Here is a 115,343-nt window from a genome sequence, read left to right as displayed (position 1 = left end):
TTCGGCTCATGCGGTCGAGGATGATGGCAAGCACGACGATGGCAAGCCCGGATTCAAGCCCGAGATCGATCCGGCGCGAACCCAGCGCACGATTGATTTCGGTGCCGAGGCCGCCTGCGCCGATCAGGGCCGCAAACACCACCATCGACAGCGACAGCATGATCGCCTGAGTGAGGCCGGCCATGATGGTGGGCAATGCCGCCGGCAATTCCACCTTCCACAAGAGCTGGCGCTTGGTGGCGCCAAAGGCTTCGCCCGCCTCCACGATCGATGTCGGCACGGAAGTCATGCCCAGATAGGTAAGCCGCACGGGCGTGGGAATGACAAAGATGATGGTAACGACGAGACCCGGCGCGTTGCCAAGGCCGAACAGTGTCAGGACCGGGATCAGATAAACGAAGGTAGGCAGCGTCTGCATCATATCGAGCACCGGCAGCATGATGCGATAGACCTTCGGCTTGTGCGCCGCCCAGATGCCGAGCGGCACGCCGATGGCCATCGAGGCGGCAGCGGCCGCTACCACCAGCACCATGGTTTCCACCGTCTGCTTCCACAGGTTCTGGTTGATGATGAAGACGAGCCCGACGAACACCCAGAACGCCAGCGGCTTCGAACGCTGCAACAGCCAGGCGATACCGGCGATCACCAGCGCCAGAAAAACCGGCGGCACGGCCAGAAGAAGATCGACGAAATTGTCGAGCAGAAGGTTGAGCCCGCTGGAAAAGGCTCTGAAGATGGTATCGAAATTGTCGGTAAGGAACGTGAAGAAATCCTTGCCCCAGGCGCCTATGGGTATCTTGTAACTGGCCAGAAATTTCGAAACCGGATCCATCTCGCTCCCCTCGTCTCGCTTATTCCCCAAACCGGATGCGGATTCGGAAATGAGCGTTTCCGTCGAATAAAATACTTGCGCCTTCCGTCATGCCGACGGGTCGGCAACGCACCTTCGATCTACGCCAGATCTTCTGTCTGGCGTCGATCGCCTCCTGATTGGCTCACCGCGTCGCTTGTTGGCGGGGAGACAAAAAGGGCAGCCTCGCAGAAAGCCGCCCTTTTAGGCATCAAGATCGGCGCGACCGGCTCAGTTGCCGAGCGCGGTCTTGACGGCTGCGGCAGCGTCGCCGCCGTCGATGGTCGTCACGCCGGCAAGCCATGGCGTAGCCGCGTCCGGGTTCTTCTTCAGCCAGGCGGTCGCCACCGTGTCGGCATCGCTCCCCTTGAGGATCGCGTCCATCATCTCGCCTTCCATGTCGAGATTGAACTTGAGGTTCTTGATGAACGTGCCGGCGTTCGGGCACTCCGTCGTGTAGCCCTTGCGCACATTGGTGCTGACCGTCGCGGCGCCAAAGCCCGAATCGCCCATGCCGTCGAGATAGGTGATCTTCATCGCGCCCATCACCGGATGCGGCGTCCAGCCGAGGAACGCGATCCACTCGTTGTTCTTCATCGCCTGCTCGGCCTGCGTCAGCATGCCCGCTTCCGAAGACTCGACCAGTTCGAAGCCTTCAAGATTGTCGGCCGGGTTCTTGATCATGTCGAGGATGATGCGGTTGCCGTCATTGCCGGCCTCGATGCCGTAGATCTTGCCGTTGAACTTGTCCTTGAACTTGCCAAGGTCGGTCAATGTCTTGACCCCCGCCTCGGCCACATAGGTCGGCACGACCAGGCCGTAGCCGGCGCCGGTGAGGTTGACACCGATCGTCTCGACGGACCCGTCGGCGGTGTAGTCCTTGATGTCATTGGTCATCGACGGCATCCAGTTGCCGAGGAAGACGTCGAGATCGTTGTTCTTCAGCGACGCATAGGTCACCGGCACGGACAGCTGGATCACCTTCGGCTCATAGCCGAGCGCGGTGAGCAAGACCGAAGCGACGCCCGTCGTCGCCTGGATGTCGGTCCAGCCGACATCCGAAAGGCGCACCGTCTTGCAGCTTTCCGGATCGGCGGCGAAAACAACGCTCGTGGAAAGAAACGCCGCCAGGCCAAGCCCGGCAACAAAGGAATTCATACGCGACATGATGACTTCTCCCATTTGCAATTTTTGGCGAAGCGGATTTCCCTATCCGCCTTGTTTTTACAGCCAAACACCATTTTGGTGCGGTTTCAAGCGCCAACGCAATCGCGAGTGACGGCGCGCGCTGGCCGATGAACGACATGGTAGCCATTTTTTCCGGGGAAAGCCGGTGGGCGCCCTCTCGGCAAACCGGTCTTCGGAGTAGAACGGGCCATGGCCAAGCTCTATTTCCACTATGCGACGATGAACGCAGGCAAGACAACGATGCTGCTTCAGGCTTCGTACAATTATCGCGAACGCGGCATGACGCCGATGCACTTCGTCGCGGGGCACTACAACAGAGGCGACAGCGGCTACATTTCCTCCCGGATAGGGCTTGAGGCAGAGGCCGGCCTGTTCCGGTCCGGCGACGACCTGTTTGCCCGCGTCGCCGACCACCATGAGCATGCGAGCGTGCATTGCGTATTCGTTGACGAGGCCCAGTTTCTCGACGAGGAACAGGCGTGGCAACTCGCCCGCGTGGCGGACCGGCTGAACATCCCGGTGATGTGCTATGGCCTGCGCACCGACTTCCAGGGCAATCTGTTTTCCGGTTCGCGCGCTTTGCTTGCCATTGCCGACGAATTGCGGGAAGTACGCACCATCTGCCGCTGCGGTCGCAAGGCGACGATGGTGGTACGGCTTGGCGCTGACGGAAAGGTCGCGAAACAGGGCGAACAGGTGGCGATCGGCAAGGACATCTATGTTTCCCTGTGCCGCCGCCATTGGGAAGAGGAAATGGGCCGCGCCGTGCCGGAGGATTTCATCGGCTTCACCAGGCGTTGAATTTGTTCGGTCAATCGGTACGTGCAATTCGTTCAAAACCTGTTAGAGTGCGCTTCGTCCACCTATATATTCGGTGAATGCCACGGTGCCGGCGCAAATTCCGGTGCCGCTTCATCGTTTCCGATCACTATCAACCAGAAGAAGGAAAGCCATTGCAGGTTCTTGTACGCGACAACAACATCGACCAGGCTCTGCGGGTCCTGAAAAAGAAATTGCAGCGCGAAGGCGTCTTCCGCGAAATGAAGGCCCGTCGTTCCTATGAGAAGCCGTCGGAAAAGCGCTGCCGCGAAAAGGCAGAAGCCATTCGCCGCACCCGCAAGGCTGCGCGCAAGCTCGCTATCCGTGAAGGCCTGATTGCCGCCCCGGTAAAGAAGTTGCCCTTGCGCCCCGATCCACGGGCTCCGCGTCCCGCAGCAGCGTAACTGCCAAACACCCGGCGCTTGCCAGCCCGCCATCCGGAGCGATCCGATGGCGCACGGCTGCTTGCGGGCATTTTTTGTCCAGCGCCCTGCCGCCTGGATTTCTCGCTTTCCCGATTTCGTGCTGCCTCGCCTTCCCATACCGGTATGCCGCACATATATTCGCGGTCGCTCGCAGCACCGGCGTGATGCCGAACAGGGAGGCCTCTATGGCGACATTGCAGAATTTCGATGCCGAAATAGCCAAGACCCAGCAGGTCGTGCAGGACATGCGCGCCAGGATCGAACAGTCGGGCACCGTGCTCGACACGCTCGCGCAGGCCGACAAGAAGATCGGCGATGCCGATTTCGATATCCAGAACGCCCGCATCCAGGATGTGCTGAAGCAGCAGAAGGTGATGGAAGGCAACATCGCCGACCTCATCATCGGCCTCGAGGACGCCACCAACGTCTTCGGCTCCGAATTCGAGAGCATGAAGAACTACACCGGCTGGGAAAGCTTCGTCGGCATCTTTTCCGCGCAATCGAAGCAGCGCATGCGCACCGAGCGCGTCCGCAATATGTCGCTGGCCGGCAATCTGCAGGAACTTCTGACCAAATCCGACACCATCGTCGGCATCCTGAAAGCGCAAAAGGGCGTTCTCGACCAGCGCTACAAGACCTCGGAAACAAGTCTCGGCCAGGTGATCGAGCGCCGCAAGGCGACCATCGCCAATCTGACCGCTGTCCAGAAGCGCATCGAGGAACTGAACCCGGCGCTGCTCGATATAGAAAACCGGATCGCTTCCTCGACCAGCCAGACCGACCGGACACAGCTTGAGGGCGAGCGTTCGAAGATGGCCACCGAATACAACGAAAAGCAGGCCAAGGAGCAGGAGCTGCTGGCCGAAAGCCAGACGCTGGAGCGCTATACGTCGATGTTCCAGACCTTTGTCGACTCGCTCAACAACCAGATCGCCGCGCAGTCGACGCTGATCAACAAGCTGACCATCGATACCGAACAGCGCATCGTGCTCTACAAGGCGCTGGAAGATTCGCTGAAGACGGCCGCCCAGCAGGACGTGGCCCACAAGATCAACACGCTGGGCAGCCAGGTCGACAACACGGCGGAAGAAACCATGGCCGGCATCGGCGCCGCCTCGCAAAAGCACATTGGCGACCTGCTCGAACTGCACGAGAAGAACATGGTGACGACCGCCGACATCCAGCGCCGCAAGAAGCTGGCCGACGACGCCTTCGCCCGCCGCTTCGACGATGTGCTGAAGAAGCACAACGCCGCCGACTACGTGCAGACATCATAAGCCGGGCAAGTGCGGGGCAAGCACCCATCCATGACCCCTACCGACGATCCCGCCGAACGCTACTTCGCGGCCATCAACGCAGCCCTCAGCGGCCTTGAAGTGTTCATGCGCGACGACCGCTCGCCGCTCTATCGGCACGGCATCGTGGCGAAGATCGTTGCCGAACATATCGCGCGGCTCGACAAATCATTCTCCTGCTGGCGCAACCGGCTGGGTTTCATGGACAGCTTCCGCATTTCGCGCGCCGACAGCGGCTTTCCGGTGTTCCAGAACCTGCTCGAACTGGAAAACGACCGCCGCCAGGCCGACCAGCGCCTCGCCAACATTCCGCTGCCCGACGAATTGCGCGAGGAGATGGCCGACTTCATCCTGCGCCACAAGGCTTTTCCCGACGCGCTGCAAAAGTCGATGGCCGAGCGGCTTTACCTCGAGGATGTGAAAAGCGAGGACACCTTCAGCCCGTTCACATTGGCCCAGACCGCAAACGTCTCGGTCAACCCCAAGACGGGGCGGCCCTATTATCTGGTCCATTGGGCGACCTTCGACGGCACCGCCAATTTGCCGCTGGTCTATATGGTGACGGTCGAGGATTCTTCCCAAGCCATGGTCCGTCAACTGGTCGGGGCCAATGGCCGGCTGAACGACAAGGTCGACATTCCGCTGCCCGTGGACGGGTTGCTCAATCCCGAGCTTGCCCGAAGCTTCGACGACTTCACCGAAAAGAACTCTGCCTATTCCCTGTCGCCGATGACGATCGCGGTCAATCTCGACAAGGATTTTCAGGAACTGCATCCTAAGCAGTTGCGCCGGGTCGTGCTCGGGCCGTTCTATTCGGCGGGCATCACCGAAAACAATTCCACCGTGGCCGATGTGCTGTCGAAGGTGCGCAAGCCGGAAAACGCATGGCTTCTGACCTGGACCATCCAGGAGGTTTATTCCAAGGGTGAAAAGCCCGGCCGCAAGGGCCTGTTTTCAAGCGAGAAAACCACGCAGGAATTCTTCATCGACACCGACGATCTAGAAGCGACGCGGCAAGGCGTCTCCGCCTACGAGAACCACGCGCTGATCCCGCATGAAGCCTATCAGGCGCTCTACGCCGCCGGCGAGGCCGACAAGATTTTCGGCGGCTACAAGGTGCATATCCTGTCGAACGGACAGGTGATCAGCGATGTGTGAGTTTTTTCATCGCCAGATGCGACAGATCAGGAGGGACAAGCGATGGACACCGGCCTGACCACCATCCCGGAAGCGGCGATCGAAAAACACCGGGCCACGGCGCAGAGTTTCGTCACGCGCATCGTGGTGCTGGAGGATTCGTCGCGAGAATCCGGCACCGCGCTTGCCGGCACCAACCGCCGTTTCGTTTCCACCGTTTCGGTCGGCTCTGTGCGCCACACCCGCGAGGTGGAACTGCAAAAGACCGTGCAAGCGGTCCACCCCGAAGACCCGTTGCTCTCCATCCCGCAGCACACGCTGCTTTTCCGCGCCCGCCGTGGCGTGGCAGTAGCACTGGCTGTCGCCGGCATTTTCGCCGAAGGAACCGACCTCGAAGGCCTGCAGGCGAAAAACGCGAGAACACCGCTGGAAGGCGACGAGGCCGCGCATTTCAAGAAGCTGCTGTCGGCCTCCGCCTATGTCGCCGCCTTCTCCTTCGCGTCCTATCTGTTCCAGTTGATCGACACGGACGGCGAAGCGCCCAACGATACGCCGGAGCCCGACTTCCTGTTCGACACACCGCAGGATGCGGTCAAGTCGCTGGTTGCCGGGCTCGACCGCACCATCACCGGCGCGAAAGACGACGCCGATCTGATGGTCCGCGCCCGCGCCGTCGCCCGCATCGCCATCGACGGCCTGCTCCAGCGCAAGAGCCGCTTCGACGGTCTCGGACCGTTCGAGAACGCGCATATCCGCATCGACGCCGACGATTTCACCCTCGACGGTTTCGACGTCGCGCCGGGCAAGAAATCCAAGCCGTTGGCGATGAGCTTCAAGAAGCCGGAAGAGGTCGTCGGCAACCACATCGCCAAATACCAGTCGGTCAAGCTGGCCAAGATGCTGATGGCCTACGATTTCGACAGGCAGATGAACCCGTTCGTCGAACTGGGCGGCTTCCTGTTCACCTTCATCGGCGATGGCGCGCCCGGCACCGGCAAGACGACGCTGATCCAGATGATCGCCGGCCTCGTCAACGACTACTGCCAGATCGCCGCTTATCCTTTCGTCTACGAGAATTTCGGCGTCGACCAGATTTCGTCCTACCAGGGCAAGTCGGGCCAGAACTGCCGCCAATTCATCAACAATGTGCTGAACCCGCGTGCCATCGGCTTCGGCACCATCGACGATATCGACCAGGTGGCGGCCAAGCGTTCCGACGACCGCGCCTCCGCCGGCCAGCAGGAAATCACCGGCGTGTTGATGGACGCCTTTGGGGGTGCTGCAACCGTCGTGCGCGGCAATTCCAGCTTCGGCATGTTCTCCAACTACCCCGAAAATGTCGACGATGCGCTGCGCCAGCGCGCCGGCGCCCGCTGGCTGGTCGACGGCCCGCAAACGCGCGACGACTACATTGACATCTTCGTGCTTCTTGCTGGAAAGAATCACGAAATCCCGCTGGGCGAGCACAAGCTTTACGCCGCGCAGGAAATCCAGCGCGCCGTCAGCGAAGCCTATCGGGACTTTGAAAAGCCGCAGGAAGACGGGCTCGAAAAAGTCTATGAGCGGTTCATGAAGGACAATGGCGCGCCTAAGACGCTGGCCGATATCGGCACCTACCTTCATTTGATCAAGCAGGCAGAGCCGCGCTTTACGGGGCGCGCGATCAAGAACGTCACCGACGCCATAAAAATGCGCGCCATGGACATCGAACTGCCGGACGGGTGGTTCGAAAAGCCGGAAGCCTTCATGCACAAGCCCTACGACGCCAAGAAGGCCATGATCGAGGAACTGCGCGGGCCGTTCTCGATGGACATGGTCATGCAGGAGATCAACCGCTACGCGGATTCGGAATTCCGCTACTCCGACAAATCCGACGACGCGGCGGTCGAAAAACTGCTGCGCGATGCCCGCCTGCGCGAACGCGCGGCCCGCGAAATGGCGGAATTGCAGAAGAAGGGGCTGTGGAATGCGTGAGTATCCGGCGCCTTGCCTTCTCCCCTTGTGGGAGAAGGTGGATCGGCGCACGGCGTCGAGACGGATGAGGGGTGTTGGAAGGAATGAGGCGCTGGCGCTCCGGCCAACACCCCTCATCCGACCTCGCTTCGCTCGGCCACCTTTTCCCACATGGGGAGAAGGAAAGGCGCAGGCGGCACCTTCTCCCCATAAACAGGGAGAAGGAACCAATTGACCTCCAAATTCCCGCTGCTCCGCGAAAACGCGCTGATCTACGGCAGGCTGCTCACCATCGAGGAGCCGCATCTGATCCAGCGCTACAACAAGGCGCTTGGCGCGTTCGGGCTGAAGCCGACGAAGCTAAAATCCTTCGAGATCGACCGCACCGGTTTTTCGCCACAGGTGGCCGAGGAATGCGGCGATTACAGCTATCTCGACCCCTACGAGGTCAATCGCCGCTTCATCATCCTGACGCCGTCGCAAGTGACATTGCCGGTGGTCCACACCGCCTTTTCAAATACATCGCAATTGATGTTCGAGTTCATGTCGAAGAACAGCCGCGCAATCGACGCGCTGACGATCAAGGACGTGATCTACGGCGAGATCGAGGATTCGGTATCCAGGGTCGAAGACATCGAAGACCTGCTGTCGATCAGCCAGGTCGAGTTCAAGGTGCTGTCGGGCGAGGACGTGCTGGGCAAGGCGGCCGAACTCGGCACACTGGTCGACCGGCTACGCCAGGAGCCGGACGCCTGGCGTAACGACGCCATGCTCAACCGCATGGTCGACCTCGCCAAAATATGCGGCGACATTCGTGAAAACGCGCTCGTCCCCGACCAGGTTATCTTCCGGCACAACGCCTACTGGACCAGCCATTTCGGCGGGCTCTACGTGTTTGTCGATCCCGACGTAACCACCGTCATCAGCGATCCCGCCGCACCCGGCTTCCGCCGCTCCCGGCCATGGCAGGTCAGCTATCTGTCGATCAACGACGCCGACGCCGTGATGAAGTTCCTGGCAAGTTCCGGCCGCATCGAGCTTCCCCGCGCTTCGTGGATAGAGACCTCCGGTTATCTGGAGCATCGGGCCGAAATGGTGGTGCGCGCGCTGATCCGCGAAGCCGAACCAGACCGCAACCCTTCCGACGCCGACAAGGTGTGGCTGCAGGCATGGATTCACGGCCATGCCGATTTGATCGCCAAGGACGGGAACTTTCCCTTTCTCAACGCCGCCAAGCGACAGATCGCGCAGTCGGGCCGCCTCAAGCTCGAGGATGTCTCCCCCCACCAGCGCTTTCTGGTGGTCCGCGCTAGGCCCGACCATCCCGACGCATGGCTTACCAGCCAGTTGATCTCGGATTTCGTCCCGCAGGATTTCGTGTCGCGCTACATCTTCAACAAGCCGGCATTCTACAAGGACTATGAGGGCTTTGGCCCGACGTGGCGATCGCATGTTGTCGATGTGCTCAAAAGCACATATCTGAAAGACAAGGCAGCGTTTCGCGCGCGCCTCTACGGCCTGACAGACTGACGGAGGTGACGCCATGCTTGACCCGATCGTGAACTTCGTCACCCGCATCTTCCAGTGGATAGGCCGCGGCATCGGCTTCGCCATCGGGGTGATCCTGTGGCCATTTCTGTGGGTTGGCCGTTGGTACACGCAACGCGGCTGGATCCTGAAAGCCGTGCTGGGCGCGGCCCTTCTGGTGCTGATCGGCCTCTACGCCAATTTCTTCTACGCAACCCAGTGGTGGAACAATTTCAACCCCGACTATCCTGCAGCACTTTCGCAGCAGAAAAGCGCTTCCCTTGCCGGCAGCCCCGTCGCGGGAAATGCTGCCACGACAACGACAACGCCACAAAGCTGCCAGCCTTCGGCCATAGTGGGCGTCTCGGCGGAATTGATCGACTTCAACGTCAATCAGAACTCCTGGATATCTTCCATGGTCGTGTCGAAGATGGGCTTCTTCGGCATCGATTGGCGCAAAACGCCGTTCTTCGACAACAAGGCGGCGTTCCAGCTGGGCATCAACCAGGTCTTGCGGCGTACCACCACCGAACTGGTCGATACGCTCGGACGCGTGCGCGGCACTTCGCAAATCGACCAGAACTTGCAGGACGCACGAACCGCGCTCGCCTGGAACGAGGACGCCTGGTACATCGGCTGGCGCGGCCCGACCCGTCCGACGCCCAGCGTCTACCGCGAGGCCATCACCAAGCTGCGCGCCTACAACACCAGCCTCGAGAAGTGCCAGGTGACTTTCGACGCGCGCGCCGACAACCTCATGCAGTTCCTGGACCGCATCGCGGGCGACATCGGCTCGACCTCCGACATCCTGCGCGCGCGCATCGAGGCCTCGGACGCGGGCTGGTTCGACCTGCGCGCCGATGACCGCTTCTGGTTCGCCTATGGCCAGCTCTACGCCTATTACGGCATACTGATCGGCGCACGGTCCGATTTTGCCGCCGTCATTGCCGAGCGCAACGTTACGACACTTTGGGCGCGCATGGAGGAGCAGTCGCGCGCCTCGCTCAACGTGCAGCCGTGGATCATTTCGAACGGCAGTGAATCCAGTGCGTTCTTCCCCTCGCATCTCGCGACAATGGGCTTCAGCCTGTTGCAGGTACGATCCAACATCGTCGAGATAAGATCGGTGCTCGACCGGTAAGCTACTCCAAGCACACGCAGCGCTTTCTGGACCAATGGTCCTCCATCGACAGTTCTGCACTAAATTGGCATGTCGTCAGCATCTTTGCGGAGGCCAAGCGCATGCAGAAATCGATTGAACGGCTGGCGGGCGACAGCGAAGGCGTCGCCTACGAGTTTCCTGTCTTCCACTTCTCAGGCTCCGACAAGAGCGCGCCCACAGCCTATCTCCAGGCCGCCCTCCATGCCGGCGAACTGCCCGGCACGGTCGCCATCGATGCGCTGATGCCGAAGCTGGCCAAGGCGGAAGCGGAAGGGCGCATCCGCGGCGCGATCACGCTGGTGCCGTGGGCCAACCCGATCGGCCGCGCCCAATACCATTTCGGCGACCATCAGGGCCGCTTCCATCTCGGCACACGCACCAATTTCAACCGCGACTTTCCGCTGATCGATAGCCCCGACACCTCCCTACTGCCTGCCGAAAGCGCGCCGACAACCATCGACGAGCGGCTGAAACGCCGCTTGCTGAAGCTGTCCATCGGCCAAGACATCGTGCTCGACCTGCATTGTGACGACGAGGGTGTCGCCTATCTCTACGTGCCCGCCCAGCTATGGCCGGCGATGCAGGACTGCGCCGCCGCCATGGGCGTCGATGCGGTACTTTTGTGGGAAGGCGCCAGCGGCGCGGCCTTCGAGGAGGCCTCTTTCAACCCCTATATCAAGGCGGATAAGGCGCGTTATGAGACGCTTGCCGTCACCACCGTGGAATATCGCGGCATCAATGACGTCGATGGCGCGTCCGCGGAAGCCGACGCGCAGGGCCTGTACCGGCTGCTCGTCGCACGCGGCGTTATCACCGACGCCGCCCTGCCCGCGCCCGGCCCGTTCCAGGGCGTCGTCGCCCCGCTCGAAAACATCGACATGATGCCCTCGCCCGCCGCCGGCGCGATCCTCTACGACGTCAAGCCCGGCGACCGCGTCGAAAAGGGCGCGCGCCTCGCCACCATCGTCCATAAACCGGGTGAGGTCGGCGGCAGGACCGAGGTTTTCGCACCGCAGGCCGGCTATATCCTGACCCGGCGCTCGCGGCGCATCATCCGCACCGGTGAGGATCTGCTAAAACTAGTGGGGGCTGGAAAGAGCAGCGACGCGCGCGCCGGCACGCTGGAAGATTGAAGCGGCCCACTCGAATCCGCTTGCCCAACTTTTCATTCGCCGCTATGGGAATCCCATGAACGCGCATTCGACCAAGAACATCTGGTGGTGGGCCTGCTGACAGCGGCCTCTTGAAGCGCGTGCGCGCGAAAAAAGTGGATGGTGGCCGCAACGGAATATCCGGGCGGCCATTTTATTTTTTGCGCTCCGGGTCCGCTGCCAACGATCGGATGGAGACGGTGATGACGGTACAGATTCTGGAAAACGGAGCCGAGCGCTTCGTTACCGCAGGCGGTGTCGCCGTGACACGCCAGCGCCATGACCGGCCCTATGAGGGCGCGATCGACCCCTATATCGACGGGTTGAATTCGCGGCGTGGCGCGGTGTTTTCCTCGAACTACGAATATCCCGGCCGCTACACCCGCTGGGATACGGCGATCATCGACCCGCCGCTGGTGATTTCGGCCAAAGGTCGGGCCATGCGCATCGAGGCACTGAACACGCGCGGCGAAGAATTGCTGCCAGTGATCGGCAAGGCGCTGGAACCGCTCGCTGAAATTACGATCACGGAGAATTCGAAGAAGCTGATCCGGCTCGACATCGAGAAGCCGGGCCGCGTCTTCACAGAAGAAGAGCGTAGCCGCGCTCCCTCGGTGTTCACCGTGCTGCGCGCAATCACCGGCCTGTTCAAGAGCGACGACGATGCCAGCCTCGGCCTCTACGGCGCCTTCGGCTACGACCTCGCCTTCCAGTTCGATCCGGTCGAGCACACGCTGGAGCGCGCGCAAAGCCAGCGCGACCTGGTGCTGTTCCTGCCCGACGAAATCCTCGTCGTCGACCACTATTCGGCCAAGGCCTGGACCAACCGCTACGATTATTCGGGCGATGGATTTTCCACCGAAGGCCTGGCCCGCGACCAGACTTCGGAACCGTTCAAGCCATCCGACCGCATCCCGCCGCGCGGCGACCATGAACCGGGCGAATACGCCAACATCGTGCGCAAGGCGATGGCAAGCTTCAAGCGCGGCGACCTGTTCGAGGTCGTCCCGGGCCAGATGTTTTACGAGCGTTGCGAAAGCGCCCCCTCCGACATTGCGCGCAAGCTGAAGTCGATCAACCCCTCGCCCTATTCCTTCTTCATCAATCTGGGCGAAGGCGAGTATCTGGTCGGCGCGTCGCCCGAAATGTTCGTGCGCGTCAACGGCCGCCGCGTCGAAACATGCCCGATTTCGGGCACCATCAAGCGCGGCGACGACGCCATCTCCGACCATGAGCAGATCCTCAAGCTGCTCAACTCGAAGAAGGACGAGAGCGAACTGACCATGTGTTCCGACGTCGACCGCAACGACAAGAGCCGCGTCTGCGAACCCGGCTCCGTGCGCGTCATCGGCCGCCGGCAGATCGAAATGTATTCGCGCCTGATCCACACCGTAGATCACATCGAGGGGCGACTGCGCGAAGGCATGGACGCTTTCGATGCGTTCCTGTCCCACGCCTGGGCGGTGACGGTGACCGGCGCGCCAAAACTGTGGGCCATGCGCTTCATCGAGCAGAACGAGAAGAGCCCGCGCGCCTGGTATGGCGGCGCGGTCGGCATGGTGCATTTCAACGGCGACCTCAACACCGGCTTGACGCTGCGCACCATCCGCATCAAGGACGGGATTGCAGAAGTGCGCGCCGGCGCTACCTTGCTGTTTGATTCCGTGCCGGAAGAAGAAGAAGCTGAAACCGAGTTGAAGGCATCCGCCATGCTTACCGCTATCCGCGACGCAAAGGCTGCCAATTCCGCAGCGACCGAGCGCACCGCAGCCCGCGTCGGCGAAGGCGTCAACATCCTGCTGGTCGATCACGAGGACAGTTTCGTCCACACGCTGGCCAATTATTTCCGCCAGACCGGCGCCAATGTCTCGACCATTCGCAGCCCGGTTCCAGACGAGGCCTTCGACCGGCTGAAGCCCGATCTCGTCGTGCTTTCGCCCGGCCCCGGCACGCCGAAGGATTTCGATTGCGCCGCAACCATCAAGAAAGCGCGTCAGCGCAACCTGCCGATCTTCGGCGTGTGCCTCGGCCTGCAGGCATTGGCGGAAGCCTATGGCGGCGAGTTGCGCCAACTTGCCGTGCCCATGCACGGCAAGCCGTCGCGCATTCACGTATCGAAGCCGGGCATCATCTTTTCAGGCTTGTCGAACGACATCACCGTGGGACGCTACCATTCGATCTTTGCCGATCCGGCACGGCTTCCGGCTGCGTTCGAGGTCACCGCGACCAGCGAAGACGGCACCATCATGGCCTTCGAGCATGAAAGCGAACCGGTTGCCGCGGTACAGTTCCACCCGGAATCGATCATGACGCTGGGCGGCGACGCCGGCATGCGCATGATCGAGAACGTCGTCGTGCACCTGCCGCGCAAGGCCCGGGAAAAGGCAGCGTAGAGATCACGATGAGCGACGCAATCGCAACCAGGGACGCCGCTAAGCGGCGCGTCGCGACCCTCGCCTTCTGGTCGATTATCGTCGCGCTGGCGGTGATGGGGCTGAAATTCGTCGCCTGGCGCATGACGGGCTCGATCGCCCTTTACTCGGACGCGCTGGAATCGATCGTCAACGTCATCACCGCCACCGCGGCCGTGTGGGCGATCCGCGTCAGCTACAAGCCCGCCGACCAGGACCACCCCTTCGGTCACCACAAGGCGGAATATTTTTCTGCCGTGCTTGAAGGCGTCCTGATCGTGGTCGCTGCCCTGCTGATTATCGCACAGGTGTGGCAGTCGATCCGCAACCCGCTACCGATGGAACAGCCATGGGAAGGCCTTGCCATCAACGGCGGTGCGGCTGTCGTCAACGCGGTCTGGGCCACGATCCTGATCCGCTTCGGCCGCCGCGCCAAGTCTCCCGCCTTGGAGGCGGACGGCCGCCATATCATGACCGATGTGGTGACTTCCGTTGGCGTCATCGTCGGCCTCGTCGCGGCGGTCTTCACCGGGTGGCATATACTGGATCCGCTGCTCGCGCTCATCGTCGCGCTGAACATTCTGTACCAGGGTTTTCATGTCACCGGGCAATCGCTGAACGGGCTGATGGACCGGGGCGTCGACACCGAAGAGCATATGCACATCCGCGATATCATCTCGGCCAACTCCAAGGGCGCGCTGGAAGTCCACGACCTCAAGACACGCATAGCCGGGCGCGCCATCTTCATCGAGTTTCATATGGTGGTCGATGCCGAGATGACGGTCGGCGAAAGCCATGTCATCTGCGACCGTATCGAGGACGCGCTCAAGGCCGATATTCCATCGGTCCGGGTCATCATCCATGTCGAACCGGAAGACGAAGCCAAGCTGCCGAAGGGAACGGTCGCCGTCCCCTTCGCCTGAAACCCTAGAGCCCGCACGCCGATTGCGGCATCGGATCGAGCCGGAACAATCTGTCGTCCGACGCAGTTTTTTCGTCGCTCGTCGAGCAGAGATCGACAAGCGCAAGGCCGCTGTTCGGATTGGCCAGCATCATCGTGCCGTTGACGCCGCGCCGCAGGTAGATTTCCTTTTGGCCGACATCGCAGGCCGCGGTCGCGTTCTTGTCGCTCGCCGCGCAGCGCCACTGATCGCCCTCGGCCTCGCACGAATAGGTCTGGCTCACAGCGCCCGTTCCTTGGCGTGCGGCTATCGAAACGGTGATGTCCGCGCCGTTTGGCCAACGATCCTTCTTGCCGCTCGCGGCAAAGCCGGCGAGTTCCGCCTTGCCGCGATAGACGCGGATCGCCTGGGTCATCTGGTCGGCGTGCGAGCCCAGATGCGCGGCGGAATAGTCGCGCCCGAAGCAGAAAGGCTGGTCGGGTTTCAGGCGCACACGCAGCGGATCGCCCAAGGCGGCATCGACCGGATCGATCTTGGCGAATTCGGCGGCACACGCGGCTACCGGCATCGAATCGAGCCTGAAACCGTTGTCGTCGCTCCCCAGCCTCTGCTTTTCATAACCTGCCTTGCCAAGCATCTCTTCCGAGTCGGGGTCGAGATAGATATCCCGATCTAGGCTGCTGACGATCAGGCTTCCTTTCGCATCAAGCTTCAGCTGCGCCATGGTGCGGTCGCACTCCATGCCGCAATGAATGGCCCCTGCCTCCTCGTCGCTGCCGGACATGCCGCACCAGCCGCCTACCCATTCGGGCCTGTCGGCTCCTCGCGCCGTCGTCGTCATGTAGGAGGTGTAGCCGCTCCCCATGACAAAGTCCGCTTCCTCCATTGGGCGGTTGACCGGGTTGTTGCCCTGCAGAAAGAAGATGCGGGCAATTTTCTGGTTGGGATGGGTTTTCAGGTGTGCCGCGTCATAGACACGCCCGAAACAGGCGTCCTTGCCGTCGGGGCTGAGCGCGGAACTCGTCGCCTGCGCAAACGCGGGGCTTGCGAGCATGACAGCAATTCCGATGCCTGCGATTCGTCCAAGCGACATCATTTGATCCCCTCCCGAAACACGACAGCCGAGGATTTTATGCTAAGAACGCGGTCAAGGCCATAAGCGGGAGGATGCCATGCTTCGCCGAGACATGTTTCACGGGTTTGCAGCCGCCGCAGCAACGCTGGTCCGCGTCGGCCAGGCCAAGGCCTCGCCCGGCCCCGAACGGCAGAAGGTGGTCTATCATCTCGCCGATGCTGACAGGGTCGGCTTTGTCCTCGGCAATATCAAGAACCATTACGAGGGCACCGGCGGCAACGTAGAAATCGCGCTTGTCGTCCACGGCCCGGCGCTCGCGGCGTTCAAAAGCCGTAGCGCGTCATCCACCATTTCCGGCCGCTTCTCGAGCCTCGTTCGCGACGGCTTGACGCCGCACGCCTGCGCCAACACCATGCACGGCATGGATATGACGCTTGGCGATCTTCTTGCGGGCTTCGTCAGCGCCGAGACGGGCGGCGTCGTCAAGCTCGCGCAACTGCAGGGCCAGGGCTATGCGTATCTGAGGCCTTGACGTGGACCGCTTTTCGCTCAATCTCGCGAAAGCCGTGCTGGATTATTTCGACGCTGCGATGGGAGTTGATGGATGTATGGCCTGATCGGAAAGATGCGTTCGGCGCCGGGAAAGCGCGAAGAGCTGCTGGAAATCCTGCTGGCGGTCACGAGCGCGCTGCCGGGCTGCCTGAACTACATCATCGCGCGCGATCCGGCCGACACGACCGCGATCTGGATAACCGAGGTGTGGACCGATGCGGCCAGCCACAAGGCATCGCTCGCTCTGCCGGAAGTACAAGCCGCGATCGCCAAGGCAAAACCATCTGTCGCCGGCTTCGAATTCCAGATCGAGACGCAGCCGGTCGGCGGCTTCGGACTGGCTACCCCCTGAAACTGGGCCGCAGGCGCTCCGCAGTGCAAGGCCGGTCCAGAATCGGCTTCAAGTCTCCACACCCGGCTTCGCATTCCCGCCAATCCTGTCTATGACGGCGCATGGACCCATCGCAGGCTGAACGTTTCGGGCGCATTGCATCGCCATGGCAATGGCTGCTCATCCTTGCCGTATCGCTCCTGTTCACCGGCGCTCTGGAGGCGGCGGCCCTTCCCGCCGCCCTGCTGATCGGCCCCATGCTGGCGGCAATCACCGCGGGCACCAACGGCGCTACCGTGCGCGTGCCCCGCCTGGCCTTCAACGCCGGCCAGGCAATCGTCGGGTGCCTGATCGCGAATTCGATCGCACCCGACATTTTCGTCAGCTTCTATGCCGACTGGCCGCTGTTTCTCGGCACCGTCCTGGCAACGATAGCGGCATCGAGTCTGCTGGGCTGGCTGATCAGCCGCTGGCGCATCCTGCCCGGCACGACCGCGGTATGGGGTTCATCGCCGGGAGCCGCCACAGCCATGGTGCTGATGGCTGGCGCGTTCGGCGCCGACCAGCGCCTCGTGGCGTTCATGCAGTATATGCGCGTCATCTTCGTTTCGGTGGCCGCCGCCCTCGTCGCCCGGCTGTGGGTCGATACGTCCGGTGTCGAACTACCGGCCATCGTCTGGTTTCCGCCGCTCGAGCCCCTCCCTTTCGGGGCGACCGTCGCGGTTGCGCTGGCGGGCAGCCTTGGCGGCCGGGTGCTTCGCCTGCCTTCACCCCATTTTCTCGGCACCATGATCCTCGGCACGGCGTTGCACCTGCTTGCCGGCGTCGATTTCCAGTTGCCGCCATGGCTGCTGGCGCTGAGTTATGCTTCCATCGGCTGGTCGATCGGCCTCAATTTCACCAAGGCCATCCTGCGCCACGCAGCACGCGCGCTTCCCCAGATCATCGGCTCCATCCTCATCCTGATCGCCTTTTGCGGCGGTCTTGCCTGGCTCCTCAGCCATCTGCTCGGCATTGATCCGCTGACCGCCTATCTGGCGACCAGCCCCGGCGGCATGGATTCCATCGCCATCATCGCCGCCGCCACGCAAAACGTCGATATTTCCTTCGTCATGGCGTTACAGACGATGCGTTTCCTGATCGTGCTGCTGCTTGGCCCCAGCCTGGCAAGGCTGATCGCGCGGGCCGTGAAGGAGTAACCCCCTTGCCTCGCTTCGAGCCCTCCTGTATGGAAATGCCCATGAATACGCGCCCTGCATCGATTGCTTCCCGTCCGACCGGCTTTGCTGGCGAGACGCTGCGCGCGCTTTCCTCCACGCTCCGTCTTCTCGGCCTTATCGGCGATCGCCGGGTTCGCTGAAGGAGCGCCCGGCGGTCGGGAACCGCCGTCAGGCATTCATGCTCCTTGGCAAAGTCATAATCCGCGAATGAAATCTGAATAAAGGCGCAGCTTGGCACCGAAAACCGCGTGAAGCGCTTTCGCCGGGCCGCTTGGAGACGAAGACGATGAACGTACAGGAACCAGCCCGCCCCGCTCGCGCAATGGAGCGCGGCATGGCCAATGCGGCCCGCAAATACGCCCCCTACCCGACCGTTGGCCTCGCCGACCGGACATGGCCGTCCAAGACCATCGACAAGGCGCCGATCTGGTGTTCGGTCGACCTGCGCGACGGCAATCAGGCGCTGATCGACCCGATGGGGCACGAGCGCAAGGTCCGCATGTTCAAGTTGCTGCTCGACATGGGTTTCAGGGAAATCGAGATCGGCTTTCCCTCGGCCTCGCAGACCGATTTCGATTTCGCCCGCTGGTGCATCGAACAAGGCGGCGTGCCGGCCGATGTGTCCCTGCAGGTGCTGGTCCAGTGCCGCCCTGAACTCATCACACGCACCTTCGAGGCGCTGGAAGGCGCGACCAACCCGATCGTCCATTTCTACAATTCCACCAGCGAATTGCAGCGCCGCGTGGTGTTCGAGAAGGACGTGCGCGGCATCAAGCGCATCGCCACCGACGCCGCCAAGATGATCACCGACATGGCGGCGAAGGCAGGCGGCGGATACCGCTTCCAGTATTCGCCGGAAAGTTTTACCGGCACCGAATTGGAAGTGGCGCTGGAGATTTGCAACGCCGTCACCGAGATCATCCGGCCGACGCCCGAAAACAAGCTCATCGTCAACCTGCCTTCCACCGTGGAAATGTCGACGCCCAACGTCTACGCCGACCGCATCGAGTGGATGTGCCGCCAGTTGGACAACCGCGAAAACCTCATCATCTCGCTGCATCCGCATAACGACCGCGGCACCGGCATCGCCACGACCGAACTTGGCCTGATGGCCGGCGCCGACCGCGTCGAAGGCACGTTGTTCGGCAATGGCGAGCGCACCGGCAATGTCGATATCGTCACGCTGGCGCTCAACATGTACACGCAGGGCGTGGATCCGAAACTGGACTGTTCCGACATCAACCGCATGAAGGCGGTCTACGAATATTCCAACCAGTTGAAGATTCCCGAACGCCACCCCTATGTCGGCGAACTGGTCTACACCGCCTTTTCCGGCTCGCATCAGGACGCCATCAACAAGGGCATCAAGGCGCTGAGAAAGGCCAACACCCCGCTGTGGGAAGTGCCCTATCTGCCCATTGATCCGGCCGATGTCGGGCGCTCGTACGAAGCGATCATCCGCATCAACTCGCAGTCCGGCAAGGGCGGCATCGCCTATGTGCTTCAGGCGGACTACGGCCTCAACCTGCCGCGCAATCTGCAGATTGAGTTCAGCCACGACATTCAGGCGATCACCGACACCGAGGGCAAGGAAGTCTCCGTGAAACGCATCCATGAACAATTCATGGAAACCTATGTAGACCAGCCCGGCGCGCGGCTGAAATATGTCGAACACCGAACCTATCCGGATACGGCCGTGAAGGGCCGCCGCCTGATCGAGGCGACGATCCTCGACAATGGCCGCGAAGTGACCATTACCGGCACAGGCACCGGGCCGATCGACAGTTTCGTCGAGGCGCTGTCGCGTCATATCGGCGTCGAAATGTCGGTTCTCGACTATTCCGAGCATTCCCTGCAGCGCGGTTCCAACGCCTCGGCGATCTCCTATGTCGAGGTCGAGCATCCGGGTGGAAAGCTGTTCGGCGCCGGGATCAATACCAACATCTCGTCGGCTTCGCTGGAAGCGGTCGTGTCCGCCGCCAACCGGATCATCGCAATAAGCGCCGGTTAACCAATCGGGGCCGGCCCTCTGGATAACTGTCCGGCGGGCCGGCACCCTCGAAAGCAAACGCTTGTGCGCGAGGTCAAGCGCTATAGTATCGATCCTAGATTCTGCCGCCCGTCGAAAGGGATGAGACTTGCAGCATTCCACGCCTGCCGCCCCCGCAGTGCGCGAGACGCTAGAGCGGGTTCTCGCCAGCGAGACGTTCGCACGTTCCGAACGCGCAAGGGAATTGCTGCGCTATCTGGTCGACCGCCAGCAGGCGGGCGGCTCCGCGAGATTGAAGGGGTTTGCGATTGCCGTCGACGTCTTCGGCAAGGACAATGATTTCGATTCCTCGACCGATGCCGTCGTGCGGGTCCAGGCGGGCCGGCTTCGCGAGCTTCTGACCCAGTATTTCGCGACCGAAGGCGTGTCGGAAACCCTGCGCATCACCATTCCGCGCGGCAGCTACGTTCCCGCCTATGAAGCCAATGCGGTGCCTGTGCCGGCCTCCCTGGCCCTCGACGAAAATCTTGCGGGAGCCGTGATCGAAGAAACTACGGCGGTTGCGGCGTCGAAGCGTCGCCGGGGCCTGATCGGCATGCCGTCCATGGCGCGCCAGCTTCCCTTCTTCTGGGCCGCGATCACGCTCGTCATCGTCATGCTCGGCGTGCTGATCGTTCGCCAGGGCGGTTCTTTATCGCCGGACGGCGTCGAAATGGCGAGAGCCGACATCGCCGCAACGAGCAGTATCGCTGCGCCTCAATCGTCCACAGTGCTGCCCGTGGTTTATCTCAGCGTCAAGGCCAAGGGGGAAGCAGCGGACCGGATCGCATCGTCGCTACGTGCGGGGCTTTCGGGCTTCGACACGATCGATTTCATCGGGCGCAACATCTCCGGATCGCCTGACCCGGTCGCCGATGCGTCGAGCTTCGTTGTCCAAATCCTGCCCGGGCAGAGCGCGGACAGCGTCACTGTCGAACTTGAGAACGTGGCGACCGGCCGGGTCCTGCTGTCGCAAAGCCTTGATGCTGCGAACGCGCTGCCGCAGAAGATCGATGACGGCATCGCAAGCATCCTGACGGCCACGGTTCCAGCTTCCGGCACGATCTACAATTACATCGAGCAGAACGGCCTGCAGAAAGGCCTGACCCGGTGCCTGCTGTTGGACGAAAAATATTATCTCGACCAGAACGCCGCGACCCATGAGCCGGCCTACCGCTGCCTTGAAAACCTGGTCGCAAAGAGCGTGAAGTCGCCGCTCGTCTATTCCGAAATCGCGTCGTTGCACCTAGAGGCGGTTACCAAGCACTACGCCTATCCAGCGGGCGCAACCGCCGATCAGGCATTCGAGTTTGCCCGCCGCGCCATCCATATGGGTTCAACCAGCGCCGCCGTGCATCGTTCCTTCGGCTATCTCAAATCCCGACAGGGCGAGTCGGAATCGGCCATCCACTGGATGCACAAGGCCTACCAGCTCAACCCCTACGATCTCGGCATGGCCGCCGGCTATGGCTACAGCCTCATCTTCGCCGGCAAGTATGGCGAGGGAACGCCTATCCTCGCGCGCGCGGTCGAGGCGACGAGCGCCCATCCGACATGGTGGAATTTCGGCTTGTTCGTCGGAAAGTTCATGCAAGGCGACATGGCCGGCGCCAGGAAGGCCAGCGACGCGCTGATGACGACGGCACCCAAATCGCACTATCTCGCCGCGCGCATCATCAGCGCCAAGGCGTTTGGCGACGACGCAGAGCTAAGAGAACTCAAGGATACGCTGACCCAGCAATTTCCGCGTTTCGTCGCAAATCCGCGCAAGGTTTTCGCTGAAAGGAATTACCCTGCGGATCTGACCGACCGCCTGATCGACGCGTTGCATGAAGCCGGCATTTTCAATGCAAGCTGACACCGGCGATCCGACCACGGCGATCCATGCCGTCGAAGCAGGAAGCGGGTCCGAGGCAATCGTATTCATCCACGGGTTCGGCGCGGCTCATGGCGTTTGGGATACGATCCTGCCCTCGCTTGTGCGGCATGCACGCACCATCGCCTATGACCTGCCCGGCCATGGCCTTTCGCTGAAAACACCGGGTGCCGGCTCGGCCAAATTTGCCGCGCGCGCTATTTTGGCCGACCTTTCCGAGCGTGGGGCAGAAAAAATCCATGTCGTCGGCCATTCCATGGGCGGGGCTGTGGCGACGTTGATGGCGTTGGCCGAGCCGCAGCGCATCGCCTCGCTGACACTGCTTGCGCCGGGCGGCTTCGGACCGGAAATCAACGGTCCCCTGCTGCGCCGCTATGCCAAGGCCGTCGATGCACTTGAACTGCGCGCCTGCCTGGCGGCCATGTCGGGCGAGAACGCAACCGTAACCGATGATGCACTCAGCTCCTATCTCGCCATGCGCGGACGGCCCGGCCAGACGGAAAAGCTGGTCGAAATCGCCGCCGCCATCACCAGGGACGACCGCCAAGGCATGATCCCGCGCGAAATGCTGGCGACGCTGACGATGCCTGTCACGCTGCTGTGGGGCACGGATGACCCCGTCGTGCCGTTCACACAGTCCGCCGACCTGCCTGCCAATTTTACCGTCCGCGTCGCGCCGGGAGCCGGCCACATGCTGATTGGAGAGACACCAGAACTAGTGCGCGACGCAATCCTCGCCAATCTTGCTCTCCCCGGTTGATCTGGCGGCTGTATTTCACCATCTTCTGTGGTAACTCCTCGTTAACCAAACCCGAGGCTGAAGCTGATGAGTGATGCAAGCGATAGCCCCCTGAACCAGGCGCGAACGCTTTCCGTCGTGGTGCGGGACGTCAAGAACGCGCTCGCCGATCGCGACGACGTCGTCGTGGACATGCGCGATGCGCACCGCATGCGGCTGGAACTGCTGGCCGCCGAACTCGCGCCCGTTTTCGCGGACGTTCCCGCCGATATGGATAGTTTCGATTTCACCGTATCCTCGGGGCTTCAGCCGCGCCTGTGGATCGATGCGGTGAGCCATGTCGCGATGGGACGCGACCGTCGCACCTTTCGCTTTCTCAGGGATACGCGCGTCGGCCGCGTGGTGCTGGCCGAGTCGACCGATATGAGACCTGTCGCCGACCAGGTCACGCGCTATGTCGCCGAACGCATCGTCGAGCGGCAGCGGCTGATGGAAGGCGGTGCCGAGCCGGTCGCCGGGGTTTCCCGGAACGCCGTGGCGGAAGCCGAGCCGCCCTTGAACGGGCGCTCGCGCATGCGCGGCAAGGTGTGGTCCGCACTTGCCGCCGGGCTGGCATTGATACTTGCCGGGGCGCTGTTCGGGCTCGGAATATCGGCCGTGCTGTTCTGGGACCGCATCAGCGCGGCCCTGTTCAGTTCCTGATCGACGCAGCGGCGTTGCCGCTGAGTTCCACGGTTTCCAGATCGCTTGGCGGCAGGGCGATACCGGTCAACCCGCGCCGCGTCAGGCGCACGTGCCAGTCGCCGTTTTCGCCGTCTATATCGATAAGATTGTATTGCGCCGCCGGATGCGAACCGCCCGGCGCCTGGCCCGCGGGAGCGACACCGATGACCGGGATTCTAGCTCCCTTGCCGTCGATCATGTTGAGCGATGGCAGGTGCGAATGGCCGTGCAGGACAAGTTCCGCCCCCTGTCGGCGCATCGCCTTTTGAAAGCGACCGATGCCGAACAGGCGCTTGTGCTGAGAAACAGCGTCGCGCACTGGTGGATGATGGATCATGATGACCCGGAAAAGCCCGCGCCGGCCGGTCTCTTCCAGGATTTTCTCCAGCCGCGCCGCCTGCCTCTCCCCGAAAAACCCGTTGGCCATGAAGGGGGCGGTGGCGCGCGCCGTCGAGACGCCGATCAGCGCTATGTTCTGACGCACGCGCAGATAGGGAAACGCATCTCGGTTGACCGGGGAACTGGCCCCGTCGCCGCTCATCCATGCGCCCCACGAGCGGCACGCCTTGTCGAAAGCGCCCGGCACATAGGCATCGTGGTTGCCGGGCACCACCGACACGTCCTGCGGCGAGCCCAGCGTTTCCAGCCATAGCCGCGCCATCTCGATCTCGCCGTCCAGCGCCAGATTGACCAGGTCGCCGGTAACGGCAAGATGGGCGGGTTCGCTTGCCTTGAGATCGGCGACGATGGTGTCGAGCACCGCATCGCGCATATGGCGGCGGCGGTTGCGCTGCCAGTTGACATAGCCCACCACCCGCTTGGAGGCGAGGTCGCGATAGGTTACAGCGGGCAGCGGCCCCAGATGGACATCGGAAATATGCGCAAGCCTGAACATTTTCTCTTCATAGGCGACGAAGGCCAGGCTTTCCACCGAAGGTTTTACCGCGGATGACCGAGGACAACGAAGAAGCGTTCCGCCAGACCGGCTGGCCGGGCTTTCGGGCCAAGCTGTTCCATCTCTATTTCCTGCTCAGGCGACCAATGACCTTGGGCGTGCGCGGCCTCGTCTACGACCGCGCGACGAACTCGGTCTTCCTTATCCGCCACACTTACGTGCCTGGCTGGCAGTTGCCGGGCGGCGGCGTCGAGGTCGACGAGACGCTGGAAAAAGCGCTGGAGCGCGAGCTTTCCGAGGAAGGCAACATCGCCTTCACCGCGCCGCCTCGGCTCAAATCCCTGCACTTCAACCGACGGTCAAGCCGGCGCGACCATGTCGGCTTCTACCTGATCGAGGATTTCGTCCAATCCAGGCCAAAGACGCCGGACCGCGAGATTGCCGAATCCGGCTTCTTCCCGCTCGACAAATTGCCGGAGGGCGTCACCCCAGCGACCCTGCGGCGCATCGCCGAAGTGTTCAGCCGCGCAACGCCCTCGCTCTACTGGTAACTCACGCCGCTTCCCGGAACCGGGCACGATCATGCGGCGCATCGAAATCGAGCGCCGGGCCGACCGGCACGATGCGCGTCGGGTTGATGGTGTCGTGGCTGCCGTAATAATGCGCCTTGATGTGCTGGATATTGACCGTGCCGGCCACCCCCGGTACCTGGTAAAGCTCGCGAACATAGTTCGACAGGTTCGGATAGTCGGCAATCCTACGCAGATTGCATTTGAAGTGGCCGACATAGACCGGATCGAAGCGCACCAGCGTCGTGAACAGCCGCCAATCGGCTTCGGTGATCTGCCCGCCGACCAGATAGCGCTGCTTCGACAGGCGCTCCTCGAGCTGGTCCAGCGTGGCGAAAAGCTCGTGAAACGCCTCTTCATAGGCCTGTTGCGTGGTGGCGAAGCCGGCGCGATAGACACCGTTGTTGATCGCCGGATAGACCAGCGCGTTGATCGTGTCGATCTCGCCGCGCAGCGCCTTGGGATAGAAATCGAGCCTCGCGTCGCCAAACTCGTCGAAGGCGGAATTGAGCATGCGGATGATTTCGGACGACTCGTTGCTGACGATCGTTTTTTCGCGCTTGTCCCACAGCACGGGCACCGTCACCCGGCCTGAATAGGCAGGGTCGGCCTTGGTGTAGAGCTGATGCAGGAAGTCGAGCCCATAGAGCGTATCGCCCGTAGCGCCGTCCTCGGCCAGGAACGTCCAGCCGTCCGCGCCCATGAACGGATGCACCACCGAAACGGAAATGACTTCTTCCAGTCCTTTCAGCGCCCGGAAAATCAGGGTGCGGTGCGCCCACGGACAGGCCAGCGAGACATAGAGGTGGTAGCGGCCGGACTCGGCCTTGAAACCGCGCTTGCGCCCTGGTGCCGGGGCGCCGTCAGCCGTGATCCAATCGCGCCATTGCGACTGCGACCGCTCGAACTTGCCGCCCGTCGATTTGGTGTCGTACCAGCGATCCTGCCACTTGCCTTCAACCAGCAATCCCATAATCTTGTCCTTCCGTGCTTTCACCACATGTAAGGCACCCGACGACGATCCGAAAAGCATTTGCCTTGAACAGAGTGTCAATCGGCCCCCCTTCCGGGGCTAAAGGCCGATTGCAGCGGCCGACATTTGATGCTAGCGGACAACCACCATGGTCCACGTCTTTGCATCCATCCGGTTCGACCGACGACGAAAGAACGCCCGCGCCTGAACAGGCGCTGACTGGCGAACGCTGCGCCTTGCAGCATCTTTCCTCGCATACCGGAACGCGACGACCATGAACTCTGCCGACGTGACCTACCTGCCGGAAACCCCGGCGCATGACCACCAGATCGACGTCATCAACGAAGAAGCTTTCGGGCCGGGCCGCTTTGCGCGCGCCGCTTACAAGATACGCGAAGGCGGCCCGCACGACCGGGCCTTGTCCTTTGTCGCCATGCAAGGCGAAACCGTCATCGCTTCGGTGCGGATGACGCCGATAGCAGCGGGCGAAGGCCGTTCCGTCATGCTGGGGCCGCTGGCGGTGCGCCCGGCCTTCAAGAACCTCGGCATCGGCCGGCGGCTGGTGGCCATGGCGCTGGAAGCGGCGACAACGGCGGGCGTGCCTTCTGTCCTGCTGGTCGGCGACGAACCCTATTACGGGCCGCTCGGCTTCACCAAAGTACCGCACGGCCAGATCTTGATGCCCCGCCCCGTCGACCTCAACCGGGTGCTGGCCCACGAAATCATGCCCGGAACCGTGCGCAAGCTTTCCGGCGAAGTCTGCCACGCCGACCAGGCTCAACGCCGATAGGTACGTTGCGCCGCCTGCACCGTCTCCGTACTGTGCGGAAAACCAGGAGAGAAAAATGAACCCGAACGGACAGGTCGCAATCGTAACTGGCGCAGGCTCCGGCCTTGGCGAGGCGACGGCGCGGGCGCTTGCCGCCAAGGGCGCCAAGGTCGCCATTCTCGATGTCGGCATGGAACGCGCCGCCAAGGTCGCTGCGGACATCGGCGGCATCGCGGTCCAATGTGACGTCAGCAGCGCCGACAGCGGTGTTGCCGCGATTGCAGAAGTGGGCCAGAAACTCGGAACCGCCCGCATCCTCGTCAACTGCGCCGGCATCGCCATCGGCGTGAAGACGGTCGGCAAGGACGGGCCGCATCCGCTCGACCAGTACCGCAAGGTCATCGAGGTCAATCTTATCGGCACCTTCAACATGATCCGTCTCTTCGCCGACGCCGCTGGAAAACTCGATGCTCTCGAGGGGGCCGAACGCGGCGTCATCGTCAATACCGCCTCGGTCGCCGCCTATGACGGCCAGATCGGCCAGGCCGCCTATTCCTCGTCCAAGGGCGGCATCGTCGGCATGACGCTGCCGGTGGCGCGCGACCTCGCCCGCTCCGGCATCCGTGTCTGCACCATCGCGCCCGGCATCTTCAAGACGCCGATGATGGCCGGCATGCCGCAGGACGTGCAGGATTCGCTGGGGGCCGCCGTGCCGTTCCCCTCGCGGCTTGGCGAGCCATCGGAATACGCCGCGCTTGCCCTGCATATCGTGGAAAACCAGATGCTCAACGGCGAAACTATTCGTTTAGACGGGGCGATCCGCATGGCCCCGAAATAACTGGTATTCGGTGGCCACCGCCACCAAGCCTGCGTCCAGTCAAGAGGTCTGCGATTGGGTGGTTAGGCGACATTCTGCTTTGTACGCGATGGGCCGGAAAGAGGACTTCTGCTAATGGGTCATGGCGGCAAGTGGGTCGCTCGATTGTAGCCCGCTTCACTTTTGCGTACCCTCGGCAGCCTGCGAGAAGATGGCGAGGAGAAGATCCCTTATGGCGAAGCTTGTTTTTGGATTGAACCAGTCGCTGGACGGCTATGTCGACCACGACCACACGGCATTTGTACCCGATCCCGTGCTTTTTCGTCATTTCATCGACGACGTGCGCGGCCTCGCCGGCAGTGTGTACGGTCGCCGTATGTATGAGGTGATGCGGTATTGGGACGAGGATCATTCTGAGTGGGGTGAGGCAGAATGTGACTATGCGGCGGCGTGGCGGAGCCAACCGAAGTGGGTCGTGTCACGCTCGTTGAAGTCCGTTGGCCCGAACGCCACCCTTGTCGATGATGAGGTCGAGGCGGCGATACGCGGTTTGAAAGCTCAACTCGATGGGGTGATTGAAGTTTCCGGACCAGAGTTGGCGGGAAGTCTGACCGACATGGGCCTTGTCGATGAGTATCGGTTGTACCTCCATCCCGTTGTCCTCGGCGGCGGCAAGCCGTTCTTCGCCGGCCCGCGGCCCCCGCTGCGCCTCGTGGCGAGCGATCGTATCGGCGAGGACGTGATCAGGTTGACATACGTTCCAGCATAGTCACGGCGATTAGCCTGACGGACCGCTGAAGAGGCGGCTTTTGGGATCGGCGACGGCAGCCATGAGTGTCCGCCGTGCGGTCGAATGCAGCCTTCGTGGCTGTTGGCGCCGAATGGCGGAAATAACCTTGTCAAACGCCGCCTGACCCGCAATAAGTGGAGAAAGAATATCAACTTATTGCGGTGAGCAAATTGGAAGACAAAAAGAAGGACGTGCTGCGCCAGACTAATGCCGAGGCGATCCGGCTGGCCAGGACGCTGGTGCGCGGCGCGCGCTATGGCTCGCTTGCCTTCATCGACCCCAAGACCGGCGCGCCGAACGTCAACCGCGTCGGCGTCGCGACAGACATCGACGGTGCGCCGCTGATCCTCGTCTCGATGCTCTCGGCCCACACACCCGCCATTCTGGCCGACCCGCGCTGCTCGCTGCTGGTCGGCGTGACCGGCAAAGGCGATCCCCTGGCGCATCCGCGCATCACGCTGGCCTGCCGCGCCACGCGGCTGGAACGGGGCGGGCCGGATCACATCCGCGCCGAGCGGCGCTACCTGAACCGCAATCCGAAGGCGAAGCTCTATGTCGGGCTTGGCGATTTTTCGATCTTCCGCCTCGAGCCGGAAAGCGCCAGCCTGAATGCCGGGTTCGGCAAGGCCTACCGGCTCGAACGCGCCGACCTTCTCGTCTCGGGCCCCATCAACGACGAGCTGGCGGCCAGCGAACAAGGCGCGCTCGACCACATGAACGCCGACCATCTTGATGCGATCGCCGTCTATGCGCGCCATTTCGCCAAGGCTTCCGGTAATGGCTGGAAGGTTACCGGATTCGATGCCGATGGTATCGACATCGCTTCGGGAGACGATGTCCACAGGGTATTTTTTCCCCAGCCTCTCAAGGTCGCAACCGAGCTGCGCCCCAGCCTGGTGGAGATGGCGCGGGCCGGGCGTGCGGCAGAACCGCCACAGTCCTGATGGCAATGGCCGCTGCAACCGGCCGGTTGCGGTTGTGGTTTGGATGAAATGTTTCTACCTTCCATTTGCGCCGTCGGGCTTGCGGCGCAAATGATTTGCCGCATCTCGATGCGGCTGCGCCGAGGTATTCTCGCGGCCATATGCAGGCATCTTTTCGGTGTCGGTCTTGTGCCGCGAACGATTGATTGATGGAGTTCCCGCGCTATCTGCCCCCATAGCGCTGGAAAGCAGGGAAAGTGTGGGGTTAATGATGGTTTCGTCCAAGCTGATCGACAATGCCGAGGCAGCGGCTTCCTTCCTGATGCTGATGGGCAACGAAAAACGGCTGATCATCGTCAACCATTTGCTGGACAGCGAAATGTCGGTCGGCGCGATTGCCGAAAAAGTATCGCTCAGCCAGTCGGCGCTTTCGCAACACCTGGCGAAACTCCGCGCCTTCGGCCTGGTTCAGACCCGTCGAGACCGGCAGATGATCTACTATTCCTGCCAATCCGAGATGGTGCGAGCGCTTTTGCAGATGCTAAGCGCCGTTTTCGATGACGAGGAGCAGGCAGCCCCAGCCCTACGCCGCACGGGGACTTGACCACAAGCGACCACGCAGCTTTATCCCGGCGACACTTTTGGTGAGCATCGGAGTATTCCGAAAACCGGATTCCACTTTTCGGTCCGATGCTCCAGACCACCGGGAAAGCCATGAACCTCACCCGCATCGACGATCCGCACGACCCCAGGATCGCGGCCTATCTGGATATTCGCGAGCGCGACCTGGCCGGCAGGCAGGGCCGCTTCATCGCCGAAGGCAAGGTGGTTCTCGACGTGCTGCTATCGGCGCGGCGCTTCACTGCCGAATCGATCCTCGTGCTGGAAAACAGGCTGGCCGGCCTGTCCGACATTCTGGCGAAAGCCCCCGAAACCCTGCCCATCCACGTCGTGTCCGGAGAGGTCATGGACAAGATAGCCGGCTTTCACATGCATCGCGGCATATTGGCCATCGGCATCAAGCGCGCGCGCCAGGACGCGGAAGCCCTGCTGGCGGATCTTCCACCGCTGGTCGTCGCACTGGTCGGCATTTCCAACCACGACAATATGGGCTCGATCTTTCGCAATGCCGCGGCTTTTGGCGCTCATTCGGTGTTTCTGGACACGTCGTGCTGCGACCCGCTCTACCGCAAGGCAATCCGCGTTTCGGTGGGCGCGGCGCTGAAAGTGCCCTTCGCCACCTTCGACGATACGAGCAGCTTTATCGGGACGCTCGACCGGCTCGGCTATGACCAGTTTGCCCTGTCGCCTCGCGGCGCTATCGACATTCGCGACGCGCGGCCGGGAAAACGGCTGGCGCTGTTTCTGGGAACGGAAGGGGAAGGCCTGCCCGGCCCCCTGCTGGAGCGGCTGGAGACGGTACGTATTGCGATGGCGAAAGACTTCGACAGCCTGAACGTCGCCGCCGCCTCCGCCATTGCGCTGCATCATTTCTCCCGCATCAAGAACTGATACTGGAACGATCCCGCCTGGCTTTCAGCCTTCAGCCGCCGCTTTCTGCAAGGCCCGGACCCGGTCGGCAAGGCTCATCATGCGCTCGCCCTGTTGCCCGGAGGCCTGATCGACCTGAGGGGCCGCAAGCGCCTTGGAAATCGGCGAATCCGGGCCGTCGAGCAGCGCCGTCAGTTGGACCACTTCCGCCGCGAGATCATGCATCTGCTCGCGCAGCATCGAAGCGTCGCCCGCCTCGTCTCCCGGCGAATGCGCTTGCTGCGCCGCCGCAACATCGGTCCTCAGTTGCTTGTTCTCGCGGGCAAGCGCCACCAGCCGCGCTTCCAGCCGCTCGCGAGCAACGTCCAGCTTGCCGATGGCTTTTTCGATGTCGGCCTCCCGACGGGGGTTCGCGGCAGCGGGAGCCACGCCCTTCGACTGCTCCCGCAGCCGTTCGATTTCCTTTTCGCGGCGGTCGAGCTTTTCGTCCCGGTCCGCCAAAGTCGCCATCAGGCGCGCGACTTTCTTGTCGAGGTCGCTCGCCTTTTTCCGCTCGGCGTCTATGGCTTCACGGGACAACCGGTGTTCCACTTCGATCTCCTTTTGACGCCGCAGCGCGTCCTTGTGCTGGGTGCGCAGCGAAGACATTTCGTCGGTCAGCCCCTGGAGCCTGGATTCCCTGGCCACCAGTTCGATCTGCCGGTTGCTGGCGGCAAAGCTCGCCTCGTCATACATCTGGCCCAGCCGTTCCAGTTCCTGCGCCGCCTCCTCGGCAAGCCGTTCGCTGTCCGCCAGCCTGGCGGACAGGGTGCCGACCTGCTCTTCGCTTTTGCGCGCCATGACCGTAAGCGCCTCGTTGGCCTGTTCCTGTGCCGCGATCTTCAGTTCATGCGCGGCGCGTTCGGTTTCGAGCGCCGCCAGTTGCTCGCGGCTACGGCCGATTTCCACCATTTGCCCGGCCGCCTTCTCGCGCAACGTCCCGACGGTCATTTCCAGCTTGCGCGTCGCCATGGCGAACTCCGCGCGCATGCTGTCCTTGTCCGCCTGGATTTCGGAAAGGGTCAGCGGCATTGATCCCTGAATGCGGGCGCGCGTCAGCGAGACGGCCCGGCGCCAGATGGCCGGAGCGACCAGCAGCGCAAGAAATCCGGCACCGAGGAAGCCGAGCGCGAAGAAAAGGATAGGCTGGACCAAGACGCTCTACTCGCTATGGATCGCGGAAGCCTTCGCAGGCACGCTATTGTGCCACGTTGCGCCGAGGCAAATCCAGTGCTCCCCGCAGGGAGCCCGTTAAAATCCAAGCCTTAAAATGGATTCCACGTCGGCCGGTCGGTCAGCTTCAGATAACCGAGATTGACGCCGAGCCGTGCCCCGACGCCGGTACGGATCGGCACCAGCAGCATGTTGTTGTTCTTGAGCACGTTGAAGCCGACGCCGGCGATCACATAGGCCGAGCCGGCAACGCCGCCGAAGCGGTTGTAGATGGCGCTCACGTCGTCCAGATTATAGACGAGCATCATCACGCGCGACCCTTCACCGCCGAAATCCCAGCCCAGCGAAGGACCTTGCCAGAATGTTTTGTGGTCGCCGGCGTTCTTGGTGTAGAGCGTTCCCTCGCCATAGGTGAGCCCGCCGATAAAGGCGCCGGACCCTTCCTCGCCGAGCAGATAGCCGTTCGGCAGGCCGTAAGACGCAAAAATCTTCTCGACCACGCTGGCAAGGCCGCCGGACGTCGCGCCAAAGAATTTATGGCCGGAATCGACGATTTCCTGTGCGGTATATTCCTGCGCCTGCGAGGCGGAGACCGACAGGCCGTAAAAACCCGCAAGGGCAATCATCATCGCAAGGACACGGAAAACATTCCGGTCGTAAAGTCGGGAAAACATTGCTTCCAATCTCCGTCAGGGAGCGCTTTCGCCGACGCCTCACCCGTGCAGGCTCCTTGCTGGCCGCTTCGGGTATGTCAGGATAAACTGTTATGGTGCCAATCTAGGCCGTAATCGTTTTTCAACCATTAAAGTCTCACATGAAGATGGCGGCACAAAGGCCGTCGGGCGACCTATTGCGGGCGTATTGCCGAAAGATCGATTTATGATTTGTTGATGCTCCGATGCTGGCTGTATACCCGCCCAAGTCGGAGTTGGGGCGATTCGTCGATGTAGCGTTTCGTGAATTTCATTTTGCTGTTTTTGCCTTTACCGGGGATTCTCCATGGCTGAGCTTTTCACCCTGTCCGCACCCGATCTCGCAGCGCTGCTGTGTAGCCGGGTCTGCCACGACATCATCTCGCCGGTAGGCGCGATCAATAATGGACTGGAACTGCTGGACGAGGGCGGCGCCGACGAAGACGCCATGAACCTCATCCGCCAGAGCGCCCGCAACGCGTCTGCCCGCTTGCAGTTTGCGCGCATCGCGTTCGGAGCCGCCGGTTCGGCAGGCATGCTGATCGACACCGGCGACGCCGAAAACGTCGCCCATGCGTTCCTCAAGAACGAAAAGCCCGAACTGACCTGGACCGGAACGCGCGCCTTGCTGCCCAAGAACAAGGTCAAGCTGCTGCTCAACCTCCTTCTGGTGGCCAATGCAGCCATTCCGCGCGGCGGCAAGATTTCAGTGACGCTGGAAGACGTCGAGACGCAGCCGCGCTTCACGCTTACTTCCGCCGGCCCGATGCTGCGCGTCCCGCCGAAATTCCTGGAACTTCATTCCGGCAACCAGCCGGACGAGCCGATCGACGCCCATTCGGTGCAGCCTTACTATACGCTGCTTCTGGCGCGCGAGGCCGCAATGACCATCTCGATCCACGCCACGATGGACGAAATCGTCCTAACGGCAAGCTGAACGGTGCCCAAAGCCCCGGAAATAAAGCCTTCCTGAGCACGAAACAGGCATAGTCGAGACAAATTTATCCATCGGCTTTTCCGCTTCTTTACCAGCCTGCCCTACACTCGCTTGTCAGGGGACCGGCCACGCCGGGCAGATAAGGCAATAAGGGGATGGCAATGAAGCGATGCATGTTCGTCGACGATTCGAGCGTTGTCAGGAAAGTCGCCAAGCGTATCCTTGGCGGACCGGATATGCTGGTGATCGAAGCCTCCAGCGGTCCCGAGGCACTGGAAATGTGCGCCACCGACATGCCCGACATACTCGTCGTGGACGGCGCGATGGAGGGCATGCCGACGACCGATTTCATTCGCAAGGTTCGAACCCTGAACACGCCGGTCGTGCCGACAATCCTGGTTTCCCTGGTCGAAGTCGACATCGGGGCGATCATGCGCGCCAAGCGCGCCGGCGCCCAAGGTTATTTGTTGAAACCCTTCAACCGTCACCAGTTGACCGAACGTTTCCGCACGCTGGTCAGCGCCGCCTGATCGGCGCGCATGATGCCCCATGCAACGGATCGCCTTCGGGCGATTCTCCGCGTGGATTGATGACGCTCAGGCCTTTTTGGCTTCCACAATGCAAAAAGCCCGGCAGAAGCCGGGCTTTTATTGCGTCGTAGCCTGCCGTCAGGCGATTTCGCGAACCTCTTCCGGCTCGCGCAGCACATAGCCGCGCCCCCAGACGGTTTCGATATAATTCTGGCCGCCGGATGCCGCATCGAGCTTCTTGCGCAGTTTGCAGATGAAGACGTCGATGATCTTCAATTCCGGCTCGTCCATGCCGCCATAAAGGTGATTGAGGAACATTTCCTTGGTCAGCGTGGTGCCCTTTCGCAGCGAAAGCAGCTCCAGCATCTGGTATTCCTTGCCGGTCAGGTGCACGCGCTGGGTGCTGACTTCGACCGTCTTGGCATCCAGGTTGACCACCAGTTCGCCGGTCGTGATGACCGACTGGGCATGGCCCTTCGAGCGGCGCACGATAGCGTGGATGCGGGCGACCAGTTCGTCCTTATGGAAAGGCTTGGTCATGTAGTCATCGGCGCCGAAGCCCAGGCCGCGGACCTTGTCCTCGATGCCGGCCATGCCGGAAAGGATGAGGATCGGCGTCTTGACCTTGGAGAGGCGAAGCGTCCTCAGCACCTCGTAACCCGACATATCGGGGAGGTTCAGATCGAGAAGGATAATGTCGTAGTCGTAAAGCTTTCCGAGATCGACGCCTTCTTCGCCCAAATCGGTCGTATAGACGTTGAAGCTTTCCGACTTCAGCATCAATTCGATGCTTTGTGCGGTTGCACTGTCGTCTTCAATCAGCAGAACGCGCATCTCATTCCCCTTTTCCGCTACCGATCCGTTTCCGAGCCGTCCTGAATCGGAGCAGCAATTTCCTAAGTCGAAGCTGCCACCTAATGGTTAACAAATCCTAATTACGTACCCGTTACGATACCAGATTTTTTAACCAATTTCTACACTCACTTGAATCGGCTACGGAATCCCGATGCCGATTCGTTAATCCGAAACATTAGAAGTCCGGACTAAGCGATTCTTCTGACTCATAAGGTGGCATCGTTTTCCGTGTCGAAATTTTTACCTGCCCTTAAGTCCTGGGTCCTATGATTAACAATGCCCGTAAACGAATGGTTACCGGCATGAAAAAATTTTAGGATTTTGTTTCCTATAGCGAGGGGAAAGCTAGGGGAAACAGGCGGGACAGGCCCTGCCGGGGTCGTTTGAACGCTATGTGCAAGTGTGCGTATGCTGGAGTTTCGAATCATGAAATCACGTGAGAACCTGGTTCGACTGAAGCAATTTCAAGTCACCGAGAAGCGGCGACAACTGCTGCAGCTCGATATGATGATCGCCGAATTCGAGCGAATGGCCGGCGAACTGGAATTGCAGATCGCCGCAGAAGAGAAAAAGGCCGGCATTACCGATACATCTCATTTTGCCTATCCGACCTTCGCAACGGCGGCGCGCCTGCGGCGCGACAATCTCAGGAATTCCCAGTCCGACCTCGCCCAACAGCGAAGCGCTGCCGAATCATTACTCGCCGAAGCTGAAGCGGAGCTTTCCAAGGCGGAATTGCTCGAATCGCGCGATACAAGGCTTCGGGACGTCGAGATCGACAATCGCAGCGCGATGATCGGCTAAACGCCGAAGCCTGCCCCTGACCTGACGGCCCCATTAACGCGGGCAAAGCGCGCCCGCGCAACCATGACGCATCGCCGCCGATGAAATCCGCGCCGTATGGCAGGCGGTGCTATCGCTTGGTTGTTTGTTCCAGGATGCAACGGAAGCGGCGTTCTTCGCCCGCGAAACGCGCCTGTGCGGCACCGGGCAGCCGGTGTCGGACCGAAAAATGGAAGCCGGTTTTCGGAAAATTCGACGCTCAAACAAAGAGATAGAGCGACACCCGGACTTATCCGGGCGTCAGCCTCTCTAACCACAACTTCGAGTTGCCTTCGCACGCCGAGCGGACCGCAAGGCGTCGCCGAACTCAACCGTCTTTCAGAACAGCAAAAAACCGTCGGCCAACGCCGAACGGGCTTTCACCCCCGAAAGGGAGCCACGTTCCGATTGTTCCGGAGAACGATCAATACCGCAGTGTGCCGTTTGTGCGTCCGAAGGAACGCCGACACTCAGTGACGGTATTGCTGGATGCGGGTCGTGCGCAATCCCGCTAGGCCGTACTCGTCGATCGATGCCTGCCAGGAGAGGAATTCTTCCGTGGTCAGCTTATAGCGCTGACACGCCTCTTCAAGGCTCAGAAGCCCGCCCCTCACGGCAGCAACAACTTCCGCCTTGCGCCGGATAACCCAGCGCCTTGTATTGGTCGGCGGCAGATCGGCAATGGTAAGAGGGCTGCCGTCAGGCCCGATAACATATTTGACTCGCGGTCTAATTAGATCGGTCATCGTACTCTCTACTAAAAACTCAAAGACCCAATCCCCACCACATTACCGTCACAGCTTTAAAAATTGCCTAAGCCCGCCCTAATGGATAGGTAAGGATCATGAATGCCGCGTTAGGGATTTCAGCGGCATTTGAAACAACGCGCACAAAACCGTAGGTGCGACCCCTGCCCCGGCACCCCGGCGCTGGCGAAGTCGCCAAGCTTGCCCTATATTCGGCGCATCGTTCGGGCCTTGAACCCGAACCGTTGAGAATACGGACTTGACCATGAACAGCCTCGACCTTCCCGCACGCCCTGAAGAAACGCGAATCGTGGTGGCGATGTCGGGTGGCGTCGATTCCTCCGTCGTTGCCGGCCTGCTCAAACGGGAAGGCTACGATGTCATCGGGGTCACGCTTCAGCTTTACGACCATGGCGCGGCGACCCATCGTGCCGGCTCCTGCTGTGCCGGCCAGGATATCGACGACGCCCGCCGCGTTGCCGAGACGCTCGGCATTCCGCATTATGTGCTGAATTACGAGGAACGCTTCCGCAAGGCCGTGATCGATCCTTTCGCCGCCAGCTATATGGCCGGCGAAACGCCGATCCCCTGCGTAGCCTGCAACCAGACCGTAAAGTTCGCCGACCTTCTGGCAACCGCGCAGGAGCTTGAGGCCGACGCCCTGGCGACCGGCCACTATATCCGCTCGCGCGCCAATGGCGCACATCGGGCACTGTACCGCCCTGTCGATCTGGATCGCGACCAGAGCTATTTCCTCTTTGCCACGACGCAGGCGCAGCTCGACTATTTGCGCTTTCCGCTTGGCCACCTGCCGAAGCCGCAGGTGCGCGCCATCGCCGAGGAGATGGGCCTGTCCGTCGCCGCCAAGCATGACAGCCAGGACATCTGCTTCGTACCGCAGGGAAAATATTCCGACGTCATCGCCAAGCTCAGGCCAAATGCCGCCAATCCCGGCGACATCGTCCATATCGACGGGCGCGTGCTCGGGCGTCATGATGGCATATTGCGGTATACGATCGGCCAGCGGCGCGGCATCGGCGTCGCTTCCGGCGAGCCGCTTTATGTCGTGCATCTGGATGCCGAGAATGCGCGCGTCGTCGTTGGCCCGCGCGAAGCACTGGAAACGCACAAGATCTACCTGCGCGACATGAACTGGCTGGGCGACGGCGCATTGACCGATATTCCCGCCGACGGCGCCGAGGTTTTCGCCAAGGTGCGCTCCACCCGCCCGCCGCGGCCCGCCACGCTGCATCGCGGCGACGGCGCCGTCTGGGTCGAGCTTGCCGATGGAGAGTCCGGCATCGCGCCGGGCCAGGCATGCGTTCTCTATTCCGACGACGGCAACGACGCCCGCGTCCTCGGCGGCGGCTTTATCGGCCGCTCGCAGCGCAGCGCCGATGCCGAAGCGATGTTGAAGAAACTGGCGGCAAACCCCGCCCATATCGCCGCCGGGTAGCGCCGGCCTTCCGGCCGGGCATCAGGGCCCTTAACGGCGGCGCTTGTCGTGCTTTACGGTCCCGGCCGTCAATATTTTCAGCACCGTGATGGCCTCGGCTCCATCCGTGCGCGGCTCGGCCCGCGTCTCGATGCACTGGATGAAATGTTCCAGCTCGCGCGTCAGCGGCATGCCCTGCTCGACCGCCACATAAGACGGCTCGTTGGCCGTGAACGCCCACTGGCCGCTGTCTTGCCAGACGGCGTGGCGGTAGACGGCAAGCTTGCGCTCCCACGGCTCGACGTCGTCGAACACCGCCATGGCCTTGGTGCCGACCACCGTCAGCCGCCGCTCCCGGTAAGGGTTCAGGCGGGATGCGAAAAGATGTCCGCTGACCCCATTCGGGAAATGCATGTCGAGGTGAGCGAAGTCGCTGAGATTGTCGAGGATCGCCGCGCCCTCGCCATGGACTTCCAGCGGTTCGGTGCCGGTGATCGCCAGGATCATCGACAGATCGTGCGGCGCCAGATCCCACAGCGCGTCATTTTCGGTATGGAACTTGCCCAGACCCAGCCGGTGCGAGTGGATGTAGCGCACCTCGCCCAGTTCGCCCTTGTCGATCAGCGCCTTCAGCGTTTCGAAAGCCGGATGAAAACGCAGGACGTGGCCGACCATATAGACGCGGCCATTATCGCGGGCTGCCTTCACCGCCCGCTCGGCGTCGGGCACCGTCAGCGCAACAGGCTTTTCCACCAGCACGTCCTTGCCGCCCTCGACGGCCCGAATGGCCATGTCCGCATGAAATTGCGGTGGCAGCGCCAGGACGATGGCGTCGATGTTCTTGTCTATAAACAGGGCGTCCGGCGCAATCGCCAGACAGTCCTGCTCGCTGGCAAAGCCCTCGGCGCGGGCCGGATTGACATCCGAAACCGCGTAGAGCGCACCAAGGGCCTTGAGGGTGCGGATATGGTTGCTGCCCCAGTATCCGCATCCAAGGACTGCAATGCGCGGTTTCATCAAATGTAAGCTCGAGAATTTCGTAGCAGACACATAGCGGTGCGGGAACCGTAACTCAACCCCGGCGACGGTGTTGAAATGCCCGAAATTCGGGTTTTGCCGGGACACGAATATCGCCCCGGCCATCGCCCATGGAAGCTTGACAGGGCAACCCCGGCGACATTATATCCGCCCGACCTTGGCGAACCCCTCGAACTGCGATTGCTTTTCGGGATATTCGCCGCCCTGGCGGGATAGCTCAGTTGGTTAGAGCACGGGAATCATAATCCTGGGGTCGGTGGTTCGAGTCCACTTCCCGCTACCATTTTTTTCTCAGTAAAATCAGCAACTTGGAAATCTTCCCGCCTGGAAATTCTCACATGGTGTAACCGCTCGCCGTGTCAGGATCCGCGCACATGCCAGGCAAATCGATATTGAGAAGAAACCCGGTTCAGCATATTGAGGCGCGGCCCGGCATGCCAGCCGCACCGTTTCAGCGAGGATCATAACGGCAATGGCCGTCTCTATCGAGGCATCATCCCCCGCGAGCCGGGCCTTCTGGCCGGGCTTCATCGCGCTTCTCGGCGGCGCGATTGCCATGGGCATTTCGCCGATTTTCGTTAGGCTGTCAGACGTCGGGCCGTTTGCCAGCGCGTTTTTTCGCGTATTCCTCGCGCTGCCGGTCCTCTATGCCTGGATGCGGCTCGAACAGAGGAATGGAAAACCCGGCGCGCCGGTCCGGCGCTTCTCGCCGGCAGTCGTTGCAACCGGCTTTGCCTTCACGGGAGACCTGTTCTTCTGGCACCTGGCCATTCTCAACACCAGCATCGCCAATTCTACCTTCTTCGCGACGACCGCCCCTGTCTGGGTCGGGCTGATCGGCTGGTTTGCGCTCGGTCGTAGTGTGGCGCCGATGACGATTATCGGTCTGTTCTTCTGTCTTCTCGGTGGAGGGGCTCTGATCGGGCAATCGCTCGCGCTTTCACCTAGCCATCTGATCGGCGACTTCTATGCCGGGCTCACTGCCGTGTTCTTCGGCATCTATTTTCTGACCGTCGAGTGGGCGCGCCGGACCGAAGGTGCCGCAACGATCACGTTTCACATGAGCCTGATCACGGCGGCCCTGCTCGCCATCGTTGCCGTCGGCGCCAATCTGCTTTACGGCCAGCCTCTGTTTCCATCTAGCGCCAATGGTTGGCTGGTATTGATATGCCTCGCGACGATCAGCCATGCCGGTGGCCAGGGGCTGCTCTCCTACGCGCTCGGCACATTGCCATCCATGTTTTCCTCGCTGGTGATCTTTCTTGAAGCGCTCGCGGCAGCCGCACTCGCCTGGGCGATTCTCGGCGAGGCCGTCACGCCTTTGCAGGGACGTGGGGGCCTTGCGATCTTGTTCGGCATCTGGCTGGCCCGCCCACGAGCAAAACAATCGACACCGGCGAATACCGCATCGACTGTCGACCTATGATCCCCGCCATCATCGCATAGCCCGCCCCCACTTGCCGGGCTGCTCGCATGTCCGGCAACATCCCACCTCATACCAAACATCCCAAGCTGATCGTCGTCATGGCACAGCCGGCTGGTCGTTAATCCGGACGGCACATCCAACTACGACGCGGTCGCCAACAGTTCGCTGGCCGGCAACCTGAAAGGGAAGCTTTTTCTCGGTCACGGCGATTTCGACGAGAACGTGCATCCAGCGGCTACCCAGCAACTCGCCGCAGCGCTTGTCGGGGCCGGGAAGACGTTCAACATGCTGATTACGCCAAATGACGACCATTCGACCTTTTCTCGCAGTCCCTATGTTATACGGCAAAAGATGCAATTCCTCCTGCGGCATCTGTTTCCAGAGTAAAACCAGAATACCTTGCCGTTTACCGGAACGCGCCGGCGCTGCCTGCTTGGCTCACCATGGCAAAAATCAGCGTAGTCTTGTGTTTAAGTGTCAAGCGACACGTGATCTCGACATCACGTTGATGACGGCCCCAAACGCATACTGTCCGAAAGTTGGTTGATCCGCGCATTAACGCCGTTTGCGACGGAACTCGGTGGCGTGCTATTGTGTTTAGCTGCACAATTTAGGGGAACCGAATTCCTAGTCATCTGTATCACATAGTGATTGTGGACGACGATGCCGCAATCAGGGAAGTTATTCGATCCTGCCTCGAGCCGGAAGGATTTCTGGTAAGTGAGGCAGGGAACGAAGACGAACTCATTGCGATCCTGGACAAACAGCCTGCCGATCTGATTACCCTGGACCTGAAACTGGGGAACGAGGACGGCCTGGCGATTGCCCGCTCCGTGAGAAAGCGGGCCGACGTGCCGATCATCATGGTCACAGGCAAGGCCGAGGCCGTGGACCGGGTTGTCGGCCTCGAATTGGGCGCCGACGACTACATCACGAAGCCGTTCCACGTCCGTGAACTTCTGGCCCGTGTACGCAGCGTCCTGCGCCGCAACAATCGACCGCCGCGCGAGGACGATGAGCCTGCTGCCGAGAAGTATATGTTCGGCGGGTGGATTCTCGACTGCGGTCGGCGTGAACTGGTGTCGCCGGCCGCAAAAACCACGCGCCTCACCAGCACGGAATTCAAACTTCTCGAAACCTTCGCGCTTCGGCCCAACCGTGTGCTTTCACGCAACCAGATAATGGACCTCGTCAAAGGGCCTGCATGGGCCGCAAATGATCGGGCGGTCGACAACCAGATCGGCCGCCTGCGTCGCAAGATGACCGAAATGGACGATAACGAGGAAATGATCCAGAGCGTGCGCGGTGCCGGCTACATGCTCGCGGCAAATGTTACCAAGGTATCTGCCTCCGATTTGGAATGAAGCTCAGCTTGACGGAGCCGGGGTTTACGTATGGTGGGGACCAGACAATTCGAACGCGCCATTCTGGAAATGGGCCTTTTCGCTGCCCATCGACGGAAGCTGGAAGCGAACATACTCGGCATGCTGGTTGCAGCCGGGACGGTCGGGGCCGCCTTTCTCGTCCGTTGGATGGTGATCGGCGAAGCAAGCGCGTTGTTCCCGCTGGTTATGCTGTATCCGGCCGTGGTGATCTCCGCCGTAGTCGGCGGCTACCGTGCCGGTATTTTCGCGACCGCCCTGTCGCTCGTGTACGTGTTGGTGTCCATCGCTCCAATCACCGGTCGAATGGATGTCATTCGCATCGTCTCTTTTCTTGTGAACAGTTTTCTCATCATTGCGATCTGCGAGGTGATGCATCGGGCACAGGCTCGCGTCGGCGAAGCGCGGGCGAATAGCGCCCACGCGCATACGGCTCTCGAAAACGAGCAACGATTGCAGTGGGCCTTGCAAGCAAGTGGCGGCAGCACCTGGGATTGGGACCCCCAAAGCGACGAAATGTGGTGGTCGCCGGAAATGTACGCATTGTGGGGCGCCGAGCCAGGTTCGATATTGCGCGCAGAACAGATGTTCGCGCTCGTCAACGAAAAGGATCGCCAAGCCTTCAAGGATGCGGTCCATGCCTCGATCGCCCAGCAAAGCAGCTTCCGGTGCGAATTTCGTATCCTGCATGGCGAGCGCGGCGAACGCTGGATGCTTTCGACAGGCCGCCGGACCTTCGATGAAGGAGGCAAGTCGGGGCGAATGGTGGGGCTGACTTTCGACATCACCGAGCGCAAGCAGGTTTATCTGGCGCTTGCCGAAAGCGAGCACCGCTTCCGTGCAACTTTCGACAACGTGGCCGTTGGCATTGCGCACCTTGCGCCGGATGGATCGTGGATCAGCGTAAACGATCGGTTTTGCCAGATAATGGGCTATCCGGCGGAAGAACTCCTGAAGAGCAAATTCCAGCAACTTACACATCCCGACGATCTTGGAGCGCAACAGGTCCTGAGCAACCACATCCTGACCGGGGTTATCGACCGCTACAGCATCGAGAAGCGCTATGTCCGAAAGGGCGGATCCACCGTCTGGGTCAACCTCACCGTAAGCTGTGTCCGGCGCGAATCCGGCGAGGTCGAATATTTCATTTCGGTGATCGAAGACATATCCGAGCGCAGGGCGGCTGAGGGCGCACTTCGCGAAAGCGAGGCCAGGCTCAGGGCCATTGTCGACACGGCCGTGGATGCGATCGTGGTGATTCACGACGATGGCCGCATACAGTCGGTCAATCCCGCCACGGACAGGATCTTTGGCTACGCGGAAAATGAATTGGTCGGCCAGAAGATCACGACGCTCGTTCCGGAGCGCGAGGCGACCGGATCCCTGACCGAGAGCCTGTTCACGCAAGCCGAGGCGGTCGGGAACAGAGGGTTCGGGCGAGACGGAAGACGCAAGGACGGCCGGGCATTTCCCATCGACCTGACCGTTGCGGCGTGGCGGGACGCCAGGGGGCGGCCGTCGTTCACCTGCGTCATGCGAGACGCGACCGAACGCAAGCAGGGGGAAGAGGAACTTGCGCGCAAGCGGCGCATGGAAGTCATCGGCCAACTCGCCGGCGGCGTCGCCCACGATTTCAACAATCTGCTGGCCATCATCATCGGCAACCTGGAATTGGCCGAACCGCGCATCGATCAGGCGGACGCTCGAAAAATGATCCGCAAGGCGCTTGAGGCCGCCGAAACCGGGGCCAGTTTCAACCAGCGGCTTCTCTCTCTCGCGCGCAAACGCCGGCTGGAACCGGAGAGGATCGATCTCAACCGCTGGGTATCGGGCACCATCATGCTGCTGGAGCGTACGCTCGATGCGAACATTACGTTGACAGCGGAACTGGCTGACGATTTGTGGCCGACCCGAGCCGATGCCGGAGAGGTTGAAAGCGCCGTCCTCAATCTCGCGCTCAACGCGCGCGATGCCATGCCGCAAGGCGGCGAACTCGTGATAAGGACCCGCAACATTACGCTCGACGAGACCAACCGGAAACTGGACAGCGAAGCCCGCCCGGGCGATTTCGTCCTGCTTTGCGTCATGGACACAGGGCATGGAATGGCGCCGGAAATTCTGGCGCGCGCATTCGAACCGTTCTTTACGGCCAAGGAGTCGGGTAAAGGCACAGGCCTTGGTCTCGTCAGCGTCTCGAATTTTGCGCGCCAATCCGAGGGCTTTATCGAACTCGAAAGCGAGGTCGACAAAGGCACGACATTCAGCATCTACCTGCCGCGGGCCCCCGAACAGGAACCGTCCAGCAATCCAGCTCCGCCCGACAATGGCGTCGAAATGACAGCCAAGGGAGAGCTTATCCTTGTCGTCGAAGACGACGACCGCGTTCGTGACGTTACGTCGAAGCGGCTCGAAAATCTGGGCTACATCGTTCGCGAGGCGAGGTCGGCTGTGGAAGCGATCGAATGGCTGGAATCGAAAGCACCAATCAAGCTCGTTTTCAGCGACATTCTCATGCCGGGCAGCATGACGGGCCGCGATCTGGCACAGTGGATGGGTGCAAACCGTCCCGCCGTCAAGATGCTGCTGACCTCGGGCTACGACGACGGCGACAAGCGCCGATCAAATTCCCGGCTGAAAGTGCTGCCCAAACCTTATTCAACAGCCGAACTCGCAAAACATATCCGCAAGCTGCTGGACAGTTGACCATCGCGGTGCTGCAAGCCGGTGGTCGCCCGAAAGGCGTAACCTCATCCCCTGACCCATCGGATGCCCAATGGGCGAACGGCGTAAGCTTCATGGCAGGGCGCGCGCCATCCGCCTTAGGCCCCTCACCTAGCGCAGATCAGCCATTGTGCGCTCGTTTCAGCATCGACCAAACCGACTACTGAATCGGGAAACGCGGCTTCGTTAAGCAGCGATGCAACCGATCTGGGGGAATGGGATGCCGATCAACGATTGCGAAATGGGGGCGGGTGTCTCCGTCCTGTATCCCGACCTCGTCAATCTCTATGGCTGCCGTATCGGTTCGCGAACCCGGATCGGGCCTTTCGTGGAGATCCAGAAGGGCAGCGTGATCGGCGAACGCTGCAAGATTTCGTCCCATTCCTTCATTTGCGAAGGCGTGACGATCGAGGATGCGGTGATGGTCGCGCATGGCGTCATGTTCACCAACGGCCTGTTTCCGCGCGCCACCAACGATGACGGCACCCTGCAGGCCGACGGCGACTGGGAATGCACGCCGACGCTGGTTCGGCGCGGCGCAGCCCTCGGCTCCAATTCAACCATCGTCTGTGGCGTCACCATCGGCGAGGAAGCGCTGGTCGGCGCTGGCGCGGTGGTGACGAAGGACGTGCCGGACTTTGCCATCGTGGCGGGCGTTCCGGCGCGCGTCATCGGCGATGTCCGCCGGCCTGGCTCTACGCGAGCCCATGCAAACCGGCTGCGTCAGACCGGTCAGGTTCTGGTTCTCGGAGAGGTTGGCCACAAATGATACGCGTCGGCATCATCGGATACGGCTACTGGGGACCGAACCTTGCCCGCGCGGTCGCGGAAATCGATGCGTCCGCGCTGGCCATGATCGCGGATCAATCGCCCGCTGCGCTGGAACGCGCCGGCAAGCGCCATCCCTCGGCGCTGCTGGTGACCGATTGGCGCGACCTGATCGACAACTCCTCGATAGACGCGGTGATCGTGGCGACCCCCGTCAGCACCCATTTCGACATTGCGCTCGCCGCCTTGCGGGCAGGCAAGCACGTACTGGTGGAAAAGCCGATGGCCGATTCGGTGCGCAAGGCCGAGATACTGGTCGAGCAGGCGGCGAAACGCTCGCTTGTGCTGATGGTCGATCACACCTTCATTTATACCGGTGCGATCCAGACCATTCGCGGTCTGATCGATGCCGACAGGATCGGCGACATCTACTATTATGACTCCATCCGCGTGAATCTCGGGCTGTTCCAGCGCGACGTGAACGTGATCTGGGACCTCGCGGCGCACGACTTCGCCATCATAGACTACCTGTTCGACGCCGCTCCCGTCGCGATTTCGGCGAGCGCCGCCCGCTGCGTTCCCGACAGCCAGGAAAACATGGCGCATCTCTCGGTCTATTTCGACGACGGCGCCATGGCCCACCTCAACGTCAACTGGCTGGCGCCGGTCAAGGTACGCCAGACGCTGATCGGCGGCAGCCGCCGGATGGTCATCTATGACGACATGCAGACCAGCGAGAAGGTCAAGATTTACGACAGGGGCGTGGACATCGCCGAAGAGCCCGGATCGGCCCATGAACGGCGCGTCTCCTATCGCAGCGGTGAAATGTGGGCGCCTGCGATTGCGCCGAAGGAAGCGCTGCTGACGGAAATCGAGCAGTTCTTCCACTGCATCGAAAACAATGACCGGCCGACTTCCGACGGCCAGTGCGGCCTGCGCGTGGTCGAGATGCTGGCGGCTGCGACGAATTCGACGCTGACGCGCGGCCGGCCGATCGAGCTTGGCGCCTTGAGGAAAGCCTCATGATCCCGTTCCTCGATCTGCGCGCCCAATATCGCTCGATTGCCCCAGAACTGGAAAGCGCGGTGCTGGAGGCCCTGCGAAGCTGCAATTTCGTGATGGGCGATGCCGTTTCCCGTTTCGAGGCCGATTTCGCGGCCTATTGCGGGACCGAGCATGCTGTCGCCGTCAACACCGGAACGTCCGCCCTTCACCTTGCGCTGCTTGCGGCCGGCGTGGGTCCCGGCGACGAAGTGATAACCGTGCCGATGACTTTCGTGGCCACGGTCGCAGCCATCGTTTACGCCGGCGCAAAACCGGTGTTCGTGGATATCGATCCGGACACATGGACCATGGATCCCGCGCAAATCGCCGCCAGGATCACATCGCGAACCAAGGCCATCATACCGGTTCACCTGCATGGCCGGCTGGCCGACATGGCCGCGATCAACGCCATCGCCAGAAGACATGGACTGCTGGTCATCGAGGATGCGGCGCAGGCGCATGGTGCGCAACGCGACGGTGTCCGTGCCGGCGCATTCGGCGAACTCGGCTGCTTCAGCTTCTACCCCGGCAAGAACCTCGGCGCTTGCGGCGAAGGCGGCGCCGTCACCACGAACTGCACCGAATTCGCCCAGAAAATCCGTTGCCTGCGCGATTGGGGCCAGGAGGGAAAATACAACCACGTCCAGCATGGCTTCAATTTCCGGCTGGACACGCTGCAATGCGCAGCTCTCGAGGTGAAATTGCCGAGGCTGGACGGCTGGAACGCTGAGCGCCGCCGCATCGCCAATGCCTATAACGACCGCCTCGACGGCGACATCGGGCTCCCTGCGGGCCCCTTCGGCATGGACCATGCCTGCCATGTCTATGCGTTCCGGCATCCCGACCGCGATACCCTTCGGGCCGACCTTCAACGCGCCGGCGTTTCGACAAATGTCCACTACCCCCGGCCCGTTCACCTCCAGCCGGCCTATAGCGGGCTTGGCTATCGGCAAGGAGACTTCCCGGTTTCCGAAGCGCTTGCGGCGGAAACGCTTTCCCTGCCGCTCTATCCCGAAATGCCGGCCAGCGACGTCTCGCGCGTCATCCATGCACTCAACGCCATGACCGCCGGCGGTCTGGCCAGATCCGCCTGAAAGGACCCTCCCTTGCCCAACCAAATCGGACCGAGGCAAATCGAGACATTGCGCGGACGGCGGGTTCTGGTGACAGGCGGCGCTGGCTTCGTCGGTTCGCACATCGTCGACCTGCTGGTGGACGAAGGGTGCGGGCAGGTTGCCGTGATCGACAATATGGTGCGCGGCAATATCGGAAACCTGTCCAGGGCGTTGAAAAGCGGCGTCGTCGAACTGGTCAAGGGCGATATTCGCGACAAGGCGCTGATGCGAAAGCTGGTCTCCGGCACGGACACCGTGTTCCACCAGGCCGCCTTGCGCATTACCCACTGCGCGGCGGAGCCCGACGAGGCAATGCAGGTAATGGTGGATGCGACCTACGATCTTCTGCGCCTGTGCGTGGAACTGAAGGTGCGCAAGGTCGTCATGGCGTCGTCGGCGTCAATCTACGGCATGGCCGAAAATTTCCCAACCGCCGAAAACGATCATCCCTACGGCAACCGCACGCTCTACGGGGCGGCGAAGTCGTTTGGCGAAGGGTTGCTGCGCTCCTTCAACGACATGTATGGGCTCGACTATGTGGCGCTACGCTACTTCAACGTCTACGGCCCGCGCATGGACATTCATGGCCGCTATACCGAGGTCATGGTGCGCTGGATGGAGCGGCTGGAAGCCGGCGAGCCGCCGATCATCTTCGGAGACGGAACGCAGACGATGGATATGGTGCATGTGCGCGATGTCGCGCGCGCCAATCTGCTGGCTGCCAGGGCAAGTGCCAGCGACGCGGTCTTCAATGTCGGCAGCGGAACGGAAACGTCCCTGCTGCAACTTGCCGAGCGCTTCGCTGCCGCGATGGGCCGTCCGGACTTGCGGCCCACGCATGCCGAACAACGCTCGATCAACCCGGTTCCGCGCCGGCTTGCCTCTACCGAGGCGGCGCAACGGGGCCTTGGGTTCAAGGCAACCATCGCCCCGAATGACGGCATCGCCGATCTTGTCGCCTGGTGGCGCGGTGAAATGCAGCGGCAGGCCCAAAATCTGACATTGATGGAGAAGGCATCGTGATACCGATCGCACAACCCTTGATTGGGCAGGAAGAAGCAGATGCGGCGGCGCAATGCGTGCTTTCCGGCTGGCTGACACAGGGGCCGCAGGTGGCGGCATTCGAGCGCGAATTCGCCGAACTGGTGGGGGCGGATCATGCCTGCGCCGTTTCCAATTGCACCGTGGCTCTGCATCTGGCCCTGCTGGCATTGGGTGTCGGGCCGGGCGACGAAGTGATTACGGTCAGTCACACCTTCATCGCCACGGCCAACGCCATCCGCCAATGCGGCGCGGTGCCCGTCTTCATCGACATCGAGAAGGATGGCTTCAACATGGACCCGGCCGCGATCGCGCCGGCCATCACCCCATGCACGCGGGCGATCCTGTGCGTCCATCAGATGGGCATGCCCTGCGACCTCGAAGCGATCCTGAAACTGGCGCGCGGGCACAAGATCCCGGTGATAGAGGATGCGGCCTGCGCCATCGGCTCGGAGATATTTTTGGACGGGGATTGGCAAAAGATCGGCCGTCCCCAGGGCGACATCGTCTGTTTTTCCTTCCATCCGCGCAAGGTCGTCACCGTCGGGGACGGCGGCATGCTGACGACGCAAAATCCTGAGTGGGACGCGCGCTTCCGCTTGTTGCGCCAACATGGAATGTCGGTTCCAGACGCCGTTCGCCACGGCAGCCCGACCGTCATCTTCGAAGACTACCTCGAGCCGGGCTACAACTACCGGATGACGGACATTCAGGCCGCCATAGGACGCCAGCAACTCAAGCGGCTGCCGCAGATCATCGCGTGCCGCAGGCGGCGCGCGGAGACGTATCACGATGCGCTGGACGGCATCAGCGGCGTTCATACACCGGACGAACCGGAATGGGCGCGCTCGAACTGGCAAAGCTATTGCATCGGGCTGGCGCCCGAAATCGATCAACGCATGGTGATGCAACACATGCTCGACAACGGCATAGCCACGCGGCGCGGTATCATGTGCGTGCATATGGAGCGTGCTTACGTGGGCCTGCCGAAGCGACGCGGATTGCGCCGGTCGGAATCCGCCCGCGACCATTCGATAATACTGCCGCTGTTCCCGCAGATGACGCACGAGACGCAGATGCGGGTCGTCGCCGTGCTTGCCGATGCCATGAACCGCGCACAGGCGCCGGCCCGCTCGCCGCGCATGGACGATGTTCAATGGGTAGCGTAGCGAGCATCGAGGGATTTCCCCCGACGGATGGTTTCGCGCGTACTGTTCTGGAGATCCTGCGCGAACGGATCACGGCGCTCAAACTCGACCTGACCGGCCTGCGCGTCGTCACCGAGGCTGCGACCGGCGCTTATGCCTGCACGGCTGTCATCGCCGCCATGGCGGGCGCACATAACGTCTTTGCCGTTGCGCGCGGGTCGGCCAGCCACGGTAGCGGCGCGGATGCCGCGCGAGCCACTCTTGCCCTGGCAAGGATGGCTGGCGTCGACAAAAGGATCGAGATCGCGCCAAACCTCGACCCAAAAGCGCTCGCTTGCTGCGATATCCTTACGAATTCCGGGCATTTGCGGCCGATCACGCGCGCCATGATCGAGCGATTGCCAACATCGGCGGTAATCGCCCTGATGTTCGAGGCGTGGGAATTCCGCAATTCGGACCTCGATTTGGATGCCTGTCGCGATCGCGGCATCCAGGTCGCGGGCGTCAACGAGCGGCATCGCGACGTCGCGGTATTTCCTTTCCTCGGCCGGCTTTGCGCAAAACTGTTGCGCGACGCCGGCATGTCGCCGTTCGGGCGCAAGATAGCGTTGCTCTGCGACAATCCGTTCCTGCCTTTTATCGAAAACGGGCTGCGTGAAGAGGGAGCCTTCGTCGAAACCTGCTCGGATGTGGCCACGCTGCGATCAAGGGATTTTGACGCCGTCGTGGTCGCGCTCCAGCCGCGCGGGGAGCGGTTGGGCAAAGCGCTCTTTGAGAGACTGGCGAGTATCGCCCCGCAAGCGCTGGTCTGTCAGTTCTGGGGCGACATCGTTCGCGGCTCCGCCAGACAGCATGGCTTTGCGGTCTGGCCCGAGCAGGAGCCCAGGCCCGGCCACATGGGAATATTGCTGAATGCGCTCGGCCCCGAACCGATTGTTCGCCTGCAAACCGGCGGCTTGCGCGCAGCAGAACTGGTTTTTCGGGGAGGCTGGTCGGAGCCAGAGGGCGTCGCCGAGATTTTGTAGCCCGCGAAAGCCCCCCTGCCCTCGCCCGCCCAACTCCAGCGCCTCTCGCAACGATCAACAGGATTTGCGACCGTCCCCGCCACCGTGGGTTGCTCCATACCGAAGCCAAGGTCGCGAATTAAGCGCCAGGATACGAAACGGATTCCTTTCTGGCGCGGTTTGATTCCGATCTGCGAACGTAGTTAGCGCACCAACTGGGTATCCTACCCCCTCGGATGGTCAATGGGGGTGGGGTTCCACGCGCCTGTACAATCAGAGTTGCGGCGGCGACCCTATCCTTCAATTGATCAATGCAATTAAAGGAGGCAGGCCGCTTCCTTATCCTACAATTCGAATACGGCTTTAGTGGGCAATTGGGGGCTCTTTTTGACCGCATCCTTCATTCCATACTCAATAGAGGTTCTACCTCGCAAGGACTGCACGTTTCGATTGAACGATGCGGGGCGGTACCTAGCCCAGGAACTCAGGTTCACCTCCAAAGTCTATCCGCCTGACACGGCCATTGTTCGCCAGGGGGACAAGGATACGCGGGCGTTTCTCGTGGAATCCGGTTGGGGACGCCTTTGCAAGGACCTTCCGGGTGGGGAACAGCACCTGATCGATGTGGTCGTGGCTGGCGACGTTGTCGGACTTTGCGGTAGCCGTTTCAGTGGAGGCGACGGGTTTTCGTCCATAACGACGCTGCGGGTATGGGTTGGCCCGGCTGTCGCGCTGCGCGCTTTGTCAGCCGGCGCCTCCCCCTCTGCCTGCTACGTCAGCGACGCAATGGATCGGCAAAGGGCGGTGCTGACGGAAAGACTGGCCGATATGGGGCAGCGAAAAGCTGCCGTGCGCACGGCGCATTTTCTGCTGGAACTGGGCGAGAGGCTTGAACTTGCCGGCGTGGCGACGCGGGAAGAATTCCTGTGCCCGCTTACTCAAAATGATCTCGCCAGCGCGCTCGGCCTGACTGGCATCCATGTCAATCGCATGCTGAGGGAAGCGCGCGAGTTCGGACTCTATGAGTTCCATCGTGGGAAAGTCAGGTTCATCGACTACAAGGCGGCAGTAAATTTTGCCGAATTCGATGCGAGTTACCTCATCCCACGATAGATTCACTCTCCATATATTTGGTTGAATATTTCAATTTGATTCAGATTCATCTGGATTCGTTCAAGACGCGAAATTTAGTTAACAGAAATTAACAAATATTAATAATTCCATCGAAAATCATGGGATAATTTCAAGAAGGCTAATCTGTGGGAAAACGGATAACCTCTCGCCGATTTTAGTGGCGGCGGTAATAGAAATTTATATGGGAGTAAAAAATGAGTCATGTCATGGAAGCCAACCGTGTTAATCATATACTTGATAAAGATACCGCACGTTTCAGTATTCCTGCGCTCGACTACATGTCGCAACCGGCTATCGGAGTTCCCGATACTGTCCTCATCCTTGATGACCGGGCATTGGATCGCGAATGTTTCAGCCGAATTCTGAAGGCCCAATGCGGCCAATTCGACGTGCTGGCCTTCAATTCGGCAAGCGACTGGCACATGGAAAAGGATATCCATCCTCCGGTTTCTGCCGTGATCCTCAATGTGGGAGGCCACAAGCTCTCCGAGGAACACATCGCAACCGAGATTCGACAGCTTGTCGCGAGTTTCAAACCCGTTCCCGTTATAGTGCTGGCCAATGCCGAAGATCTGCCGGGCATCGTCAAGGCGCTGGAATATGGCGCGCGAGGCTATATCCCGTCTTCGGTAAGCATCGAAGTATGCGTCGAAGCGATCCGGCTGGCCATTGCGGGGGGGACTTTCGTCCCGGCCAGTTCCATGATGGCCATCGGCAGGATCATGGAACAGGGCGAGGTGCCACACCCGCTGTCGGGCATGTTCACGCCGCGGCAGACCGAGGTAGCCATGGCGCTTCGGCGTGGCAAGGCCAACAAGATCATCGCCCATGAGCTCAACCTTCGGGAAAGCACCGTCAAGGTGCACATCCGCAATATCATGAAGAAACTGAGGGCAACCAACAGGACGGAAGTCGCCTACAAGATCGGCGATCTTCTCCCAAGCGAGATGAACGGCAGATAGGCAGCCGAAACCCGGCAGCTGACATTTCGGCCTGGAGCATCGGGCCGAAAAGCGGAACCGGGTTTCGGATTATTCCGATGTTCAATCAAAGTGTTGGAGCGTTGTTTGTGCGTCCGATTGGACGAACGGCGCTCTAGGGAGAACTGCCGTGATTATCTCCGACATGCGTCCAGATGAGGATCGCCTTCTGTTCCCGAATGTCTTTTCGCTGTTCGGGCGCCATAAATATTTGGTGGCGTTGCCGGCTATCGCCGGCGCCGCCGCCGGGATGATCGGTTACCTGAACGCGCCGCCACGCTACGTCTCGGAAGCGGTCCTCGTTCTCGACTCGCGGCGGATTCAAGCGCTTCCGACGGAAGCCGTGGTATCGCCATTGCCTCAGGACAGCCCTGCCCTGAGAAGCGAAATCGATATCATGAATTCCACCATGCTGGCGCAGGACGTCGTCAAGCGGCTCGAAACCGCGGGAATTCCAATACCGCTCGCCGACGAGCCGGCCTCACCTTCTCTGGCGAAGCAGGATCGGGCGGGCAGCGATGCGAGCGTTCTGCTCGACAAGGCCAATCGCCTGCTTTCAGGCCTGAGCGTAGCCAACGACGGCCACTCCTATACGATCTACATCGCGTTCCGTGACCGGGACCCCGGATTCTCCGCGACAGCGGCAGATACCTTTGCGAAGACCTACGTCGATCACCAGATCGAAACCCAGCGGCAGGACACGCTTCGTGTCGCGGAGTGGCTGGGCAGCAAACTGGATGCGTTGCGTGGACGCCTGGAAGCCTCCGAAAAAGCCGCGGAGGATTTTCGCCGCAAGGCCGGCCTCTCGCAGGTCGACGGGATGACCATCCAGGCTCAACGCGTGACCAGCCTCAATGTTGAAATCACCAATGCGGAGGCAACGCTTGCAGGTGTGGAGGCGCGTCTTGCGACCGCCCGCACGCTGCAGCAGAGCAAGGACATTCCCGCATTGAGCGAGATTCTGGGCTCCACCGTCATCCAGACCCTGCGTTCAGACCAGGCGGAAGCGGAGCGCAAGCTGGCGGCCATCGAGGCAAGCGGAGCCTCCAAGAGCGACCAGATTCCTGTTTTGAAAAACGAGATCGCCGGCCTGCAGAACCGCATAGATCAGGAAGTGAACGGCGTCATCGAAAGCCTGGAGACGGAGATCACCATCGCCCGCCAGAAGCGCGAGAGCGTCGCACAGACATTTCAGAAGGCACAGGAAAATCTCTCGAAGGCCAATCAGGACGCGGTGCATCTCGGCCAGATCGAGCGGGAAGTAAACGCCAATCGCGCCGTCTATGAAAGCTATCTCGCCCGCTACAAGCAGGCCATCGAGCAGGAAGGCATGGTGACCCCGCAGGCGCAGCTGATTTCGACCGCCGCGGGAAACACGCGCAGAGAAAGCCCCAGGCTGGCGAACTGGCTCGGTCTGGGTTTTGCTCTCGGCGCCTGTTTCGGATTGGCAATAGCCATGCTTTCGGAATTGCGCAGCCGCAAACTGCGATCGCCGCGCCGAGTCGAGGCGATCACGGGTTCGCCGGTCATCGGCTACATACCCAAGCTTTCCAAGAGCCAGAAAGGCGCATCCCCGAAAGCCCTGCTCGCCGCACGATCCGAATATGGCAGGGCGCTCGGAAACCTTTATGCAACGCTTCGCTCCGGCCAAACTGGTCAAGGGCCGGGGTCTCAGGCGATCGCCATCGTCTCGGCACAGCCGGGAGCCGGCAAGACCTGCCTCACCCTTGGCCTAGCGAGATTCCTCGCGGCATCCGGCAAACGCGTCGTGGCCGTTGACGCCAATCTTCGAAACCCGGAAATCGCAAAGGCGTTCGGCGTCGATGCCACCGCGTTTCTCGACGAGATAACGGACCGTCAGAACCCGGCGAGCGGTCTGCTTTACGGCGATCCTCAAAGCCATGCTTTCGTCATCGCGGCGCGCGGCAGCGCCACTCTGCCCGAGCATCTTTTGTCCAGCAACAGGTTCCTGGCGCTGATCGAAGATCTGAAGCGGCAGTTCGATTACGTTCTTATCGACACGCCCGATCTGGAGGGGTCGGCCGATGCTCTCCACATCGCGATGGCCGCGGACACCTCTCTTTTCGTGGTCAGGGCCGATATGGCCAGGCCGGAGAGCCTTGTCACGGCTACGGAAAACCTTGCTGCCTGCCAGCGTCGGCCGCTCGGCCTCGTCCTCAACAGGTTTCGGCCGCTTCGCTCGGGCTTCTTCGCCGACGACGAGCAATCGGAGGCGCGCAAGCGCGCACTCATCGGTGCAAGCGGCTTTGGTAAAAATCTCACCGGACAGCCAGCAGGAGTTTAGAGATGGGCAAGGTTCCAACCACGCGACCCGCGCAAACTGCCCTTGGATCGCGACGCCTGTTGTCGATGGCAGCAGGCATAGCGCTCAGCCTGATCGGCGCTTCGCCAATACTGGCCGGCCAATCTTCCTACACGATCGCTGCCGGCGACACGCTCCAGGTCAACGTGTACGGCGATGTCGGGTTGTCCGGCCGATTTCCTGTCGGTAGCGACGGCTCCATGGTCTACCCCCTGGTCGGCAGCATTGCGGTCGTCGGCAAGACGACGCAGGAGATCGCGGCGATCCTCGGCAAGTCGCTTTCCGAGCATGTCCCGAACGCATCCGTCACGACCTCGATCGCCGAATACGGCCCTGTTTTCGTTCTCGGCGACGTGCGCACACCCGGCAAATACGAGTATCGGCCGGGGATGATCGCGCTTGAACTGCTGGCCATGGCGGGCGGAGCCGGCCATCTGGAAAACAATCCTGACGCGGCAGCCCTACAATTGATCACCACGCGCCAGGAATATGCCGATCTTGAGCTTCAGATGTTTGCGCTGCAGATCCGCCGTCAACGGGTGCAGGCGGAAATGGACCAGGCCGACCTTGCCTATTCGCCGCAGAACATATCGGACCCGGTAGATCAGGCCACGCGCCAGGATCTCGTCACTCGGGAACTGACCCTTTTTGCCACGCGCAGGAACGCATTCGCAGCCGACCAGAAAGCTTTCGAGGCCCAAGAGGCGAGCTATGCGAATGAAATCCGCACGATCAATGAAAGCATGAAGCTGCATAACGACGAGATCGCTTTGCTTGTCGAGGATGTGGATGCCGCCAAAAGTCTCGCGGAGCGTGGGCTCACGGCCAAATCCAACCTGCGCCAGACCGAGCGCGAGCTGTCCTCGACAAGGCGCGACGCCTTGGAACTGCAAACCTTTCTGGCGCGCGCCGAGCAAAACCGGCTCGCGATCCAGCAGCGCAAGACGGCAATGCTTGACCAGTTGAAGACCGATTCCGCCACCGCGCTCCAGGCCATCGACCTCGAACTGGCGCGGATGACGAGGAAACAGGCAGCGCTGCTTTCCGCGATGGTCGAGATCGCCTCGACGGCGGGAAAAGCGGCGGCGGCCGCGCGCGACACGCGAATGATCATGACGGTAACCCGCGGCGCGAATGGCCAATACGAGCAGATCGCGGCGGACGACCGTCTCGAAATACGCCCAGGCGACATTTTGCGGGTGGAATTCGGCGTGCCGGCAGCGAGCCGGCAGGCATCCGTCAATTGAGAAAAGTTCAGGAACCGGCGGCGATCGCAAGCGGGTCCGCGCGCGTCAACCAATGCGCATAAAGCATGCGAATGCCGCTCCTCAGGTCCGTCGTCGGCCGCCAGCCCAGCGCATCGATGCGGGCGGTGTCCAGGCGCTTGCGCGGCGTGCCGTCCGGCTTTGTCGCGTCATAGACGAATTCGCCCTCGAAACCAACCTCCTGCGCGATAAGGCTGGCCAGGTCGCGGATGGTAATCTCGTGCCCGGCCCCTATGTTGATCGGGTCCTTCCCCGCATAATTCTTCATCAGGAAAACACAGGCGTCGGCAAGGTCGTCCACATGCAGGAATTCGCGCAAGGGGGTCCCGGAACCCCACAGCACTACCTGCCCGCGCCGCGCCTGCTTGGCCTCGTGAATCTTGCGCATCAGCGCCGGAAGGACATGAGCGCTCGCCAGATCAAAATTGTCGTTGGGGCCATAAAGGTTGGTCAGAATCGCGGTGATGAAGATTCGGCCCAGCTGCGAAGCATAGGCGCCGGCGAGTTTCGTTCCGGCAATCTTGGCAACGGCATAGGCTTCGTTCGTCGCTTCGAGCGGGCCGCTCAGCAGCATGTCCTCGCGGATCGGCTGCGGTGCGTCGCGTGGATAGGCACAGCTTGAACTCAGCCAAAGCAGCTTCTCGACACCGATTTCGTGCGCGGCATGAATGACATTGGCCGCGATCATCAGGTTGGTGTAGAGGAAATCGGCCGGGTAGCTGGCGTTCGCCAGAATGCCCCCAACGCGTGCGGCGGCGACCACGACCGCCTGCGGCCGCGTTTGCCTCATCCAGTCCTCGGTTTCCTTCTGGCGCGTCAGGTCGAGTTCCTGCCGCGTGGCGTAAAGCAGCGTGCAGCCTTCGTTTCCCAGCCGCCGCACGATGGCGGAACCCACCATCCCGGTATGCCCCGCGACCCAGACACGCTTGCCGCGCAGGTCGTAGTGCATCGTTCTATCAGGCGTCGTAGCGATCATTGCGGCCTGCCTCCAGCATGATCGACCGCATATCCGACTGCACCATTTCGGCGACCAGCGCCTCGAAGCCGACGGTATGGTTCCAGCCCAGCCGTCGCCTTGCCTTCGAGGCATCACCGAGGAGAAAGTCGACCTCGTTCGGCCGGAAGTGGCGGGGATCGATCTCGATCAGCTCGGCGCCGCTTGCCGCATCGATCCCTTTTTCGTCGACGCCGGCTCCGGTCCATTCTATCCTTTTGTCGACGGTCCGGAATGCATGCTCGACGAATTCCCGCACGGTGTGGGTCTCACCGGTTGCCAGTACGTAGTCGTCAGGTTCCGGCTGCTGCATGATGCGCCACATGCCCTCCACATAGTCGCGCGCATGCCCCCAGTCGCGCTTGGCATCGAGATTGCCGAGGCGCAACCTGTCCTGCAGCCCGCGCTCGATCGCGGCAACGGCGCGCGTGATCTTGCGGGTGACGAACGTCTCGCCGCGAACCGGGCTTTCATGGTTGAAAAGAATGCCGTTCGAGGCATGCATGCCGTAAGCTTCCCGGTAATTGTTCGTAATCCAGTACGCATAGAGCTTGGCCGCCGCATACGGGCTACGCGGAGCGAACGGGGTTCGCTCGTTTTGCGCGACTTGCGCCGTCTTGCCGAAAAGCTCCGAAGTCGACGCCTGATAGAAGCGGCAACTCTTGGTCAGGCCGGCAATTCGTATGCTCTCCAGAAGGCGCAGCGTCCCGAGCGCGTCGGTATTGGCGGTATATTCCGGCGTCTCGAAGCTGACCTGGACATGGCTCTGCGCGCCGAGATTGTAAATCTCGTCGGGCCGCACTTCCTGAACGACCCTGCACAGATTGGTGGCGTCCGTGAGATCGCCATAATGGAGCCGGAACCGGACATCCTCGTCATGCGGGTCTTGGTAAAGATGGTCGATCCTTGACGTGTTGAAGGAGGAGGACTGCCGTTTCAGCCCGTGAACGAGGTAACCTTTCGAGAGAAGCAACTCGCTGAGATAAGCGCCGTCCTGTCCTGTGACCCCGATGATGAGCGCTGTTTTTTCTGCCACTTGCTTACCCTTGGCGTTGCTGGCCGACATGCCTATTGCCGGACTTCCACCTCCAAGTTTCGCCGACGCACCGCAAATCCGCATCCCCTCAATCCGGAGAGCCGCCGTTTGGTCGGTTCCTTCTCCGAAAGGCCGATGGCGCGCATGACGGCGGTCAAGCATGCGGAAAAATAAGCTGCCGGGAGGTTCCCTCTACCCCACGAGGGCGAACGGCTACCGCTTTTGCAGCCCTTGATGCCCAAGCCGGCGCGCTGCCAGAGTTCCACGTCAAGTTTTGAGGAACGCGACACACATACAGCCATTCTGCCAGTCGCCGGGAGACATCTGCCAGCCCATGCGAATAATCTTTGCAAACCGCTATTTCTATCCGGACCAGTCGGCAACCAGCCGGATGATTTCCAGCCTTGCCTTCGCGCTGGCCGAACGTGGTTGCGACGTCGCCGTAATCGCCTCGCGCTCCTGTCACGATAATCGCGATGCCGTCCTGCCGGCCCGCGAGACCATAAATGGCGTCGCCGTCCATCGGCTCTGGAGCCCAGGCTTCGGCAAGCACGGCATTGCCGGGCGCGCCATGGACTATGCCGCCTTTCATCTTTCAGCCGCCGCATGGTGGCTTCGCCACGCTGGCCGCGACGACCTTTGCGTCGTCTGCACGGACCCTCCCCTGCTCACCGTCACGGCCGCTGCCGCCCTCGGGCTCACTGGAGCGAAGAAAGTGGACTGGATCATGGATCTGTTCCCGGAAACGGCGATGGAACTCGGCATGATCGATCCGCGCAAACTGCCGGGCAGGCTTTTTCTCGCTCTCCGGGATTGGGCGCACAAGCGCTCCGCGCTGCTGCTTTGCCCGACCGCGACAATGGCGCGCCATATCGAGGCCGGCCAGCCGGAGGGCAAGCGAGGGCCGGCGATTGCAATTACCCATCACTGGTCGAACGGCGACGAAATTCATCCCGTGACCCGCAACCGCAATGATTTGCGGCGGCAATGGGGGCTGGGGGATGCCTTCGTCGTTGGGTATTCAGGCAATTTCGGCAGGGCTCATGAATTCACAACGCTGCTCGACGCCGCCGAAATGCTGCGGGAGGAACAAGGCATTCGTTTCCTGCTCATCGGCGATGGCCAGCAACTCCCCTTCGTAAAGGCCGAAGTGGCAAGGCGCGATTTGCGCAACGTCCTGTTCAAGCCGTTCCAGCCGAGCGAACGGCTGACTGAGAGCATGGGAGCGGCCGACATCCATATCGTTTCGCTCCGGCCAAGGCTGGAGCATTGCATCATCCCGAGCAAATTCTACGGCATTCTGGCGGCGGCCCGACCAACGCTGTTCATCGGAGCTTCCGATGGCGAGATTGCCTCCATATTGCGCGATCGCGCATGCGGCGATACGGTAGAACCCGGCCAGGCCGATCTGCTAGCCAGGCGGATCATCGACCTCAAAGCGTCGCCATCCCTGGTCGCGGCCATGGGGGAGCGTGCCCACCGCCTTTTCGAGAGCGACTATGCGCGCGACCGGGGCGTGACGGAATGGTTGCGGGCAATCTCACCGTTGCTGGGCACTGAACCGCGCCCAATCCGGGCTATCGCTGCCGTTTCCGGGGGAGCTGGGCGATGAACGACAGCGTCGTTGTCAGCCAACGCGGCGCGCGCATGCACTATGCCGTGGCCCGGATATTCAACGAGGCGAACGAGCTTGAGCGGCTCTATACCGACATATGCGCGACGCGGGGTTGGCCGCGCGCGCTGGCCGGCTTGCCCAGCCGCTTCCTGCCGAAAAGCCTGCGCCGCCTGGCCGGGCGCGTCCCGAAGGGAATACCGCGCGAGCGTATCCGGTGTTTCGAGGCCATAGGCTTAACGTCCGTGTTGAGCGTCATGTTCGATGCGAGGCGCGCCACCGAAACGGCGGTGGCGATCCGTGCGGCGCACGATTTTTCGGCAGGCGTGGTCCGCAACGGCTTCGGCGCGGCCAGCGGCTTCTACGGCATCAGCGGCGAATGCCTGGAGCAATTGGAAGCGGCGCGGGCACGGGGCCTGTGGACCGCGGTCGAACAGATCATCGCCCCGCGCGCAAGCGTCGACCGGCTGGTTGCAGCCGAGGCCGACCGCTTTCCGGACTGGGAGCCGGCCATCGAAGACGATCTGCTTACCGGCGCCTATGCAGCGCGCGAAATCGCCGAGTGGAAAGCGGCCGACATCATCATCTGTCCATCCGAATTTGTCCGCGACGGCATCGGTGAAGCCGGCGGGCCGACCGAGAAATGCGTGGTCGTGCCCTACGGCATAGACGCCGGCTTCCGGCTCCCGCCGCGCCTCCCGCACCCGGAGCGGCCGTTGCGTGTGCTGACCGTCGGGGCGGTCGGCTTGCGCAAAGGCGCGCCCTACGTGCTCGAAGCGGCGCGCAGGATAGGAAAAGAAGCGGATTTCCGCATGGTGGGCCCCTGCTTCGTCGCCCAGCCGCGACAGGACGAATTGCGGGCAGCCCTCGATCTGCGCGGTGCGGTTCCCCGTACCGAAATAATGGATCACTATGCCTGGGCCGACGTGTTCCTGCTGCCCTCGGTCTGCGAAGGTTCGGCGACGGTTGTTTACGAGGCACTGGCGGCCGGGGTGCCGGTTGTCACCACGCCAAACGCCGGCAGCGTCGTTCGTGATGGAGTGGACGGGTTCATCGTCGAACCGGGCAACGTCGAGGCCATATGCAGTAGCCTAAGCGTTTTGAATGACGATCGCGCCTTGCTGGAAGCCATGTCGCGGCAGGCATGCGAAACCGCCGCCGGCTACGACCTCGCCGCTTACGGCAAGCGTCTGAGGGCCGCGCTCACGCCAGTGCGCGATCGTCACAGGCAGGCAGCCCGGTCGAACGGCGCGGTGGCCGCCCAATGAACGTGCACAACCTTTCGACCTTGCCGATCCGCCCCGGCATGGATGTCAGGGTCGGCATGTTGGTCGGATCGATTTCGACTTCGAGTGGCGGCGTCAGCGAAGCAGTGCGCTCCCTTTCGCTGGCACTGCGGCGGCAACCCGGCGTGTCGGTCGAGATCTTCAGCCTTGGTGCACCGGGCGGCGACAATCGCGACTTCGGCGATATTCCGGTACATCTCGCCCGCGCGATTGGCCCGGCATCCTTCGGATTCGCGCCGGACCTCGATCGGCTCCTGCTTCGGCACCGGATCGACGTGCTTCATGTCCACGGCTTGTGGATGTATCCATCCATCGCAGCCCGCTTTTGGGCACGCCGCACCGGACGGCCCTACGTGGTCAGCCCGCACGGCATGCTCGATCCCTGGGCGCTGAACAACCGCGCCTGGAAGAAGCGCCTGGGAAGGATGCTCTTCGAGGACGGCCATCTGAAAAACGCGGCCGCCCTGCACGCACTTTGTGACAGTGAACGCGAAGCCATAGCGAGTGCCGGCATCGATATGCCTGTCGTCGTGTTGCCGAATGGCGTGGACCAGCAGCGCCCCGTCATTGGGCAAGCCCAATGGCGTCGCGAACTCGGTTCCGAGGCGAAAATCCTGCTTTTTCTCGGCCGGGTCACGCCAAAGAAGCAGGTGGCTGAACTGATCCGGGCATGGATCGCCGAACGCGAGCCGGGGTCGCCCTGGCATCTCGTGCTGGCCGGTCCGGTGGACGCTTCCTACCGGCAAGCGCTTACCGAAATCATCGAAGAAAACCGGGCCGGCAAGCATGTCCATATGGCGGGGCCGGTCTTCGGCAAGGATCGCGACCTTGCTTACGCCTCGGCCGACGCTTTCGTCCTGCCGTCGCTGAGCGAGGGCCTGCCGATGGCCGCGCTCGAAGCGTTCGCGGCAGGCCTGCCGGCGCTTTTGACGCCGCAATGCAATCTTCCGGAAGCCTTCACAGTGCGCTGTGCGCTAAGAATGGAGACGGATGAGGCATCCATCCGAGCCGGCCTGCGCCGCCTTTTCGACATGGATGAAGCCGAGCGCCTGGCGATGGGGGCCCGGGCGCGGCACCTGACGGCCGATCGGTTCGACTGGACCGCGATCGCGGAACGGTTCGGCGCCCTTTACTCAACGCTCGCCCTTGAGGCGAAGGTCCGGTCTTTCTGAGAACCGGCGTTTTCGGATCGGCTTTGCCGGGTTGCCCGCATAAACCGTCCAGTCGTCCAGATCCCTGAAGGCAACGCCACGCGCGCCAAGAACCGCGCCGCACCCCACGGTCACGCCGGGGCCGACAAACGCCTCGGCCGCGATCCATGCCTGCTGCCCGATCATGATGGGCTTGGCGATCAGCCTGAAATCGGGGTCGTCGATATTGTGCGTTCCCGTGCAAAGATGCGCCCGCTGCGAGACATCGGCGAAGTCACGCACGACGATCCGGGCGATGTTGTAGCAGATGACGCCGGGGCCGAGCGAGGCATGCGCGCCCACGACGAGATTGCCCGGCCACCATATCCGCGCGCTCGATCTTATCCGGGCGGTGGGATGAATCTGGGCTCCGAAAAGTTGAAGGAGCGCGCGGCGCAGCCCGTTCATCTGCGGCGGGGTCCAGCGCGCGAATAGCGTCCAGCAAATCATCCAGCACAGACGGAGCGCACGGTGCCGGAGCCCGAATGTCTGCCCGCCCAGCTTTGGCGGATTGGCGTTTTCAAGCGCCCTGGAGAAACCGGTAAATCGCGATGTCATTTTACGACGCTCTTGTTCAGGCAGCCAAAGGCATGTCGGGACGGGGGGCAGGCAATTTCGAACCGGAAGGTAACGGACGAGACCCCGAGGGATGGTCGATCACCAGGGCGAACAGCAGGGCGGGCACCAGAAACAGACCCATATGCACCCAGACCTGGATCACCCAGTCGGTCAGGTGAGAGATCGAATGCATCGCCGGCACGATACTGAGCATGTAGGCGAGTTGCGCGGACGTCCATCCCGCCATCGCCGACGTCCATATCCGGAAGATGACATAGGCGAGCAGGAAGAACTTGAGCGCCCCGAAATACCAGAACGACTGAAAAGCGTCGGCCATCCCGGTTTCGGTCGTGCCTGTCAGAGGCGTATAGTCGCGTGCCGGCGGCGGTAGCGCGAACATCAAGGAATTCTTGATCGAACTGCCGACAAGTTGAGCCGGAACGAAATTGAAAACCAGGCGATTCCAGTGAATCTTGCCGTAATCGAGTTGCATATGGTGGCTTACGGTGCCGATTCGCTCGATTGCATTGGACATCTCTTCCCCGCCCTGCTCGATCAGCGTCTCCAGATTCTTGGTGATATCGATCTCGGATATCTGATCGAGAACCGGCCCGTCATTGGCGCGCGTGATCTGGCGATAGTCCGACATGCTCGTCGTGGTGATCAGGCCCGCCGCCAAGCCAGCGACGATCGCCCAGCGCGGCACGACCCAGCGCCGCTGAAACCAGAACGCAAGCACGATCATCATGACCAGTTCGACGGCTTCCGCGCGTTTTCCGGTTATGACGATACGCTCGAGGTAGAAAGCGAGATCGATGAGGATCAGAAATGCTGCAAACTTGCTCGGCCGGCGCGCAAAGCACAGCAAGGCGATCGCCAGGCCATAGGTCAGCAGGCGGGCGAAAAACAGATAGACGACGGGCATGCCGCTCATCTGCACGCCGATCGATACTTCGCCCGGCAGATGGCTGAGCCTGTAGTAGAAGGTCGCCCCGACCAGCGAAAACACCATTGCGACTATCAGCAGGCGGTGCTCGTCGAATTTCTGACGAAAGATTCGCAGCGGTTTGGCCGGCCCCGCCCAGCCAAGCCGCAGCATCACCAGGCAAGAAACCGCAATGACGATGGTGCGGATGTAGTCGCCTTCGGCGATGAGCGGACTTATCAGGATTCCGGGCAATTGCGGAATGATGAAACTGAAGGTCATGACCCCTGCGAGGAAGGGAAACTCGTAGAATTTTCTTGAATCGACAAAGCCTTCGCCCAGGAACCACAGGACGACGAGAAACAGGATTGCTGTGACGGCCCAGGTCAAGGCGTGGCCCCGCCGGCAAACGAGCGGGCGCCACCCGCGAGCGGCGGCAGGGCTGCATTCATATCGGGAGGCCTTTTTCCCGCCGCTGCAATTCCGCGATCTTGACGACGATCATCTGCTCATAGGCAGCGATGAGCCGGCAATAGGTATAACCGGCCTTTCCGTCGAGAACGCCCAGCCTCAGCACGTACATGTAAAGGAACCGCAAGGTCGGCCGAAACGGCATCCAGTAGGAAAGCTGCTTCATGGCCCGCCGGCGCACGCGCGCATCACGGCTGAACACACCAATTGGATCGGGCCTGAATTTGCGCCGGTGCTTCAGCGTCTCGCGCGCCTCGTGATCGGAGTAGCGGTTATGCTTTGCGAACCAGGCATTCATGCCGTTGTTGAAGCTGAAATGAAGGAAGTGCGCCTTCAATTTTCCCTCGCCCCCGTCACCGTGGCAGCCCAGGTGGACGGCCCGGTCGAAATGCACCTCGGTCGGCCGCACGAGGCGCACGACCCAGGTCGGGTAGAGCGAACTGTGCTTGATCCACCTGCCCATGAACATGACCTTGAACCGCACGAAAAACGCCGATTCCTGTCGCGTCGGGTCGCTCGTCACCGACAGGATCTCGTCGCGCAGTTCGGGCGTCGTGACCTCGTCGGCATCCGGCATGTAGACCCAGGCATTCTTGAACGGGATTTCGGTCAGGCCGTAATTCCTTTGGCCGAGTTCGCTATCGTGCTCGCGTTGGAACACGCGAGCCCCAGCCGCTCTGGCTATCTCGACTGTTCGGTCGCTGCTGAAGGAGTCCAACACGACGATGTCGTCGCTCCACGCCACGGCCTCCAGGCAGGCTGGAAGGTTGCGTTCCTCGTTCAGCGTAAGGATCAGGACGGAAGGGCAGCCGGTGGCCGTCGACGGCTGGGCGAGCGATGCGGGTGAGACTTGCAAGTTCATGCTGAACCTCCGGAGGGCCGGCCCGTCGCGGAGGCAAGCCTGTTGACTATCCAGTTGCGGGCTTCCGCCTTGACCTGCGCGTCGCGGGTGGCGGACCAGACCACGGCCGTGTGCACGAGCACGGGAACGGCCAGACCAGCGACCATCAGCGGTCCGGGAATGTCGAGAACGATGCCCAGATAGGCGATGGCTCCGCACAGGCCGGACGCGGCGGCGATCAACCCTGCGGCGGCGGCCGGAGAAAAACCCATCTGCAAAAGCAGATGGTGCATATGCCACCGGTCGGGTGAAAGAGGGCTTCTGTGCGCGTGAATTCGCCTCACGACGAGGCTGGCCATGTCGATACTCGGCACGACCAGAACCCACAACAAGGCCGGGAGCGGCAGGCCGCCGGGACCGCCTGCGAGGGTAATGACGAAATAGGCAAGCGCCCCTCCCAACGTAATGCTGCCTGCCTCGCCAAGAAACACGGCGGCCTTGGCGCGCCAGCGATTGCGCATGTTGAACACCAGAAACCCGATGGTCGCCGCGAGCAGGAGAAGAATGTGCAGCGCGAGGTCGGGTCGTCCGGCATAGGAAGCCATCAGCGCCAGCCAGAACAGCGCGCCCGAAGCGCTGGCCCCGGCGAGGCCATCGATGCCGTCCATCATGTTCATGGCGTTCATCGTACCGACCGCGAAAACAACCAGCACCGCCAGCATGGCCGCATAGCCCAGCCCTGTCGGCTCGAAGACCCGGCCGAGCCCAAAATTGATGGCCGAAATGTCGGCGGTGGCGATCAGTACGACAGCGGCAAGCGTCTCCATGGCCAGTCGCGGCCAAGGCGGCAACCGCCATTTATCGTCCGCTATCCCGACCAGGACGAGCAAGCCAAGCCCCAGCAACAGTCCTGCCGGGATGGGGAAATTCGTTGACCAGCCGTATCCCACGCCCCCCCATGTCAGGAACATCGCGATCCCCCCGCAAAGCGGGACCTTGCCGTCATGCTGCTTTCTGGCATCGGGCGCATCCAGCAGGCCGAGCGGCACCGCCGCCTGTCGAAGCCATGCGACGAGCAACACCGTCAACGCGAAAGTACACAGGAGTTGGGCAAGCATAAACGACATGTCGACACCCTATCGATCCATTTCCCGACAGGGTTCTGCCGCGCTGACGAGGATCGGGTTCGGCCGATGCTACGACTGCCGATGGGGCGTTTCGACTTGGGAATTCAGGGGTAAGCATTCTCCGTCGGGCGTAGCCTGCTATCGCCATACGGTCAGGGAGGGCTAAGCGTGACGAACTGGATCGAAGTCATTAGGCAAGCGTGACGCGCCGTTCGTTTAAGGGGATACTGCGTACATTGTCGATGCAAAACAAGATGAAGTTTCCACCTCGATCTCGGGTATAGAAAGTGTTATCTTTGCCACACTCCGATTATGGGAAGGTGAAACCCGCAATCAACGGAGAAACAAGTGGCCAAAACGCATTGCGTGGGTTGAGCTTTGGCAAAACAAGCACTAAACGGAGCGACGGTGGGGCCAGTATCGAAAGAAAAGTCAATGATGAGCGATACCATAGCCGAGAATGAAGCACATTTGGAACTGACGGCGGATATCGTTTCTGCCTACGTTTCGAATAATCCGCTTCCCACTTCCGAACTGTCCGCGTTGATAGCCAATGTCAGCGCAGCCCTCTCGGGACTTGGACGGGTCACGGAAGTCGAAACGGTAGCGCCTGTACCGGCAGTTAATCCGAAGAAGTCTGTCTTTCCGGACTACATCATATGCCTGGAAGACGGAAAGAAATTCAAATCCCTGAAGCGTCACCTGACTCAGTTCGGGCTTACGCCCGATGAATACCGGGTGAAGTGGGGATTGCCGCACGACTATCCCATGGTGGCGCCCAATTACGCCGCCTCGCGCTCCGCGCTGGCCAAGAAGATGGGCCTCGGCCGCAAGCCGGCCCAGCCGGAACCGGTTGCACCGGCAAAGCGCGGTCGCAAGCCAAAGGCCGCCTGAGAACGCCGACCTTCCGCCTGATAAAAGGCGGCAGGAAAAATGTAGGCCTGCCGCGAACATTCGAACGGATGGTCGCGGCAGCTTGCGTTGGCGTGCGCCCTTGTCGCGAAACCGGAGCCGGGTGCTTCTCCGGCGCGCCTCCCGTGCATGCACGCAAGCATATCTAAATTTGACGGGGCCTTTGTTACCATTCCTTAATATTGCTTGAACGTAGCCCGGCGCGTTAACGTCATGGTTGCCTTATGAGGTCAGATTGCCGCCAGCAATCACTGACAACAGAAATGGGCACTTCCATGATAGACCAGGTTCGCACGCTATTGTCCGGTCATCCGTCGATTCCGCTGAACATCGCGGCCCTCTCCGACGATGCCAATCTCTACGATGCGGGGCTGACTTCCTTTGCTTCCGTCCAGCTGATGCTGGCGCTTGAAGAGGAGTTCGACATTGAATTCCCCGAGACGATGCTGACGCGCCGCACGTTTTCGTCGCTGGCCAATGTTGCAGAGGCCATCGCCCAGTTGACGCGCAAAGCGGCGTAACGACCATGAATGTCCTTCAAAAAGTCGTCACCGCGGCATCAGCCGCGGTGAGCGATTCGGCTGCTGAGCGCATGCATCGCGTAGCGCTCGTGGCTGCCCGGAACGCCGATGCCGTCGACCATGAAGGCAGATTTCCCCAGGAGACGATCGACGCGCTGAAACAGGAACGCCTGCTCGGCATCGCCATTCCCGCCGATCATGGCGGCGAAGGCGCCGGAACGCTCCTGATCGCCGACCTGATCGTCCAGCTTGGCCAGGCTTGCGGCTCAAGCGCCATGATCTACGCCATGCATCAGATCAAGACGTCGAGTTTCGTCATGCACGGCATCACCAGCGATTGGCACCGCGCCTATATGCGCCGCATCGCCACCGAGCAGTTGCTGATGGCCTCGGCGACGACGGAAGCCGGCATCGGCGGCAATCTGCGTAATTCGATCTGCGCCATCGAGGTCGCCGACGGACGCTTCGCGTTGACCAAGGAAGCCACCGTCATTTCCTACGGTAATTACGCCGACGCCATTTTGGCGACAGCGCGTCGCGCGCCGGATGCCGCCGGCTCCGACCAGATCATGGTCGTCATCCCCAACGACGCCAACCGCTCGCTGGAGCGCACCTCGGTGTGGGATACGCTTGGCATGCGCGGCACCTGCTCGGACGGCTTTCACCTCGAAGCGTCCGGCGATGCGAAGCAGATATTCCCGAAACCGTTTTCCGAGATCGCCGCGCAGTCGATGCTGGCAAGCTCGCACATCTATTGGGCGGCGACCTGGTTCGGCATTGCCGCCGACGCCTTCAACCGGGCGCAGGCCTTCGTCAAGGCGGCGGCGCGCAAGCAGCCCGACACCATGCCGCCCGGCGCGCTGCGTCTGGCCGAGGCGGCCGCCAAGCTGCAGGAGATGAAAGGACATCTGACAGCCGCGATCCACTGTTTCGACGCCGCGCGCGGCAATGACGACGCACTGTCCTCGATTGGCTTTGCAGCCGAGATCAACGCCTTGAAGGTGGCCTCCAGCGAGAAGGCCGGCGAGGTCGTGCGCCTTGCCATGCTGATCAACGGCATCCTCGGCTACAAGAACGGCACGCCGTTCAGCGTCGGCCTCCATCTGCGCGACGTCACCTCCGCGCCGGTCATGATCTCGAACGACCGCATTCTTTCCAACACGGCGACGCTCATGCTGATGAGCCGCTTCGATACGACGCTGGGGCACTGACATGGACGCCAAGACCTTCGATGCAAAGACCCTGCTCGACAATCTGTTCGAGAACGGCATCCTGTTCGAAAGCGGCGTCGATGGCCTTTACGGCCGCTCGGGCGCCTTCGAGGAAGTGATCGAGCGCTTTGAGCGGCTGGTCACGCGCCTTGGCGCGCCGGACAAGGCGACGCGCATCCATTTCCCCCCTGGCATGAGCCGCAGCACGCTGGAAAAGAGCGGCTATATGAAGAGCTTTCCGCAGCTTGCCGGCTGCGTGCACTCCTTCATGGGCAATGAGCGCGAGCATGCCTCGCTGCTGGGCATGATGGAAGACGGCCAGGACTGGACGGAGATGCAAAAGGCCACCGAAGTCGCCCTGACGCCGGCTGCCTGCTATCCGCTCTATCCGACCGTCGCCGCGCGCGGCCCGGTGGCGGCCGAGGGGGTATTGTTCGAACTGTCGTCCTACTGCTTCAGCCATGAGCCGTCGCAGGACCCGGCACGGATGCAGCTTTTCCGCATGCGCGAATTCGTCAAGATCGGCACGGCCGAGCAGGTCCACGCCTTCCGCGAAAGCTGGCTGACGCGCGGCAAGGCGATGATCGAGCAACTCGGCCTGCCCTGCGACGTGGATGTGGCCAACGATCCGTTCTTCGGCCGTGGCGGCAAGATGATGGCCAACAGCCAGCGCGACCAGGGCCTGAAATTCGAACTGCTCATCCCCGTGTCGAGCCTCGAAAACCCGACCGCCTGCCTGAGCTTCAACTACCATCAGGACCATTTCGGCCAGACCTGGGGCCTGAAATTCGCCGACGGCAGCGTTTGCCATTCGGCCTGTGTCGGCTTCGGCCTGGAGCGCGTGGCCCTTGCGCTGTTTCGCCATCATGGCCCCGACATCGAGGCGTGGCCGGCTTCCGTTCGCGCCGTGCTGTGGGGTGCCTGACATGCGGCAGGCCATCGCCAATCTCGATCCGATCGCCTACAGGCCGCATGCCCTGCACGATCCGGAACGGCGCTGGCCGCAGACCAACTGCTATGTCGATCTGCTGATCGAGGTGATGGCCGCAACGGGACATGACCCGGTCGCGGCCCTCGGCTTCACGGTGGCGCAGGATTATGAAGGCGACCAGTTCACCTTCTTCAAGTTTCCGACCGCCGACCTGCAGCGGCTGGCAGGGCTGGACATTCAGGAACTGGCGCTGTTCGACCGGCTGGAAGATCATCTGCTTGTACAGATCGAGCGCGGCCGCCTGCCGCTGATCGAGGTCGATGCCTTTTACCTGCCCGATACGCGCGGCATCACCTACCGGATCGGTCACTCCAAGACCTCCATCGGCATCAATGGCCTCGATCCGCAGGCAAGGCGGATGAACTATTTTCACAATGATGGCTTCTTCGCCCTTGAGGGCGAAGACTATGACGCCATATTTGCCGCAAGAAACGAGGCCGATGCGCACGGCCTGCCACTGTTTCCCTATGCCGAGTTCGTGAAATTCGATGCGCCGCGCCCCGCACAGGATACGGTTTCCGCAGCCCTTTCCCTGCTTGGCCATCATTTGTCGCGGCGTCCGAAACGCAACCCGCTTGCGGTCTATGGTTCGGAATTCGAAGACCACGCCAAGGCCCTGGCGGGCCGCGCGCCCGAATACTTCCACACCTATGCCTTCAACACGCTGCGGCAGGTGGGCGCGAACTTCGAATTACTGGCAAGCCACCTCGCATGGTTGGGACGCCACGCCGAGATCGATTTCGCCGAGCCTGTCGAGGCCGCGGAGCGGATAGCCGATGTCGCCAAGGCGATGCAGTTCAAGCTTGCCCGCGCCATGGCCCGCCAGCGCTTCGATGGCCTTGCCGACCTGATCGAGCCGATGGCAAGGGCCTACGACACGGCGATGGTTTCGCTGGACGAACAACTGTCGGACATGGGCATTTTGAAGGCGGCTTAGCATCGCGCGGCCATGTGGGTCGCATCTGGGGAGCTTGGGATGGACGCTTCGGTGTCGATGGGCGACGCTGCCGAACGGCTGGAACAGGGATGGTTCTTGGCCGTCTCTGACGCCGGCGCGTGGCGCTCGCCCACCGCCACCGACCGCGATGCCGAATGGCTGGAGGCCGATTGTCCCGGAACCGTGGCTGGCACGCTCGAAAGGCACGGGCGATGGGATCGCAAAGCGCCTGCCCCGCTGCATGATCGCGATATCTGGTATCGTTGCAGGCTCGACGCGCGCGGCCCGGCGCGTCTGCTATTCGAGGGTCTGGCGACGATTGCCGAAGTCTGGCTGGACGACCGCCTTCTGTTCACATCGACATCGATGTTCGAGGCGCATGAAGTGCCGGTCGACCTCGCCGGCGGCGAGCAGCTTTCCATCGCTTTCCGCAGCCTCGACCGCCATCTGGAAGGCGTGACGGGACCGCGTGCCCGCTGGCGGCCGCGCATGGTCGGCGACCAGCGCCTACGGCTGGTGCGCACGACGCTGATCGGCCACCTGCCGAGTTGGTGCCCGCAATTCGACGCCATCGGACCGTGGCGGCCGATCAAGCTCGTCCGCGACCATACTGTTCCGCATATTGTCGACACCGCGCTTCAAGCTGAACTGGACGGGGAGACGGGCAAGCTGTCGGTCGCAATCACCTTGTCCGAACCGCTCGATGCCGGAGAACAGGCGACCGTCACCTGCGCGGGCGTAACGGCAGCGCTGGATAGGGAGAGCCCTACCCGCCTCACGGCCACACTTCATATTCCCGATGTAGCGCCCTGGTGGCCTGCCGGCTACGGCGAGCCGGCGCTGCATGCGGTGACAGCCACCTTCGGCACGGTGCGCAGCACTATCGGCCGCGTCGGCTTCCGCAACATCGAACTCGACCGTGGCGTCGAGGGCCGAGACTTCCGCCTAGTCGTCAACGGCGTGCCTATCTTTTGCCGCGGCGCGGTATGGACGCCCTCGGACCCGGCGCGCCTGCCGGAAAGCCGCGCGGCCATCGAACACGACCTCGAACTGGCGCGCGAGGCCGGCGTCAACATGCTTCGCCTCGGCGGCACCTTCACTTATGAATCGGATGCCTTCCACGCGCTCTGTGACGAAATAGGCACCCTGGTCTGGCAGGATCTGATGCTTGCCAATTTCGACTATCCGGCCAAGGACGCGGCCTGGTGCGATAAGCTGGCGCGCGAGGTGACCGGTCTTCTCAAGCGGCTTTCGCATTCGCCGTCGCTGACTGTTTTGTGCGGCGGCAGCGAGATTGCCCAGCAGGCTGCAATGCTCGGCCTGCCCACGCATGTCGATCCGACGCCGTGGTTCGACATGGTGGTGCGCCCGGTGGCGGAGGCCCTGCGGCCCGACCTCGTGCTTGTCCCGTCTTCGCCGTCGGGTGGCAGCCTGCCCTTCGTCGCCAATGGCGGGCCGACCCATTATTACGGAGTCGGCGCATATTGCCGGCCGCTGGAGGACGCGCGCCGCTCTCGCGTGCGCTTTGCCAGCGAATGCCTGGCTTTCGCCAATGTGCCCGACCAGGCGACGCTGGACGCCCACCTTCCCGTACCGCCGGTGCACGATCCGCGCTGGAAGGCGGCCGTGCCGCGCGATGTCTCGGCATCCTGGGATTTCGAGGATATTCGCGAGCACTATCTGGAAACGCTGTTCGATGTCGATGCCCGCCGCCTGCGCCGGGAGGACCCGGCCCGCTATCTGGACCTGTCGCGTGCGGTGACGGCCGAAGTAATGGAACGCACCATCGACGAGTGGCGTCGGCCCGGTTCGCCGACAGCCGGCGCGCTGGTCTGGTTCTGGAAGGATTTGCAGATCGGTGCCGGCTGGGGCGTCGTCGACGCCACGGGCAGGCCGAAATCGGTCTGGCATGCGTTGAAGCGGGCTTTCCGGCCGCTGCGGCTGATCCTATCCGACGAGGGCGTCAACGGGCTGGAGGTCCATCTCGTCAATGACGGTCCCGAGCCGGTGGAAGGAAACTTGTCGCTTACCTGCCTGCGCGATGGAGCCGTTACCGTCGCAAAGGGCGGCAAACCCGTCCATGTCGCGGCGCATGGAGCGCTGACGCTGTCCGGCTTCGACGTGCTCGGCGCCTTCTTCGACATGAATTACGCCTACCGGTTCGGCCCCGCCGGGCATGAAATGACGGTAGCGCGCTTCGTGCCCGACAATGGCGACAAGATTGCCGAGGCTTTCCACGCCCTGCCCGGCACAATGACCGGAAGGCGCGATGTCGGGCTTTCGGCAAGGGTGGAGCGCACGCCGGCCGGATGGCAGATGGCGCTGGATTGCCGGCGCGCGGCCTATCACGTCGACATTCGCGACGAAATGTTCCGGGCTGAAGAAAACGGCTTCCATCTCGTGCCGGGCAGCGAGAAAATCGTCCGCCTCATCGGGCCAATGGCAGGCAGCCCGTCAGGCACCGTAAGCGCCATCAATGCCGACCGCGACATCGCCTATCGGCCCTCCACGCCTGAGCCGGTGGCAAGCGGGGAAACCCGAAACGCCGAGGCGGTTTCATGAGACCGATCGTATTCGAGAACGCGATCGGCTGGCTGACGGACGCGCCCGGCAGTCGCGGCGTCGTCATTGCCGGGGCGCATGGTTTTGAGGATTTGTGCAGCCGCCACTTCCTGAAACTGCTCGCCGACCGGATCGCTGCGGCCGGCTGCCCCGTGATGCAGTTCGATTATCCCGGCTGCGGCAATTCCACCGGCGACGCCATGCAGCCCGGACTGGTCGAAGCCTGGGTGAAAAGTATCGGCGATGCCACCGACAGGCTGAAGCAGGACACGGGCGTGCAAGACGTCATCCTTGCCGGCTTTCGGCTGGGCGCGCTGCTAGCGCCACTGGCGGCGGCGCGGCGCGACGACGTGGCCGGCCTGATGTTGCTGGCCCCGCCTTCTTCCGGCAGAGCCTATGTGCGCGAGATGACCGCGCTTTCGCGCATGATCGACGCCCCGCTTGCCGCAAACGGCGCGCCCGACACTTTCGACGGCCTTCAGGTGGCCGGGTTTCGGCTGCCACACGAAACGCTGGACGATCTCTCGGTGCTGAACTGGCAAAATGACCTGGCCGGAACCGCCGCGTCCAAGGTGATGATCTTCACCAACGGCAAGCGGCCGGCAATCGACGGCATGCCGCAGAACGCCATCGAGTTCGGCGAATTCGACGGCTACAATCTGCTGATGTGCGACCCCACCGCCAACCAGATCCCGATGCGCACACTGGAGCGTTGTGCAGCCTGGGTGGCCGGCAATGCCGGTTCGACAAGCGGCGATAGCGTGGCGACGCCTTCTTTCGAACCGCAAATCCTGCCCGGCGACGGCTACCACGAAGAGCCGGTCGTCATCGCTGGCGACCTGCCGATCCGCGGCGTCCTTTGCCGTCCTGACGGCGGCCAAGCTACCGATCCTCTCATTTTCCTCAACGCCGGCGGGGTCCCGCATGTCGGCTGGGCGCGCGGAACGGTCGAGGCGACCCGCGCGCTAGCAGTGAAAGGCATTGCCTCGCTGCGGATCGACCTGCCGGGATTGGGCCAGAGCGACGGCCCACCGGGGGGGCGGGTGTTCCTCTACGACCAGCGCACGAAGCTTGCCGTCATCCGCGCGGTCGACTGGATGGAGAGGGCAGGCTTTTCGCGCATCGGCCTGGTCGGCACATGCTCCGGCGCTTTCCAGGCGTTCCACGCGGCGCGCGCCGACAAGCGCGTGACGAGGCTCGTCATGATCAATCCGCTCTGCTTTTCCTGGAACAGTTCCTACGCGCTGGAACTGGCCGTATGGAAAACCTACGAGACGTCGAAGGTTGCGTTTGGACAGAGCCACAGCACCTTGAAGGAAACCTCTGCCGCAACGAACAAGTCGCGGTTGCGCGCCGGGGTGTTCCGGTTGGCGCGGCACACCATCCGGCGCGGACTGGAAGTAGCCAAGACGATGCTGCTCCGCTTGCATCCCTTGAAGCTTCTGCACGGTTCCCCGGTTGCAGGCTGGATGCAGGCGCTGTCCAATCGCGGTGTGCAAATCCTGCTCGTCACCTCGCAAGGCGACCTCAGCCTGGAGGAAATCGACCGCCATTTCGGCCCGAACGGCGAGCGCCTTCGGGCGATGCGCGGTGTTGACCGGTTAACGCTTGAAGCAGCCGACCACACGCTAACGCCGCATCACGCCCGCCGCGTGCTGATCGAGCGGCTCGGCCGGTTCTGCCACAATGCCGATCCCATCGCAGCGCCGCCCGCCAGCGTCCTCCGCGCGAAAGCCGCCTGAGAGTAGGACAAAAATTGTAACGTCACGGGCATTCCACCAAGGCCCGCGTCAGCGGGTGGTGTGGATCGGTCAGACCGTCCATGATATTGTAGTGGTGCCTGTCCGGCTCGACGACGACATTGGTCGCAGCGCCGAGACCGGTCCAGATATTGGCCAGAAGGGCGTTCTGCCGCAGGAATTCCGCCCGCTCGCTGCCGCCCGCCCAACAGGTAACGCGGGCGTTTTCCATCGGCCGCAGCAGAGCCGGGCTCTCGGCCAGCGCTTCGGCCTCGTCGATGCGCAATTCTTCATTCATGCCGGTACCCATCAACGGCCGCAGATCGTGAAGGCCGGAGAGTGACATAACATGACGGATGCGGCTGCGAATGTCGCCGGTCAGAGGCGAGTTCGCACAGATCATGCGGCTGACCAGATGGCCGCCGGCGGAATGCCCGGTCAGCATGATCGGACCGGCAACCATCGCTGCGGCGGCTGAAATGGCTGCACCGATCTCGCTGGTAATGCCGGCGATGCGGATTGCCGGGCAAAGCGTGTAGGAGGGAACGGCCACTGCATAGCCCTGCGCGACCGGCCCGGCGGCCAGATGCGACCAGAAACCCTTGTCCAGCGCCAGCCAGTAGCCGCCATGCACGAAGACCACCAGGCCGCGCGGCTCATCGTTCGGCAGGAACAGGTCGAAGCGGTTGCGTTGGCCGTCCCCGTAGGAAAGGTCGAGCCTCGCCTTGCCTGGTACTTTCGCGCCCTCCCGAAATTCCCGAGCGGACTGGCCCCATGCCGCCGGCCAGCGCTCGCCGCCCGCGATATTCGCGCTGTTGGTATAGGCGTCGCTCCAGTTCTCCACCCGATGAAACATTGATCCCCTCCCGATATTGCTTGCCAGTTGGCCATAGCAGTTCCAGCACCAGCCGCTAAGTCGCGATATTCATCCTGCCACAAAAAGCTTTAGGCTTGAAATAATTTTCGGCTGGTGCCATGATTTCAGGATCGGCGAAGGCGGCGCATCGACAGGGAGAATGCGCTGGCATCAGTCGACGGGAGGAAATCGCGATCATGCTTGGGCCAACGGCGCATACGGACACGTTCACGCGCGACAATCTCCCGCCGTCGAACGAATGGCCCACATTCCTGCTCGATGATTTTCAGTATCCGGACTATCTCAACGCGGCGGTCGAACTGACCGACCGCATGGTCGACAAGGGTTTTGGCGACAATACCGCCCTGATCGGCAATGGCCGCCGCCGCACCTACAAGGAACTGTCGGACTGGACCAACCGGCTGGCGCATGCGCTGGTCGAGGACTATGGCGTCAAGCCCGGCAACCGCATCCTGATCCGCTCGGCGAACAATCCGGCCATGGTCGCCTGCTGGCTGGCCGCCACCAAGGCCGGCGCGGTCGTCGTCAACACCATGCCCATGCTGCGCGTCGGCGAACTGGCCCAGATCGTCGATAAGGCGGAGATCGGCCTAGCGCTGTGCGACACCCGTCTGATGGACGAGATGGTCGCCTGCGCCAAGGACAGCGACTTCCTGCAAAAGGTCATCGGCTTCGACGGTACGGCGAACCATGACGCGGAACTGGACCGCTTGGCGCTTGGCAAATCGGTTCGTTTCGAGGCGGTCAAGACAGGCCGCGACGATGTCGCCCTGCTTGGCTTCACCTCCGGCACGACGGGCACGCCGAAGGCCACCATGCATTTCCACCGCGATCTGCTCATCATCGCCGACGGCTATGCCAAGGACGTGCTCGGCGTCACGCCCGACGATGTCTTCGTCGGATCGCCGCCGCTTGCCTTCACCTTCGGCCTTGGCGGCTTGGCGATCTTCCCGCTGCGTTTCGGCGCGACCGCGACGCTGCTCGAAACCGCCTCGCCGCCCAACATGATCGAGATCATCGAGACCTATAAGGCGACGATCAGCTTCACCGCGCCGACCGCCTACCGGGCCATGATGAAGGCCATGGACGAGGGTGCGGACCTGTCGTCGCTGCGGGTCGCGGTATCGGCCGGCGAAACCCTGCCCGGCCCGGTATTCGAGGAATGGGTAAAAAAGACCGGAAAGCCGATCCTCGACGGCATCGGCGCGACCGAGATGCTGCACATCTTCATTTCCAACCGGTTCGAGGACATGAAACCCGGCTCGACCGGCAAGCCGGTCGGCGGCTATCAAGCGCGCATCGTCGATGACGCCATGCAGGAAGCGTCGCGCGGTACGATCGGCAAATTGGCGGTGCGCGGCCCGACCGGATGCCGCTACATGGCCGACGACCGCCAGCATAACTACGTGCGCGACGGCTGGAACCTGACCGGCGATTCCTTCTTTCAGGACGAGGATGGCTTCTTCCACTTCGCCGCCCGCTCCGACGACATGATCGTCAGCGCCGGCTACAATATTGCCGGGCCGGAGGTGGAGGCGGCTCTTCTAGCGCATGACGACGTTGTCGAATGCGCCGTCATCGGTGCCACCGACGAAGCGCGTGGCCAGATCGTCGAAGCCTATGTCGTGCTGGTCAAGGGCGCTGCCGGCGACGCGCTGATGGTCAAACGGCTGCAGGACCACGTCAAGGCGACGATCGCGCCCTACAAATATCCCCGCTCCGTCAAGTTCCTCGACGCCTTGCCGAAGACGCAGACCGGCAAGATCCAGCGATTCAGGTTGCGGCTGGAGCGCGCGCAATGAGCTACGACCCCTCCACCGAGGGCGCGCAGATGTCGTTCAAGGAGCGTATGTCCTATAGCGACTATCTGCACCTGGAAAAGATTCTCGACGCGCAGGAACCGCTTTCCAGCGCCCATGACGAGATGCTGTTCATCGCCCAGCATCAGGTTTCCGAACTGTGGATGAAGCTGGCACTGCATGAACTGCATTTCGCGGTCGGCTCGCTGCGAAAAGACGACGTGCGGCCCTGCTTCAAGATCCTGACGCGGGTGGCGCGCATCTTCGAGCAGCTCAACAATGCCTGGGATGTGCTGCGCACGATGACGCCCAGCGAATACACCGAGTTTCGCAATTCGCTCGGCCAATCGTCCGGTTTTCAGTCGTGGCAGTACCGCGCCATCGAATTCCTTGCCGGCAACCGCAATCTGGCGATGCTCGGGCCGCACAGCCATCGCCCGGACATTTTGGAAAGGCTGGAGACGATCCTCGCCCAGCCCTCGCTCTACGACGAAGCCATCCTACTTCTTTCCCGCAACGGCTTCGACATGGGCGCGGACGCCACCCGCACCGATTGGCGCGAAACACGCGGCGAGAGCGAGCAGGTGCTTGCCGCGTGGGAAACGATCTATCGCGACCCGCACCGCTACTGGATGTTCTACGAACTGGCCGAGAAACTGGTCGACTTCGAAGACTATTTCCGCCGCTGGCGCTTCAACCACGTCACCACTGTCGAACGCATCATCGGCCTGAAGCGCGGGACCGGCGGAACCGGTGGCGTTTCCTACCTTAAAAAGATGCTGGAGGTTGAACTGTTCCCGGAACTCTGGAAAGTTCGCACCCGGCTATAACAATCGGAAATCCCCAAAAGGGGATATCGGCCAAATGAAATCGGGAGGAGAATTTTATGCGTAGTATTTTGACGGCCAGCCTGCTTGGCCTTGCAATGACGGCTTCAAGCCTGGCGCAGGCGGAGCCGGTGAAGATCGGCGTTATCACCACGCTGTCGGGCGGCGGTGCCGGCCTTGGCGTCGACATGCGCGACGCCTTCACGCTGGCCATGAAACAGTCCGGCAACAAGGATGTCGAACTCGTCATCGAAGACGACGCACAGAAGCCCGAGCTTGCCGTGCAGATCGCCGAAAAGATGATCCAGAGCGACAAGGTCGATCTGATGACGGGCATCATCTGGTCGAACCTCGCCATGGCGGTGGTGCCCAACGCGGTGGCGCAGGATGTCATCTACCTGTCGCCGAATGCCGGGCCTTCCGCGCTCGCCGGCGCTAAATGCAACAAGAACTATTTCAACGTCGCCTACCAGAACGACAATTTCCATGAGGCGATGGGGCAATACGCCAACAAGGACTACAAGAAGACCTTCATCCTCGCGCCCAACTATCCGGCCGGCAAGGATTCGCTGACCGGCTTCAAGCGGTATTACAAGGGCGAACTGGCCGGCGAACTCTACACGCAGGTCGGCCAGACCGACTATGCCGCCGAGATCGCGCAGATCCGTGCTTCGGGTGCGGACTCGGTGTTTTTCTTCCTGCCGGGCGGCATGGGCATCGCCTTCATGAAGCAATATGCGCAGTCGGGTGTCGGCATTCCGGTGCTCGGCCCAAGCTTCTCCTTCAGCCAGGACGTGCTGCCGGCGATCGGCGACGCCGCGCTCGGCGTCAAGAACTCGGCAAGCTGGTCGCACGATCTCGACAACGAGGCCAACAAGGCGTTCGTGAGTGCCTTCCAGGCCGAATACAAGCGCCTGCCCTCGATCTACGCGGCGCAAAGCTGGGATACGGCCAATCTGATCCTCTCGGCCATGTCCAAGGCGAGCGTCAAGGACAAAGACGCTTTTCGCGCGGCGCTGAAAGCGGCTGACTTCAAGTCCGTGCGCGGCTCGTTCACCTTCAACACCAACAACCACCCGATCCAGGACATCTATGTCCGCGAGGTGGTGAAGGAAGGCGACGTCTTGACCAACAAGATCATCGGCACGGCCTTCGAGAAGCACGGCGACGCCTATGCCGAACTTTGCAAGATGTAGGCAAATCTTCCCCGTTTACGGGAAGCATTGAAGATTACCCCCACTCCGGTTTGCTTCGCAAACCACCTCTCCCCCCCTCAAAAGGGAGAGGAAAAGCCGCCACCTCTTTCCTACCCCCTTTTGAGGGGGAGAGGTGCCGAGCAAAGCGAGGCGGAGCGGGGGTCTTCTCCGCCCTATCCGTCCCTACCGCCCTCTCCATCCCGCAAACCACACAGCGAAAAGCATCCGTGACCACCGCCCTTTTGATCGAGCAATTGCTGAACGGGTTGCAGCTTGGCGTCATGCTGTTCCTGATCGCGGCCGGCTTGACGCTGATCTTCGGCGTCATGGGCTTGATCAACCTCGCCCACGGCTCGCTGTTCATGATCGGGGCATTTGCCTGTGCGGCCGTGGCGGCGGCCACCGGTTCGTTCTGGATCGGCCTTGCCGCCAGCCTCGCGGCTGCCGCAGCGGCCGGCGCGATCATGGAGATCGTGGTCATTCGCCGCCTCTACGACCGCGACCATCTCGACCAGGTTCTCGCCACTTTCGCGCTGATCCTGATCCTGTCGGAAGGCACGCGCTGGGTGTTCGGCTCGTTTCCGCTCTATCTCGACATTCCGCCGCTGCTGCAAGGCGCGGTGCCGCTGCCCGGCGGCGGCCAGTACCAACTCTACCGGCTGGCGATCATCGGCGTCGGCATCGTGGTAGCCATCGGCCTTTATCTGCTGATATCGCGCACGCGCCTCGGCATGCGCATCCGCGCCGGTGAGACCGACCGTGAAATGATCGCGGCGCTCGGCGTCGATATTCGTACGCTCTATACCGTCGTCTTTGCGCTGGGTGCGGCGCTGGCCGGCTTGGCCGGCGCGCTGGTCGGCGCGTTGCAGTCGGTGCAGGTCGGCATGGGCGAACCGGCGCTCATCCTCGCCTTCGTTGTCATCGTCATCGGCGGTATCGGCTCGATCAAGGGAGCGCTGGTCGGCGCAATTCTCGTCGGCACGGTCGATACGATGGGGCGTTTTCTTTTGCCAAAACTTCTGGCGCTGGCGCTGCCTTCAGCGCAAGCCAACATGGTTGGCGCGGCCATTGCCTCCATGCTGATCTACATCGTCATGGCGCTGATCCTGGCATTTAAGCCACGCGGCCTGTTTGCGGGGCACGGATGATGCCGGCGCGCCAAAGCCTCATCAACGGCGTGCTTGCCTTGCTGCTGCTGGCGGTGCCGATCGGCGCGTCTCTCGCCGGCGAAACCTTCTATGTCACGCTGGCGACCCGCATCGTCATCCTTGCGCTGGCGGCACTTGGCCTCAACATCGCGCTCGGCCTCGGCGGTCTGGTATCGTTCGGCCACGCCGCGTTTTTCGGCCTTGGCGGCTATGTCGCCGGCATTCTGGCGACGCACGCCTTCAACGGCGAGACCGTGCTGTTCGGCCTGCCCGCGACCACGTCGATGCCGGTCATCTTGCTGGCGGCCATCGTCGTCTGTGGCCTTGTGGCGATCCCCATCGGCATCATCAGCCTGCGCACATCCGGCGTCTATTTCATCATGATCACCTTGGCTTTCGCGCAGATGATCTACTATTTCGCCGTTTCCTGGCCCGATTATGGCGGCGAGGACGGCCTGTCGCTTTATGTCCGCAACAGCTTTCCCGGCGTCAACACCGCGCAACCCCTGCCCTATTTCCTGATCTGCTTCACCGTGCTGATGCTGGCGCTGGCGCTTTTTTCCGTACTGCGCGGCTCGCGTTTCGGCTCAGCGCTGGAAGCGGCACGACAAAATCCGACACGGCTGGCCGCAGTCGGCATCTCGCCTTTCAGCATAAAACTGGTCGCCTTCGTCATCTCGGCGATGATGACGGGCCTTGCCGGCGCGCTGTTTGCCGACCTCAACCGGTTCGTCAGCCCCTCCATGCTGTCCTGGCAGATGTCCGGGGAACTGATCGTGCTGATCATCCTCGGCGGCAAGGCGCGCCTGTTCGGGCCTGTTGCCGGCGCCATCGTCTATGTGCTGGTCGAATTCGTATTGGGCGGCATCACCGAACACTGGCAGTTCTTTCTCGGATTGATCCTGCTCGGCGTCGTCCTGTTCGCGCGGCAGGGACTGCTTGGCCTTGTAGCGGGAAAAGCGCGCCATGGCTGAGCCCATCCTCGAAATCAAAAATCTCAACAAGACATTCGGCGCGCTCAAGGCGACGGACGACATCACGCTCGACCTCAAACCTGGTGAAATCCACGCGCTGATCGGCCCCAACGGGGCTGGTAAAAGCACGCTGATCCACCAGATTTCCGGCTCGCTCACCCCCGATTCCGGCGCGATCCGCTTTCTCGGGCAGGACATGGCCGGGCTCGACATGGCGGCACGGGCGCGGCGCGGCCTAGGGCGCAGTTTCCAGATATCGTCGGTCGCGCCGGAATTTTCGGCGCTGCGCAACGTCATGCTGGCAGTACAGGCGCGGCAAGGTTCGAGCTTCCACTTCTTCCGGCCCGTCAACACCGACAAAACGCTGGTCGAGCCGGCCATGGCCGTGCTGGAACAGGTGGGCATGGCCGCGCGGGCGAAAATTCCCGCTGCAGAACTCTCGCATGGCGAGCGCCGGCAACTGGAAATCGCCATCGCGCTGGCCATCGGCGCAAAAGCGTTCCTGTTCGACGAGCCGATGGCCGGCATGGGACCGGAAGGCTCCAAAAACCTGACCGGCTTCCTCGACCGGTTGCGGCAGCAAGCGCCGATCCTGCTGGTGGAACACGACATGGACGCCGTCTTCGCACTGGCCGACCGCATCTCCGTGCTCGTCTATGGCCGCGTCCTCGCGACCGGAACCGTGGACGAAATCCGCGCCAACCCCGAGGTGCGCCGGGCCTATCTCGGAGAAGCGGCATGAGCCTGCTTGCGCTTCGCGGTGTTGAAACTTTCTATGGCGCTTCGCAGGCGCTGTTCGGCGTCGACCTGACCGTCGAAAACGGCGAGGTCGTCGCCCTCATGGGCCGCAACGGCATGGGCAAGACGACGACGATCAACTCGATCCTCGGCCTGGTCCGGCCCCGTAGTGGCACCATCGACTTTGCCGACACCAACCTTTCCGGCCTGCAAGCGCACCGCATCGCCCGGCTGGGGCTGGGGCTCGTGCCTGAAGGACGGCGCTGCTTCCCCAATCTCACCGTCGAGGAAAACCTTCTGGTCGCCGCGCGCGGCACCGACTGGAACCTGAAGCGCGTCGTCGCGCTGTTCCCGCGTCTCGGTGAACGGCGCAGCCAATACGCCAACACCCTTTCCGGCGGCGAGCAGCAGATGCTGGCCATCGGCCGCGCGCTGATGACCAACCCGCGCCTGCTGATCCTTGACGAAGCGACCGAAGGCCTGGCCCCGGTCATCCGGCAGGACATCTGGGCAGCACTTCGCCAGTTGAAGGCGGCGGGCCAGTCCATCCTTGTGGTCGACAAGACGCTGTCCGAATTGTTGCCCGTGGCCGACCGCTGCGTCATCTTGGAAAAGGGTATGTCGGTGTTCGAAGGCCGACCGGATGCGCTGACGCCAGAACTTCAGGACCGCTATCTGGGCGTCTGACCTGTTAGGCTCAAGCGGCCGGAATACCGCCCCCGAGCACCACGGAATAGGCAGCCGCGTCGATATTGCCGCCGGAGATCACGCAGACGACGTTGCCCGTCAGATCGGGCCGAGCGATCGCGGCAGCGAGCGAGGCTGCGCCCGCCCCCTCGGCCACGATTTTCGCCTTCCTGAACAAGAGCCGCATCGCCTCTGCCACCTCAGCGGGACTGACGGCGATGGCACCGTCGATCAGGTCGCGCACGACGGGCCAAAGCTGCGGCACCAGCGACGGGCCGCCGATACTCTTGATAAAGGACGGACGGGTCTCCACCGTCACGATCCGCCCGGCTTCAAGCGAAGCACGGACCGGGGCGGCGCTGTCGTCTTCGACCGCGAAGACACGCGCCCGTGAGGAAACGGCCTTGACCGCGCTGGCCACCCCGGTGGTCATGCCGCCGCCGCCATAGGGGGTCAGCACCACGTCGACATCGGGCAGGTCCTCGACGATTTCCATGCCGATGGAGCCGTTTCCGGCCAGTACCGCCTGGTCGGTCACCGGGTTGATCAGCAATTCCGGCGCATTCGGCCGGTCCGCGCCGATGATGTAGTCCCACCAGGTCTCAGCGCTGATGAAGCGCGCCTCGCCGCCAAGATTCCGCACCCCATCGATCTTGGTCTGCGGCGCCCCGCGATACATGTAGGCAACCATCGGCATGCCGACGAGTCGCGCGGCGAAGGCCATGCCATAGGCCATGTTGCCGGAGCTGGTGACCGCGACGCCGTCGCGGAGGGTCGCGGGATCGCGTGACAACACGGCGTTCAGCGCCGGACGGAGCTTGAAAGCCCCGATCGGTGACAGCGTCTCCAGTTTCAGGAAGATTTGCCGGCCCGGCAGCCCGAGGTCGAGTTTTACCAGCGGCGTGCGCACAAAATGGGGTTCTATGCGCGCACGCGCCTCGGCGATCTCGTCAAGTGTCGGGCGGCGTGGTGCGGTCATGGCGAAGTCCCCCGATACTCGCAGGCGGCTGAGAGATTGCGGGCGGCGGAGCCCGCAGTCGCCGGATCAGGTCACCGCCGCGCGCACGGCAAAGCGCGCGCCCTGCCAGAAACCGCTTTCCAGTATTTCTTCCAGCACGGTCGCCGCCTGCCATACGTCGCGAAAACTGGTGTACAGCGGCGTGAAACCGAAGCGCAGGGTCGAGGGTGCGCGGAAATCGCCGATGACACCGCGCTCGATCAGCGCCTGCATGACCTCATAGGCATTGTCGTGCCGGAACGAAACCTGGCTGCCGCGCCGCGCACTATCGCGCGTGGTTTCCAGCAAGACGCCATGCCGGCCGCATTTCACCTCGACCAATTCGATGAACAGATCGGTCAGGGCGACGCTCTTGCGGCGCAGGGCCGCCATGTCTACCTCGTCCCAGATGTCGAGCGCGCCCTTCAGCGCGCGCAGCGACAGGATCGGCTGCGTGCCGCACTGGAAGCGTCCGATGCCTTCGCTGCCCGAAAAATTGCGCTCCATGGCGAAGGGGCGCGCATGCGCCCACCAGCCGCTCAACGGCTGGACGATGCCGGCATGATGTCGGTGCGCGGCATAGATAAAGGCAGGCGAACCCGGCCCGCCATTGAGATATTTATAGGTGCAGCCGACAGCGAAATCCGCGTCCGCACCGTCGAGATCGACGGGCAGCGCACCGACACTGTGGCAAAGGTCCCAGACGATGAGCGCACCCGCCGCGTGGGCCTTGCGGGTCAACGCGGCCATGTCGCGCAATTCGCCGGTCTTGTAGTTGACGTGGTTGACCAGGACCACGGCGGCATGCTCGTCGATCAATTCCTCGATCGACGGCGCATCGACGCCCTCCAGCCGCAGCGTCGTGCCGGGCCGGGTCGAGGCGACGCCCTCGGCCATGTAGAGATCGGTCGGAAAGCTGCCGCCCTCTGCAACGATGACGTGGCGCTCCGGTCGCAAGGCGAGTGCGGCGTGCAGGACCTTGTAGATGTTGATCGACGTCGTGTCACAAACCACCGTCTGGCCGGCGGCGGCACCGATCAGGCCGCCGATCCGGTCGCCCAGTTGCAGCGGCAGGTCGAACCAATCGGCCGTGTTCCAGCTGCGGATAAGCCCCTGGCTCCACTCCTCCGTGGCCGCCTTTTGCAGTTCGGCGAACACCGCCGGAGATGCCGCGCCCAGCGAGTTCCCGTCGAGATAGATGATCCCGTCCGGCAGGATGAACCTGTCGCGAAACGCACGAAGCGGATCGGCGGCGTCCAGCGCTTCGACGGCGGCTTGGTCGGGTAGTTTGGGCATGCTTATACTTCCAGCTACTCGCGAAAAGTTTCTCGCGCCGCTGCCGGCCCGCGATTGAGCTTCAGGCTCGGCAGGGCCAGCATGATGAGCACGAACATGCCGGTGGCGAGCTTGAGATCGGGCGGCGGCATGCCGGCGGCAAGACACAGCGAAACGAGCTGGTAGTAGACGATCGCGCCGACGAACGGGGCGAGCAACTGCCGCAGCACCGTCTGCTTGCCCGTGATCGCCTCGCCGATCATCAGCGCGGCAAGGCCGTTGATGAGGATGCCGAGGCCCATATTGACGTCGGCAAAACCCTGGCTTTGCACCATGAGCGCGCCGCTGCCTGCCGAGAACGCGCCAGCCAGCCCGATGCCACCGATGGTGGCGGCCCACACATTGATACCCTGCGCTTCGGCCATGTCGGGGTTCGCGCCGACAGCACGCACGGCGGTGCCCTTCTCAGTCTTAAAATAGAGGCAAAGCAGGATGAGCACGGCCACGCTGATGATGCCGGCAACCACGATCTTGCTGGCCGGAAAGCCTTCCCGCAACCCCGGCACCCAGTCGAACACCGTGGCATTGCCGAACACGGACAGGTTGGAGCGACCCATGATGCGCAGATTGACGCTGTAGAGCATCGTCAGGATCAGGATGCCGGCGAGCAGCGTATGGATGCGAAACCGTAGATGGATGAACGCCGTGCAGCAGCCAGCGGCAAAGCCGGCGGCAAGCGCTGCGGCGATAGCCGTCAGCGGTGAAGCGCCGCTGGCAAGCACGACGCCGCACACGCATCCGCCAAGCGGGAACGCGCCCTCGCTGGTCAGGTCGGGAAAGCTGAGCATGCGGAACGGGATCATGATGCCGAGCACGACGAAGCTGAGGATGAAGCTTTGCGCGAGCGTGACCGGGATCAGCGCTATGAAGCTCGACAGCGTTTCTTCAAGAAAACCCATGCTCAACTCGCCAGCAGCATACGGTCGGTCTTGACCGAGAAATGTCCGATCAGGTCCGTAACCGTGATGTCGCGCTTTTCGTCGCCGGTGATTTCGAGACGCACGCGCCCGGCATCCAGCATGATGACGCGGTTTCCGAAATCGATGGCGTGCTGCATGTTGTGCGTCACCATCAGCGTCGTCAATTTCAAGGCTTCCACGGTTCGGATGGTCGCTTTCATGACGATGTCGGCGGTGCGCGGATCGAGTGCCGCCGTGTGCTCGTCGAGCAGCAGCAGATCGGGCGAACCGCTGACCGCCATGATGAGCGACAGCGATTGGCGCTGGCCGCCGGAAAGCAGTTCCACCTTTGTGTCAAGACGGCTTTCGAGCCCGAGCCCGAGCACCGCCAACCGCTCCCGATAGGTCGCCATCCGCGTTGCGTTGAGACCAAGGCGCAGGCTGCGCTTGGTGCTGCGAAGGTCGGCAAGCAGCATGTTTTCGGCGACCGTCATGGACGCGGCGGTGCCGCGCATCGGGTCCTGGAACACACGCGCCAGCCGCGCCGCGCGCTTATGCACCGGCGTTGCCGTCACATCGTCGCCATTGATGAGGATCTGGCCTGAATCCAGCATGAGCGAGCCGGAAATGGCATTGAGCATGCTGCTTTTGCCGGCGCCGTTGGAGCCGATGACAACGCCGAAGTCGCCGCTGGCCAATGTCAGGGTGAGATCGTCCAGCGCGATTTTTTCATCCGCCCGGCCTTGATAGAAGACCTTTCGGGCCGATCGGATTTCCAGCATCTGCCCCCTCCGTGCAACCGCAACCGGGTTGAAAAAATGGCGGCGACACGGTCGCCGCCATTCATTGATCGGTTCGCTGGATCAGTCCGCGAAGCAGTTGCAATTGTCGAAGGATGCCGGGATTTCGATGCCGAATTCTTTGGCGACCTTACGCGAAATCAAGGGCGCATGGTCTGCATAGGCTGGCCTCGAAGGCGCAATGCTCTTCGGGTCCGCACCCTTCAGGATCTGCGCCGCAATCTTGCCGGCGTTCTCGCCGACCTGCTCGTAGTTCACGGCAAAGCTTGCCGGCACCACGCCGCTGCGGACCGCGCCGTCATCGGAGTTGACGATGGGGATGCCGGCCTGGCGGGCTGCCGCCGAAACCGCCGCGATCGCCGGCTGAAGAAGGTTCGAGGCCGGCGTGTAGATGACGTCGGCCTTGCCGGCCAGCGAAGCGATGCGCTGCTGGATGTCGTTCACATTATCGACGCCGACCGAAACGACCTCGAAACCGGCAGCGGGCGCGGCTTCCTTGACCTTTTCGAGCAGCGCCACGTCATTGGCCTCGCCCGGATTGTAAGGCACGCCGAACCTCTTGGCATTGGGCAGAAGCTCATGCGTGAACTTCATCACGGCCGCCATGTCCTGAAGGTCGCTGGAGCCGGTGATGCCGTCGCCTCCGGAATCCCACGAAGGAACCAGCTTCGCCGCAACCGGATCGGTAACGGCCGTGAACACGATATCGATGCCCGAACCGGCCAGCGCCTTCATCGCGATCTGCGATACCGGCGTCGTCACGGTGTAGATGATCTTCGGATTCTCCGCCTGAAGCTTGGCGATCATCTGCGGCACCAGCGAAGCATCGAAATTGGTGTGGCTTTCCGAATAAACGACGTCCTTGCCTTCGACGAAGCCATTTTCGGCCAAGGCTTTCTTGAACCCGGCGATGGACGCATTAAGCTGCGGATGTTCGCCGAAATTCGCGATGCCGATACGGATCGGATCGGCTGCGGCCGTAGCCACGCCTGCCATGAACGCGCCAGCCAGGACCAGTCCTGAAAGCCAGCCGGATTTAGAAAAAGTCATGATACCCCCTCCCAGAGACAGGCACGCGCAACAGGCGCTCTCGCCATTCTGGAGAAGACAATAGCCGCTCCAAAAAGGTTGTCAAACAGATATATATAGATAGGCAACATCGCCAACATTATATATAATCCGGCTGTTCTGCTGTTTCACACAGAGGTGACGCCACCTCGCTCATCCTATCGCAGGCGCCATGAACAACCAAGTCTCATCAAGCAAGACGGAAGCGGCCTACCGGCTCCTGCGCCACGACATTTTGACGACGCGGCTGAAACCCGGCGCGCCGTTGAAACTCGGCGCTTTGCGCGATGCCTATGGCGTCGGCTGGACACCGCTGCGCGAGGCGCTGTCCCGGCTCGAGGCGGAGAAGCTGGTCACCGCGATCAGCAACCGCGGCTTTGCCGTCGCGCCCGTCTCGCGGCCCGAACTGGAAGATTTGGCGCGCGCGCGCATGGTGGTCGAACTGCCGCTGCTGCTGGAGTCCATTGCCAATGGGGGGGCAGAATGGGAGTCCGCGGTGGTGACGAGCCACTACCGCCTCTCGCGCTGCAAGGTCGCCCCGGACGACCCATCCGAGGCAGCGGTCGACGAATGGGACGAAAAGCATGCTGCCTTCCATGGCGCCTTGCTAAGCGCCGCCAGTTCGAACTGGCTCTTGCGGTTCCAGGCGACCATTTCCGACCAGTTGCGCCGCCACCACCGCTTTCTCGGTCTGGCCCCCATATTGAAGGCGGCCGAAGGCTTCCAGGACGGCTATGAAAAGGCCATCGCCGCCTTGCGCGAAGCGATGGCGATCGAGCACCATACCGCTTTGATGGAGGCGGCCCTGGACAGGGATAGCGAGCGCGCCCGCATCCTCATGGCCGAGCACATCGGCTACACCCTGCACGCATACATCAACTACGACGATGCCGGTGCGCAACCGGATACGCCCCATCGGCGCAGGTCCAGGGCGTGAAATCATGAAGATGGTCCGGCGGACCGTCAGCCTTGGTTCAGGATCATGTCGGACGCCTTTTCGGCGATCATCACCGTTGGCGCATGCGTATTGCCCGAAACGATGGTCGGCATGATCGAAGCGTCGACGACGCGAAGCCGCTCGATGCCATGCACCTTGAGTTCCGCATCCACGACGGATCGGGCATCGTCCCCCATTCTGGCCGTCCCGACCGGGTGAAAGATGGTGGTCGCGATATCGCCGGCCGCCCGCGCCAGATCGTCCGGGCTGCTGATATGCGTGCCGGGCTTGAATTCCTCGGGGCGATACATGCGCAAGCGTTCGGTTGCCATCAGCCGCCTTGCTTGGGTGATCGACTGCGCGGCGATCTCGCGGTCGCCGTCGGTCGCCAGATAGTTCGGCGCAATCATCGGCGGCTGGTGCGGATCGGCGGAGCGGATACGCACGTGACCGCGCGATTCCGGCCGAAGGTTGCAAACCGAAACGGTGATCGCCGGGAAGCGGTGCAGCGGATCGCCGAACTTCTCCAGTGACAGCGGCTGTACGTGGAACTCGATATTGGGCGTATCGAACCGGGGATCGGAGCGCATGAAAATGCCGAACTGGCTTGGCGCCATCGCCATCGGGCCGGAGCGCCTGAGTGCATATTCCAGCGCGATGCCCGCCTTGCCCCACAAGGTCGCCTGCCGTTCGTTGAGCGTCGCCGCGCCCTGTATGCGGAACGCCGTGCGTATCTGGAGATGGTCCTGAAGGTTTTCGCCGACACCCGCCAGATCGTGGAGAACCTCGACCCCGTTTTCCTTCAGGAGCGCTGATGGACCAATTCCGGAAAGCTGGAGCAATTGCGGCGAGTTGACCGCACCGGCCGAAAGCACAAGCTCGCGCGAAGCCATAGCTGTGGCCATGCGCCCATCGGCGTCACGAAACAGAATACCGGTAGCACGGCGTCCGTCAAAAAGGATGCGTTCGGCCAGCGCATGGGTGACGACGCGAAGATTTTGGCGCGACCGCACCGGCCGCAGGAAGGCGCGCGCCGCGCTGAAGCGCACGCCATGGCGCTGGTTGACGTCGAAATAGCCCGCGCCCTCATTGTTGCCGGTGTTGAAATCCTCGGTTGCCGGAACGCCGAGTTCGCCCGCCGCCTCCCGCACCGCATCGAGGATCGGCCAGTTCAGCCGCTGCCGTTCGACGCGTAGCGGCCCGCCCTGCCCGTGATTTTCATCGTCGAGCTGGTAGTGATCTTCCGAGCGCCGAAACAGCGGCAGCACGTCCGCCCACCCCCAGCCGGGATTGCCGAGTTGGCGCCACTGGTCGTAGTCGCGCGCCTGCCCGCGCATATAGATCATGCCGTTGATGGAAGAGCAGCCGCCCAGCACCTTGCCGCGTGGGTAGGAAAGAGAGCGGCCATTGAGGCCTTTCTCCTTTTCCGTGCTGTAGCACCAGTCGGTGCGCGGATTGCCCATGCAGTAGAGGTAGCCCACCGGAATATGGATCCAGTGATAATTATCCCGCCCGCCGGCTTCGAGCAGGAGAACGCGGTTGCGAGGATCGGCGCTCAGGCGATTGGCGAGAACGCAGCCGGCCGAGCCGGCCCCCACGACGATATAGTCCCATTCGCCATAATCGATGGCGTCGATACCAGTCTGGCCGTCCGTTTTCCTGCCCATCGTCCTATTCTTCTCCGACAAGGGCGCCTGCCGCAATCGGGCAATGGAAAAAAGCCGTATCTGTCAGACTCCGGCGCCCATCTGGTACAACCAGGGATGTTCTCGACGACCGCCGCGTGGACCGGCCGAAAACAAGGTATCCGCCGCAGCCGGACATCTTTCCTTGACGAAGGCATGAACCTTGGATCATTTATGAATCATAACAAGCAGCCTCCGAGTACTGGACAAGCTGCAACAAGGGAGGACTACCAGTGAGATTATCGTACCTGATTTCCGCAGCACTTCTGGCAACGACCGCAATTCCCGCCATGGCCGCCGATATTTCTGACGGCAAGGTCAAGATCGGTATCCTCAACGACCAGTCCGGCGTCTATGCCGACTTCGGCGGCAAGTGGTCGGTCGAGGCGGCCAAGATGGCGGTCGAGGATTTTGGCGGAAAGGTTCAGGGCGCGCCGATCGAGATCGTCGATGCCGATCACCAGAACAAGCCCGACATCGCCTCCAACATCGCCCGCCAATGGTACGATACCGAACAGGTCGACTCCATCATGGAACTGACCACCTCTTCCGTCGCGCTTGCCGTGCAGGGCGTCTCCAAGGACAAGAAGAAGATCGACATCGTCACGGGTGCCGCGACGACCGACCTGACCGGCAAGGCCTGTTCGCCCTACGGGTTCCACTGGGCCTACGATACGCATTCGCAGGCTGTCGGAACGGGCGGTGCGCTGGTGGAGGCCGGCGGCGACAGCTGGTATTTCCTCACCGTCGACTATGCGTTCGGCTATTCGCTGGAAGAACAGACCTCCACCTACGTCAAGGACAAGGGCGGCAAGGTGCTGGGCTCCGTGCGCTATCCGCTCGGCACCACGGACTACTCCTCCTTCCTGCTGCAGGCGCAGTCCTCGGGCGCCAAGGTCATCGGCCTTGCCAATGCCGGCCTGGACACTTCCAATTCGATCAAGCAGGCCTCGGAATTCGGCATCGTGCAGGGTGGCCAGCGGCTGGCAGCGCTGTTGTTCACGCTGGCGGAAGTGCATGGCCTCGGTCTTGAGGCAGCGCAGGGCGTCGTGCTGACGGAAGGTTTCTACTGGGATCGCGACGACAAGAGCCGCGAATTCGCAGAGCGCTTCTTCAAGCGCACCAAGCGCATGCCCAACATGATCCAGGCCGGCACCTATTCGGCCGTGATGCAATATCTCAAGGCGATCGACAAGGCCGGCACCGACGAGACCGAGGCTGTCGCCAAGGAACTCCATGAAATGCCGGTCAACGACGCCTTCACCCAGAACGGCAAGGTGCAGTCCGACGGCTCGATGGTGCACGACATGTATCTCTATCAGGTCAAGAAGCCCGAGGAGAGCAAGAAGGACTGGGATTACTACACCTATCTCGCCACCATTCCCGGCGACAAGGCGTTCATGTCCGCTTCCGAAAGCGGTTGCGACCTTAAGTGACGGGTGCCGCCGGCGTGGCCACGGCACCGACAAGCTCTGACGACAAGCCGCAGGTGGTGCTTTCCGCCCGCGGCTTGCGGCGCGATTTTGCCGGCTTCACCGCCGTCAACAATGTCGATCTCGACGTTCATCACGGCAAGATCCATGCGCTGATCGGGCCTAATGGCGCCGGCAAGACCACGGTCTTCAACCTGCTGACCAAGTTCCTGGCGCCGACCAGCGGCAGGATCGAACTGCTCGGCCGCGACATCACCCGCACCTCGCCCGCAAAGGTCGCGCGCATGGGCCTGGTGCGGTCCTTCCAGATTTCGGCGGTTTTCCCGCACCTCTCCGTGCTCGACAATGTGCGCGTCGCCCTGCAGCGGCCGGGTGGACTAAGCACCCAATTCTGGCGCTCGGCCGACACACTAGACCGGCTGACGCCGCGCGCCATGGAACTGCTTACATCCGTCGGCCTCGACGACGCCCGAAACCGTCTGGCCGGCGACCTGTCCTACGGGCGCAAGCGCGTGCTGGAAATCGCCACCACGCTGGCGCTGGACCCCAAGGTCCTGTTGCTCGACGAGCCGATGGCCGGCATGGGCCACGAGGACGTCGGCACCGTTTCCGACATCATCCGCTCGGTCGCCAGGGATCGCGCCGTGCTGATGGTCGAGCATAATCTGACTGTCGTTTCGGACCTCTGCGACTGGATAACCGTCTTGCAGCACGGAGAGATACTGGCCGCCGGCGACTACGCTACCGTCAGCAACGACGAACGGGTCAAGGTCGCCTATATGGGCACGGAGTACGCCTGATGGCGCAAAATTCGCCCCTGCTGGCAGTACGAGGCCTCAACGCCTGGTATGGCGAGAGCCATGCGCTGCACGGCGTCGACCTGGAGGTCTTTCGCGGCGAGACGGTCACGCTGCTCGGCCGCAACGGGGTCGGCAAGACGACCACCTTGCGTTCCATCGTCGGCCTGATCCGCAAGCGCACCGGCGAAATCGCCTTCGACGGCCACGATCTCATGCATCTGCCACTGCACCGCACCGCCTATGCCGGCATCGGCTTCGTACCGGAAGAACGCGGCATCTTCGCCACGCTGAGCGTGGACGAAAACCTCGTCCTGCCGCCGGTCGTCGCCAAGGGCGGCATGAGCGTCGAGGAAATCTTCGACCTCTTCCCCAATTTGAAAGCGCGCCGCAACAGCCAGGGCACCAAGCTGTCGGGCGGCGAACAGCAGATGCTGGCCATCGCGCGCATGTTGCGCACCGGCGTCACCATGCTTTTGCTGGACGAGCCGACCGAAGGGCTGGCGCCCGTCATCGTGCAGCGCATCGGCGAATTGCTAGTGGAACTCAAGGCGCGCGGCATGACCATCCTGCTCGTCGAGCAGAACTTCCGCTTCGCCAGCCGCGTCGCCGACCGCTTCTACCTGATGGAACACGGCAAGGTGGTGGGCGGCTTCCCGGTCGGCGAACTGTCATCGCACATGAGCGAACTTCACGAAGTGCTGGGGGTGTGATGGTGAGGAACCGTGACTTGAACTCCCACTGGTCCAGATCGCCGTTGGCTTCCGAAAGGGCGCGGCATGGATTCCCGACCGCTCGCGCTACGCACTCGCTCACGAGGCCGGGAATGACGGAGTTCTTTGCTGCCCGTACTGGTGGCCTGCTTCACCGGTTTGCAGACGGATGCAAGCAAACCCGTCTTTCCCGGCCTCGTGAGCGAGGAACGAGCGGTCGGGAATCCATGGCGCGTCGCCAAAGACATCAGCGCCTGCCAAAACATGGTCGCAAGGCAACGCAGCCAGCGCTCAATCTAACCGCGGCAACCCGGCCATGACGATGATCTTCGGCATTCCCATTCAGGCGCTTCTCGGCCAGTTGCTGGTCGGCCTCATCAACGGCTCGTTCTACGCGATGCTGAGCCTCGGCCTGGCGATCATCTTCGGCATGCTGCAGATCATCAACTTCGCCCATGGCGCGCAATATATGCTGGGCGCTTTCGTCGGCTATCTGTTGCTTAACTATCTGGGCATCGGTTACTGGCCCGCTTTGATCCTGGTGCCGGTCCTCGTCGGCCTGTTCGGCATGGTGATCGAGCGGCTGGCGATATCGAGGCTCTACGGCGTCGATCCGCTCTACGGGCTTTTGTTCACTTTCGGCCTCGCCTTGGTTCTCGAAGGCATTTTCCGTTATTATTACGGCGTGTCGGGCAACCCTTATTCGGTTCCGGCGCTGCTATCGGGCGGCACCAATCTCGGCTTCATGTTCCTGCCCATCTATCGCGGCTGGGTGGTGATCGCTTCGCTGATCGTGTGCTTCGGCACCTGGGCGCTGATCGAGAAGACAAGGCTCGGCTCCTATCTGCGCGCCGCAACCGAAAACCCGCGTCTCGTGCAGGCATTCGGCGTCAACGTCCCGCTGCTCCTCACGCTCACCTATGGCCTGGGGTCGGCGTTGGCCGGGCTTGCCGGCATTCTGGCAGCCCCCGTCTATCAGGTCAGCCCGCTGATGGGGTCCGACCTCATCATCGTGGTCTTCGCCGTCGTCGTGGTCGGCGGCATGGGCTCGATCCTCGGTGCCATTGTCACCGGCTATATGCTGGGGCTGGCCGAGGGGCTGACCAAGGTGTTCTACCCCGAGGCCTCCAACCTCGTCATCTTCGTCATCATGGCGATCGTTCTTCTGGTCCGCCCCGCCGGCCTGTTCGGAAAGGACGCCTGACATGGCAGAGGTGACGCTTCAGGAGGCCCGCGCCAAAACCTCCGCGCGTCTTGAATGGACGCTGGTCGCGCTCGGCATAATCGCGCTTCTGGCCGCACCCTTCTTCGTCTACCCGATCTTCCTGATGAAGATGCTGTGCTTCGCGCTGTTTGCCTGCGCCTTCAATCTGCTGCTCGGCTATACCGGCTTGCTCTCCTTCGGCCATGCCGCCTTCTTCGGTGGGGCTGCCTATTTCTGCGCCCACTCCGTCAAGGTCTGGGGCTGGCCGCCGGAAGCCGGCATCCTGCTCGGTGTCGCGGGTGCCGCCGTGCTTGGCCTGATCATGGGCTTCTTCGCCATCCGCCGGCAGGGCATCTACTTTGCCATGATCACGCTGGCGCTGGCGCAGATGTTCTTCTTCTTCTGCGTGCAGGCCCCGTTTACCGAGGGCGAGGACGGCATTCAGGGCGTGCCGCGCGGCCACTTCTTCGGCGTCATCGACCTGCATGAACCCCTCAACATCTACTATGTGGTGTTGGCCGTCTTCCTGATCGGCGTCTTCGCCATCTGGCGCATCGTCAACTCGCCCTTCGGCATGATCCTGCGCTCGATCCGCGAAAACGAGAATCGCGCCATTTCGCTCGGCTATTCGGTCGCCAACTACAAGCTTGCCGCCTTCGTCATGTCGGCAGCGCTGGCCGGGCTTGCGGGTGCCATGAAAGCCATCGTCTTCCAGTTCGCGACGCTCACCGACGTCACCTGGCAGATGTCGGGCGAGGTCATCCTGATGACGCTGCTTGGCGGCATCGGCACCATGGTCGGGCCGATCGTCGGCGCGGGCCTCGTCGTCGGCCTGCAGAATACGCTGGCGACCTCCGGCTTTCCGGTCACCATCGCCACCGGCGCGATCTTCATGATCTGCGTGCTCGTGTTCCGCCGCGGCATCGTCGGCGAAATCTATGCCCGCCTGATAAAGCCTGACGATGCGCCGAAAGGCTGACGCTCGCACGTTCGGCCAAACGGCTTTCAACCTCGTCTCCTGAAACCGGCCTGAAAAATCAGCCGGCCGGTCATTGCCGGTTGACGAATTGCGTTTGTTTTGATGTGTCGCAACCATGCTGCGGCGGCGAGGCCACAAGGGACAAGCGATGGGCGAGAAGTGGGATTTCTGGATCGATCGCGGCGGTACCTTCACCGACGTCATCGGCTGCGATCCGCAGGGTAAATTGCACCCGCGCAAGCTGCTCTCGGAGAATCCGGAAGCCTATGCCGACGCCGCGATCGCCGGCATTCGCGGCCTGCTCGGCCTGGACGGCGACAAAGCCATACCGATAGGCACGATCGGCGAGATCAAGATGGGCACCACCGTCGCCACCAATGCGCTTTTGGAGCGCAAGGGCGACCGTGTCCTGCTGCTGATCACCAGGGGTTTTCGCGATGCGCTGAAGATCGCCTACCAGGCCAGGCCGGATATCTTCGCCAAGGAAATCATCCTGCCCGAACAGCTTTATGAGCGCGTCGTCGAGGTGGATGAGCGCGTGCGCGCCGATGGCTGCATCGAAAGGCTGCTCGACATCGCTTCGGTTCTTCCGGCCATCGAGCAGGCCAAGGCCGACGGAATAGACGCCGTCGCCATCGCCTTCATGCATGCGTGGAAACATCCCGATCATGAACAGGCGCTCGCCAGGGTTTGCCGCAAGCTCGGCTTTTTGCAGGTATCCGTGAGCCACGAGGTCTCGCCTCTCATCAAGCTGGTAGGGCGCGGCGACACCACCGTCGTCGATGCCTATCTGTCGCCGATCCTGTCGCGCTACGTGCAGCGGGTGGCCACGGAATTGGGAATAGACAAGGGTCGGGCAGAGCCCGCAAGCGCGACCGCGCGTCGGCCGTCATCGGCCGCCCCGGCGGAGGCCAGCGAGCAAAGCGAGCGCACGGCCGCGAGCCCAAGTTTAAAATTCATGATGTCTTCCGGCGGGCTGACCGCCGCGGAAAAATTTCAAGGCAAGGATGCGCTGCTGTCCGGTCCTGCCGGCGGCGTGGTCGGCATGGTCGAGACGGCAAGGCTTGCAGGCTTCGAAAAGGTGATCGGCTTCGACATGGGTGGCACCTCCACCGATGTCACCCACTATGGCGGCGCCTATGAGCGCGCCTTCGACACGGAGGTGGCCGGCGTGCGCATCCGCGCGCCGATGATGCGCATTCATACAGTGGCGGCCGGCGGCGGCTCGATCCTGCACTATGAAGCCGGCCGCTTCCGCGTCGGCCCGGATTCGGCCGGCGCCAATCCCGGCCCGGCCTGCTATCGGCGCGGCGGCCCACTTGCCGTCACCGACGCGAACGTCATGCTCGGCAAGCTGCAGCCGGATTTTTTCCCCACGATCTTCGGCCCCGGCCAGAACGAGGCGCTCGACGGCACCGTCGTGCGGGAAAGATTTGCTGCCCTTGCCGCGGAAATCGGCGACGGGCGGACGCCCGAAGCGGTAGCCGAAGGGTTCGTCACCATTGCCGTGGAGAACATGGCCAACGCCATCAAGAAGATCTCCATCCAGCGCGGCTATGACGTAACCGACTATCTGCTGAACTGTTTTGGCGGCGCAGGCGGCCAGCACGCCTGCCCGGTGGCGGATGCCCTGGGCATGGAGACCGTGCTCATCCATCCCTTCTCCGGCCTGCTTTCGGCTTACGGCATCGGCCTTGCCTCGCTCTTCGCCTCGCGCCAGCAAGCTTTGCTGGTCCCCTTGGCCGATCCTTCCTTGCCCGACATCGAAGCCATGATCGACACGTTGCGCATCGCCGTTGTCGATGAATTAACCGAACAGGGCATCGAAGAGGCTGCCATCGACATCAAGCCCGTCCTGCACATTCGCTATGACGGTACCGACACGACGCTGCCGGTGGACTTTCGCCACGGCTCCCTTGAAGAGGCCAAAAAACGCTTCGAATCGGCCCACAAGGCGCAATTCGGTTTCGCCTATGACGACAAGTCACTCATTGTCGAAACCGTGGCGGTGGAAGGCAGCAGCAGCGCGGACAAACGCCACGACGAGGCCGTTGCCTCACCCGGTCCCGCGCGCACCGCACCCTCCTCGGAGACACGGCAGGTCTATGGCGACGGCGGATGGCGGGAGGCCGGCGTCTACCGCCGCGAAGATTTGCGTCCCTCCGACCGTATCGCCGGTCCCGCCCTGATCATCGAGCCGAACCAGACCATCGTCGTCGAAGCCGGCTGGCAGGCCGAAATCACCCGTCGCGACCATGTCCTGCTGCATCGCGTGGAAAAGAAGCAGCGGCGCGAGGCGCTTGGCACCGGTCTTTCCGGCAAGGCCGGTGCCGATCCGGTCATGCTGGAAGTGTTCAACAACCTCTTCATGTCGATTGCCGAACAGATGGGGGTGACGCTTCAGAACACCGCTTATTCGGTCAACATCAAGGAACGGCTGGATTTTTCCTGCGCGGTATTCGACCGCAACGGCGCTCTTGTCGCCAACGCGCCGCATATGCCGGTGCATCTGGGCTCGATGGACCGATCGGTCGAAACCATCATCCGGCTCAATGCCGGCGACATTCATCCGGGCGACGTGTTTGCGCTGAATGCGCCCTATAATGGCGGCACCCACCTGCCCGACATCACCGTGGTGACGCCGGTGTTCGACGACGCGCAAGGTACAATTCTCTTCTGGACCGCATCGCGCGGCCACCACGCCGATATTGGCGGCACCGCCCCCGGTTCGATGACGCCGTTGGCAACCACCGTCGACGAGGAAGGCGTGCTGTTCGACAATTTCCGGCTGGTCAGCCGCGGCCGTTTCCGTGAGGCGGAACTGAACACGCTTCTCACCGACCACCCCTACCCTGTCCGCAACGCGATCCAGAACGTTGCCGACATCAAGGCGCAGATCGCCGCCAACGAGAAGGGCGTCGCCGAATTGCGCAAGATGGTCGCGCATTTCGGGCTCGAAATGGTCGAGGCCTATATGGGCCATGTGCAGGACAATGCCGCCGAAAGCGTCAGGCGGGTGCTGGAACGCCTGCCGGATGCCTGCGAATACGAATATCCGACCGATACCGGCCAGATAATAAGGGTAAGAATCACCGTCGACCGCGAAAAACGCGAAGCGACGGTCGATTTCACCGGCACCTCGCCGGTGATGAAGAACAATTTCAACGCGCCGGAACCCGTTACCCGCGCAGCCGTGCTTTATGCCTTCCGCGTCATGGTCGAGGACAATATCCCGATGAATGCCGGCTGCCTTCGGCCCATCAACATCGTCATCCCCGACGGCTGCATGCTGAAACCCGCCTATCCGGCCGCCGTCGTCGCCGGCAATGTCGAGACGTCGCAGCATGTCACCAATGCGCTGTTCGGCGCGATGGGGGCCATGGCCAATGCGCAGGGAACGATGAACAACCTCACCTTCGGCAACCAGACCTATCAGTATTACGAGACGATCTGTTCCGGCTCGCCGGCCGGCCAGATGAACGACGGCCGCGGCTTTGCCGGCACCTCCGGCGTTCACACGCACATGACCAATTCGCGCCTGACCGATCCGGAAGTGCTGGAACTCCGCTTCCCGGTGCTGCTGGAGGACTTTCACATCCGCGCGGAATCAGCCGGCAAAGGCAGGTGGAACGCCGGCGACGGGACCAGACGCACCATCCGCTTCCTCGAAAGGATGGAGTGCGCGATCCTGTCCTCGCACCGCAACCGCCCGCCGCAGGGCCTGTGCGGCGGCGGCGACGGCGAGGTCGGCTCCACGCAAATCCGGCGCCTGGATGGAACGTTCGAAACGTTGAAAGCCTGCGACCAAACCGTTCTGGAAGCCGGAGAAGCCGTCATCGTTACCACGCCGACGCCGGGAGCATTCGGAACTGGATAACAATTCCTGCCGTGTCCAGGACTTGTCACGGCCTTGCGCTATAAATACTCAGGCTGTGTCGGGCTTCGCTCGCCTCCCGCGCCGTCAACAAAAAGGAACTACCGTGATTAAAAGCTGGGCTGAAAGCGCGCCACGTCTGGTCGACGTCGCCATGGGCAGAACGCCCGCCGACATGGTCATCCGCGATGTGAGCTGGGTAAACGTGCACTCCGGCGAGATCATTCCGGGGATCGACATCGCCATTGCGGCGGGTCGCTTCGCCTTTGTCGGCGCTGACGCCGGCCACGCTATCGGTCCCGATACCAAGGTCATCGACGGCAAGGGGCGCTATGCGGTGCCGGGCCTGTGCGACGCGCACATGCATGTCGAAAGCGGCATGGTCACCGTCACCGAATTTGCCCGCGCCGTCATTCCGCACGGCACCACGTCGATGTTCATCGACCCGCACGAGATCGCCAACGTGCTCGGCATGGACGGCGTCAAGCTGATGCACGACGAAGCCGCCGGCCTGCCGATCAACATCTACGTGCAGATGCCCAGTTGCGCGCCGAGCGCGCCGGGGTTGGAAAACAGCGGCGCGGCACTTGGCCCCGAGGATGTGAGGGAGGCCATGACATGGCCGAACATCATCGGACTTGGCGAGATGATGAATTTTCCCGGCGTCGCGGCAGGTGATCGCAACATGCTGGCCGAAATCGGCCATACGCAGGCGGCCGGCAAGACGGTCGGCGGCCACTACGCCTCCAAAGACCTCGGCCGCCCCTTCCATGCCTATGCGGCAGCGGGACCGGCGGACGACCACGAGGGAACCAGTGTCGAGGACGCCACCGCCCGCGTGCGCCAGGGCATGCGCGCCATGCTTCGCCTCGGATCGGCCTGGTATGACGTTGCAGCACAGGTCAAGGCGATCACCGAGAACGGCCTCGATTCCCGCAATTTCATCCTGTGTACCGACGACAGCCATTCCGGCACGCTGGTGGGCGAAGGCCATATGAACCGCGTCGTCCGCCATGCGATCGCGCAGGGATTGAAGCCTATTACCGCAATCCAGATGGCGACGCTCAACACCGCGCAGCATTTCGGGCTGGAACGCGAGCTTGGCTCGATCACGCCCGGCCGCCGCGCCGACCTCATCCTGACTTCCGATCTTGTCGCGCTGCCCGTCGAAACCGTCATCGGCCGGGGGCAGGTGCTTGCCGAAAACGGCAGGCTTACCGGTTCCATCCCCCATTACGACTATCCGCCGACAGCCAAGAACACCGTGCACCTCGGCAAGAAACTGGCTGGAGCCGACTTCGATATTGCAGCACCCGAAGGCGCCAACGCGGTGACCGCGCGCGTCATCGGCGTAATCGAAAACCAGGCGCCGACGCGCGCCCTGCAGCGCTCACTGCCGGTGGAAAGCGGCCTCGTCGGAATGGACCGGCAGGCCGATGTCTGCCAGATCGCACTGGTCGAACGGCACCGGGCAACCGGCAAGGTCGTCAACGCCTTCGTCTCTGGCTTCGGCTATGACAAGCCGTGCGCGATGGCCAGCACGGTCGCGCATGACAGCCACCACATGATCGTGGTCGGCACAGACAAGAACGACATGGCGCTGGCCGCGAACCGGCTGGGCGAAGTCGGCGGCGGCGTGGTGCTATTCAGCGAGGGGCGCGAACTGGCGCTGGTGAAACTACCCATCGCCGGCCTGATGTCGGACCAGCGCGCCGAGATCGTCGCCGAAGAAGCCAATGCGCTGATCGCAGCCATGCAAGCCTGCGGCTGCCGGCTGAACAACGCCTATATGCAACATTCGCTGCTGGCGCTGGTGGTCATTCCCGAACTGCGTATTTCCGATGTCGGCCTGATCGACGTAACCAAATTCGCGCCAACTGATCTGTTGGTGAGTTAAAACGTCTTCGCGCCGTTGACCATCAGCCGCACCGCATAGAGCGAGGTTGTTCCGCACATATAGAGCACATTGCGCTTGGCCCCTCCGAACACGCAGTTGGCGACGATCTCCGGCACCAGCACCTTGCCGAGCAGCGTGCCGTCCGGGTCGTAGCAATGGACCCCGTCGCCGGCACTGGTCCAGATACGGCCCGCATCGTCGAGGCGAAAGCCGTCGAACAGGCCAACCGTGCAATCGGCAAAGACCCTGCCGCCAGAAACCTTGTTGCCTGCGCCGATGTCGAAAGCCCTTATATGCGCCGGGTTTTCCGGGCCGTGCGTGCGACCGGTATCGCAGACATAAAGCAGGCTTTCGTCCAGCGAGAACGCAAGGCCGTTCGGCCGCACCATGTCGGTGATGACGGCTTCCACCGTGCCTATACCCGGATCGACCCGGTAAACGTTGCAGGCGCCGATTTCGCTGTCGGCCTTGTCGCCCTCATAATCGCTTTCGATGCCGTAGGCCGGATCGGTGAACCAGATCGAGCCGTCCGATTTCACGACGACATCGTTGGGCGAATTCAGGCGCTTGCCCTGCCAGCGATCGGCAATCGTCGTGATCGACCCGTCAAACTCGGTTCGCGACACGCGACGGCCGGAATGTTCGCAGGTGACCAACCGCCCCTGCCGGTCGACCGTATTGCCGTTGGAATTGTTGGCAGGCTGACGAAAGACGCTGACATGGCCGTCCGCTTCGTCATAGCGCAGCATGCGGTTGTTCGGGATGTCCGACCATATGACATAGCGGCCGGCGGCGAACCAGGCCGGCCCCTCCGTCCAGCGGCAGCCGGTGAACAAACGCTCCACCTGCGCGGTGCCGTTGAACAGGCGCGCAAAACGCGGGTCTAGAACCTCATAGACACCCGACATGATCGTCCCCTCCACACTATTCGACCTGGCAAAGACAAGAGCACCGGGCCGTAAAAAGCAAGGGCGCGGTTTCGACACCGCGCCCTTTTGTCCGACTTATTCAGAAAATCCCGTTCACTCGATATCGAACGAGACGCCCTGCGCCAGCGGCAGTTCCTTGGAGTAGTTCACCGTGTTGGTGGCGCGGCGCATATAGGCTTTCCACGCGTCCGATCCGGACTCGCGGCCGCCGCCGGTTTCCTTCTCGCCGCCGAACGCGCCACCGATCTCAGCGCCCGACGTGCCGATATTGACGTTAGCGATGCCGCAGTCCGAACCGCCCGCCGACAGGAACAGCTCCGCTTCCTGCAGATCGCGCGTGAAGATCGACGACGACAAACCGGCACCGACCGCATTGTGCTGTTCGAGAGCGGCGTCGAAATCGGAATATTTCATCACATAGAGGATCGGCGCGAAGGTTTCTTCCAGCACCGGACCGGCCTGTTTGGGCATTTCGACCAGCGCCGGCTGCACGTAATAGGCGTCGGCATGGCCGTTCTCGACGCGGTTGCCGCCGGTCACGGTGCCGCCATGGGCCTCGGCTTCCTTGATGGCTTTCTGCATGCCGTCAAAGGCCTGCTCGTCGATCAACGGACCGACCAGCGAGGCAGTCTCCAGCGGGTTGCCCACCGACACGCTCAGATAGGCTTTCTTCAGGCGCGGCACGAGCTGGTCATAGACGCTGTCATGCACGAACAGGCGGCGAAGCGTGGTGCAGCGCTGGCCGGCGGTGCCCATCGCGCCGAAGGCAATCGCACGCAGCGCCATGTCGAGATCGGCCGACGGGCAGACGATGCCGGCATTGTTGCCGCCCAGCTCCAGGATGGCGCGGGCAAAGCGCTTGGCCAGGCGCGGGCCGACATCGCGGCCCATGCGGGTCGAGCCGGTGGCCGACACCAGCGACACCTTGGGATGATCGACCAGGACCTCGCCGACGGCGCGGTCGCCGATCAGCACCGACACCAGGCCAGCCGGCGCATCCTTGCCGAAACGCGCGACGGCGCGCTTGAAGATCGCCTCGCAGGCAAGCGCCGTCAGCGGCGTCTTTTCCGAGGGCTTCCACACCACGGCGTCGCCGCACACCAGCGCCAGCGCCGTGTTCCACGACCACACCGCCACGGGGAAATTGAAGGCCGAGATGACGCCGACGACGCCCAGCGGATGCCAGGTTTCCATCATGCGGTGGCCGGGGCGCTCGGTGGCGATGGTCAGGCCGTACAACTGCCGCGAAAGACCGACGGCGAAATCGCAGATGTCGATCATTTCCTGCACTTCGCCCAGGCCCTCGGACGGAATCTTGCCGACCTCGATGGACACCAGCCGACCAAGTTCGGTCTTGTGGGCGCGCAATTCTTCGCCGAGCAGGCGGACCAGTTCGCCGCGCTTCGGCCCCGGCACCAGCCGCCACGCCTTGAACGCCTCGTGCGCCGCCTCGATGGCCTTGCCGGCATCAGCCGGCGAAATCGTCTTCAGCGCCGCGATCTGTTCGCCCGTCACCGGGCTGTGCACCAAAAGGTCGCCGCCCTCAAGCACGCCACCGGCAACACCCAGCTTCGCCAACAGGGCAGCCGTTTCCTTGGCAATCGTCATTTTCGTTCCCTTCAAAACCATTCGCCTGCGCAACCGTGGGCGCGAGGCCATCATGGCGAAGGCATTACCCGTTTCAGGCCGGTTCCGCTACCCCGGCGCACCGCCAAGCGGCCGGCGGAACGTTGGACCAGAAGGCGCAGCAAAACCCGACTGCATGACACCTCAAACCGCCGTTTTCACAACAGCCCGCTTTCCAGCGCTATCCTTCATCAACCGGTCGATATGCATGCGGATATGGGCGGCTTCGGCCGCCGTATTGGCCAGCGCGATGGCCCGGTCGAAGGCGACACGCGCTTCCTCGTCCCGGCCAAGCTGCATCAGCAAGCCGCCCTTGAGGCCGAAGAAATGGAAATAACCGGACAGCCGCGATTCGAGCGGCTCGATCATGGCAAGTGCGGCTTCCGCCCCGCGCACCTTGGAAACGGCGACGGCGCGGTTGAGCGTCACCACCGGCGACGGCTGCATCTGTTCCAGCAGGCCGTAGAGCAAGTCAATCTCCTGCCAGTCAGTGTCCTCGGCCTTTGCCGCCCGCGCATGAAGGGCGGCAATCGCCGCCTGCACCTGATAGGGGCCGGGCCTGGCATGCCGCAGCGCCTTGTCGACCAGCGCCAGCCCCTCGCCGATCATCCTGGCATTCCACAGGCTGCGATCCTGGTCTTCCAGCAGCACGATCTCGCCGCCGGCATCGAAACGGGCGGCAAGGCGCGCGTGCTGAAGCAGCATCAATGCCGTCAGGCCCATGATTTCCGGTTCAGTCTTGAACAGGCGCAGCAGCAGGCGGCCCAGCCGGATCGCCTCGTCGCATAGCGGCGCGCGCAGCGATGCTTCACCGCTCTTGGTAGAATAGCCCTCGTTGAAGACGAGATAGACCATGGCCGCAACCGCCGCCAGCCGCTCGGAACGCTCCACCGGTCCCGGCGTCTCGAACGCCACGCCAGCCTCGGCGATACGCGCCTTGGCGCGGGTGATGCGCTGTTCCATGGCGCTTTCCCCGACCAGAAAGGCGCGAGCGATCTGCTTGACGGAAAGGCCGGAGACGATGCGCAGCGCGACCGCGATCTGCTGCGCCGGCGGCAGGTCGGGATGGCAGCAGATGAACAGCAGACGCAGGATATCGTCGCGGTAGTGCGCCCCGTCCAGCCGCTCCGCCATGTCGCTTTCGGCATCCTCCAGGTCCGAAACAAGGTCTTCCGCCGGCATCGGCGCTTGCTTCGAGCGTTTACGCATGGCGTCGATGCCGCTGTTGCGGCCGACGAAAATGAGCCATGCGGCGGGATCGCGCGGCGGTCCGTTCTGCGGCCAGTTCTTCAACGCCCGCAGGCATGCATCCTGGAAGGCTTCCTCGGCCGTATCGAGATCGCGAAAATAACGCAGCAGCGCGCCCATGGCCTGCGGCCGGGCAGAAGAGATCGCCGAACTGATCCAGCCGAGATCGCTCATCCGATGGTGGCCTTCACCGGATTGAGCAGGCTGATCGGCCGGATTTCATAGGAGCCGCCGCTCGGATTCACTGCGGAAAGCTCACGGGCAAAGCCGACGGCCTCCTCGAGGTCTGCGCAATCAACCGTGTAGAAGCCGAGAAACTGCTCCTTGGTTTCGGCAAAGGGGCCGTCGATGACGATGGCCTCGCCCTTGACCTGGCGCAGCGTGGTTGCCGCCGTGGTCGGCAGTAGCCGCGCCACCGGCCCGAGCTTGCCCGCCTTGGCATATTTCTCCTGCACGACGGAGAGCCTGGCCAGGACGGCGTCGTCCTCGGCCTTGGTCCAGCTGGTAACGACGTCTTCGGAGGCATAGCAGAGGATGGCATAAAGCATGAAAACCCTTTCTCTTGTCCAAGGACGTAAGAGTAGGGTCGAATCCGACATCGCGTCGACAAAATTCTGCCGTCTGAGGCAATCCCGCGCTCGGCGGCGACAGGCGCGGATTCCGATTCCAAAACAGGACGATAAGACGCCGCCCTGATTCTTCTTGTCAGAAGGGAGTGGCCGCTCCGCAATCATCCGCGTCGACGGATTATACAGCGATGCCAAAAGGATAGAGCCGCATGGCGACTCTATCCCTCAACTTTTTAGAAAAACGCCTGCAGGCCGGTCTGGGCGCGACCGAGGATCAGCGCATGCACGTCATGCGCGCCTTCATAGGTATTCACGGTTTCCAAATTCTGCGCGTGGCGCATGACGTGGTAGCCAATCTGGATGCCGTTGCCGCCATGCATGTCGCGGGCCTGGCGGGCGATGTCGAGCGCCTTGCCGCAATTGTTGCGCTTGACGATCGAGATCATTTCCGGCGCCATCTTGCCTTCGTCCATCAACCGACCGACCCGCAACGAGGCCTGCAGGCCAAGTGCGATCTCGGTCTGCATGTCGGCAAGCTTCTTCTGGTAAAGCTGCATGCCGGCCAGCGGCTTGCCGAACTGCTTGCGGTCCAACCCGTACTGCCGCGCGCGGTGCCAGCAGTCTTCCGCCGCTCCCATCGCGCCCCAGGAAATACCGTAGCGCGCGCGGTTGAGACAGCCGAACGGACCCTTCAAGCCCGAAACATTCGGCAACAGCGCATCCTCGCCGACCTCGACGCCTTCCATGACGATCTCGCCGGTGATCGAGGCGCGCAGCGACAGCTTGCCTTCGATCTTGGGGGCCGAAAGCCCCTTCATGCCCTTTTCCAGCACGAAGCCGCGGATCTGGTTGTCGTGCGCGGCCGACTTCGCCCAGACGACGAACACGTCGGCGATCGGCGCGTTGGAAATCCACATCTTGGAGCCGGTGAGCCGGTAGCCGGTCGCGGTCTTTTCGACCCGCGTCTTCATGCCGCCCGGATCGGAACCGGCATCCGGTTCGGTCAGGCCGAAGCAGCCGATCCACTCGCCGCTCGCCAGCTTGGGCAGGAATTTCTTGCGCTGCTCTTCCGAGCCATAGGCCTGGATCGGATACATCACCAGCGACGACTGCACGCTCATCATCGAGCGATAGCCGGAATCGATCTTCTCGACCTCGCGCGCCACCAGCCCGTAGGTTACGTAATTGCCGCCAAGCCCGCCATATTCTTCCGGAACGGTGATGCCGAGCAGGCCCGCCTCGCCCATCTCGCGAAAGATGGCCGGATCGGTCTTTTCATTGAGATAGGCCTCTTCGATGCGCGGGGCGAGTTTGTCGGCGGCGAAGGCGGCCGCCGCATCCCGGATCATCCGCTCGTCTTCCGACAGTTGGTCCTCGATCAGGAAAGGATCGTCCCATACGAAGGCATTTTTGTCGGCGGCCATGATGCTCGGTCTCCAAAGGTTTCATGTGGGCCGACTTATCGACCGCGACGATAAAAAAATCAAACGAAAGCACGCGAGCACGCGTTCAATAGCAGACGGTCACTTGCGCTTCATGGCGTCGGCCAGCGCCGCTCCGAATGCGCCTTGCGCCGGCTTTTCCGGTTGGCGTGGAGCCAAAGCTGCCCGAGGTTTGCCGGCATCGCGTTCGCGCGGCACCGGCCGCTGTTCGCCGCCGCCATCCTTGCGCATGGAAAGCCCGATGCGCTTGCGCTTGATATCGACCTCGACAACGCGCACCTTGACCACGTCGCCGGCCTTGACCACCTCATGCGCGTCCTTGACGAAGCGGTCGGCCAGTTGCGAGACGTGCACCAGCCCGTCCTGATGCACGCCGATATCGACGAAAGCGCCGAACGCCGCGACATTGGTGACGGTGCCTTCCAGCAGCATGCCGGGCTTCAGATCCTTGATGTCATCGACGCCATCGGCAAAAGTCGCCGTCTTGAAGCCGGGGCGCGGATCGCGGCCGGGCTTTTCAAGTTCGGCAATGATGTCGCGCACCGTCGGCAGGCCGAAACGCTCATCGACGAAACCGCGCGGATCGAGCGCCTTCAACGCCGCACTATCGCCCATCAGCGAGCGCAAATCGCGGCCGCAGGCAGTGACGATCTTCTTGGCCACGCCATAGGCTTCCGGATGCACCGACGACGCATCGAGCGGCTCCGCGCCGTCGCGGATGCGCAGGAAGCCGGCGCTCTGCTCGAAGGCGCGCGGCCCGAGCCTTGCAACTTTCAGCAATTCGCGGCGGCTGGCGAACGGGCCGGTCGCATCGCGATGCGCAACGATTGCCTCGGCCAGCGACGCGCCAAGGCCGGACACGCGCGCCAGAAGCGGCGCGGAGGCCGTGTTAAGATCGACGCCGACCGCATTCACCGCGTCCTCGACCACCGCTTCCAGCGAGCGCCCGAGCCGGTACTGGTCGACATCATGCTGGTACTGGCCGACGCCGATCGATTTCGGCTCGATCTTGACCAGTTCGGCCAGCGGGTCCTGCAAGCGGCGCGCGATGGAGACGGCCCCGCGCAGCGATACGTCGAGATCGGGAAATTCGGCGGCAGCGGTCGCCGACGCCGAATAGATCGAAGCACCCGCCTCGCTGACGATGACCTTCATCGGCTTGGCCGCGCCATTATCGAAAACCATGTCGGCCAGCATGTCCGCGACCAGTCTTTCCGTCTCGCGGCTGCCGGTGCCGTTGCCGATGGAGATCAGTTCGACCTTGTGCTGGAGAATAAGCCTTGCAAGCTCGGCCTGCGCGCCGCGCACATCGTTTCTCGGCTGGAACGGATAGACGGTCGACGTCGCCACTACCTTGCCGGTGCCGTCGACCACCGCCACCTTGACGCCGGTGCGGATGCCGGGATCGAGCCCCATCGTGGCGCGCGAGCCGGCGGGTGCGGCCAGCAGCAGGTCCTTCAGATTGCGGGCAAAGACGTGGATCGCCTCCTCCTCGGCCCGCTCGCGCAGGTCGCGCATCAGGTCGAGCGTCAGGTGCAGCGAAAGCTTGACCCGCCATGTCCAGCCGACAACCTCCATCAGCCAGCGGTCGCCGGGCAATTGCTGGCCGATGGCATAAGCGCTGGCGATCGTCCTTTCCACGGGCTTGACCGGCGATGCGTCGTCCGCGTCGACTTCGATATCAAGCGACAGAAACTCCTCGTTGCGGCCGCGCAGCATGGCCAGCGCGCGGTGGCCGGCAACGGTGGCCCAGCGTTCGGAATGATCGAAATAATCGGAAAACTTCGCGCCGGCTTCCTCTTTGCCGGTAACGACGCGGGAGCGCAGGAAAGCGCGGTCCTTCATGTAGGTACGCAATTTGCCGACCAGATCGGCGTTTTCCGCGAATTGCTCGGACAGGATGTCGCGCGCGCCGTCGAGCGCGGCCTTGGCGTCCGCGACCTCTTCGGTCACATAGGCTGCGGCCAGTTCAGCCGGAACGGCGGCGCGGTCGGCCAGAATGGCCTCGGCCAGCGGTCCCAGGCCGCGCTCGCGTGCGATCTCGGCCTTGGTGCGGCGCTTGGGCTTGTAGGGCAGGTAAATGTCTTCCAGTTCGGCCTTGGTCGAAACCGCCGCTATCTTCGCTTCCAGATCCTCGGTCAGCTTGCCCTGCTCGCGGATCGAGCCAAGGATGGTGTCGCGCCGCGTCTCCAACTCGCGCAGATAGACGAGCCGTTCGGCAAGCAGGCGAAGCTGGGTGTCATCGAGACCGCCGGTCACTTCCTTGCGATAGCGCGCCACGAACGGCACCGTCGCGCCCTCGTCCAGCAGGCCTATGGCGGCTGCGGCCTGTTCGGCTCGGGCATTGATTTCCGTCGCGATGATTGCGGCGATACGCTTGATGTCGGTGGCCATTTTATCTCGTCGTGATTTTGCTCGGGCGGGCGACCATAGGCGCAGCGACCGCCGGAGCCAACCGCCGTGCGGCTCCAAAGAGGCACCTCCACAGGAAAGCGGCAACGGCGGCGCCTGACCGTGTCCGAGGTCGTTCCTTTTCAAGGCGCCGACGACCGCGGAGTGTCGCCTGCCGGCCCATCGACCTCGCGAAATAATTTTATGGTTAATTTTTTGTCAATTGGCATTTGAAGTCGGATTCGAGTGCGTTTACATTACCCCGAATCAGCCGGTCCTTGGGGGGCGCGGCTTACCACCCAAAGTGTCGCCAGCCGGTCGTTTTCCCGGTGCCAGACGCGGACGGTTCGCGTTCCCTCATGGATTCCAGCCTGATCCGGGTGCTGTCGTGTGCCCGGTGTGTGCCATCGTAAAAGTTTGCGTAGTGGGGTCCGTTGCCAGCAATGCCGGCACCGGGCATGGGAAGCGATTCTGGCCTGATGACAAGATGAACGGTTCTGCGGCCCTTCTTGAGAACGACCCGGCGACCGGCCTGATGACACGGCTGGCGTCTCGCGGCGATCTCACCGGTTTTTTCATGAACCTTTGCGCGGAAATAGGCGCCGACAGCTACATGCTTGTCGCCCTCGTCCACGATCAGGACAGGAACCATGCCCGCATCGTTTCTTCCAACTGGATATTCGATGCCATTGAACTGACCGGCAAGCCGCTGATCGCCGCGCTCGCCCAAGGCCCTCTGACAGCCGCCCCCGGCGTCCGGCCGCAACCCCTCCTTGCAAGCCAGGCGCCCGGCCTGATTACCGGCGAGGAAGCGCGCCTTCTCGATGTGCTTGGCCACGCCGAAATCTATTCGCAGCGGCTGAATGTCGGCCACCAGCGCCTGTTTATCCTGTTCTCGGCGGCTGAGGCCGGCAGCATCGACCCTACCGGGCTGATGAAGGCCCAGTTGAAATGCTGCTATGCGCTGTCCCAGGTTCCCGACCTTCTTGCCCAGTCGGCCATGCAGGACCCGCTGTCCGACCGCGAACGCGAATGCCTGTTCTGGGTTTCGGAGGGCAAGACCACGGACGAGGTCGCGGTCATCCTCAGCGTCTCCTCCAATACCGTCAACAGCTACATCACGCATGCGATCCAGAAATTCGGAGCGTCGAACCGCGCCATGGCGATAGCAACCGCGATCAGGAGCGGCATCATTTGACCCACGCCACCGCAGCCAGGGACGACATCGGGCAGGACACCGGCATCTCGTTCGATCAACATCGCAATCCCTTCGGCGCCATCAATCCTGGTTCCGAAACGCATTGCACGATCACGATCCCCGATGCCGTCCGCCGCTGCCGCTGGATCGCCACCGATCTCAACGCGTCGGGTTTCGGGCTGTTCTTCATCGGCCCATCGGCGGAGCGGGCGCGCCTCGTTCCCTGCTTCGACAGCGAATATCCCGGCGTTGCCGTCACGACCAAATTCATGTCGGGCAATAACGGAGAGGAAATCGTCGGCCATACGCGCGTATCGACCGTGCCGCGCTGGTGGGCCGACACCGGCATGCCCGGCACGGACACCGTCTTCCGCGATCTTTCCTGCGCCTCACCCATCGCGCCGCTGGTGCCGGGCACCGACGGCATCGCATTTCCCGTTCACGCCGAACGCGGTCAATGCGGGCTGGTTGTATTCCTCGGGTCGGAAATTTTCCTGCCGCAAGACGCGCTCTACGAAATCCACGCCCGCTGCTTTTCGCTTTTCGCCGCCGTGGCGCGCATCAGGCCCGGCGATTGCGGCCAGGCAAGAGCCATATCCAAGCGGGAACTGGAATGCCTGAAGCTGACGGCGAACGGCTATACCAGCGAAGCCATCGCACGGGCGTTGAAGCTGTCCGTCCACACCGCCAACCAGTATCTCACCCAATGCGCCCAGAAGCTCAACGCCGTCAGCCGCACGCAAGCGGTCGCCAAGGCGCTGCGGCTGGGCCTGATCGAGTAACGAGCCAGAGCATCGGGCCGAAAAGTGGTTACCGGTTTTCGGAAAACCCAATGCTCAAACAAAAAGATAGAGCGGCAGCTCGGATTTATCCGAGCGTCCGCCGCTCTAGCGTATCGTCGCCGGTTCAGCCCGCCGGATACGCGCCTGGTCGATCACGTTCTGCAAAAACGCGGTGTTGCGGGCCGGGTCTTCGTCGGGCTGTTCGAACGACACATAGTTGACCACAACGGACGCGTCGTGCTCGCTCAGCGTCAACTGGAAATAGACGGTAGCACCCGGCGGCCGCATTTCGAGGTCGAGTTCGATGCGCGGGCTGCCGCTCCAGTCGACATGGGCTTCGCCGCCATGGCCGAGTTTCAGCGTGCCGGGCATGAAAAACAGTTCCGCCGCGGAATCCACGAGATCGGACAGGCAGGCGAAATGCTCCAGCCGGATGAAGGCGATGTAGTCGGCGACATCGATCAGCCGAAGCTCGCGCACCACCTGCTCGATGGCCTCGGCCACGATGATTTCACGCGTGTTTGCATGGGGCTGCCGATTCATTGTGCGATGGACCGTCCGTTCATGACCTGCCTAAGCTTTCTTCGAATAGACAACCCGCACCAGTTCCGCGACGGCCTGGTAGAATTGCGATGGGATCACACTATCCACCGAAACTTGCTTGTACATGGAGCGCGCAAGCGCCACGTCCTCGAAGATCGGAATATTGTGCTCCTTGGCGATTTCGCGGATCTTCAGCGCCACCAGATCCTGGCCCTTGGCCAGCACCAGCGGAGCCGAATCCTCCTCGCGCACATATTTGAGCGCGATCGAGAAGTGGGTCGGGTTGGCGATGATCAGCGTTGCGCGCGGTATCGCCGCCATCATGCGCCGCCGCGACCGGTCGCGCGCCAGCGACCGCAGCCGCGCCTTGACGATGGGGTCGCCTTCCGACTGCTTGAACTCGTCCTTCACCTCCTGCTTGCTCATCCGCATTTCCTGGCGCCAGTTGAAGCGGGACCAGACAAGGTCAGCGCCGGCGATCAGCACCATGACGAAGATGATCGACACCAGGATGTCGACAACGGTTCCCCGGATGACCATGGCGAATTCGAGCGGATTGGTAATCATTCCGGCCAAAAGCCGCCGGTGTTCCTGCGACAGGGTGAACACCAGAACCGCGCTGACAAAGCCAAGCTTGGCCAGCGACTTCAGGAATTCCACGAAGCCCTGGATACCGAACATACGGTTCCAGCCTTTCGAAAGAGAGATGCGCGAAAGCTGCGGCCTGATCCGCTCGCCGACGAATTGCGGCAGGTTCTGGAGAACCGAAGAGCCAACACCCGCCACCACCAACAGGACCAGCAGGCCGACCAGCGCGCGGCCGATCTCCATCATGACGCTCTTATACAGCAAGGTGACATCCGCTGCGGTGTCCATCGGCCATGCTTCCGGCTTTTCCAGAAACATCGACAGGAATACGCCGAGATCGACGAAAGCGTCCTTGGCGTAGAAAACGGTATAGATCAGGATGGCAAGGAAGGACGCCAGCAGCGCCGTTTCGCGCGACTGGGGTAGCTTGCCCTTTTCTATCGTGTCGCGGACCTTCTTTTCGGTCGCGTCTTCTGTCTTGGAGTCCTTGTCTTCATCCGCCATGGCTTACGCCGCCCGCGGTCTACGCGGCTTCGGCCGTCTGCGTGGCGGGAAGCTCGAAAGCCCCTTCGCGCGCCATGGCGACCGCCGTGGTGGCAACGGTCTTGCGCGCCTGTGCGATATCGGCCGGCTGGATGCCGTTCACGCCCTGGCCGAGTTCGGCCTCGATCATGCGGCGCGAGCGTGCGCCAATCGACGACAACACCGCTTCGACCACCTCTGGCGGGGCATCACGCAGCGACAGCGTCACCAACTCGCTCGACAGCCCGTCGAACAGCGCCACGCGAGCCTTCTGGGTAAGCAAAAGGATATCCTCGAAGGAAAAGAGCCGGGCCTTGATGGCCGCCAGGTCCGGCGTGCCGGACATTTCCAGATCCTGCATGATCTCGTCGAGCTGGGACTTGTCCATCTCGTTCAGCAGGCTGGCGACGCGCGCCTGTCCCGCCGAATTGTCCGTCGACGACGTTTCGGCAAGCACGCGGCTGCGCAGTTGGTTCTCCACGATCCGCGTCGCCGTGTCGGAGAATGTCGACGTCGTCACCATCCGTCCGATCACCGCGTTGCGCAACGGCTTCTCCAGCGTGAGCAGCACCTTGGCGGCGGCTTCCGGCGAAAGCTTGGACAAGACCATGGCCGATGTCTGTGCATGTTCGCCCGCCAGGAACGCGCCCAGCCTGGCCGGATCGAGATTTTCCAGGTCGGGCCAAATCGGGGGCGGTGCGCCATCGGTCGCCACAGGCTTCTTGCCACCCATGATGGCGCTCATTTCCTCGGGCGAAAGCGTCTCATTGAGGATGGTATCCATCTTGTCTGCCGAATCGAGCAGGCCCGCCCCCTCGGTGAACTCGGCCTCGAATTCGGCGACGATTTGCTCAAGGACGCTCTGCGGAATCGTTTGTAGCAGCCGCGCGCCTTCGATCAGCGCCTTGAGTTCCTCTTGCTTGAAGAATTTGAGCAGCCTGCTTGCGGACGGCTTGCCCATCGCCACCAGGATGGCGGCGGCTTTTTGCGCGCGCGTCAGTGCCAACTGCGTCATGCTGCCCCTCCCCGCCCAGCCGCTTCAACCACGTTTAGGCGCTCTTGGCGGCGGCGATGATTTCGGTGAGCCTGATGCCGAAACGCGACGGGTCGCTTTCCAGCACCGTGATCTCGCCGCGCGCGATCTTGCGGCCGTTGACGACGACGTCGACCGGCTCGCCGATGCGGCGGTTCAACGCAACCGTCGACCCCTTCTGCAACGCCATCAACTCCGAAACCGGCATTTCGGTGCTGCCCAGAACGATCTGCACATCGACGGGGATGTTCATGATGATGCCGGAATTTGTCGCACCGGCGGCGCGAAACGCCGCATCGGGACGCCGCTCTTCTTCCTTGAGCACGCCACGCAGTTCCTCGATGGCCCGATCCAACTGCTCGTCGGGTATCTCGGTCCCGGCCTCGGGTTCAGTCTGGCTCATACGTCGTCTCCTGAAAGCAATGCCTTTTGGCGCAACCGCGTCATCCCGGCAAAAGCCCATCGATAAAGTCCTGCCCGGCATC

At 62.2% G+C, this 115,343-nt stretch carries 103 protein-coding genes and 1 tRNA gene (2 of these 104 cut by a window edge); 70 read left to right on the top strand and 34 right to left on the bottom strand.

What is annotated here, in order from left to right:
* Positions 1–832, bottom strand: partial view of a choline ABC transporter permease subunit gene (gene choW / locus ACX3P0_RS13255; protein ID WP_459089089.1) — the 5' portion only. It extends 23 nt beyond the left edge of the window; the window shows 832 of its 855 coding nt (coding positions 1–832); the start codon lies at positions 830–832; its stop codon lies off the left edge, out of view.
* A 249-nt stretch (positions 833–1,081) separates the two neighbouring features.
* On the bottom strand, positions 1,082–2,017 hold the full coding sequence (locus ACX3P0_RS13250; RefSeq protein WP_459089087.1) for a choline ABC transporter substrate-binding protein: 936 nt from the start codon (positions 2,015–2,017) through the stop codon (positions 1,082–1,084).
* A 210-nt stretch (positions 2,018–2,227) separates the two neighbouring features.
* Here ACX3P0_RS13250 and ACX3P0_RS13245 point away from each other — a divergent pair, with 210 nt between their 5' ends.
* The 10 genes from ACX3P0_RS13245 (at position 2,228) to ACX3P0_RS13200 (ending at position 14,841) form a co-directional block, all read left to right on the top strand.
* Positions 2,228–2,839, top strand: coding sequence for a thymidine kinase (locus tag ACX3P0_RS13245; RefSeq protein WP_459078087.1), 612 nt, complete (start codon positions 2,228–2,230; stop codon positions 2,837–2,839).
* 152 nt (positions 2,840–2,991) lie between these two features.
* The gene (rpsU, locus tag ACX3P0_RS13240) at positions 2,992–3,261 is read left to right on the top strand and encodes a 30S ribosomal protein S21 (protein ID WP_459078086.1); all 270 of its coding nucleotides are present in this window, start codon (positions 2,992–2,994) and stop codon (positions 3,259–3,261) included.
* A 206-nt stretch (positions 3,262–3,467) separates the two neighbouring features.
* Positions 3,468–4,559, top strand: a complete 1,092-nt coding sequence (locus ACX3P0_RS13235; protein ID WP_459089085.1) for a hypothetical protein — start codon at positions 3,468–3,470, stop codon at positions 4,557–4,559.
* A 30-nt stretch (positions 4,560–4,589) separates the two neighbouring features.
* Entirely contained in the window at positions 4,590–5,735 is a 1,146-nt protein-coding gene (locus ACX3P0_RS13230; protein WP_459089083.1) for a hypothetical protein, read from the top strand.
* 42 nt (positions 5,736–5,777) lie between these two features.
* Positions 5,778–7,688: an AAA family ATPase gene (locus ACX3P0_RS13225; RefSeq protein ID WP_459089081.1), complete on the top strand. Its 1,911-nt coding sequence runs from the start codon at positions 5,778–5,780 to the stop codon at positions 7,686–7,688.
* Positions 7,689–7,898: 210 nt separating this feature from the next.
* A complete protein-coding gene (locus ACX3P0_RS13220) occupies positions 7,899–9,197 on the top strand; it encodes a DUF6638 family protein (protein ID WP_459089079.1) in 1,299 nt (432 codons plus the stop codon).
* Between the two features lie 13 nt (positions 9,198–9,210).
* Positions 9,211–10,335: a DUF2333 family protein gene (locus ACX3P0_RS13215; protein ID WP_459089077.1), complete on the top strand. Its 1,125-nt coding sequence runs from the start codon at positions 9,211–9,213 to the stop codon at positions 10,333–10,335.
* Positions 10,336–10,436: 101 nt separating this feature from the next.
* Positions 10,437–11,489, top strand: coding sequence for a M14 family metallopeptidase (locus ACX3P0_RS13210; RefSeq protein ID WP_459089075.1), 1,053 nt, complete (start codon positions 10,437–10,439; stop codon positions 11,487–11,489).
* 221 nt (positions 11,490–11,710) lie between these two features.
* A complete protein-coding gene (locus tag ACX3P0_RS13205; protein WP_459089073.1) occupies positions 11,711–13,900 on the top strand; it encodes an anthranilate synthase in 2,190 nt (729 codons plus the stop codon).
* An 8-nt stretch (positions 13,901–13,908) separates the two neighbouring features.
* Entirely contained in the window at positions 13,909–14,841 is a 933-nt protein-coding gene (locus ACX3P0_RS13200; protein ID WP_459089071.1) for a cation diffusion facilitator family transporter, read from the top strand.
* A 4-nt stretch (positions 14,842–14,845) separates the two neighbouring features.
* Here the strand turns inward: ACX3P0_RS13200 and ACX3P0_RS13195 are convergent, their stop codons facing one another.
* Positions 14,846–15,874 carry a hypothetical protein gene (locus tag ACX3P0_RS13195; protein ID WP_459089069.1) on the bottom strand — a complete coding sequence of 343 codons (1,029 nt, stop codon included), beginning with the start codon at positions 15,872–15,874 and terminating at the stop codon, positions 14,846–14,848.
* A gap of 118 nt (positions 15,875–15,992) precedes the next feature.
* Here ACX3P0_RS13195 and ACX3P0_RS13190 point away from each other — a divergent pair, with 118 nt between their 5' ends.
* The 7 genes from ACX3P0_RS13190 (at position 15,993) to ACX3P0_RS13160 (ending at position 23,344) form a co-directional block, all read left to right on the top strand.
* Positions 15,993–16,427: a DsrE family protein gene (locus ACX3P0_RS13190; RefSeq protein ID WP_459089067.1), complete on the top strand. Its 435-nt coding sequence runs from the start codon at positions 15,993–15,995 to the stop codon at positions 16,425–16,427.
* Positions 16,428–16,499: 72 nt separating this feature from the next.
* Positions 16,500–16,799: a putative quinol monooxygenase gene (locus ACX3P0_RS13185; RefSeq protein ID WP_459089065.1), complete on the top strand. Its 300-nt coding sequence runs from the start codon at positions 16,500–16,502 to the stop codon at positions 16,797–16,799.
* 101 nt (positions 16,800–16,900) lie between these two features.
* Positions 16,901–17,977: an AbrB family transcriptional regulator gene (locus tag ACX3P0_RS13180; RefSeq protein WP_459089063.1), complete on the top strand. Its 1,077-nt coding sequence runs from the start codon at positions 16,901–16,903 to the stop codon at positions 17,975–17,977.
* 355 nt (positions 17,978–18,332) lie between these two features.
* Positions 18,333–20,009 (top strand): 2-isopropylmalate synthase, encoded by a 1,677-nt coding sequence (gene leuA / locus ACX3P0_RS13175; protein ID WP_459089264.1) that lies wholly within the window; start codon positions 18,333–18,335, stop codon positions 20,007–20,009.
* Positions 20,010–20,136: 127 nt separating this feature from the next.
* Positions 20,137–21,885: a tetratricopeptide repeat protein gene (locus tag ACX3P0_RS13170; RefSeq protein WP_459089061.1), complete on the top strand. Its 1,749-nt coding sequence runs from the start codon at positions 20,137–20,139 to the stop codon at positions 21,883–21,885.
* Positions 21,875–22,663 (top strand): alpha/beta fold hydrolase, encoded by a 789-nt coding sequence (locus ACX3P0_RS13165; RefSeq protein WP_459078072.1) that lies wholly within the window; start codon positions 21,875–21,877, stop codon positions 22,661–22,663. Before ACX3P0_RS13170 ends, ACX3P0_RS13165 begins: the two co-directional genes overlap by 11 nt.
* 66 nt (positions 22,664–22,729) lie before the next feature.
* Entirely contained in the window at positions 22,730–23,344 is a 615-nt protein-coding gene (locus ACX3P0_RS13160; protein ID WP_459078071.1) for a hypothetical protein, read from the top strand.
* Here the strand turns inward: ACX3P0_RS13160 and ACX3P0_RS13155 are convergent.
* Complete coding sequence (locus ACX3P0_RS13155; protein ID WP_459089262.1) at positions 23,334–24,260, bottom strand: metallophosphoesterase family protein; 927 nt, start codon at positions 24,258–24,260, stop codon at positions 23,334–23,336. The genes ACX3P0_RS13160 and ACX3P0_RS13155 overlap by 11 nt on opposite strands.
* A 53-nt stretch (positions 24,261–24,313) precedes the next feature.
* On the opposite strand from ACX3P0_RS13155, the gene ACX3P0_RS13150 reads away from it, so the two are divergent.
* Positions 24,314–24,811: an NUDIX domain-containing protein gene (locus tag ACX3P0_RS13150; protein ID WP_459089059.1), complete on the top strand. Its 498-nt coding sequence runs from the start codon at positions 24,314–24,316 to the stop codon at positions 24,809–24,811.
* Between the two features lies 1 nt (position 24,812).
* Here ACX3P0_RS13150 and ACX3P0_RS13145 read toward each other — a convergent pair whose 3' ends face one another.
* Entirely contained in the window at positions 24,813–25,802 is a 990-nt protein-coding gene (locus tag ACX3P0_RS13145; protein WP_459089057.1) for a glutathione S-transferase family protein, read from the bottom strand.
* 274 nt (positions 25,803–26,076) lie between these two features.
* Between ACX3P0_RS13145 and ACX3P0_RS13140 the strand changes: the two genes are divergently transcribed.
* The 6 genes from ACX3P0_RS13140 (at position 26,077) to ACX3P0_RS13115 (ending at position 30,613) form a co-directional block, all read left to right on the top strand.
* Positions 26,077–26,592 carry a GNAT family N-acetyltransferase gene (locus ACX3P0_RS13140; protein ID WP_459078068.1) on the top strand — a complete coding sequence of 172 codons (516 nt, stop codon included), beginning with the start codon at positions 26,077–26,079 and terminating at the stop codon, positions 26,590–26,592.
* 55 nt (positions 26,593–26,647) lie between these two features.
* A complete protein-coding gene (locus tag ACX3P0_RS13135) occupies positions 26,648–27,409 on the top strand; it encodes a 3-hydroxyacyl-CoA dehydrogenase (RefSeq protein WP_459078067.1) in 762 nt (253 codons plus the stop codon).
* A gap of 211 nt (positions 27,410–27,620) precedes the next feature.
* Positions 27,621–28,157 (top strand): dihydrofolate reductase family protein, encoded by a 537-nt coding sequence (locus tag ACX3P0_RS13130; RefSeq protein WP_459078066.1) that lies wholly within the window; start codon positions 27,621–27,623, stop codon positions 28,155–28,157.
* A 191-nt stretch (positions 28,158–28,348) separates the two neighbouring features.
* The gene (locus ACX3P0_RS13125) at positions 28,349–29,122 is read left to right on the top strand and encodes a HugZ family pyridoxamine 5'-phosphate oxidase (RefSeq protein ID WP_459089055.1); all 774 of its coding nucleotides are present in this window, start codon (positions 28,349–28,351) and stop codon (positions 29,120–29,122) included.
* A 250-nt stretch (positions 29,123–29,372) separates the two neighbouring features.
* Positions 29,373–29,705 (top strand): ArsR/SmtB family transcription factor, encoded by a 333-nt coding sequence (locus ACX3P0_RS13120; protein WP_459089260.1) that lies wholly within the window; start codon positions 29,373–29,375, stop codon positions 29,703–29,705.
* Positions 29,706–29,815: 110 nt separating this feature from the next.
* Positions 29,816–30,613 (top strand): TrmH family RNA methyltransferase, encoded by a 798-nt coding sequence (locus ACX3P0_RS13115; protein WP_459089053.1) that lies wholly within the window; start codon positions 29,816–29,818, stop codon positions 30,611–30,613.
* A gap of 24 nt (positions 30,614–30,637) precedes the next feature.
* On the opposite strand, the gene ACX3P0_RS13110 is transcribed toward ACX3P0_RS13115, so the two are convergent.
* Positions 30,638–31,786: a hypothetical protein gene (locus ACX3P0_RS13110; protein WP_459078062.1), complete on the bottom strand. Its 1,149-nt coding sequence runs from the start codon at positions 31,784–31,786 to the stop codon at positions 30,638–30,640.
* A gap of 110 nt (positions 31,787–31,896) precedes the next feature.
* The gene (locus tag ACX3P0_RS13105) at positions 31,897–32,433 is read right to left on the bottom strand and encodes a DUF1134 domain-containing protein (protein ID WP_459078248.1); all 537 of its coding nucleotides are present in this window, start codon (positions 32,431–32,433) and stop codon (positions 31,897–31,899) included.
* 370 nt (positions 32,434–32,803) lie between these two features.
* Between ACX3P0_RS13105 and chpT the strand changes: the two genes are divergently transcribed.
* Positions 32,804–33,433 (top strand): histidine phosphotransferase ChpT, encoded by a 630-nt coding sequence (gene chpT / locus ACX3P0_RS13100; RefSeq protein WP_459078061.1) that lies wholly within the window; start codon positions 32,804–32,806, stop codon positions 33,431–33,433.
* A 161-nt stretch (positions 33,434–33,594) separates the two neighbouring features.
* Positions 33,595–33,963, top strand: a complete 369-nt coding sequence (locus ACX3P0_RS13095) for a response regulator (RefSeq protein ID WP_459089051.1) — start codon at positions 33,595–33,597, stop codon at positions 33,961–33,963.
* A gap of 138 nt (positions 33,964–34,101) precedes the next feature.
* Here the strand turns inward: ACX3P0_RS13095 and ctrA are convergent, their stop codons facing one another.
* Complete coding sequence (gene ctrA, locus ACX3P0_RS13090; RefSeq protein ID WP_459078059.1) at positions 34,102–34,797, bottom strand: response regulator transcription factor CtrA; 696 nt, start codon at positions 34,795–34,797, stop codon at positions 34,102–34,104.
* A gap of 447 nt (positions 34,798–35,244) precedes the next feature.
* Here ctrA and ACX3P0_RS13085 point away from each other — a divergent pair, with 447 nt between their 5' ends.
* Positions 35,245–35,622, top strand: a complete 378-nt coding sequence (locus tag ACX3P0_RS13085) for a flagellar export protein FliJ (RefSeq protein WP_459078247.1) — start codon at positions 35,245–35,247, stop codon at positions 35,620–35,622.
* 488 nt (positions 35,623–36,110) lie between these two features.
* Here the strand turns inward: ACX3P0_RS13085 and sciP are convergent, their stop codons facing one another.
* The gene (gene sciP, locus ACX3P0_RS13080; protein WP_023679563.1) at positions 36,111–36,386 is read right to left on the bottom strand and encodes a CtrA inhibitor SciP; all 276 of its coding nucleotides are present in this window, start codon (positions 36,384–36,386) and stop codon (positions 36,111–36,113) included.
* A 259-nt stretch (positions 36,387–36,645) separates the two neighbouring features.
* On the opposite strand from sciP, the gene mnmA reads away from it, so the two are divergent.
* Positions 36,646–37,842, top strand: coding sequence for a tRNA 2-thiouridine(34) synthase MnmA (gene mnmA, locus ACX3P0_RS13075; protein ID WP_459089049.1), 1,197 nt, complete (start codon positions 36,646–36,648; stop codon positions 37,840–37,842).
* Positions 37,843–37,872: 30 nt separating this feature from the next.
* Here mnmA and ACX3P0_RS13070 read toward each other — a convergent pair whose 3' ends face one another.
* On the bottom strand, positions 37,873–38,838 hold the full coding sequence (locus ACX3P0_RS13070; RefSeq protein WP_459089047.1) for a Gfo/Idh/MocA family protein: 966 nt from the start codon (positions 38,836–38,838) through the stop codon (positions 37,873–37,875).
* 227 nt (positions 38,839–39,065) lie between these two features.
* Between ACX3P0_RS13070 and ACX3P0_RS13065 the strand changes: the two genes are divergently transcribed.
* From ACX3P0_RS13065 to ACX3P0_RS12995, 15 genes are all read left to right on the top strand, one after another.
* Positions 39,066–39,142: transfer RNA gene (locus tag ACX3P0_RS13065), tRNA-Met, on the top strand.
* A 189-nt stretch (positions 39,143–39,331) separates the two neighbouring features.
* Positions 39,332–40,285: a DMT family transporter gene (locus ACX3P0_RS13060; protein ID WP_459089045.1), complete on the top strand. Its 954-nt coding sequence runs from the start codon at positions 39,332–39,334 to the stop codon at positions 40,283–40,285.
* A 111-nt stretch (positions 40,286–40,396) separates the two neighbouring features.
* Complete coding sequence (locus tag ACX3P0_RS13055) at positions 40,397–40,672, top strand: alpha/beta hydrolase family protein (RefSeq protein ID WP_459078246.1); 276 nt, start codon at positions 40,397–40,399, stop codon at positions 40,670–40,672.
* 266 nt (positions 40,673–40,938) lie between these two features.
* The gene (locus ACX3P0_RS13050; RefSeq protein WP_459089043.1) at positions 40,939–41,649 is read left to right on the top strand and encodes a response regulator transcription factor; all 711 of its coding nucleotides are present in this window, start codon (positions 40,939–40,941) and stop codon (positions 41,647–41,649) included.
* Positions 41,650–41,679: 30 nt separating this feature from the next.
* Positions 41,680–44,370 (top strand): PAS domain S-box protein, encoded by a 2,691-nt coding sequence (locus ACX3P0_RS13045; RefSeq protein ID WP_459089041.1) that lies wholly within the window; start codon positions 41,680–41,682, stop codon positions 44,368–44,370.
* Between the two features lie 238 nt (positions 44,371–44,608).
* Positions 44,609–45,157, top strand: coding sequence for an acyltransferase (locus ACX3P0_RS13040; protein ID WP_459078053.1), 549 nt, complete (start codon positions 44,609–44,611; stop codon positions 45,155–45,157).
* Complete coding sequence (locus ACX3P0_RS13035) at positions 45,154–46,182, top strand: Gfo/Idh/MocA family protein (RefSeq protein ID WP_459089039.1); 1,029 nt, start codon at positions 45,154–45,156, stop codon at positions 46,180–46,182. Before ACX3P0_RS13040 ends, ACX3P0_RS13035 begins: the two co-directional genes overlap by 4 nt.
* A complete protein-coding gene (locus tag ACX3P0_RS13030; RefSeq protein WP_459089037.1) occupies positions 46,179–47,294 on the top strand; it encodes a DegT/DnrJ/EryC1/StrS family aminotransferase in 1,116 nt (371 codons plus the stop codon). The genes ACX3P0_RS13035 and ACX3P0_RS13030 overlap by 4 nt, the downstream gene beginning before the upstream one ends.
* A gap of 48 nt (positions 47,295–47,342) precedes the next feature.
* On the top strand, positions 47,343–48,338 hold the full coding sequence (locus ACX3P0_RS13025) for an NAD-dependent epimerase/dehydratase family protein (protein WP_459089258.1): 996 nt from the start codon (positions 47,343–47,345) through the stop codon (positions 48,336–48,338).
* The gene (locus ACX3P0_RS13020) at positions 48,317–49,525 is read left to right on the top strand and encodes a DegT/DnrJ/EryC1/StrS family aminotransferase (RefSeq protein ID WP_459089256.1); all 1,209 of its coding nucleotides are present in this window, start codon (positions 48,317–48,319) and stop codon (positions 49,523–49,525) included. Before ACX3P0_RS13025 ends, ACX3P0_RS13020 begins: the two co-directional genes overlap by 22 nt.
* Positions 49,513–50,529, top strand: coding sequence for a hypothetical protein (locus ACX3P0_RS13015; protein ID WP_459089035.1), 1,017 nt, complete (start codon positions 49,513–49,515; stop codon positions 50,527–50,529). The genes ACX3P0_RS13020 and ACX3P0_RS13015 overlap by 13 nt, the downstream gene beginning before the upstream one ends.
* Positions 50,530–50,895: 366 nt before the next feature.
* Entirely contained in the window at positions 50,896–51,621 is a 726-nt protein-coding gene (locus tag ACX3P0_RS13010; RefSeq protein WP_459089033.1) for a Crp/Fnr family transcriptional regulator, read from the top strand.
* 227 nt (positions 51,622–51,848) lie between these two features.
* Entirely contained in the window at positions 51,849–52,604 is a 756-nt protein-coding gene (locus ACX3P0_RS13005) for a LuxR C-terminal-related transcriptional regulator (RefSeq protein ID WP_459089031.1), read from the top strand.
* Between the two features lie 148 nt (positions 52,605–52,752).
* On the top strand, positions 52,753–54,927 hold the full coding sequence (locus ACX3P0_RS13000; protein ID WP_459089029.1) for a GumC family protein: 2,175 nt from the start codon (positions 52,753–52,755) through the stop codon (positions 54,925–54,927).
* Between the two features lie 2 nt (positions 54,928–54,929).
* On the top strand, positions 54,930–56,192 hold the full coding sequence (locus ACX3P0_RS12995; RefSeq protein ID WP_459089027.1) for a polysaccharide biosynthesis/export family protein: 1,263 nt from the start codon (positions 54,930–54,932) through the stop codon (positions 56,190–56,192).
* A gap of 7 nt (positions 56,193–56,199) precedes the next feature.
* Here ACX3P0_RS12995 and ACX3P0_RS12990 read toward each other — a convergent pair whose 3' ends face one another.
* Both ACX3P0_RS12990 and gmd read right to left on the bottom strand, forming a co-directional pair.
* Entirely contained in the window at positions 56,200–57,186 is a 987-nt protein-coding gene (locus ACX3P0_RS12990) for a GDP-L-fucose synthase family protein (protein WP_459089025.1), read from the bottom strand.
* The gene (gene gmd, locus ACX3P0_RS12985; RefSeq protein ID WP_459089023.1) at positions 57,167–58,240 is read right to left on the bottom strand and encodes a GDP-mannose 4,6-dehydratase; all 1,074 of its coding nucleotides are present in this window, start codon (positions 58,238–58,240) and stop codon (positions 57,167–57,169) included. The genes ACX3P0_RS12990 and gmd overlap by 20 nt, the downstream gene beginning before the upstream one ends.
* Before the next feature lie 334 nt (positions 58,241–58,574).
* Here gmd and ACX3P0_RS12980 point away from each other — a divergent pair, with 334 nt between their 5' ends.
* The 3 genes from ACX3P0_RS12980 to ACX3P0_RS12970 are packed head-to-tail and all read left to right on the top strand — an operon-like array spanning position 58,575 to position 62,310.
* Positions 58,575–59,852, top strand: a complete 1,278-nt coding sequence (locus tag ACX3P0_RS12980) for a glycosyltransferase family 4 protein (RefSeq protein WP_459089021.1) — start codon at positions 58,575–58,577, stop codon at positions 59,850–59,852.
* Positions 59,849–61,120, top strand: a complete 1,272-nt coding sequence (locus tag ACX3P0_RS12975) for a glycosyltransferase family 4 protein (protein WP_459089019.1) — start codon at positions 59,849–59,851, stop codon at positions 61,118–61,120. Before ACX3P0_RS12980 ends, ACX3P0_RS12975 begins: the two co-directional genes overlap by 4 nt.
* Positions 61,117–62,310 carry a glycosyltransferase gene (locus ACX3P0_RS12970; protein WP_459089017.1) on the top strand — a complete coding sequence of 398 codons (1,194 nt, stop codon included), beginning with the start codon at positions 61,117–61,119 and terminating at the stop codon, positions 62,308–62,310. Before ACX3P0_RS12975 ends, ACX3P0_RS12970 begins: the two co-directional genes overlap by 4 nt.
* Here ACX3P0_RS12970 and ACX3P0_RS12965 read toward each other — a convergent pair.
* The 4 genes from ACX3P0_RS12965 to ACX3P0_RS12950 are packed head-to-tail and all read right to left on the bottom strand — an operon-like array spanning position 62,272 to position 66,250.
* Positions 62,272–62,886, bottom strand: coding sequence for an LbetaH domain-containing protein (locus tag ACX3P0_RS12965; protein WP_459089015.1), 615 nt, complete (start codon positions 62,884–62,886; stop codon positions 62,272–62,274). The genes ACX3P0_RS12970 and ACX3P0_RS12965 overlap by 39 nt on opposite strands.
* 16 nt (positions 62,887–62,902) lie before the next feature.
* Positions 62,903–64,201, bottom strand: a complete 1,299-nt coding sequence (locus ACX3P0_RS12960; RefSeq protein WP_459089014.1) for a hypothetical protein — start codon at positions 64,199–64,201, stop codon at positions 62,903–62,905.
* Between the two features lie 58 nt (positions 64,202–64,259).
* Positions 64,260–65,144, bottom strand: a complete 885-nt coding sequence (locus ACX3P0_RS12955) for a glycosyltransferase family 2 protein (protein WP_459089012.1) — start codon at positions 65,142–65,144, stop codon at positions 64,260–64,262.
* Positions 65,141–66,250 (bottom strand): MraY family glycosyltransferase, encoded by a 1,110-nt coding sequence (locus tag ACX3P0_RS12950; protein ID WP_459089010.1) that lies wholly within the window; start codon positions 66,248–66,250, stop codon positions 65,141–65,143. The genes ACX3P0_RS12955 and ACX3P0_RS12950 overlap by 4 nt, the downstream gene beginning before the upstream one ends.
* Positions 66,251–66,688: 438 nt before the next feature.
* Here ACX3P0_RS12950 and ACX3P0_RS12945 point away from each other — a divergent pair, with 438 nt between their 5' ends.
* The 7 genes from ACX3P0_RS12945 (at position 66,689) to ACX3P0_RS12915 (ending at position 75,126) form a co-directional block, all read left to right on the top strand.
* Positions 66,689–67,144 (top strand): Ros/MucR family transcriptional regulator, encoded by a 456-nt coding sequence (locus ACX3P0_RS12945; RefSeq protein ID WP_459078243.1) that lies wholly within the window; start codon positions 66,689–66,691, stop codon positions 67,142–67,144.
* Between the two features lie 293 nt (positions 67,145–67,437).
* Positions 67,438–67,683 carry an acyl carrier protein gene (locus tag ACX3P0_RS12940; protein ID WP_459089008.1) on the top strand — a complete coding sequence of 82 codons (246 nt, stop codon included), beginning with the start codon at positions 67,438–67,440 and terminating at the stop codon, positions 67,681–67,683.
* Positions 67,684–67,688: 5 nt separating this feature from the next.
* Positions 67,689–68,894, top strand: coding sequence for an acyl-CoA dehydrogenase family protein (locus tag ACX3P0_RS12935; RefSeq protein WP_459089006.1), 1,206 nt, complete (start codon positions 67,689–67,691; stop codon positions 68,892–68,894).
* A gap of 1 nt (position 68,895) precedes the next feature.
* Positions 68,896–69,819, top strand: a complete 924-nt coding sequence (locus ACX3P0_RS12930; protein WP_459089004.1) for an amino acid--[acyl-carrier-protein] ligase — start codon at positions 68,896–68,898, stop codon at positions 69,817–69,819.
* A 1-nt stretch (position 69,820) separates the two neighbouring features.
* Positions 69,821–70,822, top strand: coding sequence for a DUF1839 family protein (locus ACX3P0_RS12925; RefSeq protein ID WP_459089002.1), 1,002 nt, complete (start codon positions 69,821–69,823; stop codon positions 70,820–70,822).
* Between the two features lie 39 nt (positions 70,823–70,861).
* Positions 70,862–73,384 (top strand): glycoside hydrolase family 2 protein, encoded by a 2,523-nt coding sequence (locus ACX3P0_RS12920; protein WP_459089000.1) that lies wholly within the window; start codon positions 70,862–70,864, stop codon positions 73,382–73,384.
* Entirely contained in the window at positions 73,381–75,126 is a 1,746-nt protein-coding gene (locus ACX3P0_RS12915; RefSeq protein WP_459088998.1) for an alpha/beta fold hydrolase, read from the top strand. Before ACX3P0_RS12920 ends, ACX3P0_RS12915 begins: the two co-directional genes overlap by 4 nt.
* A 22-nt stretch (positions 75,127–75,148) precedes the next feature.
* Here ACX3P0_RS12915 and ACX3P0_RS12910 read toward each other — a convergent pair whose 3' ends face one another.
* Positions 75,149–75,979, bottom strand: coding sequence for an alpha/beta hydrolase (locus tag ACX3P0_RS12910; protein ID WP_459088996.1), 831 nt, complete (start codon positions 75,977–75,979; stop codon positions 75,149–75,151).
* A gap of 197 nt (positions 75,980–76,176) precedes the next feature.
* On the opposite strand from ACX3P0_RS12910, the gene ACX3P0_RS12905 reads away from it, so the two are divergent.
* The 7 genes from ACX3P0_RS12905 to ACX3P0_RS12875 all read left to right on the top strand — a co-directional run bounded on the left by ACX3P0_RS12905 (position 76,177) and on the right by ACX3P0_RS12875 (position 83,369).
* Positions 76,177–77,802: a benzoate-CoA ligase family protein gene (locus ACX3P0_RS12905; RefSeq protein ID WP_459088994.1), complete on the top strand. Its 1,626-nt coding sequence runs from the start codon at positions 76,177–76,179 to the stop codon at positions 77,800–77,802.
* On the top strand, positions 77,799–78,629 hold the full coding sequence (gene kynA, locus ACX3P0_RS12900) for a tryptophan 2,3-dioxygenase (protein ID WP_459078027.1): 831 nt from the start codon (positions 77,799–77,801) through the stop codon (positions 78,627–78,629). Before ACX3P0_RS12905 ends, kynA begins: the two co-directional genes overlap by 4 nt.
* 56 nt (positions 78,630–78,685) lie before the next feature.
* Positions 78,686–79,822, top strand: coding sequence for an ABC transporter substrate-binding protein (locus ACX3P0_RS12895; protein ID WP_459088992.1), 1,137 nt, complete (start codon positions 78,686–78,688; stop codon positions 79,820–79,822).
* Positions 79,823–80,049: 227 nt separating this feature from the next.
* A complete protein-coding gene (locus ACX3P0_RS12890; protein WP_459078025.1) occupies positions 80,050–80,970 on the top strand; it encodes a branched-chain amino acid ABC transporter permease in 921 nt (306 codons plus the stop codon).
* On the top strand, positions 80,967–81,944 hold the full coding sequence (locus ACX3P0_RS12885) for a branched-chain amino acid ABC transporter permease (RefSeq protein ID WP_459078024.1): 978 nt from the start codon (positions 80,967–80,969) through the stop codon (positions 81,942–81,944). Before ACX3P0_RS12890 ends, ACX3P0_RS12885 begins: the two co-directional genes overlap by 4 nt.
* Entirely contained in the window at positions 81,937–82,686 is a 750-nt protein-coding gene (locus ACX3P0_RS12880; protein WP_459078023.1) for an ABC transporter ATP-binding protein, read from the top strand. The genes ACX3P0_RS12885 and ACX3P0_RS12880 overlap by 8 nt, the downstream gene beginning before the upstream one ends.
* Positions 82,683–83,369: an ABC transporter ATP-binding protein gene (locus tag ACX3P0_RS12875; protein ID WP_459088990.1), complete on the top strand. Its 687-nt coding sequence runs from the start codon at positions 82,683–82,685 to the stop codon at positions 83,367–83,369. Before ACX3P0_RS12880 ends, ACX3P0_RS12875 begins: the two co-directional genes overlap by 4 nt.
* A gap of 10 nt (positions 83,370–83,379) precedes the next feature.
* On the opposite strand, the gene ACX3P0_RS12870 is transcribed toward ACX3P0_RS12875, so the two are convergent.
* The 5 genes from ACX3P0_RS12870 to ACX3P0_RS12850 form a co-directional block, all read right to left on the bottom strand.
* Entirely contained in the window at positions 83,380–84,348 is a 969-nt protein-coding gene (locus tag ACX3P0_RS12870) for a threonine ammonia-lyase (protein WP_459088988.1), read from the bottom strand.
* A 66-nt stretch (positions 84,349–84,414) separates the two neighbouring features.
* Positions 84,415–85,662 carry a kynureninase gene (kynU, locus tag ACX3P0_RS12865; protein ID WP_459088986.1) on the bottom strand — a complete coding sequence of 416 codons (1,248 nt, stop codon included), beginning with the start codon at positions 85,660–85,662 and terminating at the stop codon, positions 84,415–84,417.
* Positions 85,663–85,676: 14 nt separating this feature from the next.
* Positions 85,677–86,600 carry an ABC transporter permease gene (locus ACX3P0_RS12860; RefSeq protein WP_459088984.1) on the bottom strand — a complete coding sequence of 308 codons (924 nt, stop codon included), beginning with the start codon at positions 86,598–86,600 and terminating at the stop codon, positions 85,677–85,679.
* 2 nt (positions 86,601–86,602) lie between these two features.
* Positions 86,603–87,382: an ABC transporter ATP-binding protein gene (locus ACX3P0_RS12855; RefSeq protein ID WP_459078018.1), complete on the bottom strand. Its 780-nt coding sequence runs from the start codon at positions 87,380–87,382 to the stop codon at positions 86,603–86,605.
* 81 nt (positions 87,383–87,463) lie between these two features.
* Positions 87,464–88,450, bottom strand: a complete 987-nt coding sequence (locus ACX3P0_RS12850) for an ABC transporter substrate-binding protein (RefSeq protein WP_459088982.1) — start codon at positions 88,448–88,450, stop codon at positions 87,464–87,466.
* A 190-nt stretch (positions 88,451–88,640) separates the two neighbouring features.
* On the opposite strand from ACX3P0_RS12850, the gene ACX3P0_RS12845 reads away from it, so the two are divergent.
* Positions 88,641–89,405, top strand: coding sequence for a GntR family transcriptional regulator (locus ACX3P0_RS12845; protein ID WP_459088980.1), 765 nt, complete (start codon positions 88,641–88,643; stop codon positions 89,403–89,405).
* A gap of 26 nt (positions 89,406–89,431) precedes the next feature.
* On the opposite strand, the gene ACX3P0_RS12840 is transcribed toward ACX3P0_RS12845, so the two are convergent.
* Positions 89,432–91,072, bottom strand: coding sequence for a GMC family oxidoreductase (locus ACX3P0_RS12840; RefSeq protein ID WP_459088978.1), 1,641 nt, complete (start codon positions 91,070–91,072; stop codon positions 89,432–89,434).
* Positions 91,073–91,380: 308 nt separating this feature from the next.
* On the opposite strand from ACX3P0_RS12840, the gene ACX3P0_RS12835 reads away from it, so the two are divergent.
* From ACX3P0_RS12835 to ade, 7 genes are all read left to right on the top strand, one after another.
* Entirely contained in the window at positions 91,381–92,526 is a 1,146-nt protein-coding gene (locus tag ACX3P0_RS12835) for an ABC transporter substrate-binding protein (RefSeq protein ID WP_459078242.1), read from the top strand.
* Positions 92,523–93,323: an ABC transporter ATP-binding protein gene (locus ACX3P0_RS12830; RefSeq protein ID WP_459088976.1), complete on the top strand. Its 801-nt coding sequence runs from the start codon at positions 92,523–92,525 to the stop codon at positions 93,321–93,323. The genes ACX3P0_RS12835 and ACX3P0_RS12830 overlap by 4 nt, the downstream gene beginning before the upstream one ends.
* Positions 93,323–94,033, top strand: coding sequence for an ABC transporter ATP-binding protein (locus ACX3P0_RS12825; RefSeq protein ID WP_459088974.1), 711 nt, complete (start codon positions 93,323–93,325; stop codon positions 94,031–94,033). The genes ACX3P0_RS12830 and ACX3P0_RS12825 overlap by 1 nt, the downstream gene beginning before the upstream one ends.
* A gap of 316 nt (positions 94,034–94,349) precedes the next feature.
* Positions 94,350–95,237: a branched-chain amino acid ABC transporter permease gene (locus ACX3P0_RS12820; protein WP_459078012.1), complete on the top strand. Its 888-nt coding sequence runs from the start codon at positions 94,350–94,352 to the stop codon at positions 95,235–95,237.
* A gap of 1 nt (position 95,238) precedes the next feature.
* Positions 95,239–96,216, top strand: a complete 978-nt coding sequence (locus ACX3P0_RS12815) for a branched-chain amino acid ABC transporter permease (protein WP_459078011.1) — start codon at positions 95,239–95,241, stop codon at positions 96,214–96,216.
* A gap of 148 nt (positions 96,217–96,364) precedes the next feature.
* Entirely contained in the window at positions 96,365–100,093 is a 3,729-nt protein-coding gene (locus ACX3P0_RS12810; protein ID WP_459088972.1) for a hydantoinase B/oxoprolinase family protein, read from the top strand.
* Between the two features lie 151 nt (positions 100,094–100,244).
* Positions 100,245–101,987, top strand: coding sequence for an adenine deaminase (gene ade, locus ACX3P0_RS12805; protein ID WP_459089254.1), 1,743 nt, complete (start codon positions 100,245–100,247; stop codon positions 101,985–101,987).
* Here the strand turns inward: ade and ACX3P0_RS12800 are convergent.
* The 6 genes from ACX3P0_RS12800 to ACX3P0_RS12775 form a co-directional block, all read right to left on the bottom strand.
* Positions 101,984–102,895, bottom strand: coding sequence for an SMP-30/gluconolactonase/LRE family protein (locus ACX3P0_RS12800; RefSeq protein WP_459078009.1), 912 nt, complete (start codon positions 102,893–102,895; stop codon positions 101,984–101,986). The genes ade and ACX3P0_RS12800 overlap by 4 nt on opposite strands.
* A 114-nt stretch (positions 102,896–103,009) precedes the next feature.
* Positions 103,010–104,524, bottom strand: a complete 1,515-nt coding sequence (amaB, locus tag ACX3P0_RS12795) for an L-piperidine-6-carboxylate dehydrogenase (protein WP_459088970.1) — start codon at positions 104,522–104,524, stop codon at positions 103,010–103,012.
* A 162-nt stretch (positions 104,525–104,686) separates the two neighbouring features.
* Positions 104,687–105,964, bottom strand: a complete 1,278-nt coding sequence (locus ACX3P0_RS12790; protein ID WP_459088968.1) for an RNA polymerase sigma factor — start codon at positions 105,962–105,964, stop codon at positions 104,687–104,689.
* Positions 105,961–106,338 carry a YciI family protein gene (locus ACX3P0_RS12785; protein WP_459078006.1) on the bottom strand — a complete coding sequence of 126 codons (378 nt, stop codon included), beginning with the start codon at positions 106,336–106,338 and terminating at the stop codon, positions 105,961–105,963. The genes ACX3P0_RS12790 and ACX3P0_RS12785 overlap by 4 nt, the downstream gene beginning before the upstream one ends.
* A 254-nt stretch (positions 106,339–106,592) precedes the next feature.
* On the bottom strand, positions 106,593–107,783 hold the full coding sequence (locus ACX3P0_RS12780; protein ID WP_459088966.1) for an acyl-CoA dehydrogenase: 1,191 nt from the start codon (positions 107,781–107,783) through the stop codon (positions 106,593–106,595).
* A 99-nt stretch (positions 107,784–107,882) separates the two neighbouring features.
* The gene (locus ACX3P0_RS12775) at positions 107,883–110,195 is read right to left on the bottom strand and encodes a Tex family protein (RefSeq protein WP_459088964.1); all 2,313 of its coding nucleotides are present in this window, start codon (positions 110,193–110,195) and stop codon (positions 107,883–107,885) included.
* 484 nt (positions 110,196–110,679) lie between these two features.
* Between ACX3P0_RS12775 and ACX3P0_RS12770 the strand changes: the two genes are divergently transcribed.
* Positions 110,680–111,390 (top strand): helix-turn-helix transcriptional regulator, encoded by a 711-nt coding sequence (locus tag ACX3P0_RS12770; RefSeq protein WP_459088962.1) that lies wholly within the window; start codon positions 110,680–110,682, stop codon positions 111,388–111,390.
* A complete protein-coding gene (locus ACX3P0_RS12765) occupies positions 111,387–112,172 on the top strand; it encodes a response regulator transcription factor (protein WP_459088960.1) in 786 nt (261 codons plus the stop codon). The genes ACX3P0_RS12770 and ACX3P0_RS12765 overlap by 4 nt, the downstream gene beginning before the upstream one ends.
* A 105-nt stretch (positions 112,173–112,277) precedes the next feature.
* Here the strand turns inward: ACX3P0_RS12765 and ACX3P0_RS12760 are convergent, their stop codons facing one another.
* The 5 genes in view from ACX3P0_RS12760 to ACX3P0_RS12740 are tightly spaced (at most 40 nt apart) and all read right to left on the bottom strand, a layout consistent with a single transcriptional unit that may run on beyond the window.
* Positions 112,278–112,715: a hypothetical protein gene (locus ACX3P0_RS12760; RefSeq protein ID WP_459088958.1), complete on the bottom strand. Its 438-nt coding sequence runs from the start codon at positions 112,713–112,715 to the stop codon at positions 112,278–112,280.
* Positions 112,716–112,745: 30 nt separating this feature from the next.
* Positions 112,746–113,807 (bottom strand): flagellar biosynthesis protein FlhB, encoded by a 1,062-nt coding sequence (gene flhB / locus ACX3P0_RS12755; RefSeq protein ID WP_459088956.1) that lies wholly within the window; start codon positions 113,805–113,807, stop codon positions 112,746–112,748.
* A 19-nt stretch (positions 113,808–113,826) separates the two neighbouring features.
* Entirely contained in the window at positions 113,827–114,840 is a 1,014-nt protein-coding gene (locus tag ACX3P0_RS12750; protein WP_459088954.1) for a flagellar motor switch protein FliG, read from the bottom strand.
* Positions 114,841–114,874: 34 nt separating this feature from the next.
* Positions 114,875–115,261, bottom strand: a complete 387-nt coding sequence (gene fliN / locus ACX3P0_RS12745; protein ID WP_459088952.1) for a flagellar motor switch protein FliN — start codon at positions 115,259–115,261, stop codon at positions 114,875–114,877.
* Between the two features lie 40 nt (positions 115,262–115,301).
* Positions 115,302–115,343, bottom strand: partial view of a FliM/FliN family flagellar motor switch protein gene (locus ACX3P0_RS12740; RefSeq protein WP_459088950.1) — the final stretch only. Its footprint extends 930 nt past the window's final position; only the last 42 of its 972 coding nucleotides appear in the window; the start codon falls outside the window, past its right edge; its stop codon occupies positions 115,302–115,304.

The organism is Mesorhizobium sp. A556, from assembly GCF_054489545.1.
Note: the sequence above shows the minus strand (reverse complement) of the source record. Positions and strands in the feature narration are given on the sequence as shown.

What these genes read in the sequence shown, in the direction of transcription:
- ACX3P0_RS12820 (WP_459078012.1), top strand. Translation starts at nt 94,350, where the DNA reads ATGACGATGATCTTCGGCATTCCCATTCAGGCGCTTCTCGGCCAGTTG.
- ACX3P0_RS13005 (WP_459089031.1), top strand. Translation starts at nt 51,849, where the DNA reads ATGGAAGCCAACCGTGTTAATCATATACTTGATAAAGATACCGCACGT.
- ACX3P0_RS13250 (WP_459089087.1), bottom strand. Translation starts at nt 2,017, where the DNA reads ATGTCGCGTATGAATTCCTTTGTTGCCGGGCTTGGCCTGGCGGCGTTT.
- ACX3P0_RS12915 (WP_459088998.1), top strand. Translation starts at nt 73,381, where the DNA reads ATGAGACCGATCGTATTCGAGAACGCGATCGGCTGGCTGACGGACGCG.
- ACX3P0_RS13105 (WP_459078248.1), bottom strand. Translation starts at nt 32,433, where the DNA reads ATGATGATTGCCCTTGCGGGTTTTTACGGCCTGTCGGTCTCCGCCTCG.
- ACX3P0_RS13245 (WP_459078087.1), top strand. Translation starts at nt 2,228, where the DNA reads ATGGCCAAGCTCTATTTCCACTATGCGACGATGAACGCAGGCAAGACA.
- ACX3P0_RS12955 (WP_459089012.1), bottom strand. Translation starts at nt 65,144, where the DNA reads ATGAACTTGCAAGTCTCACCCGCATCGCTCGCCCAGCCGTCGACGGCC.
- amaB (WP_459088970.1), bottom strand. Translation starts at nt 104,524, where the DNA reads ATGACGATTGCCAAGGAAACGGCTGCCCTGTTGGCGAAGCTGGGTGTT.
- ACX3P0_RS12800 (WP_459078009.1), bottom strand. Translation starts at nt 102,895, where the DNA reads ATGTCGGGTGTCTATGAGGTTCTAGACCCGCGTTTTGCGCGCCTGTTC.
- sciP (WP_023679563.1), bottom strand. Translation starts at nt 36,386, where the DNA reads ATGACCGATCTAATTAGACCGCGAGTCAAATATGTTATCGGGCCTGAC.
- ACX3P0_RS12840 (WP_459088978.1), bottom strand. Translation starts at nt 91,072, where the DNA reads ATGGGCAGGAAAACGGACGGCCAGACTGGTATCGACGCCATCGATTAT.
- ACX3P0_RS12880 (WP_459078023.1), top strand. Translation starts at nt 81,937, where the DNA reads ATGGCTGAGCCCATCCTCGAAATCAAAAATCTCAACAAGACATTCGGC.
- ACX3P0_RS13150 (WP_459089059.1), top strand. Translation starts at nt 24,314, where the DNA reads ATGACCGAGGACAACGAAGAAGCGTTCCGCCAGACCGGCTGGCCGGGC.
- ACX3P0_RS13060 (WP_459089045.1), top strand. Translation starts at nt 39,332, where the DNA reads ATGGCCGTCTCTATCGAGGCATCATCCCCCGCGAGCCGGGCCTTCTGG.
- ACX3P0_RS12760 (WP_459088958.1), bottom strand. Translation starts at nt 112,715, where the DNA reads ATGAATCGGCAGCCCCATGCAAACACGCGTGAAATCATCGTGGCCGAG.
- ACX3P0_RS13190 (WP_459089067.1), top strand. Translation starts at nt 15,993, where the DNA reads ATGCTTCGCCGAGACATGTTTCACGGGTTTGCAGCCGCCGCAGCAACG.
- ACX3P0_RS13095 (WP_459089051.1), top strand. Translation starts at nt 33,595, where the DNA reads ATGAAGCGATGCATGTTCGTCGACGATTCGAGCGTTGTCAGGAAAGTC.
- ACX3P0_RS12935 (WP_459089006.1), top strand. Translation starts at nt 67,689, where the DNA reads ATGAATGTCCTTCAAAAAGTCGTCACCGCGGCATCAGCCGCGGTGAGC.
- leuA (WP_459089264.1), top strand. Translation starts at nt 18,333, where the DNA reads ATGGCCAATGCGGCCCGCAAATACGCCCCCTACCCGACCGTTGGCCTC.
- ACX3P0_RS12815 (WP_459078011.1), top strand. Translation starts at nt 95,239, where the DNA reads ATGGCAGAGGTGACGCTTCAGGAGGCCCGCGCCAAAACCTCCGCGCGT.
- ACX3P0_RS12970 (WP_459089017.1), top strand. Translation starts at nt 61,117, where the DNA reads ATGAACGTGCACAACCTTTCGACCTTGCCGATCCGCCCCGGCATGGAT.
- ACX3P0_RS12930 (WP_459089004.1), top strand. Translation starts at nt 68,896, where the DNA reads ATGGACGCCAAGACCTTCGATGCAAAGACCCTGCTCGACAATCTGTTC.
- ACX3P0_RS12945 (WP_459078243.1), top strand. Translation starts at nt 66,689, where the DNA reads ATGAGCGATACCATAGCCGAGAATGAAGCACATTTGGAACTGACGGCG.
- ACX3P0_RS12920 (WP_459089000.1), top strand. Translation starts at nt 70,862, where the DNA reads ATGGACGCTTCGGTGTCGATGGGCGACGCTGCCGAACGGCTGGAACAG.
- ACX3P0_RS13115 (WP_459089053.1), top strand. Translation starts at nt 29,816, where the DNA reads ATGAACCTCACCCGCATCGACGATCCGCACGACCCCAGGATCGCGGCC.
- ACX3P0_RS12810 (WP_459088972.1), top strand. Translation starts at nt 96,365, where the DNA reads ATGGGCGAGAAGTGGGATTTCTGGATCGATCGCGGCGGTACCTTCACC.
- ACX3P0_RS13035 (WP_459089039.1), top strand. Translation starts at nt 45,154, where the DNA reads ATGATACGCGTCGGCATCATCGGATACGGCTACTGGGGACCGAACCTT.
- ACX3P0_RS12775 (WP_459088964.1), bottom strand. Translation starts at nt 110,195, where the DNA reads ATGGCCACCGACATCAAGCGTATCGCCGCAATCATCGCGACGGAAATC.
- ACX3P0_RS12925 (WP_459089002.1), top strand. Translation starts at nt 69,821, where the DNA reads ATGCGGCAGGCCATCGCCAATCTCGATCCGATCGCCTACAGGCCGCAT.
- ACX3P0_RS12990 (WP_459089025.1), bottom strand. Translation starts at nt 57,186, where the DNA reads ATGATCGCTACGACGCCTGATAGAACGATGCACTACGACCTGCGCGGC.
- ACX3P0_RS13120 (WP_459089260.1), top strand. Translation starts at nt 29,373, where the DNA reads ATGGTTTCGTCCAAGCTGATCGACAATGCCGAGGCAGCGGCTTCCTTC.
- ACX3P0_RS13200 (WP_459089071.1), top strand. Translation starts at nt 13,909, where the DNA reads ATGAGCGACGCAATCGCAACCAGGGACGCCGCTAAGCGGCGCGTCGCG.
- ACX3P0_RS12780 (WP_459088966.1), bottom strand. Translation starts at nt 107,783, where the DNA reads ATGGCCGCCGACAAAAATGCCTTCGTATGGGACGATCCTTTCCTGATC.
- ACX3P0_RS13130 (WP_459078066.1), top strand. Translation starts at nt 27,621, where the DNA reads ATGGCGAAGCTTGTTTTTGGATTGAACCAGTCGCTGGACGGCTATGTC.
- ACX3P0_RS12895 (WP_459088992.1), top strand. Translation starts at nt 78,686, where the DNA reads ATGCGTAGTATTTTGACGGCCAGCCTGCTTGGCCTTGCAATGACGGCT.
- ACX3P0_RS13135 (WP_459078067.1), top strand. Translation starts at nt 26,648, where the DNA reads ATGAACCCGAACGGACAGGTCGCAATCGTAACTGGCGCAGGCTCCGGC.
- ACX3P0_RS12845 (WP_459088980.1), top strand. Translation starts at nt 88,641, where the DNA reads ATGAACAACCAAGTCTCATCAAGCAAGACGGAAGCGGCCTACCGGCTC.
- kynU (WP_459088986.1), bottom strand. Translation starts at nt 85,662, where the DNA reads ATGCCCAAACTACCCGACCAAGCCGCCGTCGAAGCGCTGGACGCCGCC.
- ACX3P0_RS13145 (WP_459089057.1), bottom strand. Translation starts at nt 25,802, where the DNA reads ATGGGATTGCTGGTTGAAGGCAAGTGGCAGGATCGCTGGTACGACACC.
- ACX3P0_RS12940 (WP_459089008.1), top strand. Translation starts at nt 67,438, where the DNA reads ATGATAGACCAGGTTCGCACGCTATTGTCCGGTCATCCGTCGATTCCG.
- ACX3P0_RS13235 (WP_459089085.1), top strand. Translation starts at nt 3,468, where the DNA reads ATGGCGACATTGCAGAATTTCGATGCCGAAATAGCCAAGACCCAGCAG.
- ACX3P0_RS13185 (WP_459089065.1), top strand. Translation starts at nt 16,500, where the DNA reads ATGTATGGCCTGATCGGAAAGATGCGTTCGGCGCCGGGAAAGCGCGAA.
- ACX3P0_RS12910 (WP_459088996.1), bottom strand. Translation starts at nt 75,979, where the DNA reads ATGTTTCATCGGGTGGAGAACTGGAGCGACGCCTATACCAACAGCGCG.
- ACX3P0_RS12875 (WP_459088990.1), top strand. Translation starts at nt 82,683, where the DNA reads ATGAGCCTGCTTGCGCTTCGCGGTGTTGAAACTTTCTATGGCGCTTCG.
- ACX3P0_RS13230 (WP_459089083.1), top strand. Translation starts at nt 4,590, where the DNA reads ATGACCCCTACCGACGATCCCGCCGAACGCTACTTCGCGGCCATCAAC.
- ACX3P0_RS12855 (WP_459078018.1), bottom strand. Translation starts at nt 87,382, where the DNA reads ATGCTGGAAATCCGATCGGCCCGAAAGGTCTTCTATCAAGGCCGGGCG.
- ACX3P0_RS12850 (WP_459088982.1), bottom strand. Translation starts at nt 88,450, where the DNA reads ATGACTTTTTCTAAATCCGGCTGGCTTTCAGGACTGGTCCTGGCTGGC.
- ACX3P0_RS13215 (WP_459089077.1), top strand. Translation starts at nt 9,211, where the DNA reads ATGCTTGACCCGATCGTGAACTTCGTCACCCGCATCTTCCAGTGGATA.
- ACX3P0_RS12975 (WP_459089019.1), top strand. Translation starts at nt 59,849, where the DNA reads ATGAACGACAGCGTCGTTGTCAGCCAACGCGGCGCGCGCATGCACTAT.
- ACX3P0_RS12790 (WP_459088968.1), bottom strand. Translation starts at nt 105,964, where the DNA reads ATGAGCGATCTCGGCTGGATCAGTTCGGCGATCTCTTCTGCCCGGCCG.
- ACX3P0_RS13070 (WP_459089047.1), bottom strand. Translation starts at nt 38,838, where the DNA reads ATGAAACCGCGCATTGCAGTCCTTGGATGCGGATACTGGGGCAGCAAC.
- ACX3P0_RS12870 (WP_459088988.1), bottom strand. Translation starts at nt 84,348, where the DNA reads ATGACCGCACCACGCCGCCCGACACTTGACGAGATCGCCGAGGCGCGT.
- ACX3P0_RS13155 (WP_459089262.1), bottom strand. Translation starts at nt 24,260, where the DNA reads ATGTTCAGGCTTGCGCATATTTCCGATGTCCATCTGGGGCCGCTGCCC.
- ACX3P0_RS13030 (WP_459089037.1), top strand. Translation starts at nt 46,179, where the DNA reads ATGATCCCGTTCCTCGATCTGCGCGCCCAATATCGCTCGATTGCCCCA.
- ctrA (WP_459078059.1), bottom strand. Translation starts at nt 34,797, where the DNA reads ATGCGCGTTCTGCTGATTGAAGACGACAGTGCAACCGCACAAAGCATC.
- fliN (WP_459088952.1), bottom strand. Translation starts at nt 115,261, where the DNA reads ATGAGCCAGACTGAACCCGAGGCCGGGACCGAGATACCCGACGAGCAG.
- kynA (WP_459078027.1), top strand. Translation starts at nt 77,799, where the DNA reads ATGAGCTACGACCCCTCCACCGAGGGCGCGCAGATGTCGTTCAAGGAG.
- ACX3P0_RS13015 (WP_459089035.1), top strand. Translation starts at nt 49,513, where the DNA reads ATGGGTAGCGTAGCGAGCATCGAGGGATTTCCCCCGACGGATGGTTTC.
- ACX3P0_RS13040 (WP_459078053.1), top strand. Translation starts at nt 44,609, where the DNA reads ATGCCGATCAACGATTGCGAAATGGGGGCGGGTGTCTCCGTCCTGTAT.
- ACX3P0_RS13085 (WP_459078247.1), top strand. Translation starts at nt 35,245, where the DNA reads ATGAAATCACGTGAGAACCTGGTTCGACTGAAGCAATTTCAAGTCACC.
- flhB (WP_459088956.1), bottom strand. Translation starts at nt 113,807, where the DNA reads ATGGCGGATGAAGACAAGGACTCCAAGACAGAAGACGCGACCGAAAAG.
- ACX3P0_RS13195 (WP_459089069.1), bottom strand. Translation starts at nt 15,874, where the DNA reads ATGCTCGCAAGCCCCGCGTTTGCGCAGGCGACGAGTTCCGCGCTCAGC.
- ACX3P0_RS13210 (WP_459089075.1), top strand. Translation starts at nt 10,437, where the DNA reads ATGCAGAAATCGATTGAACGGCTGGCGGGCGACAGCGAAGGCGTCGCC.
- ACX3P0_RS12860 (WP_459088984.1), bottom strand. Translation starts at nt 86,600, where the DNA reads ATGGGTTTTCTTGAAGAAACGCTGTCGAGCTTCATAGCGCTGATCCCG.
- ACX3P0_RS13225 (WP_459089081.1), top strand. Translation starts at nt 5,778, where the DNA reads ATGGACACCGGCCTGACCACCATCCCGGAAGCGGCGATCGAAAAACAC.
- ACX3P0_RS12825 (WP_459088974.1), top strand. Translation starts at nt 93,323, where the DNA reads ATGGCGCAAAATTCGCCCCTGCTGGCAGTACGAGGCCTCAACGCCTGG.
- ACX3P0_RS13165 (WP_459078072.1), top strand. Translation starts at nt 21,875, where the DNA reads ATGCAAGCTGACACCGGCGATCCGACCACGGCGATCCATGCCGTCGAA.
- ACX3P0_RS13140 (WP_459078068.1), top strand. Translation starts at nt 26,077, where the DNA reads ATGAACTCTGCCGACGTGACCTACCTGCCGGAAACCCCGGCGCATGAC.
- ACX3P0_RS12905 (WP_459088994.1), top strand. Translation starts at nt 76,177, where the DNA reads ATGCTTGGGCCAACGGCGCATACGGACACGTTCACGCGCGACAATCTC.
- ACX3P0_RS12785 (WP_459078006.1), bottom strand. Translation starts at nt 106,338, where the DNA reads ATGCTTTATGCCATCCTCTGCTATGCCTCCGAAGACGTCGTTACCAGC.
- ACX3P0_RS13160 (WP_459078071.1), top strand. Translation starts at nt 22,730, where the DNA reads ATGAGTGATGCAAGCGATAGCCCCCTGAACCAGGCGCGAACGCTTTCC.
- ACX3P0_RS12750 (WP_459088954.1), bottom strand. Translation starts at nt 114,840, where the DNA reads ATGACGCAGTTGGCACTGACGCGCGCGCAAAAAGCCGCCGCCATCCTG.
- ACX3P0_RS12965 (WP_459089015.1), bottom strand. Translation starts at nt 62,886, where the DNA reads ATGACATCGCGATTTACCGGTTTCTCCAGGGCGCTTGAAAACGCCAAT.
- ACX3P0_RS12995 (WP_459089027.1), top strand. Translation starts at nt 54,930, where the DNA reads ATGGGCAAGGTTCCAACCACGCGACCCGCGCAAACTGCCCTTGGATCG.
- ACX3P0_RS12770 (WP_459088962.1), top strand. Translation starts at nt 110,680, where the DNA reads ATGAACGGTTCTGCGGCCCTTCTTGAGAACGACCCGGCGACCGGCCTG.
- ACX3P0_RS12950 (WP_459089010.1), bottom strand. Translation starts at nt 66,250, where the DNA reads ATGTCGTTTATGCTTGCCCAACTCCTGTGTACTTTCGCGTTGACGGTG.
- chpT (WP_459078061.1), top strand. Translation starts at nt 32,804, where the DNA reads ATGGCTGAGCTTTTCACCCTGTCCGCACCCGATCTCGCAGCGCTGCTG.
- ACX3P0_RS12980 (WP_459089021.1), top strand. Translation starts at nt 58,575, where the DNA reads ATGCGAATAATCTTTGCAAACCGCTATTTCTATCCGGACCAGTCGGCA.
- ACX3P0_RS13205 (WP_459089073.1), top strand. Translation starts at nt 11,711, where the DNA reads ATGACGGTACAGATTCTGGAAAACGGAGCCGAGCGCTTCGTTACCGCA.
- ACX3P0_RS12885 (WP_459078024.1), top strand. Translation starts at nt 80,967, where the DNA reads ATGATGCCGGCGCGCCAAAGCCTCATCAACGGCGTGCTTGCCTTGCTG.
- ACX3P0_RS12835 (WP_459078242.1), top strand. Translation starts at nt 91,381, where the DNA reads ATGGCCGCCGATATTTCTGACGGCAAGGTCAAGATCGGTATCCTCAAC.
- ACX3P0_RS13045 (WP_459089041.1), top strand. Translation starts at nt 41,680, where the DNA reads ATGGTGGGGACCAGACAATTCGAACGCGCCATTCTGGAAATGGGCCTT.
- ACX3P0_RS13180 (WP_459089063.1), top strand. Translation starts at nt 16,901, where the DNA reads ATGGACCCATCGCAGGCTGAACGTTTCGGGCGCATTGCATCGCCATGG.
- ade (WP_459089254.1), top strand. Translation starts at nt 100,245, where the DNA reads ATGGGCAGAACGCCCGCCGACATGGTCATCCGCGATGTGAGCTGGGTA.